Annotated in this window: 109 protein-coding genes, 4 tRNA genes and 1 riboswitch (2 of these 114 only partly in view); of the genes, 52 read left to right on the top strand and 61 right to left on the bottom strand. The window is 70.3% G+C overall.

Annotated elements, in window-relative coordinates; genetic code table 11:
- A protein-coding gene (locus ABTX60_RS18225; protein WP_352098037.1) for an NsdA family TPR-like regulatory protein crosses the window boundary here: on the top strand, nt 1-1,294 show its 3' portion. It extends 158 nt beyond the left edge of the window; the window shows 1,294 of its 1,452 coding nt (coding positions 159-1,452); its start codon lies beyond the left edge, outside the window; it ends in the stop codon at nt 1,292-1,294.
- A gap of 194 nt (nt 1,295-1,488) precedes the next feature.
- Here the strand turns inward: ABTX60_RS18225 and ABTX60_RS18220 are convergent, their stop codons facing one another.
- A complete protein-coding gene (locus ABTX60_RS18220) occupies nt 1,489-2,082 on the bottom strand; it encodes a histidine phosphatase family protein (protein WP_352098036.1) in 594 nt (197 codons plus the stop codon).
- A 187-nt stretch (nt 2,083-2,269) separates the two neighbouring features.
- Here ABTX60_RS18220 and ABTX60_RS18215 point away from each other — a divergent pair, with 187 nt between their 5' ends.
- The 7 genes from ABTX60_RS18215 (at nt 2,270) to ABTX60_RS18185 (ending at nt 8,938) form a co-directional block, all read left to right on the top strand.
- Nucleotides 2,270-3,271 carry a phosphatase PAP2 family protein gene (locus ABTX60_RS18215; protein ID WP_352098035.1) on the top strand — a complete coding sequence of 334 codons (1,002 nt, stop codon included), beginning with the start codon at nt 2,270-2,272 and terminating at the stop codon, nt 3,269-3,271.
- Entirely contained in the window at nt 3,222-4,403 is a 1,182-nt protein-coding gene (locus ABTX60_RS18210) for a hypothetical protein (RefSeq protein ID WP_352098034.1), read from the top strand. Before ABTX60_RS18215 ends, ABTX60_RS18210 begins: the two co-directional genes overlap by 50 nt.
- Nucleotides 4,394-5,986: an amino acid adenylation domain-containing protein gene (locus ABTX60_RS18205; protein WP_352098033.1), complete on the top strand. Its 1,593-nt coding sequence runs from the start codon at nt 4,394-4,396 to the stop codon at nt 5,984-5,986. The genes ABTX60_RS18210 and ABTX60_RS18205 overlap by 10 nt, the downstream gene beginning before the upstream one ends.
- On the top strand, nt 5,983-7,317 hold the full coding sequence (locus ABTX60_RS18200) for an AAA domain-containing protein (RefSeq protein WP_352098032.1): 1,335 nt from the start codon (nt 5,983-5,985) through the stop codon (nt 7,315-7,317). Before ABTX60_RS18205 ends, ABTX60_RS18200 begins: the two co-directional genes overlap by 4 nt.
- Nucleotides 7,318-7,715: 398 nt before the next feature.
- The gene (locus tag ABTX60_RS18195; RefSeq protein ID WP_352098031.1) at nt 7,716-8,084 is read left to right on the top strand and encodes a DUF8844 domain-containing protein; all 369 of its coding nucleotides are present in this window, start codon (nt 7,716-7,718) and stop codon (nt 8,082-8,084) included.
- Nucleotides 8,085-8,220: 136 nt separating this feature from the next.
- On the top strand, nt 8,221-8,871 hold the full coding sequence (locus tag ABTX60_RS18190) for a bifunctional DNA primase/polymerase (RefSeq protein WP_352098030.1): 651 nt from the start codon (nt 8,221-8,223) through the stop codon (nt 8,869-8,871).
- A tRNA-Lys gene (locus tag ABTX60_RS18185) sits at nt 8,862-8,938 on the top strand. Before ABTX60_RS18190 ends, ABTX60_RS18185 begins: the two co-directional genes overlap by 10 nt.
- A 54-nt stretch (nt 8,939-8,992) precedes the next feature.
- Here the strand turns inward: ABTX60_RS18185 and ABTX60_RS18180 are convergent.
- The gene (locus tag ABTX60_RS18180) at nt 8,993-10,288 is read right to left on the bottom strand and encodes a M6 family metalloprotease domain-containing protein (RefSeq protein WP_352098029.1); all 1,296 of its coding nucleotides are present in this window, start codon (nt 10,286-10,288) and stop codon (nt 8,993-8,995) included.
- A 278-nt stretch (nt 10,289-10,566) separates the two neighbouring features.
- Here ABTX60_RS18180 and ABTX60_RS18175 point away from each other — a divergent pair, with 278 nt between their 5' ends.
- On the top strand, nt 10,567-12,432 hold the full coding sequence (locus ABTX60_RS18175) for a putative bifunctional diguanylate cyclase/phosphodiesterase (protein ID WP_352098028.1): 1,866 nt from the start codon (nt 10,567-10,569) through the stop codon (nt 12,430-12,432).
- On the opposite strand, the gene ABTX60_RS18170 is transcribed toward ABTX60_RS18175, so the two are convergent.
- The 4 genes from ABTX60_RS18170 to ABTX60_RS18155 all read right to left on the bottom strand — a co-directional run bounded on the left by ABTX60_RS18170 (nt 12,402) and on the right by ABTX60_RS18155 (nt 16,091).
- Nucleotides 12,402-13,520, bottom strand: coding sequence for an LLM class flavin-dependent oxidoreductase (locus tag ABTX60_RS18170; RefSeq protein ID WP_352098027.1), 1,119 nt, complete (start codon nt 13,518-13,520; stop codon nt 12,402-12,404). The genes ABTX60_RS18175 and ABTX60_RS18170 overlap by 31 nt on opposite strands.
- Before the next feature lie 91 nt (nt 13,521-13,611).
- A complete protein-coding gene (locus tag ABTX60_RS18165; protein ID WP_352098026.1) occupies nt 13,612-13,881 on the bottom strand; it encodes a hypothetical protein in 270 nt (89 codons plus the stop codon).
- A gap of 666 nt (nt 13,882-14,547) precedes the next feature.
- Nucleotides 14,548-15,279 carry a maleate cis-trans isomerase family protein gene (locus tag ABTX60_RS18160; RefSeq protein ID WP_352098025.1) on the bottom strand — a complete coding sequence of 244 codons (732 nt, stop codon included), beginning with the start codon at nt 15,277-15,279 and terminating at the stop codon, nt 14,548-14,550.
- Complete coding sequence (locus ABTX60_RS18155) at nt 15,276-16,091, bottom strand: maleate cis-trans isomerase family protein (RefSeq protein WP_352098024.1); 816 nt, start codon at nt 16,089-16,091, stop codon at nt 15,276-15,278. The genes ABTX60_RS18160 and ABTX60_RS18155 overlap by 4 nt, the downstream gene beginning before the upstream one ends.
- 196 nt (nt 16,092-16,287) lie before the next feature.
- Here ABTX60_RS18155 and ABTX60_RS18150 point away from each other — a divergent pair, with 196 nt between their 5' ends.
- Nucleotides 16,288-17,235: a D-2-hydroxyacid dehydrogenase gene (locus tag ABTX60_RS18150; RefSeq protein WP_352098023.1), complete on the top strand. Its 948-nt coding sequence runs from the start codon at nt 16,288-16,290 to the stop codon at nt 17,233-17,235.
- Nucleotides 17,236-17,252: 17 nt separating this feature from the next.
- Nucleotides 17,253-18,668: an amidase gene (locus ABTX60_RS18145; protein ID WP_352098022.1), complete on the top strand. Its 1,416-nt coding sequence runs from the start codon at nt 17,253-17,255 to the stop codon at nt 18,666-18,668.
- Here the strand turns inward: ABTX60_RS18145 and ABTX60_RS18140 are convergent.
- Nucleotides 18,649-19,143, bottom strand: coding sequence for a DUF3830 family protein (locus tag ABTX60_RS18140; protein ID WP_352098021.1), 495 nt, complete (start codon nt 19,141-19,143; stop codon nt 18,649-18,651). The genes ABTX60_RS18145 and ABTX60_RS18140 overlap by 20 nt on opposite strands.
- Before the next feature lie 106 nt (nt 19,144-19,249).
- On the opposite strand from ABTX60_RS18140, the gene ehuB reads away from it, so the two are divergent.
- The 6 genes from ehuB (at nt 19,250) to ABTX60_RS18110 (ending at nt 23,462) form a co-directional block, all read left to right on the top strand.
- Nucleotides 19,250-20,179 (top strand): ectoine/hydroxyectoine ABC transporter substrate-binding protein EhuB, encoded by a 930-nt coding sequence (gene ehuB, locus ABTX60_RS18135; RefSeq protein ID WP_352098020.1) that lies wholly within the window; start codon nt 19,250-19,252, stop codon nt 20,177-20,179.
- Nucleotides 20,176-20,892 (top strand): ectoine/hydroxyectoine ABC transporter permease subunit EhuC, encoded by a 717-nt coding sequence (gene ehuC, locus ABTX60_RS18130; RefSeq protein WP_352098019.1) that lies wholly within the window; start codon nt 20,176-20,178, stop codon nt 20,890-20,892. The genes ehuB and ehuC overlap by 4 nt, the downstream gene beginning before the upstream one ends.
- The gene (ehuD, locus tag ABTX60_RS18125) at nt 20,889-21,539 is read left to right on the top strand and encodes an ectoine/hydroxyectoine ABC transporter permease subunit EhuD (RefSeq protein ID WP_352098018.1); all 651 of its coding nucleotides are present in this window, start codon (nt 20,889-20,891) and stop codon (nt 21,537-21,539) included. Before ehuC ends, ehuD begins: the two co-directional genes overlap by 4 nt.
- Nucleotides 21,529-22,326 (top strand): ectoine/hydroxyectoine ABC transporter ATP-binding protein EhuA, encoded by a 798-nt coding sequence (ehuA, locus tag ABTX60_RS18120; RefSeq protein WP_352098017.1) that lies wholly within the window; start codon nt 21,529-21,531, stop codon nt 22,324-22,326. The genes ehuD and ehuA overlap by 11 nt, the downstream gene beginning before the upstream one ends.
- Nucleotides 22,327-22,534: 208 nt before the next feature.
- Nucleotides 22,535-23,293: an IclR family transcriptional regulator gene (locus tag ABTX60_RS18115; RefSeq protein ID WP_352098016.1), complete on the top strand. Its 759-nt coding sequence runs from the start codon at nt 22,535-22,537 to the stop codon at nt 23,291-23,293.
- A gap of 95 nt (nt 23,294-23,388) precedes the next feature.
- Nucleotides 23,389-23,462: transfer RNA gene (locus ABTX60_RS18110), tRNA-Lys, on the top strand.
- On the opposite strand, the gene ABTX60_RS18105 is transcribed toward ABTX60_RS18110, so the two are convergent.
- The 5 genes from ABTX60_RS18105 to ABTX60_RS18085 form a co-directional block, all read right to left on the bottom strand.
- Complete coding sequence (locus ABTX60_RS18105; RefSeq protein WP_352098015.1) at nt 23,428-25,128, bottom strand: AMP-binding protein; 1,701 nt, start codon at nt 25,126-25,128, stop codon at nt 23,428-23,430. The two genes, ABTX60_RS18110 and ABTX60_RS18105, sit on opposite strands and share 35 nt — an antisense overlap.
- A 40-nt stretch (nt 25,129-25,168) precedes the next feature.
- On the bottom strand, nt 25,169-25,633 hold the full coding sequence (locus ABTX60_RS18100) for a DUF3592 domain-containing protein (RefSeq protein ID WP_352098014.1): 465 nt from the start codon (nt 25,631-25,633) through the stop codon (nt 25,169-25,171).
- A gap of 106 nt (nt 25,634-25,739) precedes the next feature.
- Nucleotides 25,740-26,345, bottom strand: a complete 606-nt coding sequence (locus ABTX60_RS18095) for a lytic polysaccharide monooxygenase auxiliary activity family 9 protein (protein WP_352098013.1) — start codon at nt 26,343-26,345, stop codon at nt 25,740-25,742.
- A 101-nt stretch (nt 26,346-26,446) separates the two neighbouring features.
- Nucleotides 26,447-27,565, bottom strand: a complete 1,119-nt coding sequence (locus tag ABTX60_RS18090) for an SPFH domain-containing protein (RefSeq protein WP_352098012.1) — start codon at nt 27,563-27,565, stop codon at nt 26,447-26,449.
- A 135-nt stretch (nt 27,566-27,700) separates the two neighbouring features.
- Nucleotides 27,701-29,014, bottom strand: a complete 1,314-nt coding sequence (locus tag ABTX60_RS18085; protein ID WP_352098011.1) for a peptidoglycan-binding protein — start codon at nt 29,012-29,014, stop codon at nt 27,701-27,703.
- A 196-nt stretch (nt 29,015-29,210) separates the two neighbouring features.
- Between ABTX60_RS18085 and ABTX60_RS18080 the strand changes: the two genes are divergently transcribed.
- The 4 genes from ABTX60_RS18080 (at nt 29,211) to glxA (ending at nt 34,359) form a co-directional block, all read left to right on the top strand.
- A tRNA-Lys gene (locus tag ABTX60_RS18080) sits at nt 29,211-29,284 on the top strand.
- Nucleotides 29,285-29,382: 98 nt separating this feature from the next.
- Nucleotides 29,383-30,096 (top strand): FadR/GntR family transcriptional regulator, encoded by a 714-nt coding sequence (locus ABTX60_RS18075; RefSeq protein WP_352098010.1) that lies wholly within the window; start codon nt 29,383-29,385, stop codon nt 30,094-30,096.
- A 325-nt stretch (nt 30,097-30,421) separates the two neighbouring features.
- On the top strand, nt 30,422-32,422 hold the full coding sequence (locus ABTX60_RS18070; protein ID WP_352098009.1) for a glycosyltransferase family 2 protein: 2,001 nt from the start codon (nt 30,422-30,424) through the stop codon (nt 32,420-32,422).
- Entirely contained in the window at nt 32,419-34,359 is a 1,941-nt protein-coding gene (glxA, locus tag ABTX60_RS18065; protein ID WP_352098008.1) for a radical copper oxidase GlxA, read from the top strand. Before ABTX60_RS18070 ends, glxA begins: the two co-directional genes overlap by 4 nt.
- Nucleotides 34,360-34,447: 88 nt before the next feature.
- Here the strand turns inward: glxA and ABTX60_RS18060 are convergent, their stop codons facing one another.
- From ABTX60_RS18060 to ABTX60_RS18035, 6 genes are all read right to left on the bottom strand, one after another.
- Nucleotides 34,448-35,485, bottom strand: a complete 1,038-nt coding sequence (locus tag ABTX60_RS18060) for a glycoside hydrolase family 6 protein (protein WP_352098007.1) — start codon at nt 35,483-35,485, stop codon at nt 34,448-34,450.
- 348 nt (nt 35,486-35,833) lie between these two features.
- Complete coding sequence (locus ABTX60_RS18055; protein WP_352098006.1) at nt 35,834-36,511, bottom strand: class F sortase; 678 nt, start codon at nt 36,509-36,511, stop codon at nt 35,834-35,836.
- Nucleotides 36,512-36,513: 2 nt separating this feature from the next.
- Nucleotides 36,514-37,287: a hypothetical protein gene (locus ABTX60_RS18050; protein ID WP_352098005.1), complete on the bottom strand. Its 774-nt coding sequence runs from the start codon at nt 37,285-37,287 to the stop codon at nt 36,514-36,516.
- 123 nt (nt 37,288-37,410) lie between these two features.
- On the bottom strand, nt 37,411-38,190 hold the full coding sequence (locus ABTX60_RS18045; RefSeq protein ID WP_352098004.1) for an HAD-IIA family hydrolase: 780 nt from the start codon (nt 38,188-38,190) through the stop codon (nt 37,411-37,413).
- A 108-nt stretch (nt 38,191-38,298) separates the two neighbouring features.
- Nucleotides 38,299-39,123 carry an LPXTG cell wall anchor domain-containing protein gene (locus tag ABTX60_RS18040; RefSeq protein WP_352098003.1) on the bottom strand — a complete coding sequence of 275 codons (825 nt, stop codon included), beginning with the start codon at nt 39,121-39,123 and terminating at the stop codon, nt 38,299-38,301.
- 182 nt (nt 39,124-39,305) lie between these two features.
- Nucleotides 39,306-40,475 (bottom strand): ROK family transcriptional regulator, encoded by a 1,170-nt coding sequence (locus tag ABTX60_RS18035; RefSeq protein ID WP_352098099.1) that lies wholly within the window; start codon nt 40,473-40,475, stop codon nt 39,306-39,308.
- Nucleotides 40,476-40,571: 96 nt separating this feature from the next.
- Between ABTX60_RS18035 and ABTX60_RS18030 the strand changes: the two genes are divergently transcribed.
- The 3 genes from ABTX60_RS18030 (at nt 40,572) to ABTX60_RS18020 (ending at nt 43,139) form a co-directional block, all read left to right on the top strand.
- Nucleotides 40,572-41,663: a Gfo/Idh/MocA family protein gene (locus ABTX60_RS18030; RefSeq protein WP_352098002.1), complete on the top strand. Its 1,092-nt coding sequence runs from the start codon at nt 40,572-40,574 to the stop codon at nt 41,661-41,663.
- Nucleotides 41,660-42,181 (top strand): heme-degrading domain-containing protein, encoded by a 522-nt coding sequence (locus ABTX60_RS18025; RefSeq protein WP_352098001.1) that lies wholly within the window; start codon nt 41,660-41,662, stop codon nt 42,179-42,181. The genes ABTX60_RS18030 and ABTX60_RS18025 overlap by 4 nt, the downstream gene beginning before the upstream one ends.
- A 91-nt stretch (nt 42,182-42,272) precedes the next feature.
- The gene (locus ABTX60_RS18020) at nt 42,273-43,139 is read left to right on the top strand and encodes an LLM class F420-dependent oxidoreductase (RefSeq protein WP_352098000.1); all 867 of its coding nucleotides are present in this window, start codon (nt 42,273-42,275) and stop codon (nt 43,137-43,139) included.
- A gap of 97 nt (nt 43,140-43,236) precedes the next feature.
- Here ABTX60_RS18020 and ABTX60_RS18015 read toward each other — a convergent pair whose 3' ends face one another.
- From ABTX60_RS18015 to ABTX60_RS18005, 3 genes are all read right to left on the bottom strand, one after another.
- Nucleotides 43,237-44,094 (bottom strand): fumarylacetoacetate hydrolase family protein, encoded by an 858-nt coding sequence (locus ABTX60_RS18015; protein WP_352097999.1) that lies wholly within the window; start codon nt 44,092-44,094, stop codon nt 43,237-43,239.
- A gap of 145 nt (nt 44,095-44,239) precedes the next feature.
- Nucleotides 44,240-44,950 carry a YidC/Oxa1 family membrane protein insertase gene (locus ABTX60_RS18010; protein WP_352097998.1) on the bottom strand — a complete coding sequence of 237 codons (711 nt, stop codon included), beginning with the start codon at nt 44,948-44,950 and terminating at the stop codon, nt 44,240-44,242.
- A gap of 89 nt (nt 44,951-45,039) precedes the next feature.
- The gene (locus ABTX60_RS18005) at nt 45,040-45,369 is read right to left on the bottom strand and encodes a DUF6412 domain-containing protein (RefSeq protein ID WP_352097997.1); all 330 of its coding nucleotides are present in this window, start codon (nt 45,367-45,369) and stop codon (nt 45,040-45,042) included.
- 222 nt (nt 45,370-45,591) lie between these two features.
- On the opposite strand from ABTX60_RS18005, the gene ABTX60_RS18000 reads away from it, so the two are divergent.
- Together ABTX60_RS18000 and ABTX60_RS17995 are read left to right on the top strand one after the other, a co-directional pair.
- Nucleotides 45,592-47,067, top strand: a complete 1,476-nt coding sequence (locus ABTX60_RS18000; RefSeq protein WP_352097996.1) for a glycoside hydrolase — start codon at nt 45,592-45,594, stop codon at nt 47,065-47,067.
- Between the two features lie 149 nt (nt 47,068-47,216).
- Nucleotides 47,217-48,236 carry an SEC-C domain-containing protein gene (locus ABTX60_RS17995; RefSeq protein ID WP_352097995.1) on the top strand — a complete coding sequence of 340 codons (1,020 nt, stop codon included), beginning with the start codon at nt 47,217-47,219 and terminating at the stop codon, nt 48,234-48,236.
- Between the two features lie 41 nt (nt 48,237-48,277).
- Here ABTX60_RS17995 and ABTX60_RS17990 read toward each other — a convergent pair whose 3' ends face one another.
- The gene (locus ABTX60_RS17990) at nt 48,278-48,865 is read right to left on the bottom strand and encodes a hypothetical protein (RefSeq protein WP_352097994.1); all 588 of its coding nucleotides are present in this window, start codon (nt 48,863-48,865) and stop codon (nt 48,278-48,280) included.
- A 475-nt stretch (nt 48,866-49,340) separates the two neighbouring features.
- Here ABTX60_RS17990 and ABTX60_RS17985 point away from each other — a divergent pair, with 475 nt between their 5' ends.
- Genes ABTX60_RS17985 through ABTX60_RS17975 form a run of 3 tightly spaced genes read left to right on the top strand, consistent with a single transcriptional unit; the run spans nt 49,341 to nt 54,512 of the window.
- Nucleotides 49,341-52,481 carry a DEAD/DEAH box helicase gene (locus tag ABTX60_RS17985; protein WP_352097993.1) on the top strand — a complete coding sequence of 1,047 codons (3,141 nt, stop codon included), beginning with the start codon at nt 49,341-49,343 and terminating at the stop codon, nt 52,479-52,481.
- A 38-nt stretch (nt 52,482-52,519) separates the two neighbouring features.
- Nucleotides 52,520-53,503 (top strand): SRA domain-containing endonuclease, encoded by a 984-nt coding sequence (locus ABTX60_RS17980; protein ID WP_502992344.1) that lies wholly within the window; start codon nt 52,520-52,522, stop codon nt 53,501-53,503.
- Between the two features lie 25 nt (nt 53,504-53,528).
- Entirely contained in the window at nt 53,529-54,512 is a 984-nt protein-coding gene (locus tag ABTX60_RS17975; protein WP_352097991.1) for a hypothetical protein, read from the top strand.
- A gap of 90 nt (nt 54,513-54,602) precedes the next feature.
- On the opposite strand, the gene ABTX60_RS17970 is transcribed toward ABTX60_RS17975, so the two are convergent.
- Entirely contained in the window at nt 54,603-54,860 is a 258-nt protein-coding gene (locus tag ABTX60_RS17970; RefSeq protein WP_502992343.1) for a DUF7848 domain-containing protein, read from the bottom strand.
- Nucleotides 54,861-55,256, bottom strand: coding sequence for a hypothetical protein (locus ABTX60_RS17965; protein WP_352097989.1), 396 nt, complete (start codon nt 55,254-55,256; stop codon nt 54,861-54,863).
- Nucleotides 55,257-55,740: 484 nt separating this feature from the next.
- Between ABTX60_RS17965 and ABTX60_RS17960 the strand changes: the two genes are divergently transcribed.
- Nucleotides 55,741-56,496: a DUF5919 domain-containing protein gene (locus ABTX60_RS17960; RefSeq protein WP_352097988.1), complete on the top strand. Its 756-nt coding sequence runs from the start codon at nt 55,741-55,743 to the stop codon at nt 56,494-56,496.
- Nucleotides 56,489-56,956, top strand: coding sequence for an NUDIX domain-containing protein (locus tag ABTX60_RS17955; RefSeq protein WP_352097987.1), 468 nt, complete (start codon nt 56,489-56,491; stop codon nt 56,954-56,956). Before ABTX60_RS17960 ends, ABTX60_RS17955 begins: the two co-directional genes overlap by 8 nt.
- Nucleotides 56,957-57,504: 548 nt before the next feature.
- Here the strand turns inward: ABTX60_RS17955 and ABTX60_RS17950 are convergent.
- The 8 genes from ABTX60_RS17950 to ABTX60_RS17915 all read right to left on the bottom strand — a co-directional run bounded on the left by ABTX60_RS17950 (nt 57,505) and on the right by ABTX60_RS17915 (nt 65,828).
- Nucleotides 57,505-57,873 carry a hypothetical protein gene (locus ABTX60_RS17950; RefSeq protein WP_352097986.1) on the bottom strand — a complete coding sequence of 123 codons (369 nt, stop codon included), beginning with the start codon at nt 57,871-57,873 and terminating at the stop codon, nt 57,505-57,507.
- Nucleotides 57,874-57,937: 64 nt separating this feature from the next.
- Complete coding sequence (locus ABTX60_RS17945; protein WP_352097985.1) at nt 57,938-60,562, bottom strand: beta-galactosidase; 2,625 nt, start codon at nt 60,560-60,562, stop codon at nt 57,938-57,940.
- Entirely contained in the window at nt 60,559-61,464 is a 906-nt protein-coding gene (locus tag ABTX60_RS17940; protein ID WP_352097984.1) for a carbohydrate ABC transporter permease, read from the bottom strand. Before ABTX60_RS17940 ends, ABTX60_RS17945 begins: the two co-directional genes overlap by 4 nt.
- Nucleotides 61,464-62,441: a carbohydrate ABC transporter permease gene (locus tag ABTX60_RS17935; RefSeq protein ID WP_352097983.1), complete on the bottom strand. Its 978-nt coding sequence runs from the start codon at nt 62,439-62,441 to the stop codon at nt 61,464-61,466. The genes ABTX60_RS17940 and ABTX60_RS17935 overlap by 1 nt, the downstream gene beginning before the upstream one ends.
- 5 nt (nt 62,442-62,446) lie before the next feature.
- Nucleotides 62,447-63,733 carry an extracellular solute-binding protein gene (locus tag ABTX60_RS17930; protein ID WP_352097982.1) on the bottom strand — a complete coding sequence of 429 codons (1,287 nt, stop codon included), beginning with the start codon at nt 63,731-63,733 and terminating at the stop codon, nt 62,447-62,449.
- A gap of 214 nt (nt 63,734-63,947) precedes the next feature.
- Nucleotides 63,948-64,748 (bottom strand): alpha/beta fold hydrolase, encoded by an 801-nt coding sequence (locus ABTX60_RS17925; RefSeq protein ID WP_352097981.1) that lies wholly within the window; start codon nt 64,746-64,748, stop codon nt 63,948-63,950.
- Between the two features lie 88 nt (nt 64,749-64,836).
- Nucleotides 64,837-65,301 carry a DUF2267 domain-containing protein gene (locus tag ABTX60_RS17920; RefSeq protein ID WP_352097980.1) on the bottom strand — a complete coding sequence of 155 codons (465 nt, stop codon included), beginning with the start codon at nt 65,299-65,301 and terminating at the stop codon, nt 64,837-64,839.
- 101 nt (nt 65,302-65,402) lie between these two features.
- Nucleotides 65,403-65,828, bottom strand: coding sequence for an Hsp20/alpha crystallin family protein (locus ABTX60_RS17915; protein ID WP_352097979.1), 426 nt, complete (start codon nt 65,826-65,828; stop codon nt 65,403-65,405).
- 168 nt (nt 65,829-65,996) lie between these two features.
- Between ABTX60_RS17915 and ABTX60_RS17910 the strand changes: the two genes are divergently transcribed.
- Together ABTX60_RS17910 and ABTX60_RS17905 are read left to right on the top strand one after the other, a co-directional pair.
- Complete coding sequence (locus ABTX60_RS17910) at nt 65,997-66,299, top strand: hypothetical protein (protein WP_352097978.1); 303 nt, start codon at nt 65,997-65,999, stop codon at nt 66,297-66,299.
- A gap of 329 nt (nt 66,300-66,628) precedes the next feature.
- A complete protein-coding gene (locus ABTX60_RS17905) occupies nt 66,629-68,080 on the top strand; it encodes an alginate lyase family protein (protein WP_352098098.1) in 1,452 nt (483 codons plus the stop codon).
- 87 nt (nt 68,081-68,167) lie between these two features.
- Here the strand turns inward: ABTX60_RS17905 and ABTX60_RS17900 are convergent, their stop codons facing one another.
- Both ABTX60_RS17900 and ABTX60_RS17895 read right to left on the bottom strand, forming a co-directional pair.
- The gene (locus tag ABTX60_RS17900; protein ID WP_352097977.1) at nt 68,168-69,670 is read right to left on the bottom strand and encodes an MFS transporter; all 1,503 of its coding nucleotides are present in this window, start codon (nt 69,668-69,670) and stop codon (nt 68,168-68,170) included.
- Nucleotides 69,671-69,736: 66 nt separating this feature from the next.
- The gene (locus ABTX60_RS17895; protein WP_502992347.1) at nt 69,737-71,080 is read right to left on the bottom strand and encodes a DUF445 domain-containing protein; all 1,344 of its coding nucleotides are present in this window, start codon (nt 71,078-71,080) and stop codon (nt 69,737-69,739) included.
- 194 nt (nt 71,081-71,274) lie between these two features.
- On the opposite strand from ABTX60_RS17895, the gene ABTX60_RS17890 reads away from it, so the two are divergent.
- Nucleotides 71,275-72,609 (top strand): SGNH/GDSL hydrolase family protein, encoded by a 1,335-nt coding sequence (locus ABTX60_RS17890; protein ID WP_352097975.1) that lies wholly within the window; start codon nt 71,275-71,277, stop codon nt 72,607-72,609.
- 94 nt (nt 72,610-72,703) lie between these two features.
- On the opposite strand, the gene ABTX60_RS17885 is transcribed toward ABTX60_RS17890, so the two are convergent.
- The 4 genes from ABTX60_RS17885 to ABTX60_RS17870 are packed head-to-tail and all read right to left on the bottom strand — an operon-like array spanning nt 72,704 to nt 76,065.
- Entirely contained in the window at nt 72,704-73,429 is a 726-nt protein-coding gene (locus ABTX60_RS17885) for a DUF1707 SHOCT-like domain-containing protein (protein ID WP_352097974.1), read from the bottom strand.
- A 33-nt stretch (nt 73,430-73,462) separates the two neighbouring features.
- A complete protein-coding gene (locus ABTX60_RS17880) occupies nt 73,463-74,449 on the bottom strand; it encodes an ABC transporter ATP-binding protein (protein ID WP_352097973.1) in 987 nt (328 codons plus the stop codon).
- 1 nt (nt 74,450) lies between these two features.
- Complete coding sequence (locus ABTX60_RS17875) at nt 74,451-75,272, bottom strand: ABC transporter permease (protein ID WP_352097972.1); 822 nt, start codon at nt 75,270-75,272, stop codon at nt 74,451-74,453.
- Nucleotides 75,265-76,065, bottom strand: coding sequence for an ABC transporter permease (locus tag ABTX60_RS17870; protein ID WP_352098097.1), 801 nt, complete (start codon nt 76,063-76,065; stop codon nt 75,265-75,267). The genes ABTX60_RS17875 and ABTX60_RS17870 overlap by 8 nt, the downstream gene beginning before the upstream one ends.
- Nucleotides 76,066-76,541: 476 nt before the next feature.
- Between ABTX60_RS17870 and ABTX60_RS17865 the strand changes: the two genes are divergently transcribed.
- A complete protein-coding gene (locus tag ABTX60_RS17865) occupies nt 76,542-78,953 on the top strand; it encodes a transglycosylase domain-containing protein (RefSeq protein WP_352097971.1) in 2,412 nt (803 codons plus the stop codon).
- A gap of 12 nt (nt 78,954-78,965) precedes the next feature.
- Here ABTX60_RS17865 and ABTX60_RS17860 read toward each other — a convergent pair whose 3' ends face one another.
- From ABTX60_RS17860 to ABTX60_RS17850, 3 genes are all read right to left on the bottom strand, one after another.
- Nucleotides 78,966-79,286: a DMT family transporter gene (locus ABTX60_RS17860; RefSeq protein WP_352097970.1), complete on the bottom strand. Its 321-nt coding sequence runs from the start codon at nt 79,284-79,286 to the stop codon at nt 78,966-78,968.
- Nucleotides 79,287-79,320: 34 nt separating this feature from the next.
- A riboswitch (guanidine-III (ykkC-III) riboswitch) is annotated at nt 79,321-79,388 on the bottom strand.
- A gap of 68 nt (nt 79,389-79,456) precedes the next feature.
- Nucleotides 79,457-79,813 (bottom strand): GroES family chaperonin, encoded by a 357-nt coding sequence (locus tag ABTX60_RS17855; protein ID WP_053669886.1) that lies wholly within the window; start codon nt 79,811-79,813, stop codon nt 79,457-79,459.
- 44 nt (nt 79,814-79,857) lie between these two features.
- Nucleotides 79,858-80,187: a DUF3618 domain-containing protein gene (locus tag ABTX60_RS17850; protein ID WP_104779698.1), complete on the bottom strand. Its 330-nt coding sequence runs from the start codon at nt 80,185-80,187 to the stop codon at nt 79,858-79,860.
- Nucleotides 80,188-80,282: 95 nt separating this feature from the next.
- On the opposite strand from ABTX60_RS17850, the gene bcp reads away from it, so the two are divergent.
- From bcp to ABTX60_RS17830, 4 genes are all read left to right on the top strand, one after another.
- Entirely contained in the window at nt 80,283-80,750 is a 468-nt protein-coding gene (bcp, locus tag ABTX60_RS17845) for a thioredoxin-dependent thiol peroxidase (RefSeq protein ID WP_352097969.1), read from the top strand.
- A gap of 154 nt (nt 80,751-80,904) precedes the next feature.
- Nucleotides 80,905-81,528, top strand: coding sequence for an HNH endonuclease signature motif containing protein (locus tag ABTX60_RS17840; protein ID WP_352097968.1), 624 nt, complete (start codon nt 80,905-80,907; stop codon nt 81,526-81,528).
- Nucleotides 81,529-81,584: 56 nt separating this feature from the next.
- A complete protein-coding gene (locus ABTX60_RS17835) occupies nt 81,585-82,385 on the top strand; it encodes an HNH endonuclease signature motif containing protein (RefSeq protein WP_352097967.1) in 801 nt (266 codons plus the stop codon).
- Nucleotides 82,386-82,392: 7 nt separating this feature from the next.
- Nucleotides 82,393-82,471: transfer RNA gene (locus ABTX60_RS17830), tRNA-Leu, on the top strand.
- A 64-nt stretch (nt 82,472-82,535) separates the two neighbouring features.
- On the opposite strand, the gene rdgB is transcribed toward ABTX60_RS17830, so the two are convergent.
- From rdgB to ABTX60_RS17810, 4 genes are all read right to left on the bottom strand, one after another.
- A complete protein-coding gene (gene rdgB, locus ABTX60_RS17825) occupies nt 82,536-83,138 on the bottom strand; it encodes an RdgB/HAM1 family non-canonical purine NTP pyrophosphatase (RefSeq protein ID WP_352097966.1) in 603 nt (200 codons plus the stop codon).
- Between the two features lie 88 nt (nt 83,139-83,226).
- Nucleotides 83,227-83,625, bottom strand: coding sequence for a hypothetical protein (locus ABTX60_RS17820; protein WP_352097965.1), 399 nt, complete (start codon nt 83,623-83,625; stop codon nt 83,227-83,229).
- A gap of 156 nt (nt 83,626-83,781) precedes the next feature.
- Nucleotides 83,782-84,519, bottom strand: a complete 738-nt coding sequence (gene rph, locus ABTX60_RS17815; RefSeq protein WP_352097964.1) for a ribonuclease PH — start codon at nt 84,517-84,519, stop codon at nt 83,782-83,784.
- A gap of 107 nt (nt 84,520-84,626) precedes the next feature.
- Nucleotides 84,627-84,860 (bottom strand): PTS sugar transporter subunit IIB, encoded by a 234-nt coding sequence (locus ABTX60_RS17810; protein WP_352097963.1) that lies wholly within the window; start codon nt 84,858-84,860, stop codon nt 84,627-84,629.
- Between the two features lie 339 nt (nt 84,861-85,199).
- On the opposite strand from ABTX60_RS17810, the gene ABTX60_RS17805 reads away from it, so the two are divergent.
- Complete coding sequence (locus ABTX60_RS17805; RefSeq protein ID WP_352097962.1) at nt 85,200-86,462, top strand: PTS transporter subunit EIIC; 1,263 nt, start codon at nt 85,200-85,202, stop codon at nt 86,460-86,462.
- Nucleotides 86,463-86,522: 60 nt separating this feature from the next.
- On the opposite strand, the gene ABTX60_RS17800 is transcribed toward ABTX60_RS17805, so the two are convergent.
- The gene (locus ABTX60_RS17800) at nt 86,523-87,275 is read right to left on the bottom strand and encodes an MBL fold metallo-hydrolase (protein WP_352097961.1); all 753 of its coding nucleotides are present in this window, start codon (nt 87,273-87,275) and stop codon (nt 86,523-86,525) included.
- A 214-nt stretch (nt 87,276-87,489) separates the two neighbouring features.
- Between ABTX60_RS17800 and ABTX60_RS17795 the strand changes: the two genes are divergently transcribed.
- Nucleotides 87,490-87,936, top strand: coding sequence for a type II toxin-antitoxin system PemK/MazF family toxin (locus ABTX60_RS17795; RefSeq protein ID WP_352097960.1), 447 nt, complete (start codon nt 87,490-87,492; stop codon nt 87,934-87,936).
- Between the two features lie 93 nt (nt 87,937-88,029).
- Here the strand turns inward: ABTX60_RS17795 and ABTX60_RS17790 are convergent, their stop codons facing one another.
- From ABTX60_RS17790 to clpS, 7 genes are all read right to left on the bottom strand, one after another.
- Nucleotides 88,030-88,980, bottom strand: coding sequence for a PLP-dependent cysteine synthase family protein (locus ABTX60_RS17790; protein WP_344454123.1), 951 nt, complete (start codon nt 88,978-88,980; stop codon nt 88,030-88,032).
- A 6-nt stretch (nt 88,981-88,986) separates the two neighbouring features.
- Nucleotides 88,987-89,265, bottom strand: coding sequence for a MoaD/ThiS family protein (locus tag ABTX60_RS17785; protein ID WP_352097959.1), 279 nt, complete (start codon nt 89,263-89,265; stop codon nt 88,987-88,989).
- 115 nt (nt 89,266-89,380) lie between these two features.
- The gene (locus ABTX60_RS17780) at nt 89,381-89,476 is read right to left on the bottom strand and encodes a putative leader peptide (protein WP_311688247.1); all 96 of its coding nucleotides are present in this window, start codon (nt 89,474-89,476) and stop codon (nt 89,381-89,383) included.
- Between the two features lie 98 nt (nt 89,477-89,574).
- The gene (locus tag ABTX60_RS17775) at nt 89,575-89,997 is read right to left on the bottom strand and encodes a M67 family metallopeptidase (protein ID WP_031140077.1); all 423 of its coding nucleotides are present in this window, start codon (nt 89,995-89,997) and stop codon (nt 89,575-89,577) included.
- A 132-nt stretch (nt 89,998-90,129) separates the two neighbouring features.
- A complete protein-coding gene (locus ABTX60_RS17770) occupies nt 90,130-91,554 on the bottom strand; it encodes an amino acid permease (RefSeq protein WP_352097958.1) in 1,425 nt (474 codons plus the stop codon).
- Nucleotides 91,555-91,919: 365 nt separating this feature from the next.
- Nucleotides 91,920-92,528, bottom strand: a complete 609-nt coding sequence (locus ABTX60_RS17765) for a DUF2017 domain-containing protein (RefSeq protein ID WP_352097957.1) — start codon at nt 92,526-92,528, stop codon at nt 91,920-91,922.
- 31 nt (nt 92,529-92,559) lie between these two features.
- Nucleotides 92,560-92,877 (bottom strand): ATP-dependent Clp protease adapter ClpS, encoded by a 318-nt coding sequence (gene clpS / locus ABTX60_RS17760; RefSeq protein WP_352097956.1) that lies wholly within the window; start codon nt 92,875-92,877, stop codon nt 92,560-92,562.
- A 107-nt stretch (nt 92,878-92,984) separates the two neighbouring features.
- Here clpS and ABTX60_RS17755 point away from each other — a divergent pair, with 107 nt between their 5' ends.
- Together ABTX60_RS17755 and ABTX60_RS17750 are read left to right on the top strand one after the other, a co-directional pair.
- Nucleotides 92,985-94,331: a nicotinate phosphoribosyltransferase gene (locus ABTX60_RS17755; protein ID WP_352097955.1), complete on the top strand. Its 1,347-nt coding sequence runs from the start codon at nt 92,985-92,987 to the stop codon at nt 94,329-94,331.
- Between the two features lie 115 nt (nt 94,332-94,446).
- Nucleotides 94,447-95,037, top strand: a complete 591-nt coding sequence (locus ABTX60_RS17750; RefSeq protein ID WP_352097954.1) for a nicotinamidase — start codon at nt 94,447-94,449, stop codon at nt 95,035-95,037.
- A 27-nt stretch (nt 95,038-95,064) separates the two neighbouring features.
- Here the strand turns inward: ABTX60_RS17750 and ABTX60_RS17745 are convergent, their stop codons facing one another.
- Together ABTX60_RS17745 and ABTX60_RS17740 are read right to left on the bottom strand one after the other, a co-directional pair.
- Nucleotides 95,065-95,409 carry a hypothetical protein gene (locus ABTX60_RS17745; protein ID WP_352097953.1) on the bottom strand — a complete coding sequence of 115 codons (345 nt, stop codon included), beginning with the start codon at nt 95,407-95,409 and terminating at the stop codon, nt 95,065-95,067.
- Nucleotides 95,410-95,531: 122 nt separating this feature from the next.
- A complete protein-coding gene (locus ABTX60_RS17740) occupies nt 95,532-97,880 on the bottom strand; it encodes an immune inhibitor A domain-containing protein (protein WP_352097952.1) in 2,349 nt (782 codons plus the stop codon).
- A gap of 414 nt (nt 97,881-98,294) precedes the next feature.
- Here ABTX60_RS17740 and ABTX60_RS17735 point away from each other — a divergent pair, with 414 nt between their 5' ends.
- Complete coding sequence (locus ABTX60_RS17735) at nt 98,295-98,573, top strand: hypothetical protein (RefSeq protein ID WP_502992346.1); 279 nt, start codon at nt 98,295-98,297, stop codon at nt 98,571-98,573.
- A gap of 42 nt (nt 98,574-98,615) precedes the next feature.
- Here the strand turns inward: ABTX60_RS17735 and ABTX60_RS17730 are convergent, their stop codons facing one another.
- A complete protein-coding gene (locus ABTX60_RS17730) occupies nt 98,616-99,335 on the bottom strand; it encodes an RDD family protein (RefSeq protein ID WP_352097950.1) in 720 nt (239 codons plus the stop codon).
- 60 nt (nt 99,336-99,395) lie between these two features.
- On the bottom strand, nt 99,396-101,180 hold the full coding sequence (locus ABTX60_RS17725; protein WP_352097949.1) for an RDD family protein: 1,785 nt from the start codon (nt 101,178-101,180) through the stop codon (nt 99,396-99,398).
- Between the two features lie 245 nt (nt 101,181-101,425).
- On the opposite strand from ABTX60_RS17725, the gene ABTX60_RS17720 reads away from it, so the two are divergent.
- Nucleotides 101,426-101,836 carry an SsgA family sporulation/cell division regulator gene (locus ABTX60_RS17720; RefSeq protein WP_352097948.1) on the top strand — a complete coding sequence of 137 codons (411 nt, stop codon included), beginning with the start codon at nt 101,426-101,428 and terminating at the stop codon, nt 101,834-101,836.
- A gap of 11 nt (nt 101,837-101,847) precedes the next feature.
- On the opposite strand, the gene ABTX60_RS17715 is transcribed toward ABTX60_RS17720, so the two are convergent.
- Together ABTX60_RS17715 and hppD are read right to left on the bottom strand one after the other, a co-directional pair.
- Nucleotides 101,848-103,263, bottom strand: coding sequence for an FAD-binding oxidoreductase (locus ABTX60_RS17715; protein WP_352097947.1), 1,416 nt, complete (start codon nt 103,261-103,263; stop codon nt 101,848-101,850).
- 163 nt (nt 103,264-103,426) lie between these two features.
- Nucleotides 103,427-104,572 carry a 4-hydroxyphenylpyruvate dioxygenase gene (gene hppD, locus ABTX60_RS17710; RefSeq protein ID WP_352097946.1) on the bottom strand — a complete coding sequence of 382 codons (1,146 nt, stop codon included), beginning with the start codon at nt 104,570-104,572 and terminating at the stop codon, nt 103,427-103,429.
- Nucleotides 104,573-104,695: 123 nt separating this feature from the next.
- Here hppD and ABTX60_RS17705 point away from each other — a divergent pair, with 123 nt between their 5' ends.
- Genes ABTX60_RS17705 through ABTX60_RS17675 form a run of 7 tightly spaced genes read left to right on the top strand, consistent with a single transcriptional unit; the run spans nt 104,696 to nt 109,652 of the window.
- A complete protein-coding gene (locus ABTX60_RS17705) occupies nt 104,696-105,166 on the top strand; it encodes an Lrp/AsnC family transcriptional regulator (protein WP_031140050.1) in 471 nt (156 codons plus the stop codon).
- A gap of 19 nt (nt 105,167-105,185) precedes the next feature.
- A complete protein-coding gene (locus ABTX60_RS17700) occupies nt 105,186-105,833 on the top strand; it encodes an ABC transporter permease (protein ID WP_352097945.1) in 648 nt (215 codons plus the stop codon).
- Nucleotides 105,826-107,085: a betaine/proline/choline family ABC transporter ATP-binding protein gene (locus ABTX60_RS17695; protein ID WP_352097944.1), complete on the top strand. Its 1,260-nt coding sequence runs from the start codon at nt 105,826-105,828 to the stop codon at nt 107,083-107,085. The genes ABTX60_RS17700 and ABTX60_RS17695 overlap by 8 nt, the downstream gene beginning before the upstream one ends.
- Nucleotides 107,082-107,882: an ABC transporter permease gene (locus ABTX60_RS17690; protein ID WP_352097943.1), complete on the top strand. Its 801-nt coding sequence runs from the start codon at nt 107,082-107,084 to the stop codon at nt 107,880-107,882. The genes ABTX60_RS17695 and ABTX60_RS17690 overlap by 4 nt, the downstream gene beginning before the upstream one ends.
- A complete protein-coding gene (locus ABTX60_RS17685; RefSeq protein ID WP_352097942.1) occupies nt 107,879-108,841 on the top strand; it encodes a glycine betaine ABC transporter substrate-binding protein in 963 nt (320 codons plus the stop codon). Before ABTX60_RS17690 ends, ABTX60_RS17685 begins: the two co-directional genes overlap by 4 nt.
- Before the next feature lie 51 nt (nt 108,842-108,892).
- A complete protein-coding gene (locus ABTX60_RS17680; RefSeq protein WP_352097941.1) occupies nt 108,893-109,468 on the top strand; it encodes a helix-turn-helix domain-containing protein in 576 nt (191 codons plus the stop codon).
- Nucleotides 109,469-109,481: 13 nt separating this feature from the next.
- The gene (locus tag ABTX60_RS17675) at nt 109,482-109,652 is read left to right on the top strand and encodes a hypothetical protein (protein WP_352097940.1); all 171 of its coding nucleotides are present in this window, start codon (nt 109,482-109,484) and stop codon (nt 109,650-109,652) included.
- Here ABTX60_RS17675 and ABTX60_RS17670 read toward each other — a convergent pair.
- Nucleotides 109,649-110,440, bottom strand: a complete 792-nt coding sequence (locus ABTX60_RS17670; RefSeq protein ID WP_352097939.1) for a S16 family serine protease — start codon at nt 110,438-110,440, stop codon at nt 109,649-109,651. The two genes, ABTX60_RS17675 and ABTX60_RS17670, sit on opposite strands and share 4 nt — an antisense overlap.
- A gap of 107 nt (nt 110,441-110,547) precedes the next feature.
- Nucleotides 110,548-110,957, bottom strand: partial view of an IclR family transcriptional regulator gene (locus ABTX60_RS17665; protein ID WP_352097938.1) — the 3' portion only. It continues 232 nt past the right edge of the window; the window shows 410 of its 642 coding nt (coding positions 233-642); the start codon falls outside the window, past its right edge — the gene reads right to left on this strand; it ends in the stop codon at nt 110,548-110,550.

Here is a 110,957-nt window from a genome sequence, read left to right as displayed (position 1 = left end):
GTACATCGGCCGGGTCGAGGCGGGTGAGATCCGCTGCCCCAACTACGCGTACGAACGGGTGTTCCTGCACATGTTCCCAGGCCGCACACTCACCGACCTCGGGTTCGCGCCCCGCTCGTCAGTACGCGGACGCCGGGCGCACGACACCGAGGACGCGCCCCTGCCGCGCCCCACGAACCGGGCGAACGCCACGAGTGAGACCAGCAGGGCGTGCGATCCGTATGAAACGCGGAACCCGTACGACCCGTACCACCCGCACGACACCTACGAGGAGAGCGACGTGCTACGTCGCGCGTTCATGACCGGCGGGGGCGCCACGGTTGCCGCCGCCTCACTGGGGCCTGTCGGCCTCGCCCGCGACGCCGCGGCGGCACGGCGCCCCGTGCACCGCGCCGGGGCGAGCGACGCGGGTGCCCTGGAAGAAGCCGTCCGCCGGATCCGGCTGCTCGACGACCGCCACGGGGCCGACGGCCTCTACCGCCGCGCCGCCGCCCCCCTGCGTGCCGCCTACGCCCTGCTGGACGCCGGCGCGACCCGCCAGACGACGGCCGACCGGCTCTACTCGGGCGCCGGTGAACTGGCCATCTCCGTGGGCTGGCTGGCGCACGACTCGGGGCGCTTCGACGACGCCCGCTCGCACTACGCGGAGGCCCTGGCGACCGCCCGGATGACCGGGGACCCCGGCCTGGAGGCGCACGCGTTCTGCAACACGGCGTTCCTCGCGCGCGACGCGGGCCGGCCGCGCGAGGCGGTCCGGGCGGCCCAGGCCGCACAGCGCGTCGCCCGGCCCGTGGGCTCGGCCCGGCTGATGTCGCTGCTCGCCCTGCGCGAGGCGGGCGGCTGGGCCGGACTCGCCGACCGCGTCGGCTGCGAGCAGGCACTGGCCCGGGCGCAGGCCTTCTTCGAACGGGGCCCCTCGGACGCCGACCCGGAGTGGATGAGCTTCTACGGGGAGGCCGAACTGGAGGGGCTGGAGGCGCAGTGCTGGTCCACGCTGGGCGACTGGCCCCGGGCGGCCCGGCACGCGCGCCGGGCGGCCGAGCTGCAGGATCCGCACTTCACCCGGAACATCGCCCTGTACACGGCGGAGCTGGCCGACGACCTCGCGCGCGGCGGCCGGCCGGACGAGGCGGCTGTGGCGGGGATGCGGGTGCTGGATCTGCTGGAGGAGGTCCAGTCGTCCCGCGTCCAGACCATGCTGGCGGCGACGGCCCGGGTGCTCCGGCCGCATCGCCGGGCCACCGGGGTGACGGCGTTCCTGGAGAGGCACGCCTCGGCGCCGCGCATGGCCTGAGCATCAGGCATCTGGCCGCCCCGCACATGGCCTGAGCATCAGCAGCGCGGGCGGCCGTGAGGGCCCGAGAATCAGGCGCGCAGGCTCTCGCGCATAGCCCGAGAATCAGGCGCGCGAACTGCCGCGCATGGCCGGAGAACGGGGCGTGCATGCTGCGTGCGTGGGCCTGCGAGCGGCCGTGCGTGGCCTGAGGACTATGTGAGGTGCCCCACGTCGTTCCAGCTCTCGATCGCCGGCTCCCCGTAGGCCCAGCCCAGCACCGACAGCGACGTCGGGTTCAGCCGTATCCGGGCCGCGAAGTCGATCGGGAGACCGAGCCACCGCGCCCCGATGGAGCGCAGGATGTGCCCGTGGGCGAAGACCAGGACGTCGCGGTCCTCGGAGCGGGCCCAGGAGACCACCTCGTCGGCCCGGGCCGTGACCTCGGCGAGCGACTCGCCGCCCGGGACGCCGTCGCGCCAGATCAGCCAGCCGGGCCGGACAGCCTGGATGTCCGCGGGGGTCATGCCCTCGTACGCCCCGTAGTCCCACTCCAGCAACGCGTCCCAGGTGCGCGCGCGATCACCGAAGCCGGCCAGTTCGCAGGTCTCACGCGCGCGTGCCAGCGGGCTGGTGCGCACCTCGACACCGGCCAGGCCCTCGTACGGCGCCCGGTGCAGGCGCTCCCCGAGCAGCTTGGCGCCGCGCCGGCCCTCCTCCAGGAGTGGCACGTCGGTCCTGCCCGTGTGCTTGCCGGACAGGGACCACTCCGTCTGTCCGTGGCGGGCCAGCAGGATGCGCGCGGCCATGGGGCACCTTTCCGGAAGGACAACGCAAGGGGAACTCCTCCATCATGGCGCACGTCCGCCGGGGGCAACCCGGGGGGCGATCTCTGCGTCTTCGAAGGCCGGAGGCGCACCCCGGGGCGTGCGCCCACGCCGTACAGTGGCACGGCCGAACGGGTTACGCGTGATGACGAAGGGGGAGGACGATCGGATGCCGCACACCGAGACACCGGGCACCGAGGCGGCCCCCGCGCCCAGGTTGCGCTGGTGGACCGAGCTGCCGCTGATCCTTCTGGTGTACGCGTGCTACTCGGCCGGCCGGCTCCTCGCCCGCGGCGACGTCTCGGGCGCCGTCGACAACGGTCTGTCGATCCTGCGCTTCGAGAAGGCGCTGTATCTCAACTTCGAGCACCCGCTCAACCGTCTCTTCACGCGCGAGGCCTGGATAGGCATACCCGCCGACTTCTGGTACGCGTCGCTGCACTACCTGGTCACACCGGCCGTCCTGGTGTGGCTGTTCCGCTCCCGGGCCGTGCGCTACCGCGCGGCGCGCACCTGGCTGATGACGTCCACCCTCATCGGTCTGATCGGCTTCACTCTGCTGCCGACCTGCCCGCCCCGGCTCCTCGACGCGAGCCACGGCTTCGTGGACACGATGGCCCAGTACAGCTCCTACGGCTGGTGGGGAGGCGCGGCGAGCGCGCCGCGCGGCATGGGGAACATGACCAACCAGTACGCGGCGATGCCGAGTCTGCACGTGGGCTGGGCCCTGTGGTGCGGAGTGATGCTGTGGCGCCACGGCGGCACGCGCGTGACGAAGGCGGCCGCTGTCGCCTACCCCCTGATCACGACGATCGTGGTCATGGGCACCGCCAACCACTACTTCCTCGACGCGGTCGCGGGTGTGGCCGTCATGGGCGCCGGACTGCTGCTGGCACCGCTGGTGATGCGCACCGCGGACCGTGTCAAGGCGCGGTTCGTGCGGCAGGTGGCCGTGGTCGCGGCGGCCTCCACCGCCGACTCCCCCGCCTCGTCCATCACCGGCTCCCCCGCCGCCTCTTCCGGCGCAGGTTCCTCGATTGTCAGTGGCGGATGCCAGACTTCCGCGGGTGAGCGAATTCCACGGCAGCGCGAGTCGCGGCTCGGAGCGGGAGCCGAGCCGGGTGCCTCCCCCAAGGACGCGGGGGACGGCGCTCCGGCACCGGCTCGCTGAGCTGCGCGGCCCCGACGTACCCGCGAAGGCACTGGACGCGCGCGCTCTGGCGGCGCTGGCCGCCAACCCCGGTTGTGCGCGCCGCGCGATCCTCGACGGCGCCGGGGTGGACAAGGCGGTGCTGGCGAGCTCGCTGGGTTCGCCCTCGGCCTTCGGGCAGTCGCAGTTCGCGCTCACCAGAGGCAACGCCTTCGAGGCGAAGGTCAAGGCCGACGGCGGCGCGGAGCTGCTGCGGCTGGTGCACGACAAGCTCGACCGGTCCGCCGAGCCGCCCGTCGACGCGCGCGTGCCCGACCTGACCGCGACCGGCCCCCGGGGGCGTACGGCCCGTACGGAACTGGAGCTGCGCGAGGCCACCGCGCACCCCGGCGCCTGGACGCTGCTCGACCATCCGATGCTCGCGCTGGACGTGGCGGGCTCCCCGGCGTTCCTGGAGCCGGACGCGGTGGTGGTGCACCCGGACGGCAGCTGGACCGTCGTGGAGATCAAGTCCTTCCCGCTGCTGGACGGTTCGGCGGACCCGGCGAAGGTCGGGGCGGCGGCCCGCCAGGCGGCGGTGTACGTGCTGGCCCTGGAGGAGCTCGCCGCGCGGCTCGGCGCCGAGCCGGAAGGGGGCGCGGAGCCGGAGGAGGACGCCGGTGCCGAGGGGGCGGCCGTGCCCGCGCCGCGGGTGCGGCACCGGGTCCTGCTGGTCTGTCCCCGGGACTTCTCCAACCAGCCGGCCGCGTCCGCCGTCGACATCCGCAAACAGCGGGCGGTGACGGCCCGCCAGCTGGCCCGGCTGACCCGCATCGAGGACATCGCGGACGCGCTGCCCGAAGGCACCTGCTTCTCACCCGAGCTGCCCGCCGAGGAGCTGACGGCGGCCGTGGAATCGGTCCCGGCGACGTACGCGCCCGAGTGTCTGTCCGCGTGCGAGCTGGCCTTCCACTGCCGGACCCGCTCCCGCCAGGAGGGCGCGGTGACCTCGCTCGGGCGGCCGGTGCGGGCGGAGCTGGGCGGCCTCACCACCGTCGAGGACGTCCTCGCGGCCGCGCGCGGCGAGGCGGGTGATCCCGGCGACCCGGCCGTGGCGGCCCTGCGGCGGGCTGCCGCCCTGCGCGCCGAGGCACTGGAGGCGGCGTGTCGCTGATCTCCACCCTGGCCCGCCTCGAAGCCGTCAGCACGGGCCGTGCCCAGCCCGCCGCCACCGTCCGGCACCGGCATCTCGGCGACCGCCCGCTGGTGTTCGTGCCGTTGACCACCGCCGGTGAGGCCGGTGCCCCGCTCGGCGCGCTGGTCGGCACCGACCGGGACGCGCCGCGTCTGCTGGCCGTCCCGCAGCCCCGGGACCGCGACCTGAGGTTCGCGTTCCTGGCCGAACTGGCCGACGTCGTGCTGCCGTACGTCGACTCCTGCTCCGCGGCCGTGGAGGCCGCCGAGCGCACCGAGACCGACCCGGAGACCGGCAAGCGCGTCAAGGTCGAGGTCGACCTGTGCGCGGACGCGCCCCAGCTGATCGTGCCGAGCCGGGCGGGCATCGACCTGGTGCGGCTGCTCGGGCGCTCGATGCGGTTCCGGCGGACCGCGGAGCAGGATCCGGAGGCGCCCTATCCGGCGCCGCCGCGGGTGCCGCTGCTCGGGCGGTGGCTGACGCACTTCGGGGAGCGGGCCCGGGTGCCCGGCTCCTCGCTGCTGCTGGCGATGACCGACGTCCTGGGCCGGCACTGGGTGACCGGGCAGTCCACCCTGGAGGACCAGCACCTGGGGGCGCTGCTCGCCTGGATCGACCCGCCGGAGGGCGGCACCGGCGCCGAGGCGGCGCTGCGGGCCGAGCTGGAGCGGGACGCGCAGGGGCAGCTGACCTGCCCGCCGGCCGGTCCGGCCACCGACCCGGCGTTCGACAACAAGCTGCTCGCCCCGGCCATCGAGCGCTACGACCGGGCCCGCACCGCCCACGCCGCGGCCGAGGACGGCCTGGAGGCCGACGACCGGCTCGGGGCGCTGACCGCCGCCGAGCGGGAGATCCGCGACCTGGTGCTCAGCCGCACCCGGCCCACCTGGGACGCGGTCTGGCGGGGCCTCGATCTGCTGCGGGAGCTGCCCGAGGGGGCGCGGGTCGAGGAGCGGTGGACCCGGGACCGCTGGTCGTTCACCGGCCACCGCGACCGTGTTCTGGCCGGTGAGCCGCCGCAGCCGCGCCGCGACGACGCGGTCACCGCGGCGAACAAGCTCGCCACGCGCGAGCGCGAACAGGCCCGCCTCGAGGCGCAGGAGGCCCTCGACGACCCGCTGGTGATGGCGGGCCGGCGGCTGTCCGGGGAGGCGTTCGCGGGTGAGGTCACCGACGTCGTGATGGCGTACAGCGAGGGCAAGCGGCCGAGTCCCCGCCCCCTGGTCACGGTGCGCACGGACGACCGGCCGTATCTCGGCGACCGCACGAAGGTGTACCGGTCGCTCGGCGGGAAGCCGCAGTCGGCGGAGTTCGTCGCGGCCGAGGAGGACGGCGCGTACGTCGTTCTGCGGATCCTCGACAAGATGGGCCGCGGCAAGGAGCCCGAACCGGGGTCGGTGCCGGAGAAGGGCGACCGGGTCTGCTTCACGCTCTTCGAGCACGAGCAGCGGGGCGGCGCGAAGCTGCCCGACCCGGAGGAGACGCCGTGGACGCACGGCGGGCCGCCGGGTGAGGCGACCTTGGAGGCCGCGGACCCGGTGACCGAGGAGGATGTGCTGTGACCACGGTGTTCGACCCTTCGGCCGCCGCGGCCCAGGCCACCGACGCGATCCTGCACGACACGCTGCACGGCACCGCGCGCGGTGTCGTCGTGGACTCCCCGCCGGGCGCGGGCAAGTCCACGCTGGTGGTCCGCGCGGCCCTGGAGCTCGCGGAGGCGGGCCACTCCCTGATGGTGGTCGCGCAGACCAACGCCCAGGTCGACGACCTGGTCCTGCGGCTCGCAGAGAAGAGCCCCGAGCTGCCGGTGGGGCGGTTGCACAGCAGCGACTCCGACCCGTACGACAAGGCGCTCGACGACTTGCCGAACGTACGCACGTCGGCGAAGGCGGCCGACCTCGCCGGACTGGCGGTGGTGCTCTCGACGGCGGCGAAGTGGGCGCACGTCACGGTGGACGAGCCGTGGGGGCACGCGATCGTCGACGAGGCGTACCAGATGCGTTCGGACGCGCTGCTCGCCGTGGCCGGGCTGTTCGAGCGGGCTCTGTTCGTGGGTGACCCGGGGCAGCTCGATCCGTTCGCGATCGTGGGCAGCGAACAGTGGGCGGGCCTGACGTACGACCCGTCGGCCTCGGCGGTGACGACCCTGCTCGCGCACAACCCGGACCTGCCCCAGCACCGCCTGCCGGTGTCCTGGCGGCTCCCGGCCTCCGCGGCGCCCCTGGTCTCGGACGCGTTCTATCCGTACACGCCGTTCCGCAGCGGCACCGGCCCCGGCGACCGAACGCTGGCCTTCGGTGTGCCGTCGGACGGCTCGGGTCCCGACCGGGTGATCGACGAGGCGGCCGAGTCGGGCTGGGGCCTGCTGGAGCTGCCCGCCCGGCACACGCCGCGCACGGACCCGGAGGCGGTGCGGGCAGTGGCGACGGTCGTACGGCGCCTGCTGGACCGGGCGGGTGCGGCGACCTCGGAGCGCTCCTCCGCACCCTCGCCTCTCACCGCCGACCGAATCGCCGTCGGCACGGCCCACCGGGACCAGGCGGCCGCGGTCCGCGCGGCCCTGGCCGGACTGGGCGTCGCCGACGTGGTCGTGGACACGGCGAACCGGCTCCAGGGCCGCGAGTACGACGTCACGGTGGTCCTCCACCCCCTCTCCGGCCGCCCCGACGCCACGGCCTTCCACCTGGAGACGGGCCGCCTCTGCGTCCTGGCCTCCCGCCACCGGCACGCCTGCATCGTGGTCTGCCGGGCGGGAGTGACCGACCTCCTGGACGACTACCCGTCGACGGAGCCGGTCCAGCTCGGGACCGTGGTGAAGTTCCCGGACGGCTGGGAGGCGAACCACGCGGTGCTGGCGCATCTGGCGGAGCACCGGGTTGAGTGGCGACCGTGAACCCCGCCACCGGACCACCGGACCTGCCCGCACCCGCCCCGCCCTCCGCCGGCCGGAGGACGGCCCCCCGCCGGAGGCGGGCGATGAACACAGCCCCGGACGGCTGGGAGGCGAACCACGCCGTGCTGGCACATCTGGCGGAGCACCGGGTGAAGTGGCGACCGTGAACCCCGCCACCGGACCTGCCCGCACCCGCCCCGCCCTCCGCCGGCCGGCGCGAGCGGGCACACCGTGTGCGCGCATCTGGCCGGAAAGCGGCCTGCCCCGGGGCTCTGACGAACATCGGGTGGTGTGGCGGCCGTATCCACCACCGCGATGCCCACTTGCGCGCCCGCGAGACAATGGACGGTGGCCCGCTCCACCGAGAGGGTCAGCGCGACGTACGAGGAGGAGAAGACATGGCGGAGCCCACGCCGCGTCGGAACGAACCGCGGCTACGCCCCGCGCCCCTGCTCTTCGAGCCCGCGGAGGCGGCCTCCGACCCTGACCACTTCTTCGACCTCGAGTCGATCGACGACCCCCGGGCCCTGCTGGCCCGGGCGACGGAGCTGACGCTGGCGTTCCGGGCCGCGGCGGACCGGGCGGTGGAATTCCAGGCGATGGCGGCGGCGCAGCTGGCCGATCCGCGCAGGTTCGACCGGCTGACGACGGCCGACATCGCCGAGCGGGCCGAGTGGACCGAGGACTACGCCAAGAAGATGGTCGAGTTCGGGCGGGATCTGATGCGGGGTGGCGTCGAGGGCCGGGGGCGCGGCGGCACCGCCTGAGAGGCCTCCCTGCAGCCGCTCTTACCGATCACGTGGCATATGCCAGGCGGGCAAGATACTCCCTCCCACCCCGTCCTGTCCCGATTTCCCACAACCCTCGGGAGCCGGACGCTCACGCCGGGTAGACATGTCTGCCATGAGCAGCCCATGGAACGCCTCCGATGTCACCCCGGACGGGGCCGCCTGGCTCGCCTCGGCAGGAACGTATCCGCGAAGCACGCTCGCCCTCTGGGAGGAGCGGCCGGACGCGCCGGTCGTACTGCCCTGCGGCTCGGTCTTCGACGTGGTCAGCGCGCCCGCGATGTTCGGCCGGCGCATGCTCGACCGGCTGTGGGACGACGGCCCCGGCTCGGGGCCGGTCGCTGAGTTCCGGGGCCGGATGCTGCTGTTCGCCGCCCCGGGGACGGCGCAGCGGCTCCCGGTACTGCTGGAGTGGGAGGAGTGGGGCACCCGCGACCGGGACCGGGACACCCGGGAGGCCCGCCGCACGAACGCCGTACCGCCCCTGCTGTGCCACGGCACCGGGGACGCGGTGACCGTCCCGGCCCCGTCGGAGAGCACCTCCCCCGACGGCCCGGCCGTGCCCGAGAGCCCCACCGGAGCCACCGCCTCCGCCCGGTCCGTCACCCGCTGGCTCGTCGCCCCCGACACCCGTCAGCCCTGGCTCCCCGGCCCCGAGGTACTGCTCTGGGCGGCCGTCCGCGCGGCCCGCTCGGCGGTGCGGATTTCGATTTTTCCTCCCGCCGACCAGGGTGCTAAGGTCTACGACGTCAGCAGGCGCCGCTAGCTCAGTTGGTTAGAGCAGCTGACTCTTAATCAGCGGGTCCGGGGTTCGAGTCCCTGGCGGCGCACCAGACGGCAGAGGCCCCTCGCAAGAGCGAGGGGCCTCTTGCGTGTCCCGCGACACCTCAGCGGCCCATCGCGATCTTCACCGTCCACGCCCCCGAAGCCGTGCGCCCCTCCACCTTCACCCGCACCCCTTCCCCCGGCACGGTAAAGCTCTCCCCGATGCCGATCGGGGCGTCCGCGAGGGGTGGGTAGACGGAGCTCTCCCAGCACGCGTCGGTGTGCGGATGGGCGTCGATCACCTGGATGGGCCCGCTCCCGGACTGCGCCCCGCCCTGTACCCGGTACACCAGCACCCCCTGCCGGCACGCGGCCGCGTCGTTGCCCACCGGACCCCGCGCCTCGAAGGCGAGCACGCTGTCGACCCCCGTGCGCACCACCGCGAGTTTGGTGCCCCGCCCGAGCCCGAAGGCCTGTGCCCCCGCGGTGCCCGTCACCGGCACCCCCGGCCCCGCCGTCAGCGGCTCCAGGGTCAGCCGGGCCGACCTGGCGTCCCGCACGCACCGCACCTGCCCCGAGTCCAGCCAGCCCAGCTTCCACTTGTGCCACGCGAAGAGGTCGGGCGCGAGCCCGAACTGGCTGCCCATCAGGTCCCAGTCCCCGACGTGCGTGTCCCAGTCGCCCTTGCCGTCGGCAGGCCGGTGGTACAGGTCGGGAAGGTCGAACACGTGCCCGGTCTCGTGGGCGAGGACGAGCCGGTCCGGCGGATGCTGCTCGAACACCGTGACGATCCGGCGCAGGTCGGTGCCGTCGGCCCGCAGCGGGCTCGTCAGGTTCACCACCTTGGTCGCGTCGGAGTCCACGCCGGGTGCGTCCGGGTCGGCGACGAAGTACACGACGTCGTAGCGCGAGAAGTCGACCCGGGGGTCGGCCGCGGAGAGGGCGTCGCGCAGGTAGGCGGCCCGGTGCGCGGGGCTCCAGTCCCGCTGTATGTCGTACGCGGTGGACGGCTTCGGCATCCGGATCCAGTGCCGCAGCGCGTGCGGTCGCAGGGTGAAGCGGCCGTAGGAAGCCTGCTCGAAGAAGCGGGTGGTGGCCGGGAAGTGGTCGGCGGTCAGCTCCTGCGGGGTGGTCAGCGGATGGGAGTCCGGGAAGGAGAGGAAGACCATGACCGCGTCCAGGGACCGGGCCGGGCGCGGATAGGCGGCGTTCCAGGTGTCCAGGCCCTCCGAGTGATGGGCGTCGGTCCGGGTCAGGGCGCAGGGCGCGGCCGAGTCGGGCTCGGCGGACGAAGGCCCGGCGCCGAGAGAGGTGGCGGCGAGCGCCGACATGGTGGTGAACACGGCCGCGGTGCTGCGCAGTCGGGCGCGCGGAAACGGACGCGGCACGGGTACCTCCGGGTACGGTTCGCGGGACACCGCACCCAGCCTGTGATGATTTGTCGTACCGCGTCCTGTTTGCCTGCACCGGTCGGGTGAAGGGGCCGAAAAAAACCCGGAAGCCGACACCCCCTAAGCACTCACAGAACGTCACAACTGGTCGGGGGCCTGAAGAAGCCGTCCAGGTGCGCGCAGAAACGATCTGGCAGAAGGGCCGATTGGCCGGGAAGACTGGACACCGGCTGGAAGGCCCTGGGGCCAGCCTCTATGATCGGCACACTTTCCTGACCTTTCCTGCACGGACAGAGATCGAATACATGCGGGAGCGAGCGGTGAGCGGAACCTCCGAAGGGCCGGCGCCCGCGGCAGACCTGGACCGGCCGGTCGTCACAGAGAGTGAGATCGACACGTCTCCCCGTACCGAGCCACCGTCCCGGCAGCCCTACCGCTCGGTCTTCACGGCCGCCCCGCTCGCCATGGCGGTCGTGGACCGGGAGGGCACGGTGGTCAGCGCCAACGACGCGCTCGCCGCGCTGCTCGGCACCGGCCCGGACGGGCTCGCCGGGTCGGTCGCCGCCGACCTGGTCGACCTCACCTCCGACGCCCGCACCTGGCACGCCTACCGCGAGGTGCTGCGCGGCCGGCAGTCCCGGTTGCGCTGTACGCGCCGGCTCAAACACCCCGACGGGCACTCGCTGTGGGTGCAGGTGACGGTCACCCCGCTGCCCGCCGAGGAAAACGGCGTCCTGCTGTCCGTCGCCGACATCAGCGCCCGCCGGGAACTCCAGGCCAGGCTGCGGCACTTGCAGATGCACGACCCCGTGACCCGGCTGCCCAACCGCACCCTGTTCTTCGAACGACTGTCGGCCGCGCTGGAGGCGGAGTCCTACGAGCAGAGCGGCACGGGCCGGATCGGGCTGCTCTACCTGGACCTGGACGGCTTCAAGGCCATCAACGACACCCTCGGTCACCGCGTCGGCGACCGGCTGCTCGCCGCCGTCGCCGAGCGCCTCATGCGCTGCGCGGACGAGGCGGGGCACTCACGGACCAGCACCCCGCTGGTGGCCCGGCTCGGCGGCGACGAGTTCGCGCTGCTCGTCGAGGACTCCACCGGCACCGAACAGCTGGCCGAACTGGCCGAGTCGGCCCTGCGGGCGGTCCAGGATACGTTCGACATCTCCGGGCAGCGGCTGTCGGTCTCGGCGTCGATCGGGGTCGTGGAGCGGCACGCCGCGGGCACCACCCCCACCGCGCTGATGCAGGCGGCCGACACCACGCTCTACTGGGCGAAGGCGGACGGCAAGGCCCGCTGGACGCTGTTCGACCCGGAGCGCAACGCCCACCGCATGACCCGTCAGGCCCTCGCCTCCACGCTCCGGCCCGCCATCGAGCGGGGCGAGTTCCAGCTGGAATACCAGCCGCTGGTGGGCATGGAGGACGACCGGCTGCACGGGGTCGAGGCGCTCATCCGCTGGAATCATCCTCAGTTCGGCGTACTGACGCCGAATCGGTTCATCGGACTTGCGGAGGAGGACGGTTCGATCGTCCCGCTGGGCCGCTGGGTGCTGCGCACGGCCTGCCGGCAGGCCCGGCGGTGGCAGCTGGACCACCCGGACGAGCCGCCGATCTTCGTCAGCGTGAACGTGGCGGTGCGGCAGGTGTGGGACTCCGACCTGGTGGCCGACGTGGCGGAGACCCTGGCCGAGACGGGCCTCGCGCCGCACCTGCTCCAGCTGGAGCTGACGGAGTCGGCGGTGATGGGCTCGGCCGGCCGTCCGCTGCAGGCCCTGAAAGCGCTCAGCGACATGGGGGTGCGGATCGCCATCGACGACTTCGGCACCGGCTACTCGAACCTCGCGTACCTGAGCCGGCTGCCGGTGTCGGTGCTGAAGCTGGACGGATCGTTCGTGCGCGGCTTCCAGTACGACGACCGGGAGGCGGCCGCCCGCGCGAACCCGGCCGACGCGGTCGTCGTCGAGGCGATGATCCAGCTCGCGCACCGGCTCGGGCTGACCGTCACGGCCGAGTGCGTCGAGACCTCGGCGCAGGCGACCCGGCTGCGCAGCATCGGCTGCGACACCGGACAGGGCTGGCTCTACTCCCGCCCGGTGCCGCCGGACCGTATCTCCGAGCTGCTGGGCACGCCGGACGTTCAGGCCGAGGCGGGTGTCGGCAACCCGTAGGCGTCGGCGATGAGTTCGTAGGAACGGACACGGACGTCGCCGCCGTGCGCGTTGGCCGTGATCATCAGCTCGTCGGCGCCGGTGCGCTTGGCGAGGTCGTCCAGGCCCGAGCGCACCTCGTCCGGAGTGCCGTGGATGACGTTGGCGTTCCAGGAGTCGACGAATTCGCGCTCCATGGGGCTGAACTCGTAGGCCTCCGCCTCCTCCGGGGTGGGCACGAGACCGGGGCGGCCGGTGCGCAGCCGGACCATGCTGAGGGCGGCGGACAGCACCTGCCGCCGGGCCTCCCGCTCCTCGTCGGCGGCGAACGCGGAGACGCCGATGAGGGCGTACGGCTCGTCCAGCACGGCGGACGGCTGGAAGGACTCCCGGTACAGGTCGAGCGCCGGGATCGTGTTCTGCGCCGAGAAGTGGTGCGCGAAGGCGAAGGGCAGACCCAGGCCACCGGCCAGACGGGCGCTGAAGCCGGAGGAGCCGAGCAGCCAGAGCGGCGGGCGGTGCGGGGACTGGACGCCGCCGGGCGAGGTGGCCTGGACCGGGCCGGGGACCGCGTGGATGCGGCGGTACGGATGCCCGTCGGGGAAGTCGTCGTCGAGGAAGCGGATCAGCTCGGCGAGCTGCTGGGGGAAGTCGTCGGCGCCCTCGTTCAGCCGTTCCGTGCGGCGCAGGGCGGCGGCCGTGGCGCCGTCGGTGCCGGGGGCGCGGCCGAGGCCGAGGTCGATCCGGCCCGGGGCCATGGCCTCCAGCGTCCCGAACTGCTCGGCGATGACGAGCGGGGCGTGATTGGGCAGCATCACACCGCCCGAGCCGAGCCGGACGCGGTCGGTGTGGGCGGCGAGGTGGGCCAGGATCACGGCCGGGGAGGAGGAGGCCACACCCGGCATGGAGTGGTGCTCGGCGACCCAGTAGCGGTGGAAGCCGCGGCTCTCCGCGAGACGGACCAGGTCGACGCTGGTGCGCAGGGCGTCGGAGGCGGTACGGCCGGCCCCCACGGTGACCAGGTCCAGAACGGAGAGGGGGACGGGGGCGCTGCCCTGCGCCGCGCCGCGTATCTCGTCTGCCGCGCCGCGTGTCTCGTCTGCCGCCACGGTGGGGTGCCTCCTGCTGTGGGCCGTGTGCTGTCGTTCCGGCCATAACAGGGGACTGTCTCCGGTTATTCCCCGGAAGCCCGACCGGGGGTCAGGCGGCCCGCTCCCAATCACTGCGGACGCTGTCGTGCGGAGGTGGGCGGTCGGCCTTCTCGCGGGCTCGCAGGACGGTCCACGCGAGGGCTGACGCACAGACGAGCCACCAGGGCAGCGGCCACACGGATCCCCACCAGCGGACCCGGGGATCGAAGAAGGCGTCCACGGCGGCGGAGACCATGGCCGCGGCCAGGCTCCAGCACAGCAGGCGCCCGGCCAGCTGGACAGCGCTTGCAGAGGATCTGAACGGGCCCGGTACGGCCATCGGGAGTCCTTCACGGCACGACTGGCTGCGGACGTGGTCAGTGTGCACGGAATGGACGACGGAGGGGGAACGCGCTTTCGGTCAATCCAAGTTTCGTGTGATGTGGCGGAGTTGAGCATTCCTCAGCACCGGGTGGGGCGTTGGAGCGCCTATGCCCCGATCTGCACAGAAGAAGGGGTGGGACCGATTCCGGCCCCCATGGAGAGCGCGTTCGAGGGCACGGCCGCCTTTTTCAGCCGCCCCGGGGCACTCGGACTCCCTGACCACTCGGCCGCTCGTCGTCCATGTCGTGCTGCGAATCCTCCGGTGGCGTCGCGCGGGGAGGGCAGGTCCATGAGCGGGAGGAGGGCCGTCCTGCGCGACCGGTTGGGCGGCGCCGGTGCGGCGGGTCTGTTCGGGGCCGTGGTCGCGGGCCGCAACGGCTGTTCGACTCGGGGGTCGGCGGGACTTCCTTCTGGCCCTGTCGGTCGGAGCGGTCACCGGCGGAGCCGTCGGCTTCGCGTTCCCCTCGGTCCTTCGCCGGGGCCGCCGGGAACGACCCGCCGTCCCGCCACCGCCGCATCCCCCGCCTCCGCCCCGCCACGAAGCGCGGACCGTGGCCGTGACCCGTGATCTCCTCGTCGCCCGCGACGGGTGCCGCGGGCGACGGGAACCATGCCTCGCGGCTCACACCTGGACGATCGGCTCCCGCGTGAAGAGTGCTCCCAACTCCGGCGCGTTCACCCGGCGGTCCGCCAGGCGCAGGCCCTCCCAGACCGTGACCTGGTTGGCGGTGAGGATCGGCTTGCCGAGTTCCTTCTCCAGGGCCTGGATGTGGGCGGCCGTGTGGAGGGCCGTGTCGGGCAGGAGGAGCGCCTCGGCGTCGGGGTGGTCGGAGTCGCGGGCCAGGGCGAGGAGTTCGGCCTCGCCCCACGTGCCGACCTCGGCGGCCGTGATGATGCCGGAGCTGTTGACCGACACGACCTCCACACCGGCCGCGCTCAGGAACTCCGCGAAGAGCCGCGCCACGTCCTCCGGGTAGGTCGCACCGATCGCGACCCTGCGCGCACCCACCTCCCGCACCGCGTGCACGAAGGCGAAGGACGTCGACGAGGCCGGCATGCCGGCGGTGTGGGCCAGGGCGCGGACCTGTTCCTGCGCGCCGTCCCAGCCGTAGACGAAGCTGCCGCTCGTGCAGGCCCACACCACGGCGTCCGCACCGGCGTGCCGCAGTTCCTGGACGCCCGCCGCGAGCCGCCCGGCGGAGCCCATCTCGAGCAGCGCGTCCACCCGGTGCGCGTCCTCACCGATGTCGGTGTGCACCAGGTCCACCCGGATGTCGCTGCCCAGCAACTGCTCGATGCGCGGATAGTCGTCCTCGGCGGAGTGGCCCGGGTAGAGAAATCCCAGTGCTGTCATGTCCAGCCTTCCTGCTGCTGCTCTTCTTCCGGCAGTACGGGACCGGGGTCCGCCCCCGGCGCTGCGGGACCGGAACGCGCCGCCGGATTGATCAGCGCTTGGTACGGCCCCACCGCACGGGTACCCAGTCGGCGCAGCGCCGCCCACATCGTCACTTGGTTGGCCGAGATCACGGGGATGCGCAGCTCGGCCTCCAACTGGGGGATCACGTCGTACGTGGGCAGGTTCGTGCAGCTGATGAACAGCGCGTCGGCGTCGCCGCGGACGGCCTGCCGGGCCATGTCCACCACCTCGCGGTAGGGGACCTTCCAGATGTGCCGGGTCAGCCCCATGAAGGCGCAGCCGGAGATCGCGACACCGGCCTGGGCGACGTAGGCCTCGAGCGACTGCGTCACCGAGACCGTGTACGGCGTCACCAGCGCCACCCGGCGTACGTCCAGCTCCACCAGGGCCTCCAGCAGCGCGCCGGAGGTGGTGATCGCCGGTACGGCACCGGCCCGGCTCATCGCCTCGCACATCGCCCGCTCGCCCATCGTGCCGCCGACGAAGCTGCCCGACGTGCAGGCGTAGGCCACGACCTCGGGGGCGATGGCGTTGAGCGTGCGGACCGCCTCGCTCAGCGTCTCGTGCTCACTGACCAGCCGGGCCAGGTCGAGGCTGACCTCGACCGGCACGTAGGGCGTTCGTGTCATGTGCAGGGAGACTTCGTCCGGCACCCAGCGCCACAGTTCGCGGTCGAGTGCGAAGTCGAAGGGGGCGACGACGCCGACCCCGCGCTGCGGGCTGGGCCCGCCGAGAAATGAGACGTCCATGGCAGGCACCGGCCTCACGCTGGGCAACTAGTGTGCAACGGATCGTGGGAACGCCCGTGTTGACGACGGTAGGTTCGGGTGCGAGCGTGGTCAATCCGCCCGGATCACTCCTTGGTCAACACCGGGTTGACTCGTCGTCACCGGCACGCCCCCGTGGCAGGCCGGCCCCGCCGCACGGCTGGAGAATCGGCTGCTCATGCCCACGCCCACCCTGCTCGTCCTGGACGCCGATCCCCTCCCCCGCCTCGGCCGCCTCACCGGCCGCGCCCGTATCGAACACACCGACGCGGCGCATCTGGCCGAGCGCCTCCCGCGTGCGGATGTACTCCTGGTGTGGGACTTCACCTCGCGCGCCGTGCGGGACGCCTGGCCGGGCGAGGGCCCGCGGCCACGCTGGGTGCATACGGCCAGCGCCGGTGTGGACCATCTGATGTGTCCGGAACTCGCCGCTTCGGACACGGTGGTGACGAACGCGCGCGGCATCTTCGACCAGCCGATCGCGGAGTACGTCGCCGCGCTCGTCCTGGCGATGGCCAAGGATCTGCCGAGGACGCTGGAGCTCCAGCGGGCGCGGACCTGGCGGCACCGCGAGTCGCAACGGGTCGCCGGGAGCCGGGCCGTGGTGGTCGGGTCGGGGCCGATCGGCCGGGCGATCGCGCGCACGCTGGGGGCGCTGGACATCACCACCGCACTCGTGGGCCGCGCCGCGCGCTCCGGGGTGCACGGCCCGGAGGACCTGGACCGGCTGCTGGCCCGCGCCGACTGGGTGATCGCGGCCGCCCCGCTCACGGACGAGACGCACGGGATGTTCGACGCCCGCCGCTTCGGCCTGATGCAGCCCTCCGCGCGGTTCGTGAACATCGGCCGCGGCCAGCTGGTCGTCGAGGACGCGCTCGCCGAGGCCCTGGCCAAGCGCTGGATCGCGGGCGCCGCCCTGGACGTCTTCGAGGCCGAACCCCTGCCCTCCGAAAGCCCCTTGTGGCAGGCCCCGGACCTGATCGTGTCCCCGCACATGAGCGGCGACACCATCGGCTGGCGAGACGACCTCGGTGCCCAGTTCGTGGAGCTGTACGAACAGTGGGCGTCCGGCGAGCCGCTGAAGAACGTGGTCGACAAGCAGCGTGGGTACGTACCTGGTCACTGACGTTCCTTGGAGGGTGGATGACCGAGCTCACCGACCTGACCGCCGTACGGCTTCTCGACGGGTACCGCAAGGGCGAGTGGAGTCCCGTGGAGGCGACCCGGGCGGCGCTGGAGCGGGCCGAGGCGATCCAGCCGGAGGTGAACGCCTTCGTCCGGCTGACCGCCGAGGACGCGCTGGAGCGGGCCGGGGAGTCGGAGGAGCGATGGCGGCGCGGTGAGCCACGCGGGCTGCTGGACGGGGTGCCGGTCACCGTCAAGGACATCCTGCTGCAGCGCGGGGCGCCGACCCTGCGCGGGTCCAGGGCCGTGGATCCGGCGGGGAAGTGGGACGAGGACGCCCCCTCCGTGGCCCGGCTGCGGGAGCACGGGGTGGTCTTCATCGGCAAGACGACGACGCCCGAGTTCGGCTGGAAGGGCGTGACGGACTCGCCGCTCAGCGGGATCACGCGCAACCCGTGCGACCCCTCGCGCACCGCGGGCGGGTCGAGCGGCGGCAGCGCGGCGGCGGTGGCGCTCGGCGCGGGGCCGCTGTCGCTGGGCACGGACGGCGGCGGCAGTGTGCGCATCCCGGCGTCGTTCTGCGGGATCTTCGCGCTGAAGCCGACGTACGGGCGGGTGCCGCTCTACCCGGCGAGCGCGTTCGGCACGCTGGCGCACGTCGGACCGATGACCCGGGACGCGGCGGACGCGGCGCTGCTGATGGACGTCATCGGGCATCCGGACTCGCGCGACTGGTCGGCGCTCGCGGCCCCGGCCGGCCCGTACACGGACGGCCTGGCCGGCGGGGCCGGGGTGCGGGGGCTGCGGGTGGCGTACTCGCCGTCGCTGGGCGGGCAGGTGGCGGTGCGGCCCGCGGTCGCGAGGGCGGTGCGACGAGCGGTGGAGCGGCTGGCGGAACTCGGCGCGTACGTCACGGAGACCGACCCGGACCTCACCGACCCGGTGGAGGCCTTCCACACCCTGTGGTTCAGCGGGGCGGCCCGGGTGACCCAGCACCTGGGCCCGCACCAGCGGGAATCGCTGGACCCGGGGCTGCGGGAGATCTGTGCGCGGGGCGCCCGGTACTCGGCGCTGGACTATCTGGCCGCGGTGGACGTCCGGATGCACCTCGGCCGCCGGATGGGCCGTTTCCACGACACCTATGACCTGCTCGTCACGCCGACCATGCCGCTCACGGCGTTCGAGGCGGGCGCGGAGGTACCGAAGGGTTCCGGCCATCGGCGGTGGACGGGCTGGACCCCGTTCACCTACCCGTTCAACATGACGCAGCAGCCCGCGGCGAGCGTGCCGGTCGGCTCGGACGCGGACGGTCTGCCGATCGGTCTGCAGCTCGTGGCCGCCCGGCACCGGGACGATCTGGTGCTGCGGGCGGCGCACGCGCTGTACGAGGCGGGGGTGGCCTCCGCCGGCCGTCCTACGCCCTCCGGAAGCTGAGCGACTCCCCCGCCGCTCCCGACCTCCACAGGTCGTTGCACGCCTCGGCCATGGTGTCCAGGCCGTCGACGACCTGGCCCCAGACGATGCCGGGCACCCAGCCGACGTCGCCGTTCAGCAGCAGGTTGTTGCGCTCGTAGAACAGGGCCAGGTCGACGAGCGTGGTCCCGGCGCGGACCTCGCGGTCGTAGCCGTACGCCTTGGTCCCCAACTCCGCCCCGGCGAAGGTGAAATAGCACAGATCGCCGGGGATAGGGGTGATGGTCGGGTTTTCCAGGGGTGGTTCGGTTTCGGCGAAGGGCGGGAAAAGGGCGTAGATCTCGTTGCGTGCGTACTTCGCGTGGTAGACGTCGCCGGCCAGCGGAAGGGAATCCCAGACGGCCGCGCAGGTGATCGGCGCGCGGTCGTCCAGCAGCTTGGCCGTGCAGGTCACGTCGCGCTTGACCAGCGAGACTTCGATGTAGCGATCAGCCATGCCTCCATGGGAGTGCCCGCCGCCGCCGCGGTCAAGGGCGCGGGTGGTGAGTGCGGGGCTTGAAAAGATCGGCATAACTCGGAGGCGGTCGGGTAGCCGCGCGCCCATGGCTCCACCACAGAGAAGCCCTTTCAGATGTCCCGAACCCATACCCCGGCCCGTTTCCGGGCCCACGCGCCGGTCGCTGCTCGCGGGGGTGGCGGCGCTCGGCGCGCTGGGTGCCGCCGGATGCAGCCGGGTCGCCACCGCGTCGGACGCCGAGGGCGGTGACCTGCTCGGCCGGCTCAGGGCGGCGGGCGTCGTCCGGCTCGGCATCGCCGGCGAGATCCCGTTCGGCTTCATCGACACGAACGGCGAACTGACCGGTGAGGCGCCGGAACTGGCCAAGGTGATCTTCAAGCGGCTCGGCGTCGACCGGGTGCAGCCCGTGCCGACCGAGTTCGGCTCGCTCATCCCGGGCCTGAACTCCCAGCAGTTCGACGTCGTGGCCGCCGGGATGTACGTGAACCCCGAGCGCTGCGAGCAGGTCATCTTCGCCGACCCCGACTACCAGATGCTCGACGCGTTCATCGTGCGCAAGGGGAACCCGAAGGGGTTGCGCAGCTACAAGGACATCGTGGGGAAGAAGGCGAAGTTCGCCACCGGGACCGGCTACGCCGAGATCCAGTACGCCGTGGACGCCGGGTACAAGGAGAGCGACATCCTCATCGTCCCGGACCAGGTGGCGGGGCTGAACGCCGTCGAGGCGGGACGTGTGGACGTGTTCGCCGGCACGGCGCTCACCGTGCGCGAGGTGGTCAAGAAGTCCGCCAAGGCGGAGGCCACCGATCCGTTCAAGCCGACCGTCGACGGCAAGCCGCACGTCGACGGCGGCGCCTTCGCGTTCCGGCCGACCGAGACGAAGCTGCGCGACGCCTTCAACGTGGAGCTGCGCAAGCTCAAGAAGAGCGGCGAACTGCTCCGCATCCTCAAGCCGTTCGGTTTCACCGAGGCCGAGATGACGGATCTGACCGCGAAGGAGCTCTGCGGCGGATGACCTCGGGACTCTGGGAACTCGTACTCAAGGGCGTCTGGGTCACGGTCCAGCTGCTCGTCTGCAGCGCCCTGCTGGGCGCCGTGGTGTCCTTCGCCGTCGGTGTCGCGCGCACCCACCGGCTGTGGATCGTCCGCTTCCTCGCGGGCGTGTACACCGAGGTGTTCCGCGGCACGTCGGCGCTGGTGATGATCTTCTGGGTGTACTTCGTGCTGCCCATCGCCTTCGGCTGGCAGCTGGTGCCGCTGTGGGCGGGCACTCTCGCCCTCGGACTGACCTACGGGGCGTACGGCTCCGAGATCGTGCGCGGTGCGCTGAACGCGGTCGACCCGGCGCAGAAGGAGGGCGGGATCGCGCTCAGCTTCACGCCCTGGCAGCGGCTGCGGCTGATCCTGCTGCCACAGGCGGTGCCGGAGATGGTCCCGCCGTTCTCCAACCTGCTGGTCGAGCTGCTCAAGGGCACCGCCCTGGTGTCCGTCATGGGCATGGGTGACCTGGCGTTCAGCGGCAACCTGGTGCGTCTGGCGCTCCAGGAGAGCGCGGAGATCTACACGATCGTGCTGCTGATCTACTTCGTGATCGCCTTCGTGCTGACCCGCGGCATGCGCGGTCTGGAACGCAAGCTCAAGGCCGGCACGGGCAAGCCGGTCGGAAGTACGCCCGACCAGGAGCTGGAACGTGCGCAGACGACCGGGGTCGGAGGTGCCGTCGCATGAAATGGGACTGGAGCGCTGTCAGCGGCTTCATGCCGCACCTCTGGGACGGTCTGCTGGTCACCCTGCAGATCCTGGCCCTCGGTTCGCTGATCTCGTTCGCGCTGGGCCTGGTGTGGGCGCTGCTGATGCGGGTGCCCTCGCGCTGGGTGACCTGGCCGCTCGGCGTGGTCACGGAGTTCGTCCGCAACACCCCGCTGCTGGTGCAGCTGTTCTTCCTCTTCTACGTGCTGCCCGAGTGGGGCCTGACCTTCTCGGCGCTGACCACCGGCGTCTTCGCGATCGGGCTGCACTACTCGACGTACACGATGCAGGTCTACCGGGCCGGTATCGAGGCCGTGCCGGTCGGTCAGTGGGAGGCGGCGACGGCGCTGAACCTGCCGCTGCACCGGACGTGGACCGCGGTGATCCTGCCGCAGGCGGTGCGTCGCGTCGTCCCGGCGCTCGGCAACTACGTCATCTCCATGCTCAAGGACACGCCGATGGTCATGGCGATCACCGTGCTGGAGATGCTCGGCCAGGCGCGCCTGTACTCGCAGGAGCACTTCCAGTTCACCGAGCCGCTGACGGTGATCGGCGTGGCCTTCATCGTCATTTCCTACCTGGCCTCCCTTGCCCTGCGAGCCCTGGAGCGACGCCTTGCCCACTGACACTCTCCCCAATCCCGGCACCAACCCCGAGAAGAGCCCCGTCGGGAGCACCGGCGAGCTGATCCGGCTGGAGCAGGTCACCAAGCGGTTCGGGAGCAACACCGTCCTGGACCACCTGGACTTCTCGGTCGACGCCGGCAAGCACGTCACCCTGATCGGGCCGTCCGGATCCGGCAAGACCACGATCCTGCGGCTGCTGATGACCCTGCTCAAGCCCGACGAGGGCACGATCACGGTCGACGGGCAGCAGCTGTTCCCGGCCTCCGACAAGCAGGTCCGCGAGGTCCGCAAGAAGATCGGCATGGTCTTCCAGCAGTTCAACCTGTTCCCGAACATGACGGTGCTGCGGAACATCACCGAGGCGCCGGTCACCGTCCTCGGCATGTCGAAGGACGAGGCGGTGGAGCGGGCCAAGGGCCTGCTCGACATGGTGGGCCTGGCCGACAAGTGCGACGCGCACCCGGCCCAGCTCTCCGGCGGCCAGCAGCAGCGGGTGGCGATCGCCCGGGCCCTGGCGATGCGGCCGCAGGTGCTGCTGCTGGACGAGGTGACCTCCGCGCTCGACCCCGAGCTGGTGGCGGGAGTCCTCGACGTCCTCAGGGACATCGCCCGCTCCACCGACATCACGATGCTCTGCGTGACCCACGAGATGAATTTCGCCCGGGACATCTCCGACCAGGTACTGATGTTCGACCACGGCCGGATCATCGAGTCGGGCACACCGGAAAAGATCTTCAGTGACCCGGAGCTGGACCGGACACGGGAGTTCCTCAGCGCAGTGCTGTGACTACAGCCCGTGAACAGGCAGAACACCCCGCCCGGTGACCGGGACGCGACTGGGGCATGCTTCTGGCACATGCCAGAGTGTCATTGCCCCAGTCCGGGGCCCCGGGAATCTTGTCAACCCCCGCTCCCCGCAAGCCCATTGCCGGTTAACCTGGAAAAGGTTCACTGACCGGATTACGGCCCTACAGCAAGCGCAGGGGGAGACCACCGTGGCGCTGAAGCACGAGCCGACCACCCCGTATCACTCGGCCCAGGAAGCCCTGCGCGTCCTGGAGACCGTGGCGCGCGGTACCAGCGGTGTCACCGACGCCGAGATAGCCCTGCACACCCGCATCGCACCGGAGCGGCTGACCACGCTCCTGCGCATGCTGCGCCGCGAGGGCTACGTCGAGCAGATCGCCGACGGCGCCTACGTCACGGGCGAGACCCTGGCCCGCCTCGGCTCCGCCCACCACCGCGAGCAGGCGCTGCGCGACAAGCTCCAGCGCACCCTGGACCGGCTGCGGGACTCGGTCGGCGCCGCCATCTACATGAGCCGGTACGTCGACGGCGAGATCAGCATCACCCACTACGCCGACAGCCCGTCCACGCCCGCCGTCAACGAGTGGGTCGACTTCCGCTCCTCGGCCCACGCCACCGCCATCGGCAAGAGCCTGCTCACCCAGCTCGACCACGCCGGCCGGCGCGACCACCTCGCCCGGCACAAGATGGCCCGCCTCACCTCGCGCACCATCACCAGCGACCGGCTCCTGCTCTCCCGGCTGGAGGCGCAGCCGCCCACCGTGCCCGTCCTGGACCTCCAGGAGTACGCGATCGGCACGGTCTGCGCGGCCGTCCCGATCACGGCCGGCTCCTCCGTCGGCTGCCTGGCACTGTCCCTCCCGATCGAGCACGCCCACCGCCTGCGCCAGGCCGCGGACACCCTGAACCGCCACGCCGCCCCGGTGCTGCTCTCCCTGGCGATCTAGACCCATGCCGGGTGGTCCGGAGCACCCCCCGGCATTGGGTAGTATTTTCCCGTCGCCCGCCGCGGAACGCGATTCCGACGGCAGGCGAGAGTCATGCGCCGCTAGCTCAGTTGGTTAGAGCAGCTGACTCTTAATCAGCGGGTCCGGGGTTCGAGTCCCTGGCGGCGCACGGATGAGGGGCCTCTCGTGGGAGCGAGAGGCCCCTCAGCGCGTCTGCGATCCCCTTCGGTCAGCCTGCGGTACGCCCGCTCCCCGGGTGGCCGCCACCACACCGGGCCGGCGCACCGCACACCCTCCCCGCGCAGCTCCGCCCGGCGGATCTTGTTCGTCGCCGTCACCGGCATCCGCTCCACCACCCGCACGAACCGGGGCGCCATCTTCGTCCCGAGGTCGGGCTGAGCGGCGAGGAACGCCTCGAAGCCCTCCGGATCGAACGAACCGGCGATCGCGGCCATGACCTGGTCCCCGGTCACCGGGTCCGGTACGGCGTACACACAGACCGCCTCCGCCCCCTCGTACCGCGCGAGGATGTTCTCGATCATCGCCGCCGCCAAATTCTCCCCGTCCACCCGGAGACGGTCGTCGGTGCGGCCGGCGAAGTAGAGGTAGCCGTCGGTGTCGCGGTAGAAGAGGTCGCCCGTCCAGTACCAGCCTCCCCCACTCTCGGCTTCGCTCGAGCGGGGGGACCCCCATCCACGGCGCTCCGCCTCCGCCGGAGGGTTGCGCCAGTAGCCCTCGAAGGGGCTGGACCCCTGGTTGACGAGTTCGCCGATCGCCTCGTCCCCGTTGAGCAGCCGCCCCGCCCCGTCGAAGACGGCAGCCTCGCACTCCGCACAGGTCTCCCGGTCGAGGACGACGAGCCCGGGCGTCGACCGGCCGACCGCGCCCGGCGGTGTCCCCGGTGTCCACGCGATCGCCGCCCCGCCCTCCGACGAGCCGTAGCCCTCCACCAGCCGCACCCCGAAGCGCCGCTCGAAGGCGGCCGCGTCCACCGCGCCCGCCTCCGTGCCGAAGCCCAGGCGCAGACAGTGGTCGCGGTCGTCCGGGCGCGGCCCGGTGGCCAGGACGTACTGGATCGCCCGGCCCACGTACGTGAAGTACGTCGCCCCGTACCGGCGCACGTCCGGCAGGAACCCGGACGCCGAGAAGCGGCGACGCAACGCCACCGCCGCGCCGGTCACCAGCGCGGGTGCCCAGTCGGCGATCACCGCGTTGCCGTGGAACATCGGCATGCAGACGTAGTGGACGTCGTCCGGCGACAGGGCGAACTGGTCCGCCAGGGAGCGGCCGGCGGCCGCCAGACGGCCCTGGGAGCAGAGCGCGGCCTTGGGGGCGCCCGTCGAGCCGGAGGTGAAGTAGAGCAGGAAGCGATCGCCGGGGGTGGCCCTGCGAGGGTCGGGGCGAGCCTCGGCGTACGGGGTGAGGAGCTCGGCGTACTCCGGGGTGTCCGTCACCAGCAGACGGACACCCGGCAGATCCAGGTCTGTGAGCAGCGGCAGGTGGGCCCGCTCGGTGATCAGGACGCGGCACTCGGTGTGAAGGATGTCGCGGGCGAGTTCGGCACCGCGCCGGGTGGGGTTGACCCCGGCGACGGCCGCCCCCGCCAGGGCCGCGGCGCCCAGCCAGAGCGGGAACTCGGGAGTGTTGTCGAGGAGCACCCCGAGGTGGGGTTCGGCGGCCGGCGGCAGGAGGTCCGTGAGGAGTGCCGCCCGGGCCGCGGCGCCCGCCGCCACCTCGTGGTGTGTGAAGGTGCCGTCCTCGCACCGCAGGCCGGGGCGGTGGTCGCCCCACCGGGCGGCGATGAGTTCCGCGACCGTGCTCGCCCTGGAGTCCATGGGCGCGCACGGTAGTTGACATAGCGTCAGATGTGGAGCGCTACGGCTGCAGGAAGTCGCCCACGGCGGAGAACATCGCGTACGTCACCACCATGAAGCCGACGGCGAAGAGGATGAACGTGCCGAGGAAGGCGAGCAGACATCCCGTGCCCGCGACGAGCTTCCCCTGCGCCGGAGGCCTGGCCGTGGCGTGCTCCGGGCGGTCCGCCGGGTAGTGCACGGTGACGATGTCGCCCTCGAGGGTCGTCCCGGGCCCGCCGTGCTCCTCGAAGCGGACGCCACGGCCCTCGCGCGTGGTGAACTCGTACACGTGGTGCAGAGTGGTGCGCACCGAGCTGTCGCCGCCCCCACTCGTCGTCGCGTATGTCCGCAGACAGCGGGCCTCGGCGGTCAGACCGCTGTTCCAGGCGCGGCTGACCCGCACGGAGCGGCGGATCACCACGACCACGGCGCAGGAAGCGACCGCGATCATGAGCATGGGCACGATGTAGAAGAAGGTTTCCATGAGCTCCCCCGATGCCCTGGGCGGCCATCGAGCGGCCGGCGTGGCAGGAACTTACCCACACCGGCCGCAGCGGTGACTCAAGAGAAGCTCAGAGGTTCGGCAGGATTCAGAAGGTCACGTCCGAGCAGGCGTAGAACGCGTTGGCCGTGTCGGCGATCGTCCACACCGCCACGATGACGTGCCGGCCGCTGAGCCCGGCCGGCAGCCTGCCGCTGTGGGAGAGCGTGGACGGCGGGCGCTGCCCGTTGTACGGCACCGTGAAGAACGGGGTGAGGTTGAGGTCGGACCGGGCCAGGTTGTGGTTCTGGTTCCAGCCCGGCTTGGTGACGTAGTACTTGAAGTCGGTCGTGGCGTGCATGGCGGTGAACTGCCAGCGGAACGTGTAGCTCTGGCCGCCCGTCACCTTGGTGGCCGGCCAGGCGCCGCCGGACGGGGTCCGCGGTGCGCTGAGCTGACCGAACTGGCCGAGGCCGGCGTTGCAGATCTGCCCGTCGGCGGGGCCGGAGGCCGGGAAGCCCTTCGGGCCCTCGACGCTCTGCGGCTCCCACTGGATGGATCCGCAGTTGGTCACGGTGCCGTTCTGGCAGAGCTTCTGCCGGCTGATGGGGAGGTCGGTGTAGCCGTGGCCGCTGGCACCGCCGGAGGAGAGCACGAGAGCTCCGGTCGTGGCCAGTCCCACCGCGGCTGCGGACATCTTGGTCCTGGTACGCATGCTGCCGCTCCTGGAGAACGTGGGGGAGGTTCAGTGAGCCGTGCATGTAGGTCTAGACCAAGTTCGAGATTATGGCCGCTAGTTGAACATGTCCATACCAATCACGGAGCTGTTTCTCCCCGGCCGGCGCAGAACGCCACCGTCAGGTCCTTCACCAGCACCTTCCGCTCGTAGTCGTCGAGTTCGACCAGCCCCCGCATGGTCAGCCGGGTCACCGTGTCCTCCACCGAGTCCACGACCGAGGTGAGCACGCTCGCCCGGTGCCGGGCGTCCAGCTGCGCGATCCGGCGACGGTGCATCGCGGCTGCGATCTCGGGGGCGTACTCCACGCGGACCGGCTGCACGGAGAACACCTCCAGGCCGACCGGGGCCGCGTCCGCCGCCACCAGGCCGGTCAGCGCCTCGGCCGCCGCACCCCCGGCGCCGCGCGGCCCGCCCGGCATCTCCACCGGCACCCGGGCCAGCGCCGCCTCGACGCACTCACGCAGATACGTCTCGTGGTCCTCGACGCCCAGCATGGCCCGGGCGGTGTCCCGCACCCGCCACACCACCAGCACGACCACCCGCAGCGCGACCCCGCTCCCGTCGGCCGCGTGCAGGGGCTCGCTGCGCCAGTGCCGCAGCCGAACGTCCACCCGGCGGCGCAGCAGCAGCGGGTTGACCCACAGCAGGCCGGAACGCCGGACGGTCCCCCGGTAGCGGCCGAACAGGTCCAGCACCCAGGCACGCCCGGTGCGGCCCCGGGCCAGCCCGCCGAGCCCGAACAGCCCGAGCGCCCCGGCCCCCGCGTACGCGGCCCACTGCGCGGGGCCGAGCCCGGCCCCGGCGTACGCGGGCAGCCGCAGCGCCTCCAGCGCGAGCGGCGGCAGCACCCCGGCCCACCAGGAGGTGGCCACGCACCCGGCCGCGCCACAGACCCCGGCCAGGACACCGGCCGCGCCGGGCAGCACCCGCGCGGGCCGCTCCACCAGGCCGGGGTCGACCTCCGGCACCGGGCGCCTAGGGGCCACCGGACGCCTGACGCGCGGCTGCTCCCCCGTGCCCTGCCTGCGGCCGACGACCGCCGGCTTCACCGGCACCGGCGCGGGGTCGGGGTCGTCGCGGAACAGCAGGTGGACGGGGATCTCGGTGGTGGACTCGTTCTGGATGAGCCGGGCGGACCGGGCCGGTCCGTCGGCCGGCCCGTCGGACTCGGACGTGTGGGAAGTGGTCGTACTCATGCGTGCCTCCAGCCTCCGCGCCAGATGCGTCACAACGGTGGTCCCGGATGTTGGGCCCCTCGAGGGCCCGTCCGGGATTCGGGGCCCACCCGGTGGGGGGCCTTGGAGCCGTGCGGAAAGAGGGGCCTCGGGGCCCTACGAGAAGAGGCGCCGCCAGGTTTCCGGGCCCGGGTAGCCGTCCGCCGCGCCGCCCCGCCAGCCCTGGGTGCGCTGGAAGGCCTCGACGCCGCGCCGGTCCGCCTCGCTCCAGGCCGGCCCCGGTCCGATCCGGTAGAACCGGCCGAACCCCTTCCGCACGAGCTGCTCGCCCAGCCGGGCGACGTAGGGGTTGCTCGCGCCGGGGCGGAACATCGCCCGCCCCGGGTAGCCGGGGACCCCGTGGGAGGCGGGCGGCGGGCCGACCACCTCGTCCTTCACGTCCTCGCCCTGGCCGGTGACCAGCAGCTCCCAGGTGCGCGGGTCGGGCAGCCCGCCGGCTTCCGCACCGGTCCAGCCCTGGGCCAGCTGGAACGCCCGGGTCGCCCGCCGGTCGGCACCGGTCCAGCGCGGCCCCGGGCCCGACGCGTACGCGCCGCCCGCCCCGCGTGCGACGAGCATGCGGCCGAGCTGCGTGACGTACTCGTTGTTCGCGCCGGGGCCGAAATACACCGCTCCCGGGTACGGCGTGGCGGCCGGGGCACCCGCCTGGCCGCCGTCCTTGCCGGGGACCGGCTCCTGCGCGGTGACGCCCTTGTAGCGGTAGGGCACGTACCGGCTGGAGTTGTCCCAGTAGGCGTAGGGGGTGGACTGCCGGCGGGTGTGCGGGGGTGTCTGCTCGTAGGCGGTGTAGTGGGTGTGCGTGCTGTCCGTCCAGCCGCCGAAAATGGTGACATGCGAGCCCTTCTCGGGGTCGGACACATTGTGGAACAGCAGAATGTCGCCCGGCTGGAGTTCCTCCTTGGAAATCTTCTCCCCGTATGCCGCGAGGCTGCCCGTCCATTCGTTCCGGGGCAGCCGCCAGGCCATCGACACATAGCCGGAGCAGTCCTGCCGATAACCGTCGGACCAGTAGGCGCTCATGCTGTACGGCACCTTCGCGGCGACCCAGGTCTTGGCCCTGTTGATGATCTCCGTCCGCGTGATGGCGGGGAGCTCCGCGGGGACGGAGGACTCCGTCTGGCGTCCTGCGGGGCCGTGCAGCGGTGACATGGCGCCCTGAGGGGTGTCGGGCTCGTCATCTGCGGGAATGCCGGGGCGGTGCGGGGCGTGCGGGGCCGCTGCGGCCGGTACGGCGTGGCCCGCGCCGAGGGCGGCGGAGGCCACGGCGGCCAGGGCCAGGGCCCGGTGCGCCGCCGGGTGGGCGCCGGCGCGGCCGGACCAGGAATGCGGGAGAGCGCGGCGCCAGTGGACGCAGCCTGGGCATTCGCAGTCGCTCGCGGGGTCGATTTCCTCGAATACCGGCGACTCCATGCGATTCCCCTCACACTTCCGGCGGAAAATGCGGCGCCCGGGCACCGGAGGGCGCGCGTTGCCAGTTTCGCAACTGTCTTCCGCACGCGCATGCTGACGGTCCGAATGATGTACGCCGCCGCCTTGCCGGGGGCCCGCACCCCGGGCGGTGGTCAGGAGCACCTCTCGACGTCCTGTAGGGTTACGACGTCAGCAGGCGCCGCTAGCTCAGTTGGTTAGAGCAGCTGACTCTTAATCAGCGGGTCCGGGGTTCGAGTCCCTGGCGGCGCACCGACCGGAAGGCCCCTCGCGGAAGCGGGGGGCCTTCTGTATGCCTTGGTATGTCCTTTCGAGGTCCCCGCCCAGCCATGGCCGGATACCCTCTGGCCATGGCAGCGCGTGACCTACAGGAGCGGATCAAGAAGCTCATCATCGACCGCCGGCTGGCCTCCGGGGCCCCGCTGCCGACCGAGCCCGAGCTGATGGAGCACCTCGGCGCGAGCCGGAACTCGGTGCGGGAGGCCCTGAAGGCGCTCCAGGCGATGGGCATCGTGGAGATCCGGCACGGCTTCGGCACCTACGTCGGCCCGATGTCCCTGGCCCCGATGATCGAGGGCCTCGCCTTCCGTACGGTCGCCGGGCACTCCCGCGGCGAGGACTCCCTGCTCCAGCTGCTGGAGCTGAGGGAGGCCATGGAGACGGGACTCGTGTCCCGGCTCGCCGGGCGGATGCCGGAAGCGGACCTGCTTGAACTGGACGCGCTCGTCGGCCGTATGGAAGAGCGGGCCGCGCGGGGAGCCGGCCTCGCCGAGACCGACCGGGCCTTTCACGCCACCCTCTACCGGGGGCTGGACAACGTGCTGCTGTGCGAGGTCCTGGAGGCGTTCTGGGACGCCTTCCACCGGGTCCGCACGGACCTGGGGGGCGAGCCGCAGGACCCGAAGGTGACCTGTCGGCAGCACCGGGAGATCCTCGACGCGGTGCGGTCCGGCGACGCGATGCGGGCGGAGGAGGCCATAAGAGAGCACTTCGGCAACATTCGCGCCCGCCTGTCGACAACGTCTCCACAGAACCCCCGCACGCGTCACAATGAACGTGTATGACCGGTAACCACCGTGTTTCGCATCTTGCGATCATGGTGAGCGCCGTAGAATCTGGTTTTCTGCTTTTACAAGTTGCTGCGATTTCGCGGCAGTTGGGGGGATTCGGAGCCGGTTGCGGGCTGGGCGGGGATAGGGGCCCCGTTCATGAACCGATGCCGTGGGGGGCATCATGCAACCGGAAGGTCGCATTGCCGTGTCTATAGGGTGTGGATGACGTGGTGACTGCGATCCACCACTGATACGTCTGTGAAGGTCGAGGGGGACCAGCAGCAGGCGGTAGGAAAGCTACGAAACACGCGGCTGTCCGCGTGTGGGGGGATGACTCATGACGTCGAGGCCCACGGGTGCCCGGCAGGAAAACGACCCGTCCCAGACCACTCAGCTCAGGGTGCCGGGGCACCGGATGAGCACCACGGGGACGTTCCGGCGGATCAGGAAAACACTGCCGAGATACGACTACGAGCACTACAGCCGGCTCGCCGGACCCCTCACCCAGCCGGATCCGAACAAGCCGTACAAGGTGCAGTACCGCTCGCTCATCTCGCAGGAGCCCCACCGCATCCGCGTCGCCCTGATGCTGGCCGCGGCCCCGGTGCTGTCCCTGGTGCTGCTGTTCTGGCTGCTCCAGCCCGAGCACTGGACCGAGCGCGACTACCCGGCCTTCGACTGGCTGCCCGCGCTCGACATGGTCATGCTCGTCTCGATCGGCCTGATCGAGTTCTTCCGCTGCATGAACGTGCTGTCGAACGCGCACGCCACACTGGTCGCCCGCGACCCGATCCCGGTGGTGCCCGAGACCGGCACGAGAGTGGCCTTCCTCACCTCCTTCGTGCCCGGCAAGGAGCCGCTGGAGATGGTGACGAAGACCCTGGAGGCGGCCGTCAGGATCCGCCACCGGGGCCTGATGCACGTGTGGCTGCTCGACGAGGGCGACGACCCCGATGTGAAGGCGGTCTGCGAGCGCCTCGGCGTGCACCACTTCTCCCGCAAGGGCGTCGCGAAGTGGAACCAGGCCAAGGGACCGCACCGCGCCAAGACCAAGCACGGCAACTACAACGCCTGGCTCGAGGCGCACGGCGACGACTACGACTTCTTCGCCTCGGTCGACACCGACCACGTGCCGCTGCCCAACTACCTGGAGCGGATGCTCGGCTTCTTCCGCGACCCGGACGTCGGCTTCGTCATCGGCCCGCAGGTCTACGGCAACTACGACAACCCCATCACCAAGGCCGCCGAGTCGCAGCAGTTCCTCTTCCACGCGCTGATCCAGCGCGCCGGCAACCGCTACGGCTCCCCGATGTTCGTCGGCACCTCCAACGCCGTGCGCATCAAGGCGCTGAAGCAGATCGGCGGTCTGTACGACTCGATCACCGAGGACATGGCCACCGGCTTCGAGATGCACCGCCACAAGAACCCGGCGACGGGGAGGAAGTGGCGCTCGGTGTACACGCCGGACGTGCTCGCGGTCGGTGAGGGCCCGAGCGCCTGGACGGACTTCTTCACCCAGCAGATGCGCTGGTCGCGAGGGACGTACGAGACGATCATCGGGCAGTACTGGAAGGGCTGGTACTCGCTGCCGCCGAGCAAGCTCTTCAACTACACGATGATGATCATCTTCTACCCGATGTCGGCCCTCAACTGGATCCTGGCGGCGCTGAGCTGCTGCCTGTTCCTGGGCCTGGGCGCCTCGGGTGTGAACATCGACCCGGCCGTGTGGCTGATGCTCTACGGCAACGCCTCCGCCCTGCAGATCGGTCTCTACGTCTGGAACCGCCGGCACAACGTCTCGCCGCACGAGCCGGAGGGCTCCGGCGGTGTGGCCGGCATGGTGATGTCCGCGCTGTCGGCGCCGCTGTACGCCAAGGCGCTGATCGACTCCGTGCTGCGGCGCAAGAGCAAGTTCGTGGTCACGCCCAAGGGCGACTCGGCGAGCCCGGACCGCTGGTTCGGCACGTTCCGCTACCACTGGTACTTCGTCGCGATCTTCGGTGGGTCGATCACGGCCGGTTTCGTCTTCGGCCACTCCCACCCCGCGATGATCATCTGGGCGACGTTCGCGCTGCTGATCACCGCCTCGCCGGTGTTCGCCTGGCGCTGGCAGCTGCGGCAGGACGCGAAGAAGCCCGCCGCCCCTGGCGCGGGACAGCCGCAGGACCCTGCGGGGCCGCCCCGGACGCAGCCGCTGCCCATCCCGCAGCAGCCGTCGGGGCACACCCCGCAGCACAAGCCCTCGTGGGCCGCCACCCCGGGCGCACACGGGGAGGTCGGGGGATCCGACCAGACCATGCAGATCGCCCTTGGTGGACTTGGGGGACGTAAGGAATGAACGACCGTGCAGGCCGCCGCCGGGCCCGTCGACTCGCGATCGGCACGGCGGTGGTACTCGCGCTGGCCGGGATGAACGGGCCGTGGCTCTACCGTTTCAGCACCGAGAAATACCACCAGTACACAATCAACAAGCCGGAGTACAAGGCCGCCAACGGCAAGTGGGAGATAGTCGACTTCCCCGAGGAGTACCGGCAGAACACCATCCACGCGGCACTGCTGCGCACCGGCAAGGTGCTGCTCGTCGCGGGATCGGGCAACAACCAGGACAACTTCGACGCGAAGAGGTTCGACACCCGGATCTGGGACCCGGTCAAGGGCACCATCAAGAAGGTGCCCACACCGGCGGACCTGTTCTGCACCGGCCACACCCAGCTCGCCAACGGCAATCTGCTGATCGCCGGCGGCACCAAGCGCTACGAGAAGCTCCAGGGTGACGTCACCAAGGCCGGCGGCCTGATGATCGTCCACAACGAGAACCCGGACGCGCCGATCACCCTGCCCGCGGGCACCACGTTCACCGGCAAGAAGAACGGCAAGACCTTCGTCTCCAAGGACCCGGTGCTCGTACCGCGCGCCAAGAAGGTCTTCGACAAGGCGACCGGCAGGTTCCTGCGCAACGACCCCGGCCTGGGCCGCATCTACGTCGAGGCGCAGAAGCGGGGCAAGAAGTTCGAGACGGGCACGCAGGACAACTACCGCGTGCACGGCCTGAAGGGCGCCGACGCCAAGAACACCTACGGCATCGCGCAGAAGCTCGCCCTCGACAAGAAGGACTTCCAGGGCATCCGGGACGCCTTCGAGTTCGACCCGGTCGCCGAGAAGTACATCAAGGTCGACCCGATGAAGGAGGCCCGCTGGTACCCGACGCTCACCACCCTGAGCGACGGGAAGATCCTCAGCGTCTCCGGCCTCGACGACATCGGCCAGCTGGTCCCGGGCAAGAACGAGGTCTTCGACCCGAAGACCAAGAAGTGGGCCTACACCGGCAAGGTCCGGCAGTTCCCGACCTACCCGGCGCTGTTCCTCATGCAGAACGGCAAGGTCTTCTACTCGGGGTCCAACGCGGGCTACGGACCGGACAACGTGGGCCGTGAGCCGGGCGTCTGGGACGTGGACACCAACAAGTTCGCCAAGATCCCCGGTCTGAGCGATCCCACCCTGATGGAGACGTCCGGCACGGTGCTGCTGCCGCCGGCACAGGACGAGAAGTACATGGTGGTCGGTGGCGGAGGCGTCGGCGAGTCCGAGCAGTCCAGCGAGAAGACCCGGATCGTCGACCTGAAGAAGGCGAACCCGCGCTTCGCGGACGGCCCGTCCCTGGACAAGGGCACCCGCTACCCGAATGCCTCGATCCTGCCCGACGACAACGTGCTGATCTCCGGCGGCTCGGAGGACTACCGCGGCCGCGGCGACTCCAACATCTTCGAGGCACGGCTCTACGACACGGAGAAGAACGAGCTCAGGCGGGTCGCCGACCCGCTCGTGGGCCGCAACTACCACTCCGGGTCGATCCTGCTGCCCGACGGACGCGTGATGTTCTTCGGCTCCGACTCGCTCTACGCCGACAAGGCCAACACCAAGCCGGGCGAGTTCGAGCAGCGCATCGAGATCTACACGCCGCCCTACCTGTACGGCGACGCGGACCGGCCCTCGCTGTCGGGCGGTCCGCAGACCATCGAGCGCGGCTCCACGGGGACGTTCACCTCGTCGGACGCGGCGAAGGTCAAGAAGGTCCGGCTGATCCGGCCGAGCGCCGCCACGCATGTCACGGACGTCGACCAGCGGTCGATCGCCCTGGACTTCAAGGCGTCCGGCGACAAGCTGACGGTGACCGTGCCGGAGAACCGGAACCTGGTCCAGGCGGGCTGGTACATGCTGTTCGTGACGGATGCCGACGGCACGCCGAGCAAGGCGCAGTGGGTCAAGGTGCCCTGACAGCCGACGGCATGACGAAGGGGCGCTCTCCGCGAGGAGGGCGCCCCTTGTTCATGGGCCGGTGCGTCGGCCGCCCGGGCGGACCGGGTCAGGCGGTGGCCTTCGCCAGCTTCAGCGCGTAGTCCGCCCACCACTGGCCCGCCTTCGGGCCGCCCTTGCACTCGCCGTCCGACTCGCCCGGCCGCTTCACCCACAGGTACGCGTCGACCAGCGGGTCCGCCGTCTTCGTCGTCGGGGTCTCGCCCAGCGAGCGGCCCGGCGGGTTGCACCAGCGCTCGTCGGGCTTGCCGTCGCTGTAAGGGCCCTTGCCGTTGCGGCTGGTGTCGATGACGAAGTGCTTGCCGCCGACCTTGGCGGAGAGCTGCTTGCCGTAGGCGATGGAGTCCTCGGTGGAGTAGAAGTTGGAGACGTTGACCGAGAAGCCGTCGGCCCGGGCGATGCCCGCGCGGTTCAGGGACTCGAAGATCTGGTCGGGTTTCTGCCAGCCGGCGTTGCCCGCGTCCAGGTAGACCTTCGTGTTCTTCAGCGACTTCAGCTTGCCGACGGCGCCCTTGAGCAGGTCGTAGCGCTCCTCGTGGAACTGCTCCGGGGTGCAGCCGTCGACCAGGTGCAGCAGGGCGTCCGGCTCCAGGACGATCGTGGCGGGCCGGTCGCCGATGCCCGCGGCGACGCCGTCGATCCAGTCGCGGTAGGCGTTGCCGTCGGCGGCGCCGCCCTGCGAGTACTGACCGCAGTCGCGGTGCGGGACGTTGTAGAGGACGAGCAGGGCCGTACGGCCGGCCTTGTCGGCGGCCTCGGTGAAGCCCCGGACCTGGTCCTGCGGGTCGTCCGGGACGACCCACTCGGCGACCGGCTGCTCGGCGATCTTGCGGATCTGCTCGGCCTCCTGCTTCTTGCCGGACTTCTCCAGGGCGGCGACCTGCCGGGCCGCCGTCCCGTCCGGATTGACCCAGAAGGGGGCCTTTTCCTTGGGCTGTTGGGTGATCCCGGCGCCCGCGTCGGCATCCTTGTCCGTTCCGTCTCCTCCATCGGAGGAGGAACATCCCGTCACCAGCAGTGCCGCCCCCAGCACCACTGCGGACATCCGCCTCCCGGCGAACGCCCCCGCCCCCCTGCTGCCGTACATCCAACTCCCCCTTGGGTGCACCGTTCCAAGTCTCAATCCTGACATACGTCCCGCGACGCCCACGAGGCGAACCCCGCCGAAGCGATGACGCAGCGCCACCGTAGAGGGACTTGATGTGATCCGACCTCTGGGCCGGGGCGGCCCCTGGGCCCTAAGGTCTTCACAGCACATGCCCGGCCTTCGGCCAGAGATTCACCCGCCGTGTCCCCCTTGGCCTCCCGCGCGGCTCGCCGGGTCACTCCCGCGGCCCGTGCACGCGCGGTCGAGGACCGGCCCGGTCGGCGGCTCCAGGGGGAGCGGGCCGCCGACCGGGTCGGGTGGCCGCACCGGGCCGGTCACGCAGGGGCTCTAGGGGCCGGTTCCCGTCAGGTACGCCGAGACGACCACGTTCGCCGTGTAGCTGCGGGTCGTACGGTCGAAGCTGCCGCCGCAGGTCACCAGCCGCAGCTCCGCCCGCCCCGACTCGCGGGGCCCGTAGGCCTGGTGGGCGTCGAAGCGGTCGCGGGTGAGGACCTGGACGGACTCGACGGTGAACTCGGCGATCCTGGCGTCGGCCCGGACCACCCGGATCGTCTGGCCCGGCCGCATGGCACTGACCCTGTAGAAGACGGCGGGCCGCGACTCGGTGTCGACATGACCGACCATCAGCGCGGTACCGGGCGCCCCGGGCGCGACCCCGCCGGCGTACCAGCCGACCACGCCCGGCTGGTCGTACGGCGGCGGATCGAGCGCCCCGCGGGCGTCGAGACCGCGCGCCACCACGGGGGCCTGGACGCCGAGCCCGGGGATGTCGACCCGCTGGGGCAGCGCGTCGCCCAGCGGGCGGTGCTCCGGCGGCAGCTTGATGTCGGGGGGCCGTCCGGCCGCCGCCATGTCACCCGTGGCGGGCGCCGAAATGCCGTGCCGCATCTCGGTGACCTCACGGCCCCACAGCCACAGCCCGAGCAGCAGCACGACCCAGGCCATGCCGGTCAGCAGGCGGCCGGTGCCCGAGAAACGTCTCTGGACGTGATCGCAGTCGTCCATGATCAGTCCGTTCCGCGGCCCCGGCGGACACCGCGCAGCGCGAGGACCACCGCGGCGGCCGCCCCCGCGAGCACGAGTCCGGTCACCCCCTGCGCCGCACCGGGACCGGCGCCGCGCTCCTCGGCCGCGAGGTGATCGGCGGCACCACCACCGCCCGCCTGCACGGGGGCGACGGGCGAGGCGGGTGCGCCGGGCCGGCGGGAGGGCAACGCCTCCTCCTCGTCGACGCCGGGCGCGGACGGCTGTCCGCCCTTCTCGGGCACGGGCGGCTGTCCGCCGGTGCCGGGGGCGGGCGGCCGGCCACCGGCCCCGGGCGCGGCGGCCGGCGGGGCCCCGGGCCGTTCCGCCTGATGTCCCGCCTCGCCGTCCCGGGGCGGCTGTCCGCCGGTGCCGGGCGCGGCGGCCGGCGGGGCCCCGGACCGTTCCGCCTGATGTCCCGCCTCGCCGTCCCGGACGGTGAACGTGCCGGTCCGCCGTGTCGGCCCGCAGGTCACCCGCACGGCGTACGAACCCGCCTTGAGCGTGGAGCGGACGCGGCTGTCGCCGACGAGCTCGTCGGCGCCCGCGACGGTGAGCCGCGCGTCCGCGACGAACGCCGCGGAGGCGGCCACGGCCGTCCGCTGGGCGCAGCCGGTCACGCGGAGTGTGACGTCACTGCCGGGGGCCGGGCGCGCCGGGGTCACCGAGACGCTCCCCGCGTCCGCCGCGTGGGCGGCCGGTGCGAGGGCGACGGCGACCAGGACGCCCGTACAGACAGCGACTCTCAGCAAACCCATCGTGAACCTCCAGACGCCTGGAGCCTCCCCCGCCCGGCGGGCCGCCGCATCCTCAGGAACGCGGCGGCTGCTCCGTACGAGTGACCGAGGGTTTGAGCCCCGCCTGCCGCCGGGCCCGGGAGGTCAGATCCGGTCGACGAGGTCCGCGATCGAGTCCACGACCTGCGAGGGCCGGTACGGGAAGTCCTCGACCTGCTCGGGCCGGGTCAGGCCGGTGAGCACCAGAAACGTCTGCATCCCGGCCTCCATGCCGGCCAGCACGTCGGTGTCCATGCGGTCGCCGATCATCGCGCTGGTCTCGGAATGCGCCCCGATGGCGTTCAGCCCGGTCCGCATCATCAGCGGGTTGGGCTTGCCCGCGAAGTACGGCTTTTTGCCGGTCGCCTGGGTGATCAGCGCGGCCACGGCGCCGGTCGCGGGCAGCGGGCCCTCGGTGGAGGGGCCGGTCTCGTCGGGGTTGGTGCAGATGAACCGGGCACCGCCGAGGATGAGCCGCACCGCCTTCGTCATGGCCTCGAAGGAGTACGTACGGGTCTCGCCGAGGACGACGTAGTCCGGCTCGTGGTCGGTCAGGATGTAGCCGATGTCGTGCAGCGCGGTGGTCAGTCCGGCCTCGCCGATGACGTACGCCGACCCGCCCGGCCGCTGGTCGTCCAGGAACTGGGCGGTGGCCAGGGCCGAGGTCCAGATGCTCTCGATCGGCACGTCGAGGCCCATGCGGCGCAGCCGGGCGTGCAGGTCGCGCGGGGTGTACATCGAGTTGTTGGTGAGGACCAGGAAGGGCTTCCCGGACTCGGTGAGCTTCTTCAGGAAGGCGTCGGCGCCGGGGATCGGAATGCCCTCGTGGATGAGCACACCGTCCATGTCGGTGAGCCACGATTCGATGGGCTTGCGGTCTGCCATGTGCGGGATCTCCTGCCGTACGCGGTCCAGCGTGCGATCCAGCCTAGACAGTGGCGGGATCTTGCGGAACGGTCCGCGTACGGTGTCCCGACTGGCGGGACGGCCTGCCTACGGCCCTTCCGGTGAATCTCCGCGGCGGCGGCGTAGGGCGAGCAGTGCCGCGCCGCCGGCGAGCAGCACCACCGCGGCGGCCGCGGCGACCCGGGTGCCGGTGCCGGTCCGGGCCAGCTCCTCGGCGAACGGGAAACGGTCCTCGCGGGGCGGGACGGATGCCTCGGAGTCGGGGCGGGATTCCTTACCCGTGTCGGTGCCGGCGCCCGTGTCGGTGCCGGTGCCCGTGTCGGTGCCGGTCCCCGGCTCGCCGTCGTCGATCCGGAATCGGTAGTCGTTCGACTGCCCGACCCAGTCGCCGTCGTCGTCGTGCCGCTGCACGACCGCGGCGTTGGCGGTCACCTCGTTGGGCACGGCGTCCGAGGTGAGCGTGAGCCGCACCTTCACGGTGACGGTGTCACCCGGTCCGACGGTGAACCCGGCGAAGCCGTCCTCCTCGTCACCGAACGCCCCGACGAGTTCGTCCTCGCCCGTCTTCTCGAACCGCACGGTGTGGGCGCGCGCCCCCTCGAAGAATTCGAGGCGGGGCTGGGACGGCTCCAGGGCCCGCTTGCCGTCGACGAGCACCACGACGGGGTGGATCCCGGCGCAGGTCCGGTCGGTCGTGTTGGTCAGGTCGACGGAGAAGGTCCCGAACCCGCCACCGGCCGTGTAGGAACCGGGGCCGCCGTGGATGCGGGTGGTGAGCGGGAAGGTGTGGTCGTCGGGCGCGGCACAGGCGGGCGCCGGGGCGTCCGCCTGCGCCGGAGGTGCACCGGGAAGCAGGACGGCGGCCGCCGCTGCCGCCGCCAGGCAGAGGTGAGCGGGCGTGCAGAGTCGCATGATGATGTGACATTCCGAGCGGAGGGGCGCGCAAGACACCGCCGCCGCGAACCGGCCCCGAACGGCGGCGCGGATCCGCCCGGTCGGCGGACATCCCTGTCATCGGTCCTCGGCCGCGGCGTCGTCTGTGGGCGCGAGGCCCTGCCGCTGGACCGGCAGCTCGCCTTCCCACCCCCCGGGTCTCAGCCCCCGCCGCGCCCGAACACCGGCCCCAGCACCAGCTGAGCCGCCCCCACCGCCACGGCCCCGTCTCCTCCGGCCGTGGCGCGTACGGGCACGGTGTCCTGGCCCGTTCGCCGCGCCCGGGCCTCCAGTACCGCGCCGACCCCGCCCACGAAGGTCTCCGGCGCCGCCGCCACCGTACGGCCGCCGAGCAGGACGACGTCGATGTCGAGCAGCCCGACGAGGTTCGCCGCGCCGGCTCCCAGCACCCGCGCCGCCTCGTCCAGGTCACCGCGCGCCACCGCCCCGAGGCACAGGGCCTCGAGACAGCCCCGGTCCCCGCAGGTGCAGGGTGGGCCGTCGAGCTGGATCACCTGGTGGCCGAACTCCCCGGCCCCGGTCCTGGCCCCCCGGTGCACGCCGCCGCCGATGACCAGCCCGGCGCCCAGCCCCGTGCCGAGGTGCAGGTACGCGAAGGAGCCGCGCTCACCCCCGGCTGCGAGGCCCAGCGCCGCCGCGTTGGTGTCCTTGTCGACCACGACCGGCACCCCGAGCCGCTCCGCCAGCGCCGCACGCAGCGGGAAGCCGTCCCACGCGGGAAATCCGGTCACCCGGTGCAGCACCCCCCGCCCGTGATCGAGCGGCCCGGGCAACGCGACACCGACTCCGAGCAGGGAGGGATCCGGTCCGGCCAGCCCCCGCCCGGAGGCCCTGTCGCTCCGGACAGCCGGCAGCGCCCCTGCCGCCGCCTCCCGTACCGCAGCCAGTACGGCCTCCGAACCCGCCCCCAGATCCAGCGCGGCCCGCCGCTCCCCCACCACGGCTCCCCGCAGGTCCACGCGCACGACCCGCACCTCGTCCCGGTCCAGATGGATCCCGACCGCGTGTCCGGCCTCCGGTACCAGCCGCAGCACCGTGCGCGGCTTGCCCCCGGTCGACGCCCGGCGTCCGGCCTCCGCCGCCAGCCCGTCCTCCCGCAGGCGGGCCGTGATCTTGCTGACGGCCTGCGGGGTGAGTCCGGTCCGCTCGGCGAGTTCGAGGCGGCTGATGCCCTCGTCCCCCGCGGTCCGCAGCAGGTCGAGCACGAGGGCGGCGTTGTGACTGCGCAGGGAGAGCAGGTTCACCCCGCCGCCTCCAGGCCCGGCCGCCCCCGCTGCTCCCGCTGCTCCCGCAGGCCCGGCCCCGCGCATGCCGCCCACTCCGCCCGTACGGTCGTCCGCCCTGTCCACGCCCCCCATTGTCCCCGGCGCTTGCACTTTGGCAACAGCGTTGCGAAAGTGGGTGGCATGACTGGCACTCCCCTCGGCACAGCCCCCGGCTCGCCCCTCCGCGTCGGCCTCGTCGGCTACGGCCTCGCCGGCTCCGTCTTCCACGCCCCGCTGATCGCCGCCACGGAGGGCCTCGCCCTCGACACGGTGGTCACCTCGAACCCGGAACGGCAGCAGCAGGCCCGTGCCGAGTTCCCGGACGTACGCCTCGCGGCCACGCCGGAGGAGTTGTTCGACCGGGCCGCCGAGCTGGACCTGGTCGTCATCGCGTCCCCGAACAAGACGCACGTGCCGCTCGCGACGACCGCGCTGCAGGCCGGCCTGCCGGTCGTGGTCGACAAGCCCGTCGCGGGCACGGCGGCCGAGGCCCGCACGCTCGCCGCCCTCGCCGAGGAGCGCGGCCTGCTCCTCTCCGTCTTCCAGAACCGCCGCTGGGACAACGACTTCCTGACCCTGCGCAAGCTGCTGGACGAGGGCGAGCTGGGCGACGTGTGGCGGTTCGAGTCCCGCTTCGAGCGCTGGCGGCCGAAGCCGAAGGGCGGCTGGCGGGAGTCCGGCGACCCCGCGGAGATCGGAGGTCTGCTCTACGACCTCGGCAGCCATGTCGTCGACCAGGCGCTGGTCCTGTTCGGCCCGGCGGCCTCCGTGTACGCGGAGACGGACATCCGCCGCCCGGGCGCCGAGACCGACGACGACACCTTCATCGCGATCACGCACACCGGCGGCGCTCGCTCCCACCTCTACGTCTCCGCGACGACCGCCCAGCTCGGCCCCCGCTTCCGCGTCCTGGGCTCCGCCGCCGGTTACGTCAAGTACGGCCTCGACCCCCAGGAGGCTGCGCTCCGCGACGGCCTGCGCCCCGGCCCCGGCTGGGGCGTGGAGCCCGAGTCGCTGTGGGGCCGCGTGGGCTCCGGCGAGTCCCCGGTCACCGGCGGCGGCCGCGCCGAGCCCACTCTCCCGGGCGACTACCCCGCTTACTATGCGACCGTGGCGAAGGCCCTGCTGGAGGGCGCCCCGAACCCGGTGACCGCGCGGGATGCGGCCGCCGCCCTGGACGTCCTGGAGGCCGCTCGTCGTTCGGCCCTCGAGAAGGTGACGGTGACCCTGTGACCCACAAGAACAACCCCTCCCACAGCCAGGGGCTCACCCCCAAGTTCCACCCGGAACTCACCCCGAGCCTGGAAGAGCTGGAGAAGCAGGAACGCCACCTGGTGTTCCGCCGCTTCACGCACGACGACGCCTGGGCGCTCGGCTCGCTCCTGGTCGAGATGGCCCGGGAGCGGCAGGCCCCGGTCGCCATCGACATCCACCGCTCCGGCCAGCAGCTCTTCCACGCGGCACTGTCCGGCTCCACGCCGGACAACGACGCCTGGATCGCCCGCAAGCGCCGGGTGGTCGAGCGCTACGGCTCCGCCTCCTACCTGGTCGGCGCCCGCTTCCGCGCCAAGGGCAGCACGTTCGAGGAGTCCTCGCGCCTCGACCCCGACACCTACGCGGCTCACGGCGGCTCCTTCCCGATCACCGTCGAGGGTGTGGGCGTCATCGGCGCGGTGACGGTCTCCGGGCTGCCGCAACTCGACGATCACCGGATGGTGGTGGAGGCGCTGGAGCGGTTCTTGGACCGCTAGGCCCCTCATGGAATGAGCGGAGACCCCCTCCGGTTGGCACCCGTGTACGCGTGATCAAGCACGGCGCCCCAACCGGAGGGAACCCCCACCGATGACCACCCCCCTGAAGGAGACGCTCGGCCGGTACGGCATCTGGAGCGTGGGCCTGCGCTCGGAGGAACCGGACCGCCGCGGCGAAGTCGCCGAGGCCGCCGCCGAGTTGGAGGACCTCGGCTACGGCGCCCTCTGGCTGGGCGGCAACAGCTCCGCCGCCAACGCCGCCCCCCTCATCGAGGCGACCTCGAAGGTCAAGGTCGGAACCAGCATCCAGAGCATCTGGCAGCACGAGCCGGACGTCTCCGCGTCGGCCTTCGCGGAACTGGAGTCGTCCCACCCCGGGCGTTTCCTGCTGGGCCTCGGAGTGAGCCACGCCAAGCGGGTGGAGCAGTACACCCGCCCCTACTCGGCCCTGGTCGCCCACCTCGACGGCCTGGACGCCGTCGGAGTGCCGGAGGACCGCCGTCTGCTGGCCGCCCTGGGCCCGAAGTCGCTGCGGCTGGCCCGCGACCGGGCGGCGGGCTCGATCCCGTACCTGGTCACCCCGGAGCACACGGCGCACGCCCGCGAGATCCTGGGCGAAGGCCCTCTGCTCGCCCCCGAACTGAGCGTGGTCCTGGAGACCGACCCGGCCCGCGCCCGCGCCCTGGCCCGAGAGTTCCTCGGCATCTACCTCCCGCTGCCGAACTACACCAACAACTTCCTCCGGCACGGCTTCACCGAGGAGGACCTGAAGGACGGCGGCAGCGACCGCCTCGTCGACGCCCTGTTCGCCTGGGGCGACGAGACGGCGATCCGCGCCAAGATCGACACGTTCTTCGAGGCGGGCGCGGACCACCTGGCCCTCCAGATCGTGAACGACGAGGCACGAGACGCCCTCCCCAGGAAGGCCTGGCGCGAGCTGGCAGCCCTGCTGGACTGACGTTCACTTCGAGGGGCGCGGGGAACTGCGCGACGAGCCACGGACGGCCCGCAGGCGCCCGAACCGGCACAGTTCCCCGGCCCTCCCAGCGGAGCGCCTACGCGTCCTTGAACTCCTGCCGCTGCCGCCCGAGTCCCTCGATCTCCAGTTCCACGACATCCCCGGCCCGCAGGAACGGCTTCGGCTCGGGCGCCCCGAGTGCCACGCCCGCCGGCGTCCCGGTATTGATCACATCGCCCGGGTACAAGGTCATGAACTGGCTGAGGTACCGCACGACCTCCCCGACCGAGAAGATCTGCTCGGCTGTGGTCCCATCTTGCTTCAGCTCGCCGTTGACCCACAGTTTCAGGGACAGGTCCTGCGGGTCCGGCACCTCGTCCGCGGTCACCAGCCACGGCCCGAGGGGGTTGAACGTCTCGCAGTTCTTCCCCTTGTCCCAGGTCCCGCCGCGCTCGATCTGGAACTCCCGCTCGGACACGTCGTGCGCCACGGCGTACCCGGCCACATGCCCGAGCGCCTCCTCCACGGACTGTAGATACCTGGCCGTACGCCCGATGACGACGGCCAGCTCGACCTCCCAGTCGGTCTTGAGGGCCCTGCGCGGCACGAGGACGGTGTCGTACGGCCCGACCACGGTGTCCGGCGCCTTCATGAAGACGACCGGCTCGGCGGGCGGCTCGGCGCCGGTCTCGCGCGCGTGGTCGTGGTAGTTCAGCCCGATGCAGACGATCTTGCCGATGCGCCCCAGCGGAGGCCCGACCCGCAGCCCGGTGGCGTCCAGGACGGGCAGGTCACCGGCGTCGGCGGCGGCCCGAACCCGGCCGAGCGCCTCCTCGTCGGCGAGCAGCGCGCCGTCGATGTCCGCGACGACGCCCGACAGGTCCCGCAGGGTCCCCTCGGCGTCGAGCAGCGCGGGCCGCTCCGCCCCGGCCGTACCGACTCGCAGCAGCTTCATGATCAGTCTCCCTCGATCGCGGGCGCCCGACCGATGCGCGCGACCCGGATGCGGCGGGGCAGAGCCATCGGAGGACTGGTCGATCGTCCAAGCTCCCCGTGCAGTCCGCAATACCCGGTTCACGTACTGGACCGGGCCCTGCGGGTCACCGGTACAGCACGGCCCGCTCCACGACACTCCACGTCGTACTGGTGACGACGTACAGCGCGGCGGCCAGCGGCACGACGGCCACGGTGACCAGCGTGAAGAACGACATGAACGGCATCACCCGGCTCACCGCCCCCAGCCCGGGCAGCTGCTCCCCGTCACCGGCCCGGGCGGCCGGGTTCGCGGCCATCATGCGCTTGCTGAGCCGGTAGCTGAACGCGGCGACGCACCCGACGACCAGGAACAGCCCGGCGTAGACGAGCCCCGCGCCACTGAGGAGGCCGCCGTCGAGCGCGTCCGTCCACCGCCGGCCGAGCGGCGCCGCGAACAGCCGGTGGCCGAGCAGCCCGTTGGCCTCGCCGCCGATCGTGTCGCTGGAGAACAGGTGGTAGAGCAGGAAGAACGCGGGAATCTGGAGCATCCCCGGCAGGCAGCCGGCCAGCGGCGACACCTTCTCCTCCGCGTGCAGCTCCAACACGGCCTTCTGGAGCCTCTCGGGATTCTTGCCGTGCTTCTTCCGCAGCTCGGCGATCTTCGGCTGGAGCGCGGTCCGGGCCTTCTGGCCGCGTGCGGCGGCCCGGGACAAGGGGTGGACGAGGAGGCGTACGAGCGCGGTGAACAGGACGATCGCCGCGGCCGCGGCCGAGGCGCCGCACAGCGGCTGGAGCAGGTCGGCAAGGTGCTCGACCAGGCTGGCGAAGACGGACATGGGTGAGCCCTCCGGGGGTCTCGTCGTGCCGGAAGTGGGTCATGGCGGCATGACGACCCGCGCGGGGTCACTTCAGATGTGGAGGTGCCCTACGCGACGGTCGCCCGGAGGGCGTGACCGGGTGCGCGGGGCCGGGTGCGTCCCCGGGCGTCGGGATCGCGTTGCGGCAGGAACGCCGTACGCCGGTCCCGGTCGCGGATGGCCGTACGCACCCGGGTGCGCGGCACGGCGGGCGCGCACCGCGAGGCGACGACGGCGCACAGCGCGAGGGCGGCCGAGGCCGCTGTGGTCGCGGCGAGGGCGGTGGTGGCGGCGAGGGCGACGGCGGCGGAGAGGCTGCCGGTGTCGAGCAGTGCCACCTCGACGAGCAGGAAGAGCAGCGCGAGGGCGGGACGCAGCGTGGCCCAGCTCCGGTTCACCGGCCGCCCCTCCCCTCGTACGTGTGTATGCCCTGCTGTTCGTTATACAGGATCACTCTCCGGAGCGGACCGGCGACTTCGTAAACGGGTTTGAAGAAGGTTCGTCAGAACTCTCGACAACCCACACGCCACACCCGATGCTTCTCGTCACCAACCACGGGGACACCCTTGTGACGCCGGGCCGGGGACCGGCGTCCGCCCCCTCTCCCTTACGGAGGAGCCGTGATCCGACGCAGAAGTCTGCTGGCCGCAGCAGGTGGAACGTTCCTCGGCAGCGCCCTGGCGACGGGCACCGCGCACGCGGACGCCACGATCGCCGTCAACCCGTCGACGACGTACGGCACCTGGGAGGGCTGGGGCACCTCCCTCGCCTGGTGGGCCAACGTCTTCGGCGCCCGGGACGACTTCGCCGACCTGTTCTTCACCACCAAGTCCGTCACGTACAACGGCCGTTCCCTCCCCGGCCTGGGCCTCAACATCGCCCGCTACAACCTCGGCGCGTGCAGCTGGAACAGCGTCGGCGGCGAGACGATGGTGAAGTCGCCCAACATCCCCGCGTTCAAGCAGATCGAGGGCTTCTGGCAGGACTGGAACAACGAGGACCCCACCTCCTCGGCGTGGAAGTGGACGGCGGACGCCAACCAGCGCGCGATGCTGGTGAAGGCGACGCAGCGGGGCGCGATCACCGAACTGTTCGCCAACTCCCCGATGTGGTGGATGTGCGGCAACCACAACCCCTCGGGTGCGTCCGGCGGCGGCAACAACCTCCAGACCTGGAACTACCGCCAGCACGCGAGCCACTTGGCGGCAACGGCCCTGTACGCGAAGTCGAACTGGGGCGTGAACTTCGCGACGGTCGACCCCTTCAACGAGCCGGCCTCCACCTGGTGGACCGCGACCGGCACCCAGGAGGGCTGCCACATCGACCCGGCGGTCCAGGCGGCCGTCCTCCCGTACATGCGCAGCGAGTTGGACAAACGCGGCCTCACGGGCCTGCGCATCGCCGCGTCGGACGAGACGAACTACGACACGGCCCGCTCCACCTGGTCGTCCTTCAACGCGACGACCAAGGGCCTGGTCTCCCAGGTCAACGTGCACGGCTACCAGGGCTCGGGCGGCCGCCGCGACCTCCTCTACACGGACGTCGTGACCACCTCCCGCAAGAAGCTGTGGAACTCCGAGACGGGCGACAGCGACGGCACGGGCCTGACGATGGCCTCCAACCTCTGCCTCGACTTCCGCTGGCTGCACCCGACGGCCTGGTGCTACTGGCAGGTCATGGACCCGTCCACGGGCTGGGCGATGATCGCCTACGACGCGAACACCCTCCAGCCGACCACCGTCCAGACCAAGCACTACGTGATGGCCCAGTTCAGCCGCCACATCCGCCCCGGCATGACGATCCTGGACACGGGCGTGGACTACGCGGTGGCGGCGTACGACGCGACGGCCCGCCGCCTGGTGATCGTCGCGGTGAACACCTCCACCTCCGCCCAGACACTCACCTTCGACCTCTCCCGCTTCTCGACGGTGACGGGCGGCACCGGGGGCGTGGTCCCGCGCTGGAACACGGTCACGACGGGCGGCGGCGACCTCTACACGGCGCGCTCGGACATCCGCCTGAGCGGCAAGTCGGTAAGCGCACCATTCACGGCAAAATCAGTCCAAACCCTCCAAGTAGACAACGTGACGCTGTAGTCCGGCCGCGGCCCGCCGTGATCCGGCGGCGGCGACGGTTCGGAACGAAGCGTGAAGCCCGGGTGGCGAGCGAGGAGAAGTACGTGGGCCGAGTGGTCTGGCCTGCGCATCTCTCACGCTCGTCACCTCCCGGCAGTACGGTGTCCCCCATGCGCCCCGACACGCCTGCCGAAAACGTCGACCCCACCGCCGAGGCGGCACGCCTGGAGCGGACCGCCGGCCTGTATCCCGAAGACGCCGAGGCCCTGCTGCTGCGGGCGGCGGCCCACCTGGAGCTCTCCGGCGACCGCCCCACCGCGACCACCCTCTACGACCGCCTGCTGTCCTCCCCCGACGGCCTGGAGAACCCCCACCTGGTACGGGCGCTCAAGGCCTCGAATCTCTGGGAGTACGGCCACGAGGCCGAGGCCCGCGCGATCATCGAGGGCGTCCGGGGAGCGTCCCCCAAGGACCCGGCCCCCTGGGTGATCGTCGCGGAGTCCCTGGAATCCCACGACGAACTGGAAGCGGCCCACGAGACGTTCACGGAGGCCGTGCACCGCCTCCTGACGGACGTCGAGGAGCCCCCCTACGCCACCCACCCCCTTCTCTTCGGCCGCCACCGCGTACGGCGCATGCTCGGCAAGTCCCACGACGAGTGGGACGCCCTGGCGGACTCGGTCCACTCCCTGCCGATCACCCTGGACGAACTCCACGACCCCAAGCGCGTGTGGTCCCTGGGCTCGGAGAACCCGGCGGAACTGGAGGCGGAGATCCTCCGCCTCCGAGCGGAACTGGGCGCGTACCGGGAGGCCCTCTCCCGCCCCTTCCCGGTGGCGATCCTGCACTGGCCGGCGAACGAGCTCACGGAACTCCTGGAGGCGTACCCGTCCCTGTCGACGGAGTACCCGTCCCACTCCGACCACCTGGCCTCGATAGAGCAGTCCCTACGCGAACTCTCCACCTCCGGCACCCCGAACCTGGGCATCGTCACGGGCACGGTCCCGTCGTACGAGGCCTTCGCGGCGTCGGAACTCTCGTCCCCGACCGACCCGACCCTCCTCCCCCAGTACGCGACGACACTGGCGGCGAGGGGGCGGGCGGTGGCTTGGCCGCCGCAGCTGGGGGCGGCTTGCTGGTGTGGGTCGGGCCGCTCGTACGGAGAGTGCCACGGCGCCCTCACCGCCTGAAATCTTGCCGGGCCCTCACCACCTGAAATCCCGGCGGGCCCTCACCACCCGAGCTGTGAGTCGCCCAGGACCTCGCTGCCGATCTGCGCGGCGAGCTTCTGGGCGCGGGCCAGGTCACCGAACTTGGTCACGTGCACGAAGACGGTGTGGTGCTCGGCCCGCGGCCCCCACTGGGCGCGATCGCCGTGGAACACGACCTGGACCCCGTCGTACGCCACCGACCCGCAGTGCCCCGCCTCCGGATCGTCCGGCCACACGCCGTGCCAGTCGATGCCGGCCACGCCCTGGCCGAGAGCCGCCACGAAGCGTTCTTCCACACTCCCCCTGGGCACCTCCACCATGACGTCCAGCGGCAGGTGCGGCTCCAGCGCGGTGTCGTCCATAGCCGCGACATCGAGATCGAACCGGAGGCTCTCCCCTGCCGGACCGGTCCGTGCCCCCGCATACTCGAACGTCGCCTCGGGCAGGACCACAGCCATCTGCCGCACATCCGCGACCGTGCGCAGCTCGGCGAAGAACCAGACCTCGTCATCACACTGCGCCAACAGCTCACACAGCCGCTTGGCCTGCGCGTAGGCCAGGGCCGCGTCGGTGGTCCGCAGCACGGGATAGGCCGTGGAATTCCCCATGGCCGAAACACTCACACGCCCTGACAGTCCCCGCCACCACATTTCACGGCCCGCCGCGCCTGGGCCTCCCTCTCTCCCCTCCCTCCCCCCTCACCGCCGACCGGCTCGACGCCGAGGTGCTGCCGCACGCCCGCGCCGCCACGGAGTACCTGGAAAGCCAGCCCAAGGCGCGACCGCCCTGTGGCCCTCACATTCCCCGGGCCGCCCGCTCGCTTCTCTCCCGCGTCGGAGCGCCCCGGGTCAAGGGTGGCCCGCAGGGCCATCGGCGCAGCCGACGCGGAACGCAGCGCAGCGGAGTGGGAGCGCCCTTGAGGCGGGGCGGGGAGGCGCGACACTGGCCAGGAAGCGGGCGGCCTGGCAGCAACCGGAGTTCACCTTTCGGTACGCCTCACAGGTGTCAGTAGTTGCTGTTAGAACTGATCCCTAACGTCACGAGTGATCGTGCGCGTAAAGAGCGAGGGATCAGGGGGCAGTCGTGGCAGAAGCAGGGGGCCAAGCGAGGCCGATCGCGGGTGTCTACGAAAAGCTGATCACTCACGACGTCCACGACGAACTGGAGCACTACAGGGCCGCCGGTTGGAAGGCCGTCGACGCAGAGGTCACTCCAGAGTCCAGCCCTCATGTACTGGCTCGCCACATCGGTGAGGCCGTCAACGAAAGGCTGAGCCAGCTCCGCCCTGAAGATCGAGTCTCGGTTGCGAACCGCATCCTCGAATCGCTGGCTTCCGTTGCCTCCGATCCAAGCGAAGCTGCAAGCCCCATCGTCGACGGTCCTCGACAACTGCTGGCCCTCGCGGAGCAGGAGGCCCCCGGTGTCTACGCCCTTCGCCCCCTCACTCCGTTGTCCGAGACATCACTGATCACGAACTCCCCCGAGGACCTCAGTCTCGGGGCCGAACTCAGGGCGGAACTCGCCACCGCAGACCGCATCGACCTGCTCTGCGCGTTCGTGAAGTGGTACGGCATCCGCGTCCTCGAAAGCTCACTGCGCGCTGCGAAGGAACGCGGCGTGCCGATACGAGTCATCACGACCACGTACATCGGCGCGACCGACCGCCACGCACTCGACCGCCTTGTCCGCGACTTCGGCGCAACCGTCAAGGTCAACTACGAGATCCGGTCCACTCGGCTGCACGCCAAGGCCTGGCTGTTCCGACGGCACACGGGCTTCGACACGGCGTACGTCGGCAGCTCCAACCTCTCGAAGGCCGCACTCCTCGACGGCTTGGAGTGGAACGTACGCCTGTCCTCCGTCGCCACACCGGCCGTGCTGAACAAGTTCGAGGCGACCTTCGACGCCTACTGGAACGACTCCGCGTTCGAGACCTACGACCCCGATCAGCACACCGAGCGCCTGGACCAAGCACTCGCCCAGGCAAGCGGCACTAACTCCACCACTGACCTGAAGATCAACCTCTCTGGGCTGGAGGTACGTCCCTTCCCCTACCAGCAGGACATGCTGGAGCGCCTACGGGTCGAGCGCGAGCTTCGGGGGCGCAGCCGTAATCTGCTGGTCGCTGCCACCGGTACGGGTAAGACCGTCATGGCAGCCCTGGACTACCGGAGTCTGGCCAAGAGCTTCAGCGACCGCCGCCCCAATCTGCTGTTCGTCGCACACCGCAAGGAGATCCTCAAGCAGTCCTTGCGCACGTACCGGGAGGTGCTGGACGACGCCTCGTTCGGCGAGTTGCTGTACGGGGGCGAGGACCCACAAACGTGGGATCACGTCTTTGCCAGCGTCCAGTCACTCAACGTCCAGCGGCTCGAGGCGCTGGCTCCGGACCACTTCGACATCATCGTTATCGATGAGTTCCATCACGCCACGGCCACCACCTATCGCCGCATCATCGACCACTTCAAGCCCAAGCAGTTGCTCGGCCTCACCGCGACCCCTGAGCGGATGGATGGACTCAATGTGCAGGACGAGTACTTCGATGGCCGCATCGCAGCAGAAATGCGCCTCTGGGAGGCTCTTGAGAATGATCTGCTGTGCCCCTTCCACTACTTCGGCATCCCTGATGGCACAGACCTAACGAGTCTTGCCTGGCAGAGGGGCACCTACGCGGAACAAGACCTCGGCAACCTCTACACGGGCAATGAGGCCAGGGCACGCATCGTTGTCAAGCAGATCCGCGACAAGGTGTCCCGTCCTGGAGCCATGCGCGCGCTGGGTTTCTGTGTCAACAAGAAGCATGCCCGCTTCATGGCAGATTTCTTCCAACAGGCCGGATTTCAGGCCACTGCCCTCACCAGCGACTCACCAGCCTCCGTACGAGCCAAGGTGCTCGCTGACCTGCGAGAGGGGAAGCTGCAAGTCATCTTCTCCGTGGACCTATTCAACGAAGGGCTCGACATCCCAGATGTCGACACGCTGCTCCTCCTGCGCCCCACCAACAGTGCCACGGTCTTCCTTCAGCAGCTGGGGCGCGGACTACGCCGTACGGAGACGAAGCCCGTGCTCACTGTCCTCGACTTCATTGGACAGCACCGGGCGGAGTTTCGCTTCGAGGAGCAGTTTCGAGCCTTGACGAACCTCTCGCGGAACCGGCTTGTTGATCACATAGAGCACGACTTTCCGCTTCTGCCATCCGGTTGCCAAATCCTCCTGGAAGACAAAGCCAAGAAGTTGGTGCTAGACAACATCCGCACACAACTGCAGGCTACAGTCAAGACCTTGGTGAGCGAGGTCAAGGCCTACGACACCCCACAGCTGGCCGACTACCTGCGCGAGAGCCGTAGGGAGATCAAGGAGCTGTACAAGAGCGACAACTCCTGGACAGCCGTCCTCCGTAGGGCGGGCCTGATCAAGACAGCGGAGCCTGTCGCCGAATCGGCTCTCCTCAAGCGCGTCCACGCCTTCCTACACGTCGACGACCCCGACCGTGCCCACGCGTACCTGCGCCTCCTCGCTGACGACGCACCGCCCTACAACGACCTTGGCTCCGCTGACCAGGCATACGCCCGCATGCTCTTCTTCAACCTGTGGGACAACGCCGGTGGCTTCACCAGCTTCCAACAGGGCCTGGATGCGCTGCGCGACCAGCCCGTCATCCGCGATGAACTCCGGCAGGTTCTGACCTACGTCATCGATCAGGCGGACCACTTCCCGATTCCTCTGTCTGGAAGCCACAGCCAAGTACCGCTGAAGGTCCACTGCTCCTACAACCGCTCGGAGATACTGGCCGCCCTCGGAGTGGCGCGCTTCGGCGGCCAGATGCCCAGGTCTTTCGCACAGGGTGTCCAGTGGGTGGAGGACATCCAGACAGACGCCCTGCTCATCACCTTGGAGAAGAACGAGAGGGACTTCTCCCCCACCGTCCGGTACAGGGACTACGCGCTGAGCCCGAACCTCTTCCACTGGGAGTCCCAGAACTCCACTGCCGAGAGCGCCCCCACAGGCCTGCGCTACCAACACCACGCTGAGCGAGGCAGTCATGTGTTGCTCTTCATGCGCCGGTACAAGAACACGGACATCGGGAAGTCTCAGCCGTGGATGCTCTTGGGACCGGCTACCTACGAGGACCACACCGGCAGCAAGCCGATGGCGATCACCTGGCGCCTAAAGCATGAGCTGCCAGCGGACGTGTGGACCTACGCAGCCATTGCTTCCAGCTAGGCAAGTCCGTTGTCAGAGCGATCAGTTAACGTCGGGATGTGGACACGACTCCGATCAAACCTGGGCAGCTGACTACCCGAGCCGCCATGCACGAAGCGTTCGGCGGAGGCAGTCAAGGAGGGATCATCACCCCCAAGGACAGCCCAAACATCCTCATCTACGTAGACCATGACAGTGGCAAGAAGTATGGATACGAGGACGGCTGGTTGGAGGAAGCAGACGACCTCGGGCTCATCTTCGAGTACACAGGGCAGGGCACCCGCGGCGACCAGACATTCATTGGGCGGAATGGTTCGCGCAATGCAGCCGTCTTATGCCATGCAGAGAACGGCAAATCACTACGCGTCTTCATGGCGGTAGGGAAGGTTGCCGATCGATCCTCTTCCGCCAAGCAGCAGCGGTACGTGGGCGAGTTCGAATTAGACTCAAGGCTTCCATACACGGTACGCGAAGCCCATGACGAGAAGGGCGAGCGTCGTCGCATCATCGTCTTCCGGTTACGCCCCAAGGGCGCTTACGAACACCTCAGCCAGGATGTCATCACACGCGCAAAAGACACCGATACGCAAAGGGTTTCCGCCACAGTAGTCACCTGCAGGATGGTGGAGCCGACTAGGAAACGAGCCTCAGAGAGTAGGCGGGCCGCCCAACCCAGCCTCATAGCCGACCTGCGTCAATCAACGCTCCGAGAGGAGTATCTCAAGGAGCTCACTCGACGCGAGCACAATGTCTTCGCGTATCAAGTCAAAATCTCGGGCACAACCACCATCCTCAAGACTGACCTCTACGACGCCACCGAGCATGAACTCTATGCGATAAGGGGCTCCAGCAGTCGCGAAGAGGTGCGCACCGCCATAGGTCAACTGAAGGACCTCGTTCGGCACATCGAGCCCCGCAATCCCAAACTGACCCTCTTGCTCCCGGAGAGGCCTCAGGACGACCTTTTGCGCCTTCTCCACATAGAGGGAATTGACATCGTCTACGACAGTGTCGACGGCTACACCAGGCACGAAGCTAAGTAGCAGCCCTCACATCCCTGGAGCGACCATGGCGCAGTCAGCCGAGCACGACTTCCTCTCTCACGCGGCTCTCAAGATCATGGAGAGCGCGTCAAGATCACAGCTCTTCGGCTACACGGAAGGCCAACGCAAGCGTTTCGACTTCTCTTGCGACCTGAAGAAGGACTGGTCGAAGGTAGTCGCCGGCCAGACCCTTTGGAAGCATGGCGGGGATGGAATTGATAAGGACTTGAGGACCCTCCTCCACGAGGAGGACATCGCTGCAGCCGTGTACATAGCCCGCCACGAAAGCCGAAGCCGCGCTCGTTTTGCTGAGGTAACCCAAGACTACCTGAAAACCATGCGAGCAAGTCTGACTCGCTTGCGGGTCTTCTGGGTGCCGACAGACTTCGATGCAGACGACGAGCAGGCACGTGAAGCTGTCTACAACTCCTTACGAGAGGAGATCACGAAGGACCTACTCCTCCAGGTAGCTCTCGGAGGTCTCACTCAGCAAAATGTGACCCAATTCGCGTCGTCAAGGCGCCCTGGGCTGCCGCTGAGGATCCTGTCATACGTAGGAGAGCACGGTTACCGAAACCATCGAAGTGCAGCCAAGGATCTAGCTGTAGATCCAAACGCACTACGGCTAGAGATCGAACGGCTCTCCCTTATCGGATTCCTGGCAAGCGACAGCCTGCAAGGTGGACTTTACGGCGTGACAGACAGCGGAAATGCGATACTAGATGTCTGCTCCCGCCTTCGCGCTTACCTCAACGGAGATCTCGGCGACAACAACGCGAACGCCGACTTCGAGTACATATGCAGCCTCCTGGGCATCGACTACCCGTCCATACCAATAACAACCAGCCTCTTGATCGGCGAAGCTGACATCGACATACAGGTCCCCACAGCACTGCTGCTCCAGCACGTGGCCCAAGCAGATGCGGACGGCTCGGTCAACTGGTCCGATCCATACTTCCGCCTGCCTGCAAGCGCCGATATCGCCGCACCGAACAGCTCTCGGCACTGACTTTCCAGACGTTCCGGGCCAAGCCGGGGGCTGACCGCCATGGCAGATGCTCGAACAGCCCCCAACAGGACCTGGCTGGCTGACCCCGATCTATGGCGCTCGCTGCTCGACTTCGGGGTCAGTCATCACGGCATTGAAGTACTGGAACGCCGACAATTCGTAGCCGGTGTGGTGTGTCAGGCCCGCGTCCTTCAGACACCACACCTGGGCCTCGTCCGATTCCGCGATATCTGCGGAGCGTTGGCCGCACGTGAGGCACTTGCCGAAGTGGCGCACCGCCATGGTCGACGCAATCGTCAGTGTCCATTCCGCGAACCGATACCGACGGCGCGCTCGCGTTGCCCTCATTCATCCGAACGCCCCGGTGGGAGCCTGCGATTCGTCGTCATCGGTGCCGTCATCCCGGTCGCGATCGCCGTCATCGTCGGTGTCTACCAGTTGTGACAAACGGGCCCCTCTGCTGTCGGCGATCCGCAGGACATCGCCAAGGCACTGGGTGGCGGCGCGCAGCGCGTGGCGTACGGCGTACTCCCCGGACTTCGTGTCATCCAAGACAGCTTGAGCACCCTTGAGAACGTGTGCGCCGTCATCCAACTGGTCTGCTTCGATCTCGTCTGCGATGCGCGCTAGTTGGCCGGGAGCGCCGTGGGTGGACAGGAAGCACGGCTTGCCGGTGTCGCTCTCCCACGGCAGCAGTCGCAGCCCAGGGGCGACCGCAGGCACGCTGTCCCGGTCGTAGCTCATCAGGCTGCCACTTCCACGCCGTGGGGCCTGCGTAGGCCGATATCGAGTCCGTACGTAGCGAACACGAGCGTTCGCCGCCGCGCTCTCTGTCGCCGTTCCCGCTCACGGCGCTCGTGGGCGACGAGGTACGGGCGAACTAGGCCGATGTCCTCGCCCCGGAGCGCAGGCATGCGTGCGTGCGGAACGGTAGGCGTGTCGTCCTGAGGTCGCGTCTCGGAGCGTGAGCGAGCCGCTCTGTGACGCCCCGAAGCGCGGAACAGGAACCGCAGGAGCGGTTCCAAGAGGCCGGCGATACCGTGGGCCATGTCATCAACCCTTCTCGTTGGTGGCCACGCCCCCGGACCGTCGCCACGGTCGCGGGGGTCTGCGCGTCATGCGTCCACCACACTTCCGCCCCTGGTGGTGCGTTCCTACTTCGTCCCCTGACCGTTAGGCACGAAGTAGGCCTACCGTGAAAACGTCCCTAGCGTCCTAAGGGGTACTCGTGAACGAAGCGCTACGCCGTGCCATGCTTCAAGCCCGAATGACCGACCGTCAGTTAGCCGAGAAGTGCGGAGTCGACATCAAGACGGTCGGCCGATGGCTCACTCAAGCCGGGCGCATCCCCCATGCCCGGCATCGGTGGGACGTCTGCGAGGCACTCGGGGAGGATGAGGCAGTGTTGTGGCCTGCCGCCGTAAAGAAGGCGATCAAGGTTGGTCCGGACCGTGAAGTGGTGTCCGTATACCCGTACCGGTCCAGTTGTCCGGCCTCGCTGTGGCGATCGTTGATCACAAAAGCCGAGCGAGAGCTGACGTTCGCCGGTTACACCAATTACTTTCTGTGGTTGGAGCAGGCCCGGCTCGGTGCTGCGTTACAGCGCAAGGCTGCTCAGGGATGTCGGGTGCGCTTCTTGCTGGGCGAGCCTGACAGCGAGCTCACGCGGTCCCGGGAGCAGGACGAGGCCGTTGCGCTCACGCTGTCTACGCGAATCCGCGTGACGCTGTCCGAGTTGGAGAAGATCAGAAGTCAGCCGGGCATCGACGCACGGTACAGCGGTGGGCACGCGCACTTGTCCGTCTTCCGCTTCGATGACGACATGATCGTCACTCCTCTGTTGACGCACAGCGTCGGCCACGATGCTCCTACGCTGCATCTGCGTCGTCACCAGGACGACGGCATGTTCGACCGCTTCGCTTCACACGTTGAGGAACTGTGGGCGCGAGGAACTCCGGTATGGGAAGAGGAAGGTAATGAGTAGGCGCGACTACGAGGACGCCCCGGATGCCCCCGCTGCGAACAGCTTGATTCCGGCCGCTTCCGCCGTCGTTGTCGACGACGGCGGACGCATCCTGCTTCAGCGTCGACGCGACAACGGCATGTGGGCGCTCCCTGGGGGCGCGATGAACATCGGTGAGTCATTGCCGGAGTGCGCGATACGAGAGACCCGCGAGGAGACTGGCTTCGATGTCGAGATCATCGGCATCGTCGGGACCTACACGAACCCCCGTCACGTCTTCGCCTACGACGACGGCGAGGTGCGGCAGGAGTTCTCCATCTGCTTCCTCGCTCGTCCCGTGTCCGGGCAGTTGGCAGTGTCCGAGGAGTCCACCGACGTCCGCTGGTTCGATCCCGCAGAAGTCGACAGGCTTCCCATGGTCGCCAGCATCCGCAAGCGCGTGAATGACTGGCGCGACGGCAATATGCCCGCTGCGCGGTGAGCGACTGACATAGACAGGCTGGCCCTCGTTACGCGCGGTGCACGGGGCTTTGATGTGCTGCAGGCCGGCTGGCTGTGCCATCGGCTAGCGGAGAGCGGCCGGGTAAGTCCTCCGCGATGACGGGGAGCGCCTGGTGTCTCCGGCGATGGATTGCTGGTTGGCCAGGAGGTGCTTACGGCCGCCCGGTTTTTCCGAGGTTGGCGGTTCCGGGGCGAGTGTCAAGAGCGCCCTTCGGGCGTCGGCTGGCGCCGATTGCGCTTCGCTTCACTCTTGACACCCGCCCCTCCACCGCGGGGATTTCGCCGACCGGGCGGCCCGGAAGTGGGGCGGCGGGGTCGGTGGGTGGGGGTGCGGATCCGTGGCCGGGCGGCGGTAGGGGGTGGCGGGCCCAGGTAGCGAGAAACAGCGCATCGATGGGTGCGGGCTGTGAAGCGCGGCGAGGTGGCCTGGACGCCTACGATGCCGCGGGCCGTCCAGGGCCGGAGACGTTCACAGTGCGGGTGTGCGACAAGTGCAGCGTCACGGGGCACCCCAACATGCCCGGTCCCCTACTGCTCAGAGCCGCCCCGCTCTGAGCGCAGCCCCCTCTCGAACCGGTACTGCTCCACCAGTTCCTCCCAGTCCTCGGCCTCGCCCTCGCTCACGGAGACGGGGTGCTTTTCGCCCACGAGGGTGCGGACCCGCTCTGCCACCTGCGTGGCCTGGTCGCCGGGCGTATACACGCCCAGGACCAGGGCACAGGAGTCGCCTTCCGCACTGGAGAGCGTGAAGCTCCACGGGACCTCGCACGGCGGGGCGTGGTCGGGGTCCGGGCAGAGGAGGCGTTCGATCGGGGCTTGGAGCGCGAGGGCCTCCTGCGAGTTCGGGTATCCGTGGATCCGGATCTCGTACACGCCTGCTTCGTCTTCCGGTGACACACACCCTCCTGGTGCAACTCAACGGGGACCGACGGTAGGAGGCCACTCGCAGTTGTGCACCCGGTTATTGCCGCCCCTCCGAGTCGGACGACTCCAGCCGCAGCACCCGCAGCTCCGGCGCCTCCGGTCCCGCGGCGCCCCGCACCAGCAGCGTCAGCCCGGACCAGCCCGGTGGAATCCACAGGACATCCGCGTCGCCGCCCGAGAAGTCCGGCCGGTCACCGACCCAGACCCTGCCCACGCACTCCCGGTCCGCCCAGCCGGTCACCCTGATCTGTATGCCGTCCGGGCGCAGCAGGAGGCCGTCGTGGGGCGGGGGCAGGTCGACGTCCAGCCACGCCTCCTCCCCCGGTGCGAGGACCAGCGGCAGCCGGACCTCCTGCCCGGGTGCGGATTCGGTTTCGGTGGCGAAGGCGGTCAACAGGTCGTCGTCCTGCGCGGCGCACGTCCAGTCCGTCACCGGGTCCAAGGTGAGCAGTTCGGCCCGGAGACCGCCGCCGCTGGGGTGGTGCGGCAGCGTGACCGAGATGCGGTGGGTGCCCGCAGGCAGCGAGATCCACGGGTTCTCGGCGTGGACGGTGTGCGGCTCGCCGTCGGTCACGGTGACCCGCACCGGCTCGACCACCCCCTTGAGGTGCAGGGCCGCCGCAGTGGCCGTTCGGATCTCGCGGGTGTAGGTGACGGGGGTGCCGACGCGGGTGCTGCTCCAGCCGCCGAGCTCGCGCAGGGGTGCCAGGCGGCCCGCCCAGTGGCCGTGCACCGACCAGAGCGCCGACACGTCCTCCGTCTCCCGGACAGTCCACACCGTGCCCAGCCCGCGCAGCGCGCCGAGGCGGAGGGCGGGCAGGCGCGCGTCGTCGAAGTTCGCGTGTCCCCAGATCTCCACGACGGCCTCGACGTCGACGGAACCGGTCGCTTCCCGGACGTCGATCCGCCGGGTGGCCCCGAAACCGGCGATCGTAGGCCGCACCCGGCCGGCGACCGACAGATCGACGATGTCCGCCGCCCCGACGAGCAGCAGCTCGTCGACGCCCGTGAGGTCCGCTGTGGTCCGGTAGGTCCCGCGCCCCCGGTACACGCCGAGCGACTCCAGCGTGGGCGGCAGTTCGTGCCGGCCGGCCGGCCGTTCGGGAGCGGTATCCGCTCGGCGCCGCGCGTGCCGCACCGCGACGGGTTCCGATGCGGCGGGCCGTGCGGGTGCCGGTTCGTCGAGACGTACGGTGCCGTCGCGGTCCGTGGCGCGCAGGCGTACGGCGTCTGCCGGGGCCAGCGCTACGAGGGTCAGCCCCGCGGCCGTCGCCCGCTGCGGCGTTCCCGCCTCCGGCGCCGGTATCTCGACCCGCGTGTCCCCGACGACGACGGTGACCGGCACCTTGGAGGAGAACACCAGGACGCCCTCCCCCGCCGCCACCAGGTCCGCGGACGCCAGAGTGAGCGTCCCCTCGTGGCCCCACGCGTTCAAGGGCACGTCCAGCAGCATCAACGAGCACGAGTCCGGCGCCACGGCGACCGGCACCCCGTTCACGACCGCCGTTCCCGCCCCGGCCCCCGTCCCGAGGTGCGGTACGGCGAGGAGCAGGCCCCCTCCGTCCAGCCGCAGGGCCGACGGTGACGAGCTGGTCGGGAAGTCGGTGGTGACCGGCGTGCGCGGGATGGTCGGGGTGGCGAGTGCCAGGCGTGGGCCCAGGGTGTCGATGACCCGGGCGAGGATCTGGGCCTCGGCGTATTCGGGGCGTTCGGTGCCGGTGGAGGAAACATAGCCGCCGAAGTCGTAGCCGTGGCTCATGAGGTTGCCGGGCCTGCCCCAGTTCCCCGCGGACGGGGTGTATCCGAAGTTCCAGCCGGAGGACTGGAGGTAGGGGGCGATCAGCGAGGCGCCGCTGGCCAGGAGCCGGCGCAGGGTGCGGTGGCGGCGGTTGGTCTCGGTGATCAGCAGGGGCAGGTCGCGCTCCGCCAGCAGCTCGGCGTAGTGCCGGACTTCGGGTTCGATGTGCGGGGAGTCGTCGTCGGGGTAGAAGTTGCACGCCGGTACGACACCGGGGACGTCGCCGGTGGCGCCCTCGAGGTCGCCCTGTCCGGAGCAGGCGATCAGCGGCACGGTGATGCCGTGACGGACGGCCTGGTCGCGCAGGGCGGTGAGGTAGCCGGTCCGGGCGTCGCAGTCGAAGAAGTCCAGCTCGTTCTCCAACTGCACCATGATCACGGGACCGTTCGCCGGGTACTGGCGTTCGGCGAGGATCGGCAGCACCTGGTCGAACCAGGCGGTGACCCCGGCGAGGAAGCGCGGTTCGTTCTGACGGACCCGCAGCTCCCGGTCCAGGCCCAGCCAGGCCGGCAGCGCGCCGCCGTCCCACTCGGAGCAGATGTAGGGGCCGGGCCGCGCGATGACGTACAGCCCCTCCTCCTGCGCGAGGTCGAGGAAGGCGGCGACGTCCCGCCTGCCCTCGAAGGACCAGCGCCCGGGGGCCGTCTCGTGGAAGTTCCACGGCAGGTAGACGTCCACGCAGGTGTAACCGGAGGCCCGGATTTGGGCGAGCCGGGCGCGCCACTGTTCCCGGGGGAGGCGGAAGTAGAACAGGGACGCGCACAGCACGAGCTGCGGATTGCCCTCGAATCGGATACCGCGGGCGTCGAGCGCGATGCCCTGGTCGAGTGTGGTGGTGTGGTCGAGTGTGGTCGGGTGGCTCACTTGACTCCCGCGCTTCCGCCGCTGATGTCCATTTCGTACAGGTACTTCTGGCCGAGGTAGTAGACGAGGATCATCGGCAGGGCGAGCAGGATCGAGCCGACCATCACCAGGTTCCAGGGCGGGGCCTGGCCCGCCTGCGAAGTGGCGGTGATGTACTGCACGCCCAGGGCGAGCGGCATCTTGGACTCGTCGTTGAGGTAGATCAGGGGGCCCATGAAGTCGCCCCAGGTGTGGGTGAGCGTGAAGATGCCGATGGCGATCAGGACGGGCCGGAGCATCGGGAACATGATCCGCCGGTAGATGCCGAAGAAGCCCAGGCCGTCCATCATGGCCGCCTCGTCGAGCTCGCTGGGCAGCCGGGAGACGAACTGCCGTACCAGGAAGACGTTGAAGGCGTTGGAGAAGAAGTTCGGCACGATCAGCGGCAGGAAAGTGTTCACCCAGCCCAGGTCCCGGAACAGGATGAACTGGGGGATCATCGTGATCTGCGACGGGATCATCATCGTGGCGATGACGACGAGGAACATCGTGTTCTTGCCCGGCGCCCGCAGCCGGGCGAAGGCGTAGCCGACCAGGCCGCTGGAGAGGATCTGCCCCGCCACCGAGAACAGCGAGATGAGCACCGAGTTGAGCAGGAAGGTGCCCACCGGCAGTTCGGTGGTGAACACCCGGGAGAAATTGTCCCAGTGGAACTCGCGCGGGATGATCGTGAACGCGCCGTTGTTCACGGTGGCGTCGCTGGACAGGGCGATCGAACCGACGAAGACCAGCGGGGTGGTCAGGATCGCCGCCACGATCAGCAGAGTGCCGTAGGTGAAGGGGGTCGCGCGGAACGCCCGTGCGACGGGGGCCCGTCGGTCCTCGTGCCCGTGCTTGCGCACCGGGGTCGCCAGGGTCGACATCACTTCACCTCGGTCTCGTAGAACACCCAGCGCCGGGTGGTGCGGAAGGCGATCACCGTGAACACCAGGATCACCAGGAACAGCAGCCAGGAGATCGCCGAGGCGTAGCCCATGCGGTAGTAGTTGAACGCCTGGTCGAACAGGAGCGGCACCAGGGTCTGGGCCGCGTCGTAGCTCGCGGCGTTCTTGCCCTTCGGGAGAAGGATGTAGATCTGCGAGAAGATCTGGAACGCGTTGATCAGGCCCATGATCAGGTTGAAGAAGATGATGGGCGTCAGATGCGGCAGCGTGATGCTCCAGAACTGCCGCGTCGCGCTGGCGCCGTCGACCTCGGCCGCCTCGTACAGCTCACGCGGGATGCCCTTCATGGCGGCGAGCAGCAGCACGGTCGCGGCGCCCGCACCCCAGGCCGACATCAGGATCAGGGCGGGCTTGGCCCAGGGGCCGTCGAGCAGCCAGTCGGGGCCGGAGACGCCGAACAGGCCGAGGAAGTCGTTGACCGGGCCGTTCGGCGCGAGCACCATGCGGAAGATCATCGCCGTGGCGACCAGCGGGATCAGCGTCGGCAGATAGATCAGGGTGCGGAACAGCTTGCGGGCCCGGATCTGCTTGTTGAGCAGGTTCGCCAGCCACAGCCCGAGCACCAACCCCAGCGGGACCGAGATCGCCGCGTAGTAGATGGTGTTCCACAGGGCCTTCCAGAACACGGGGTCGTCGGTGAGGGCCTTGACGTAGTTCTGGAAGCCGACCCACTTCGGCGGGTTGAAGGAGTCCCAGTCGGTCAGGGAGTAGTAGATCGACGCGATCATCGGCCCGAGCAGGAAGACCAGGAAGCCGATCACCCACGGCGAGATGAACAGGTAGAAGGAGAGCGCCTCACGGCGCCGCCGCTTGGACAGCTTGAGTTTCCCCGGTGACGGGGGCTTCTTCCCGGCCGCCGAGGACGTCTCGGGGGTGGGGGCCGTCGTGGTCGCCATCGCGGTCATCCCGCGGACTTGATGAGGGACTCGAGGTCCTTCTGTACCGCGGTCAACGCCTTCTTGGCGCTGCGCTCCTTGCCGAGCCAGAAGTCGGCGAGGCCGCTCGAGATCGTGTCGATCATCTCCTGCCACTCGGGGATGAACGGCGCGTGGAAGACGAACGCGCTCGACTCGGCGAACACTCCCATGTCGACGTCCGTCTTCATCCACGACGGCTTGAGGAACGCCTGGCTCTTCTGCACCTCCAGGCTGGCCGGCACGTCCTGGCCGGAGGCGATGATCTTCTTCTGCGATTCGGGGGAGGTGAAGAAGTCGATCGCCTTGAAGGCGTTGTCGCGCTGCTTGGAGGTGCGCGAGATCGCGAGACCGCTGCCGAACGCCGACACGGCCTGCTTCTTGCCGCGCCACATCGGCGCGATGTCCCAGTCGAACGTCACCTTCGTCAGGCCCGCCATGACCCAGAAGCCGTTGGCGTGGGTGGCGACCTTCTGGTTGGGGAAGGCCTGGTCACCGCCGATGTTGGGGCCCATGTCGGCGTAGTCCGCCTTGCTCGGCACCACCTTGTGCTTGAAGACCAGGTCGCCCGCCCACTGGAGCGCCTCGACCACCTCGTCGCTGTCGACCGCGGGCCGGCCCTGGGCGTCGATGATGGTGCCGCCGTTCTGGTAGGCGAGACTCCACCACTGCGGAAACCATTCGGCACCGCTGTATCCCCAGACCTTGCCGGGGACCGTCAGCTCCTTGAAGGCGTCGAGGGCGTCGTCCCAGGTCCAGTCCGCGGTGGGGGCCTTGATGCCCTTCTTGTCGAACATGTCCTTGTTGTAGAACACGGTGACGGCGCCGGAGCGGTCCGGGATCGCGTAAAGCTTGTCCTGGTACGTGTAGAGGGAGCCGACCGGGCCGAACCGCTGCTCGAGGTCGAGGTTCGCCTTCTTGGCGAGGTCGTCGAGCTCCAGCAGCTGGTTCTTGCTGGAGTACGTGTTGACGCTCTCGGCGACCTGCATGATGTCCGGCCCGGTACCGCCGGCGATCATCGTCTGCACCTTCTGCGGGTACGCGTCGCCCGGGATCAGCTGCAGCTTGACCTTCAGGTCCGGGTGCTTCTTGACCAGCAGGTCGATGCGGGCCTGATACGTCTTGCGGTCGGGGTCGCCGCCCCACACCGTCATCACCAGCGGAGCGTCGGCCGCACCGGCGCCGGACCCGCACGCCGTCAGCGTGATGACCCCCGCCGCGACTCCGAGCCCCAGAAAACCCCGACGAGAAAACCGCGCGCTGTCAAGCGTCATGGCACTGCCCTTCTTTGAGACATGCACACGCCTTGAGGTCGCCCGGATGATCAGGCCGGACTTCGAATGGCGGTTAAAATAACCATCGTTTTAAGTCGGCGACAAGACCTTGTTTCGTGTGGGTTCAGTTGTGACCCGGAGCTCGGGGCAGCACAAAAGCGGGCATCGACGGGGTTGTCGCAGGTGGACCGGCGCGGGTGCGGTGTGGCGCGTTTCAGTCGCGCAGGAACGAGGCGATCGCCTCGTAGAGGCGTTCCGGCTGATCCAGGTGGACGTCGTGGGCGGCGTCGGGGATGCGGGTCAGCCGCGTCTGCGGGCGGCGGCTGAGCATCTCGGCCGGTTCGCCGGGGCGCATCGTGCCGCGTTCACCCTGGATGAGCAGGGTCGGGCAGGTGATGCGGGACCACTCCTCCCAGTAGGCGGTGGTGGCCAGTTCGGCGACTGAGGCGATGATCGTGTCGCGGTCCATGGTGGAGTGCCAGCCGTCGGCTCGCTGCTCCAGCGTCCTCGTCCATGCCTCGTGGCCGAGGAAGGATTCCGCCTCCTCGAGGGACTTGAATGGGGTCGGCCAGCTGTCCAGCCAGCCGGCGATCTGAGCGGGAAGGTCCGGGCTCGGGCCCGCCGGGCCCGCCTCGACGAGGATCAGGGACTGCACCAGCTCGGGGTGGGACGCGGCCAGCAGCATGGCCGTGTGGCCGCCCAGGGACTGGCCGAGGAGGGTGGCGGGGGCCAGGTGCAGTGCGTCGATCAGGGCCACGGCGTCCTGGACGTGGGCCTCGCGGGTCGTCGTCACCGGGATGCGGGTGCTCGCACCGTGGCCCCGGGCGTCGTAGGTCACCACGCGGTGGCCGTCGGCCGACAGGCGCGGGGCGAGAGCGCCCCATTCGCCCTGGTGGCCCGCAAGGCCGTGCAGGAGGAGGAAGGTGGACGCGGGGTCCCCGGCGGGGTGGTGGTCCGTGTGGGCGAGGTGCGTGCCGTCGGGAGTGGTGAGGGTGGTCGTCGTCGTACGGGTCAAGGAGGCTCCTGGCGGCAGCGGATCGGGCACCGTGACGGCCACCGCCGGTCCGTGACCGAGACGGTGGCCGTCGTACGTCTTCAGAAGACTATGGAGCCGGAGTCAGGTCCGCTCGGCCGAACAGCAGGGCGTAGCCGGTGGGGAGTTGGGCCAGGATGCGGGTGACCAGGTCGTCGCCGACGAGGGGCGGCAGCGCGCTCAGGACCGAGCTGACGTCCCAGCGGGCCGTGGCGGGCGTCGCCCCGGGGGTGCGTGAGGCGACCTCGTCGACGAATCGTGCGGCCGGGAGGCGGTGTGTGGCCGGGATCTGGGAGGCGATCAGCCGGGCGGCCTCCGCGGGCAGGGCGCGGGCCAGGTCGACCCGTTCGTCACCGGTGACGTGCGTGCCGAGGGCGGCCAGGACGGTACGGGTGACCTGTTCCGCCTTCGCCCGGGTGGGATACAGGCCCGACTCGCGGACCGCGTCCACCAGTTGCGGCCAGCCGTCATCGTCGGCGGCTGCGGTGTGAGTGGCTCGTCTCGTCGTCACACGGGGCACCGTCGTCGTGCTCATGTGCGGGGTTTTCCTCCGGGTGTGTGCGGGGGTGCGTGCGTGGGGGGCGCGCCGCCGGGGATCGGCCGGCGGCGCGGCCTGCCTGTGGGCGTGCGGTGAGGTCAGCCGCTGAGCTGCCTGCGTGTGTCGCCGCCCGAGATCTGGATGCGGCGCGGCTTGGCCTGCTCGGCCACCGGGATGCGCAGGGTCAGGACGCCGGCCTCGTAGGAGGCGTCGATGCGCTCCGTGTCGAGTGTGTCGCCGAGGAACAGCTGGCGCGTGAAGGTGCCGGTGGGGCGCTCGGCGACGAGGGGTTCCGCGCCCTCGGGGGCGGGGGACCTGCGCTCGGCTCGGACGTTCAGGACGTTGCGCTCGACGTCCAGCTCGATCGTCTCGGGGTCGATGCCGGGGAGGTCGAAGTGGACGAAGAAGTCGTCCCCGGAGCGGTAGGCGTCCATCGCCATCGCCGTCGGGCGGGTGGCGGCGGGGCCGAAGACCTGCTGGGTGAGTCGGTCGAGCTCACGGAAGGGGTCCGTGCGCATGAGCATCACGGGTCACTCCTCTCTTCAGGTGCAGTGGGTGCGATGCCCTACGGTCTACGTCTTCTTATATAGCTCGGAGGAGGAAACTTGACAAGCCCAGGCTCAGGTTCGGGTTTCCGAGGCCCGCGGGCTAGCCTCGGGATCTTGAGCAGGTGTACGACGCAGGAGGCAGGTATGGCGAAGGTTCCCAGCGCGGTGGTCGCCGCGAGCGGGCTCGTGGGCGGCTACGGCGTGGCCCGCTGGACCCGGCAGCGGCCGCTCGGCGGCGTCGTGCTCGCCGTGGCCGGTGTGGCGGCGGCGCGGCAGTGGCGGCAGCAGGCCGGCGGGGTGGCCGCGGGGGCGTTGTCGGCCGCGTATGTCGCCGCCTTCGCGGGGTCGCATCCGCTGGCGAGGAAGGTGGGGGCCTGGCCTGCCGTGTTCGGTGTGGCGGGGGTCGTGGGGCTGGCGTCGTGGGCGGTCGCGGACCGGCGCGGCTGACGGGCTGATCTCGGTGAGCCGGGGCACGCCGACCGGCTCACCTCGGCAGGAACAACAAAAGAACCCGGCCCTGAATCCCAGGGCCGGGTTCTCGTCGGAGCGCCGGGCAGGCCTTGCACCTGCATTTCCCCACAGGAAGTGGGGCGTCTTTCCTTGGACCACCAACGCATCGTCCCGCTGCCGGAGTTCCGGCGACTGGACGCAGATCAACTATAGCGCAGTTTTTGTTATCGCCTCACCGCCCGGCCGTCTCCTCACCGTCCCCCGCAGGTACGCGACTTACGACGCCGAGGTACGACGACGTGATACGACAGATCAGCCGCCGCAGCATGCTGAAGGCAACGGGCATCGGTGTAAGTGCCGGTATGGGCACCGGTGTCGGTGCGACCGCGCTCGCCACCCCGGCCGGTGCCGCCGGCGCCCCCCTCGTTCACCCCGGGCTGCTGCACACCCGTGCCGATCTGGACCGTATGGCGGCCAAGGTGAGAGCGGGGGCCAGACCGTACACCGCCGGGTTCGCCAAGCTCACCGCCAACCGGCATGCGCAGAGCGGGTGGCGGGCCAATCCGCAGGCGGTCGTGTACCGGGGCTCGGGCACGCCGGAGAACTACGGGATCCTCTACAACGACATCCACGCCGCCTACCAGAACGCCCTGCGCTTCCATGTCAGCGGCGAGGAGGCCTGTGCCGACGCCGCCGTGGCGATCCTCAACGCCTGGTCGGGGGAGCTGACCCGGCTGGACGGCAGTGCGGATCGGTTCCTGGCGGCGGGGTTGTACGGCTACCAGTTCGCGAACGCCGCCGAACTGGTCCGGGGTCACGGGGACTTCGACCTCGGGCGCGCGCGGGAGCTGATGCTCGACGTGTTCCATCCGCTCAGCGACGACTTCCTGAGCCGTCACAACAACGCCGTCGTCACCAACTACTGGCCCAACTGGGACCTGACGGCCATCGCGTGCGTCCTCGCGACCGGGATCTTCTGCGACGAACGGGCCGTGGTGGAGCGGGCCGTGGAGTACTTCAAGCACGGGGACGGCATGGGGTCGGTCCGGCACGCGATCCCCGTCGTCCACGCGGACGGGCTCGGCGAGTGGGTCGAGGCCGGGCGGGACCAGGGGCATGCGCTGCTCGGGGTCGGGCTGATGGGCACGGTGTGCGAGATGGCGTGGAACCAGGGGATCGATCTGTACGGGTACGACGACAGCCGGTTCCTCAAGGGCGCGCAGTACGTGGCCAAGTGGAGCCTGGGCGGGGATGTGCCGTACACGGCCAACACACGGAAGAAGGGGGCGATCGGGGGCTGGTCGGGGGTGGAGACCGCGTCCGGTGCCGCCCGTGTGGATCCGGGGATGACGCGGCCCATCTGGGCGATGATCGCCAATCACTACACCAAGCGGCGGGGGTTGCCGGCGTCGTACGTCACGCGGGCGGCCGCCAAGGCCGCGCCCGAGGGCGGGGGCGGGGACTACGGGCCCAACAGCGGGGGGTTCGATCAGCTGGGGTTCGGGACGCTCGCGTTCACCCGGGACCGAGGCCGGGACCGCGTGGAGGAGCCGGCCGGGGGCCCTTCGCCGACTCCGGGGACGTCGTCCGGTGGGTCACGGGGTGCTGGGGGTGTCCGGGCGCAGGCTTCGGCGTCTCCGGTGGGTGGGAAGGACCTCGCCGCGACCGGTTCCGGGGATGCGGCGGGGTGGGCCGCCGCGGCGGGGATCGGCGCGGTGGCGGGCGGGTTGCTGCTGCTGCGGAGGCGTGACCAGGCGCGTCGGGGGGCCGGCGAGTAGCGCGATCGGAGCATGTGGGCCGGCCCCGCCCTTGTTTTCCTTTACGTTCGCGGCCCACATGCTCCGGTCGCGCCTCGACCGTCGGACCTACGCCGTCGCCTGCCTCGGCCCCGAGTCGCCAGAGCCTGTGGCATTACCGTCCGCCGCCGTCAGCGGCTTGGCGATGTCCTCCAGGGAGCGGCGTTCCGCCTTCACCGCGAGGAGGGCGGCCACCAGGCCGGCCAGGCACATCAGCGTCGCGCCGATCGAGAAGGCGAGGACCGTGTCGCCGACGACTCCGGATTCCGTGAGCTTGGCGAACAGGAGCGGGCCGCTGATGCCGCCCGCCGCGGTGCCGATGGCGTAGAAGAACGCGATCGACATGGCCCGCGTCTCCATGGGGAAGACCTCGGAGACGGTCAGGTAGGCGCTGGAAGCACCCGCCGAGGCGAAGAACAGGACCGCGCACCAGCAGGCCGTCATCGTGGTCGCGCTCAGGGAGCCCTGGTCGAAGAGCCAGGCGGTGCCGAACAGCAGCAGGCCGGACAGGATGTACGTGCCGGAGATCATGATGCGGCGGCCGACGGTGTCGAAGAGCTTGCCGAGGAACAGCGGGCCGAAGAAGTTGCCGATGGCGATGACCGCGAAGTAGTAGCCGGTGTTGCCGCTCGGGACGTCGAAGAACGTCGTCAGGATCGCGCCGAAGCCGAAGGTGATGGCGTTGTAGAGGAAGGCCTGGCCGATGAAGAGGGAGAAGCCGAGGATCGCGCGCTTGCGGTAGTCGGAGAAGACCGTGCGGCCGATCTCGAGGAAGGAGACGCTGCGGCGCTGGTGGATGGTGATCTCGCCCTCGGCGCGGGGCAGCGGCTCACCCCTCTCCTCCTCGATCTTGCTCTCGATGGAGGAGACGATGCGTTCCGCTTCGTCGTCGCGGCCGTGGATCAGCAGCCAGCGAGGGCTTTCGGGGACGTGCCGGCGGACCAGGAGGATCACCAGGGCGAGAACCGCGCCGAGTGCGAAGGTGAGGCGCCAGCCGACGTTCGCCGCGAAGATGTCCGTGTCCAGCGCGACGATCGACAGCAGCGAGCCGAAGACCGCGCCCAGCCAGAAGCTGCCGTTGATCATCAGGTCGGTGCGGCCGCGGTACTCCTTGGGGATGAGCTCGTCGATGGCGGAGTTGATGGCCGCGTACTCGCCGCCGATGCCGAAGCCGGTGAGGAACCGGAAGAGGAAGAACCACCAGGTGTCGAAGGAGATCGCGGTGAGGGCCGTGGCGGCGAGATAGACCGCCAGGGTGATCATGAAGAGTTTTTTACGCCCCCATGTGTCGGTCAGACGGCCCCAGAAGAGCGCGCCCAGGCATGCGCCCGCCACGTACAGGGCGGCTGCCATGCCGGTGACCTCGCCCGACGTGATGGGCAGGCCACTGCCGGGCTCCGACAGGCGGCTGGCGATGTTGCCCACGACGGTGACTTCGAGTCCGTCGAGGATCCATACGGTGCCGAGACCGATGACGATCGTCCAGTGCCAGCGCGACCACGGGAGGCGGTCGAGGCGGGCGGGGATGTCGGTGGTCACGGTGTGGCCGGTGTCGGCTTGGGCGGTGGTCATGGCCCCCTCCTCTTCGAGCGGAATCCCCGTCGGGTGCCCTGACCGGCTTCTCTTACGCCCGAAGCCTCACGCGCCCAGTGCGTGCGACACCGTGTAGATCAGCAGGCCGGCCAGGGAGCCGACGACCGTGCCGTTGATGCGGATGAACTGCAGGTCGCGGCCGATGTTCGCCTCGATCTTCTTCGTGGTGTGCTCGGCGTCCCAGCTCGCGACCGTGTCGGTGATCAGGGAGGTGATCTCCTTGCGGTACGTGGTGACGACGTAGACGGCCGCGCCCTCCACCCACTTGTCGACCTTGTCCTGCACCTTGCGCTCGCCCGCCATCCGCGAACCCAGCGACAGCAGGGACGCCCTCACGCGCAGCCGCAGCTCGCTGCGCTCGTCCTCGGCGGCCGAGACGATCATGGACCGTACGGCCGTCCAGGCGCTGGCGATGAGGTCCTGGACCTCGCCGCGGCCGAGGACCTCGCCCTTGAGCCGCTCGACGCGGGCGCGGGTGTCGGTGTCGGACTGGAGGTCGTCGGCGAAGTCCGTGAGGAAGCGGTCCAGGGCGCTGCGCGCCGGGTGGCCGGGCATGTCGCGCATCTCGGTGGCGAAGCGCAGCAGTTCCCGGTAGACGCGCTCGCCGACCTTCCGGTCGACGAACTTCGGCGTCCAGCCCGGGGCGCCGCCCTCCACGGCGTCCATCACCTCGTCGCGGTGCAGCACCAGCCAGTCGTGCGCACGGGTGACGACGAGGTCGACGACCCGTTTGTGGCCGCCGTCGGCGACGACCTTCTCCAACATCTTTCCGATGCCGGGCCCGATCTCCTGGGCGTTCGCACGGCGGGTGATGGCCTCGCCGACGACGGCCTGGACGTCGGAGTCGCGCAGGACCGTCAGGGCGCCGCGCAGGGCGGTGGACAGCTCGGCGGTGACCCGGTCGGCGTGTTCGGGGACCGCGAGCCAGGCGCCGAGGCGGCTGCCGATGCCGACGGCGCGCAGCCGCTGCCGTACGACGTCCTCGGAGAGGAAGTTCTCGCCGACGAACTCGCCCAGGGAGACGCCCAGCTGGTCCTTCTTGGTGGGGATGATCGCGGTGTGCGGGATGGGGATGCCGAGGGGATGGCGGAAGAGGGCGGTGACGGCGAACCAGTCGGCGAGCGCGCCGACCATGCCGGCCTCGGAGGCGGCGGCGACGTAGGCCGCCCAGGTCCCGGCGCCGGCGTTGTGCGCCCACGTGGACAGGACGTAGACCAGCGCCACGAACACCAGGAGCCCGGTGGCGGTGAGCTTCATCCGGCGTACGCCGCGCTGTTTCTCCTCGTCCGCAGGGCTGAAGCTCGTCATCGCACGGTTCACCGCGCCGCCGGGGCGGGCATGCTGCCCACCGACACCGGCACCCTTTTCTGCTGCTTTCGTCCGTTCCATCCGCTCCACCCGCTTGGTGATCCCGCACACATTGTCCCTTCCTGACCGACTCCTGGAACGGAACAGGAGTTCCCGGCGTCTGTCGGGAGGGGGTATTGCCACGGGGTGCTGTGAGCTTCCCCCGGCCCATGCCGCATCATGGGCACATCAGATCGGAGCCTTGGGCTCCCATCGCCCGAGGAGAACTGAACAGCATGACCCGAGGACGTGGCTACGCCCTCCTGGCCCTGGTCGTCGCAGCGATCGTGGGCCTTTCCACCGCCATATACGTCGGCGTGGCGCCCGACGACGACCTGCGCATCCGGAACGCCCACGGCGACGGCCGCGCCCCCCACAACTCCGCCGCCCCCGCCTCCACCGGCACCTGGGTCGGCACCTGGTCCACCTCCCCCTCCGCCGCCGAACCGGGCACGGAGACCACGGGCATGGCGGACCGTTCGGTACGCAACGTCGTCCACACCAGCGTCGGCGGTACGAGTGCCCGCGTGACGCTGTCCAATCTCTACGGCCAGTCGCCGCTGAGCATCACGCGGGCGACGGTCGCCGTCTCCGCGGGCAGCGGTACGGCGGCGGCACTCGCGGACACCATGCGGCAGCTGACCTTCGGCGGCGGCCCCACGGTCGTCATCCCGCCCGGCCGGCAGGTCATGAGCGACGCGGTACGGGTCGTCATCCCGCACGACTCCGACGTCCTGATCACCACCTACACCCCCACCAGCTCCGGCCCGGTGACCTACCACCGGCACGCCCGGCAGATCTCCTACGTCGCCCAGGGCGACCACGCGCAGGACGCCACGGGCACGCCGTACACCGAGCGGATCGGATCCTGGCGGTACCTGACGGCGCTGGACGTGCTGAGCAACGAGTCCGACGGCACGGTCGTCGTCCTCGGCGACTCCCTGACGGACGGCATCACCTCCACGCCGGACACCAACAGCCGCTGGACCGACGTGCTGTCCGACCGGCTGCGCTCCGAGATCGCCTCCGGGCGGGACCTGCCCCGCTACAGCGTCGTCAACCAGGGCATCAGCGGCAACCAGGTCCTCGCCGACGGCCTGGGCCGCCCCGCGGACAACCCCAGCGGCCTGAACCGCTTCGGGCGGGACGCGCTGGAGCGGACGAACGTCAAGGTCGTCGTCATCGACCTCGGCGTCAACGACATCCTGCGCAACCCGCGCCTGGCAGACCCGAACGCGATCCTCACGGGGCTGCGGACCATGGTGGGCCAGGCCCACGCGCGCGGTGTGAAGGTGGTCGGGGCGACGCTGATGCCGTTCCAGGGACACCGCGGGTACACCGAGGCGCGTGAGCAGGTCCGCCAGGCCATCAACGCGCAGATCCGCGCCGGCCGGGTGTACGACGCCGTGGCCGACTTCGACCAGGCGCTGCGTGACCCGTACAACCCGCGGCGGCTGCGACCCGACTACGACTCGGGCGACCATCTGCACCCCAGCGACAAGGGGTACGCGCGGATGGCGGAGTCCGTCGACCTGGAGACGCTGAAGGGGTCGGCGCCCGCCGAGCTGTAACCCTCGTCCCGCCCTGTGCCCGTCGTCTGCCGCAGACGGCGGGCACACTGCTGCCGGGGCTGCACTCACGCGCCGGCCATCCGGCCGCCGGGACTCAGTGTCCGCCGTGACGGTGCCGACGAGGCGGCTCGTCCAGCTGCCGTCGCTCGGCCCGCCGCTCCAGCTTCTCCTGACGGCGTTCCTCGCGGATCCGCAGCTTCTCCGAGCGGGTCAGCTTGCGCTGGACCCCGACGCCGCCCCACAGCGCGAATCCGGTCACGATCACCCTCGGCGCGCCCGGCTCGCCCGGCACGCCCTCCTCGCGGTGGTCGAAGCCGCCCATCACGCCGATGCCGCGGACGACGACCTCGACCCCGGGCGGCACGATCACATCCACCCCGCCCATGATCGCGATCGCGTTGATCTCGACCTCGCGGTCCGCGAAGTCGGCCTCGCGCAGGTCGATCTCCCCGCCGCCCCAGAAGGCGAGGCAGGTGAACCGCCGGGGCATCGTCCAGCGCCCCTTGCGCTGGAAGCCGGACATGACGGCCACGGCCCACGTGGAGGACCCCTCGCCGCCGACGATCCGCCCGGACCACTCCGGCCCGGCGGCCACACCCTTCGTCAGGGACACCGACGGCACGGCGACGCCCGCGGCCGGCAGGTCCCGGGTGATCGGCGCCAACTCCCCGTAGGTGCGCGCCTTGTACGTCGCGTCCAGCCGCTCCTCGAACTCCGCCATGTCGAGGCGCCCCTCCGCGAGGGCGTTCCGAAGGATCTCGGCGATCTGCTCACGGTCGGCGTCGGAGGCGCGGAGGTCCGGGACGGCGTCGTCGGTCATACACAGCAGATTACGAGTTCACCCCGCCGGGGGCTACGAGATCGCCCGCTCGGCCTTCTCCGCGTACATCTTGGCGATCACGGCCTCGATGTCCGGCTCCCGCACCGACAGGTCCACCAGCGGGTACTCGGCAGCGATCCGCGCCACCAGCGGGGCCGCCGAATCCCCCGCAGGGAACGCCAGCCACTGCCGCGGACCGTCCACCCGCACGACCCGCGCGGGCGCCGGCGCCTCGATGGGCGGCAGCTCCCGCTCCAGGTCCACGACCAGGATCCGCTCGCTCTCCCCCGCCTCGTGCAACCCGGCGAGCGGACCGTCGTACATCAGGCGTCCGTGGTCGATGACCATCACCCGCTTGCACAACTGCTCGATGTCCTGCAGGTCGTGCGTGGTCAGCAGCACCGTCGTACCGCGCTCGGCGTTCACCTCCCGCAGGAAGTCCCGCACCTTCGACTTCGAGACGACGTCGAGACCGATGGTCGGCTCGTCGAGGTACAGCACCTCCGGGTCGTGCAGCAGCGCCGCCGCGATGTCGCCGCGCATCCGCTGCCCGAGGGAGAGCTGCCGCACCGGCACGTCCAGCAGGTCGCCCAGGTCCAGGAGTTCGACCAGACGGTCGAGGTTCTCCCGGTAACGGGCGTCCGGGATCCGGTACATGCGGTGCATCAGCCGGTAGGAGTCCAGCAGCGGCAGGTCCCACCACAACGTGGTGCGCTGCCCGAACACCACGCCGATACGGTGCGCCAGGCGCGTCCGCTCCCGGGAAGGGTCGATGCCGGCCACCCGCAGCCGGCCCGCGCTGGGCGTGAGGATGCCGGTCAGCATCTTGATGGTGGTGGACTTCCCGGCGCCGTTCGGGCCGATGTAGCCGACCATCTCGCCGCGGTCCACACGGAAGGAGATCGAGTCGACCGCCCGCACCTGCCGCCGCTCCCGCTTCATGAAGCCGGTCTTCTTGCGCACCTCGAAGACCTTCTCGACACCGTCGAGTTCGATGAACCCGCTCTCCGACCCGGTCAACTCAACTCCCTGTACTCCGGTACGAACGAAGCCCCGTCCGCCACGCCAGCCCGGCCAGCACACAGCACGCCACCGCCACCGCCGGCGAGGCGAACGCCGCCCACCCGGGCAGCCCGACCGGGTACGTCCGCCCCAGCACATAGGTGGCCGGCACCCAGTTGACGAAGGCCAGCGGCAGCATGAAGGTCACACCCCGCACCAGGTCCTTGCCGAACACCGACGGCGGGTACTGCAACAGTGTCGTCCCGCCGTAGGTGAAGGCGTTCTGCACCTCGGCGGCGTCCTGCGCGTAGATCTGGAAGGCCGCGCCCGCGACGAACACCGCCGAGAAGATCGCCGCGCCGCTGACCACCATCACCGGCACCAGCAGCACCTTCGGCACGCTCCAGTCGACGTCCACCGACACCAGCGCCCAGCCCAGCACCACCGCGCCCTGGGTGATCCGGCCCAGCCGCCGCAGCGCGAACCGGTCGGCACCGACCTGGGCCAGCACCGGCACCGGACGCACCAGCAGCGTGTCGAACGAACCGTCGCGCATCCGGGCGCCCAGAACGTCCATCGAGCCGAGCACCAGATCGGCGATCCCGAACGACGTCGCCGACAGCCCGTAGAGGAAGGCCACCTCGGGCAGCGACCAGCCGCCCAGCGAGCCGACCTGCGAGAACATCAGCAGGATCCCCACGAAGTCCAGGCCGGTCACCGTCAGGTTGCCGAACACCGTGACGACGAAGGAGGTCCGGTAGGCCATGCTGGAGCGCACCCACATCCCGGCGATCAGCCGGTAGGCCCGCAAACCCTCCAGCAGGACACCGCGCTCAGCCACCCTGAACCACCACCCGCCGCGTCGCCGCCGACTGCAGCAGCCGCCCCGCCGCCAGCAGCGCCACGGCCCACGCCGCCTGGAAGGCGAACGCCCGCAGCGGGTCCGTCTCCCCCATCAGCACGTCCGCCGGCATCTGGATCTGCGCCGCCCACGGCAGCACCCGCACCACCTCGCCGAACACCCCCGGGAAGGCGTTCAGCGGCAGCACCATGCCCGAGAAGAAGATCCCCGTGACCACCAGCACCTGGTTGACGCCCATGCCGTCCAGCAGCCAGAACACGCTCAGCGCCGCCAGATAGCGGATCGCGAAGCTCACGACCGTCGCCAGCAGCAGCGTCACCACGAAGGCCGCCCACGGCGTGACCGACGTCGGCAGCGCCATCGGGAAGAAGAGCGCACCGAACACGAACGGGACCACACCCCGCCCCAGCATCTGGAACAACGCCCGCCCCACGTCCCCCGCCAGCCACCACAGTTGAAGATCGGCCGGCCGGTACAGGTCCACGGCGATCTCACCGGTGCGAATGCGGTCCATCAGGTCCTTCTCGGCACCCCCGCCCTGGATCGCCAGCGTCGCGTAGAGGCACTGCCCCAGCCAGACGTAGGTCACGGCCTGCGCCTGGTCGTACCCCCCGAGATGCGGCTTCTGGTCCCACAGGGCCAGATAGGTGTGGACGAGGATGACACCGAAGACCGTGTTGGTGAACACCCCGGCCACCGTCGCCGCCCGATAGGTCGCGTACCGCCGGAAACCCCCCGCCGCGACGGCCGCGTACAACCGTCCCGAGCCCACATCCACAGCCCTCCTCGCCGACCGGCACCGAAGCGCAGGAGCCTAGTCCTCCCGCGAACGGGCGTGCCACGCAATTTCGGGGAGCGGCCGGAGTGCCGCGGGGCGAGTGCGCACCGGCCCAGACGGTACGATCCGTTGCGTCCGCGCGGGCCGAGGCGCCGTGGCCAGGGCGAGCAGCGTGACGGCGGTGCCGGCCGGGCGGATCGTGGGAGCCGTCGCGATCCACGGCCGGGTCCCTTCCGGGCGAACGTCGCGCAGGCGAGATCACGATTCGGGCAGGAGTGCGGAGCACCGCGTTTCACCCTGTGCCCGCCCGCGTACTCACCCGCACACGGCCCGCCTCACCACACGGCTCACAGCCCGGCCCTCGATCAGGGAACTGATCAACGGATGGGACAGTCTTCATCACCGGGGCACAAGAGCGAGCAGAGACGTACGCGACGACGTACGACGCGAAACAGGAGTCCGTGCACGACATGAGTGACGAGCCTCAGCCGCAGCAGCCCAATCCGGGCTGGGCACCGAGCCAGCCGCAGGCGCACGCCGACGGCGACCCGGGCACGCCCGGGGCCACGGCGGCCGGGAAGCCGAAGCGGACCGGCTGGCGCCGGGTGATCCCGACCTGGCGCATGACGCTCGGCGGCTTCATCATCGTCGTGCTGCTGCTGATCGGCGGCTTCTTCCTGGGCTACTCGCTGGTGCAGATCCCGCCGGCCAACGCGCTCGCCACCAAGCAGGCCAACGTCTACCTCTACGCGGACGGCTCCGCGATCGCCCGCGACGGCGAGGTCAACCGGGAGAACGTCACCCTCCCCCAGATCTCCAAGGACGCCCAGCACGCGATCCTGGCCGCCGAGGACCGCGACTTCTACACCGAGTCCGCCGTCGACCCCAAGGCCATGGTCCGCGCCGCCTGGAACACCGCCCTCGGCAAGGGCAAGCAGTCCGGCTCCACCATCACCCAGCAGTACGTGAAGAACTACTACCTGCGCCAGGAACAGACCGTCACGCGCAAGGCCAAGGAGTTCTTCATCGCGATCAAGCTGGACCGCGAGGTCAGCAAGGACCACATCCTCGAGGGCTACCTCAACACCAGCTACTTCGGCCGCAACGCCTACGGCATCCAGGCCGCCGCCCAGGCCTACTACGGCAAGGACGCCAAGGACCTCGACCCGGCCCGCGCCGCCTACCTCGCCGCGCTCGTCAACGCGCCCAGCCAGTACGACGTCGTCGCCCACCCCGAGAACCGCAGGGCCGCCGAGTCCCGCTGGAACTACGTCCTGGACGGCATGGTCAAGAAGGGCTGGCTCAGCGCCTCGGAGCGCACCGGCATGAAGTTCCCCGTGCCGAAGGAGTCCACCCTCTCCACCGGCATGTCCGGCCAGCGCGGCTACATCGTCCGGATCGTCAAGGACTACCTGGTCCAGAACAAGATCATCGACGAGAGCAAGCTCGACGCCGGCGGCTACCGCATCACGACGACCCTGCAGAAGGACAAGCAGGACGCGTTCGTGAAGGCCGTCAACGACAAGCTGATGTCCAAACTCGACAAGAAGAACCGCAAGGTCGACACCTACGTCCGCGCCGGCGGTGCCTCGGTCGACCCCAAGACCGGCAAGGTCGTGGCGATGTACAACGGCATCGACTACGTCAAGCAGTACACCCCCAACGCCACCCGCAGGGACTTCCAGGTCGGCTCCACCTTCAAGCCCTTCGTGTTCACCGCCGCCGTCGAGAACCACTCCGAGACGCAGGACGGCCGCGTCATCACCCCGAACACCATCTACGACGGCACCAACAAGCGCCCCGTCCAGGGCTGGACCGGCGACCCCTACGCCCCCGAGAACGAGGACCAGCACTCCTACGGCGACATCACCGTCACCGAGGCCACCGACAGCTCCGTGAACTCGGTGTACGCGCAGATGGCCGCCGACGTCGGCCCCGCCAAGGTCAAGCAGACCGCGATCGACCTCGGCATCCCCGAGGCCACCCCCGACCTCGCCGACGGCCCTGCCATCGCCCTCGGCACCGCCACCGCCAGCGTCCTCGACATGGCGGAGGCCTACGCCACCCTCGCCAACCACGGCCGGCACGGCACGTACACGATCGTCGACAAGGTCACCAAGGAGGGCACGCCCGTCGAGCTGCCCGAACGGCGCACCCGGCAGGCCGTCAGCCGCGAGGCCGCCGACACCACCACCTCGATGCTGCAGAGCGTCGTCCAGAACGGCACGGCCTCCGCCGCGCAGGCCGCGGGCCGCCCCGTCGCCGGCAAGACCGGCACCGCCGAGGAGGACACGGCGGCCTGGTTCGCGGGATACACCCCCGACCTCGCCACCGTGGTCTCCGTCATGGGCCAGGACCCGGTCACCGCGGCCCACAAGTCGCTGTACCGCGCCATGGGCCTGCCCCGCGTCAACGGCGGCGGAGCACCCGCCGAGATCTGGACGCAGTTCACCCAGGACGCCCTCAAGGGCAAGCCCGCAAAGGAGTTCGACCTCAGGCTCCAGCCCGGGTCCGACGTCTCGCAGGCCCCCAGCAGCGAGGCCCCGGCCGACCCGAGCGCCACCGCCACCACCGACGGCGGCACGACCACCGGCGGCGAGGAGACCGGCACCCAGACGCCCGAGCAGACCCCCAGCGCCCCCGAGGGCCAGACCGAGGGCCAGACCGGCGGCGGCACCACCGACGGCGGCACCGGCGGCGAGTCCCCCACCGGCGGCGGCACGGCGGACGGGGGCACCACCGACGGCGGTACGACGGACGGCGGCGCGACCGACGGTGGCACGACGGAGGGCGGGGGCGGCGACGCCACCGACGGCGGCGCGACGGGCGGCCCGACAGGCCCCGGCTGGGGCGTGGTCCCCCAGGGCGCACGCCGGGAGTAGCACGGCGACGGCTCAGTGACCGCTGGTCACCTTCAGCCCCACCACGGCGACCAGCAGCAGGCACACGAAGAAGATCCGGGCGGCGGTCGCCGGCTCCCCCAGCACCGCCATCCCGAACACCGCCGCCCCGGCCGCGCCGATCCCCACCCACACGCCGTAGGCGGTACCGATGGGCAGGGTCCTGGCCGCCTGCGACAGCAGCAGCATGCTCGCGACGATGCCGGCGCCCGTGAGCACACTGGGCAGCGGTCGCGTGAACCCGTCGGTGTACTTCATGCCGACGGACCACCCCACCTCGAGCAGACCGGCGACGACGAGCAGAACCCAGGCCATGACGGGCACCTCCGGGAGACGGGCTGACGGTGTCGGTGCGTCGTCTTTGCCTTCATCCCGGTACGGCGCGTCTCGTCGGGGGTCCCTCCAACGTAGCAAGCCGCACGGCACGGCGAAGGGGCCGGTGACGGTGGTCACCGGCCCCTTCGTCGCGGGGCTTCGTCCGAGCCCTAGAGGTACAGGCCCGTGGAGTCCTCGGCGCCCTCGAACCGGTCCGCGGCCACCGCGTGCAGATCACGCTCGCGCATGAGCACGTACGCGATCCCCCGCACCTCGACCTCGGCCCGGTCCTCCGGGTCGAACAGCACCCGGTCGCCCGTCTCGACGGTCCGCACGTTCTGCCCCACCGCGACGACCTCCGCCCACGCCAGCCGCCGGCCGACCGCCGCCGTGGCGGGGATCAGGATGCCGCCGCCGGAACGCCGCTCGCCCTCGCTGGTGTCCTGCCGCACGAGTACGCGGTCGTGCAGCATCCGGATGGGCAGCTTGTCCGGATGGGTGCTCTGCTCGTTTCTCTTGGCGCTCACGCCCTGAAACCTACCTGTCTTCCCCGCAGACGTACGCGGTCGGGTCAGCCCTTGCGCCGCCGCGTGCCGACCGCGAGCAGCCCGACCACTCCCACCACGACGAGCGCCACCGGTACGACCCGCTCGAGCCGGGGCGCGCCCTCCTCGTCCACGAACCGGGCGCGCACATCGGTGACGGCCCGGTTCACCCCCACGTAGGCCCGCCCGAGGGTGTGGTCGATGTTGGAAGCGACCTTGGCCTTGGCATCCCCGACGATCGTCTTCGGGTGCACCCGCACCCCGATCTCGTCGAGGGTCTCGGCCAGGGTCGCGCGGCGGCGCCTGATGTCCGCCTCGATCTGCGCCGGGGTCCTGGTGTCCGCCGTGTCCGCCACCGTGTCGCCTCCGAAGTCGGTGTGAAGCCTGTGTGGGACAGTCTGTCAGCTCCACGGCTCATCACACTGTCAGCACCCCCGGTTACCCTGGCCCGATGAGCGAGCGACTCCAGCCGGGGGACGTGGCCCCCGCCTTCACCCTGCCCGACGCCGACGGCACCGAGGTGTCCCTGGCGGACCACAAGGGCCGCAAGGTCATCGTGTACTTCTACCCGGCCGCCCTCACCCCGGGCTGCACGAAGCAGGCCTGCGACTTCACGGACAACCTGGAGCTGCTGGCGGGCGCGGGCTACGACGTCATCGGCATCTCCCCCGACAAGCCGGAGAAGCTGGCCAAGTTCCGCGAGAAGGAGTCCCTGAAGGTCACACTGCTGGCCGACCCGGACAAGCAGGTCCTGGAGTCCTACGGCGCCTTCGGCGAGAAGAAGCTGTACGGCAAGACGGTCGTCGGCGTCATCCGCTCCACGATCGTCGTGGACGAGGAGGGCAAGGTCGAGCGCGCCCTGTACAACGTCAAGGCGACGGGCCACGTAGCCAAGATCATCAAGGACCTTGAGGTCTGAGACCCCGCTGATCCTTTCGAGAGCGGCTCGTACCGGTGAATCCCGGTACGAGCCGTTCCGCATTCCGCGCGCATTCCGGGCGTGACTGTCCGATAAACGGTTCGTTACTCCGTGCGAGACCACGAACGGGTGGTCGGGGACGGAGGGGCGGTTCATGGGGGCCAGGTACACCCGCGAGCTACTGGAAGAAGCAGCCCGGGCGACAGCGAACTGGGACGATGCCGTCCGGTGGTGCGGAGGCACACCCACCCCCGGCAGCAGACGCTATCTGCGCCAGAAGATGGCCGAAGCGCGCGTGGATGTCTCACACTTCCCTGTGCGGTGGGCGCGGCACACCGAGGAGAGACTCCGCGAGGCGGTGGCGGCGTCGACCGGCGTCAAGGAAGTGCTTCGGCTCCTCGGCGTCAGCCCTGTCGGCGGGAATCACGCGCATATCAGCCGCCGCATCGCCGCACTGGGCATCGACACATCCCACTTCGAGACATCAGCGCCAGGGGCGAGACGTTCTCGCGGGGATCTCCTCAGCCTCGGGACCCCCCAAGCAGGCAGAGTCCCGGGAAGTCGACTGCTTCGACATCTGGTGCGTACCGGGGTCCCGCAGGAATGCGCGATGTGTGGCAATGGCCCCTGGTGGAACGGCAAGCCCCTCCGGCTGGAGGTCGACCACATCAACGGCGATTGGTGGGACAACCGTCCGGGGAACCTTCAGCTGCTCTGCCCCAATTGCCATGCGGTGACGGACACATACCGGGGCCGTAGGCGGAGGGTGACCTCGTGAGCCCGCCGAGGTACACACGAGACCTGCTGACTCGCACTGCTGCCGAGGCCACCAGCATGGTCGACCTGACGCGCCGGGTGGAAGCCCCCATGGGGAGCGGCCCTCGCCGCTATCTCAGCAAACGGCTGCAGCACTACGGCATCGACACTGCTCACTTCCGCGAGGAGCCACTGCCGGAACGCGAACGGCGAAGCTATCCGGAAGAGATCCTCAGAGAAGCCGCCGCTCGGTCGACCAGCATCAGGGAGATGGTGGAATACATGGGGCTTTCTCCGCGCGACAGCCCCTACGGATACATCAGGAAGAAGCTGGACGCCTTCCAGATCGACACCTCGCACTTCGTCGGAAGAGGCGGCCATCGCTCAGGGGCCCTCTTCCCCCGCGAGGAAATCACACGAGCCGTCGCCGCATCGCACAGCTTGGCGGGCGTGATGCGCATGCTCGGCCTCCCCCCTGTCGGCGGTTCCGGGCGAGCCAGGGTCCGACACAGCATCGAGTTTCACGGTCTGTCGACCGCCCATTTCACAGGGCAGGCTCATTTCCGCGGCACGGCCTCCCCGTATCGCAGATCCGCGACACAGATCCTGGTGAGGCTTGCCCCTGGCTCGCCACGCACCCGGACGGTCCTTCTGAGGCGTTCACTCGACGACCTGGGCGTGCCCCACGTGTGCAACGAGTGCGGCACCGGGGACAACTGGCAGGGCAGAAGGCTCGTCCTGGAACTCGACCACATCAACGGCGATCGGCTGGACAACCGGATCGAGAACCTGCGGTATCTCTGTCCCTCCTGTCACAGTCAGACGGAGACTCACTCCCGACCTCGCCGCACCTTCACCACTTGCGGCCCAGTACAGTAACCGGGATGGGTCCGTACCCCAGCTGGCCAAGAGGGCGCCGGTTTAGGTCCGGTGTGTCGTGGGTTCGAGTCCCACCGGGCCCACCACCCACAGGGGCGCAACACCTTCATGGTGTCGCGCCCCTCGGCGTACGTCGCTCCCAGTAGTCCCTCAGCCCAACAGCTCCCGCACCACCGGCACCAACGCCCGGAACGCCTTGCCCCGGTGGCTGATCGCGTTCTTCTCCTGGGGAGTCAACTCCGCGCAGGTGCGCGACTCGCCCTCCGGCTGGAGGATCGGGTCGTAGCCGAAGCCGCCGGAGCCCGTGGGCTCGTGGCGGAGGGTGCCGCGGAGTTGGCCCTCGACCACCCTCTCCGTGCCGTCGGGCAGGGCCAGGGCCGCCGCGCAGGCGAAGTGGGCGCCGCGGTGTTCCTCGGCGATGTCGGAGAGCTGGGCGAGCAGGAGGTCCAGGTTGGCCTTGTCGTCACCGTGGCGGCCGGACCAGCGGGCGGAGAAGATGCCGGGGGCGCCGTTGAGGACGTCGACGCAGAGGCCCGAGTCGTCCGCGACGGCCGGGAGGCCCGTGGCCCGGGCCAGCGCGTGGGCCTTGAGGAGGGCGTTCTCGGCGAACGTCACGCCCGTTTCCTTGACGTCGGGGATGTCCGGGTAGGCGTCGGCGCCGACGAGCTCGTGGGGCAGTCCGGCTTCGGCGAGGATCGCGCGAAGTTCGGTGATCTTCCCGGCGTTACGGGTGGCGAGGATCAGGCGGGTCATGGCCCCCAGAGTATTGCGCCCCGTCAGGGGCGCGGGGAACTGCGCGGGCGACCACGACGGGCCCGCACCCTGCCACCGCCCCGCAGCGCTACGGCGTGCAGACCTTCGTCAGTTCGCCCGCAGCGTCCGTGACCGGGCTGATGTCGGGCGTCTCGTCGCCGTTCTTGATCGATGTGCGGACGTTGTCGACGGCCTTGTTCAGGTCGTCGACGGCCTTGCTGACGTCCGCGTTGTCGGTCTTGTCGCCGATCTCGCCGAGGTTCTTGTCGATGGAGTCGAGGGACTCGTCGAGCTGGGTGGGGTCGTTGGCCGCGCTGTCGACCGCCTGCTGGAGTTCCGTGACGCTGTCGGCGATGGCGTCGGCGGTCTGGACGCAGTCCAGCGCCTTGTCGACGGCGGCGCAGCCGGTGGTGAGTCCGGCGGTCAGCGCGACGGCCGCCAGGGTGGCGGCGACGGCTGCGGTGCGGCGTCGGCGGCTCGCGGCCATGGAGCGGTCCCTCTCGTTCGGTCGGGCCGGTCGGGCCCGCGGGGCTGGCCGGGCGCACAGGGATGAGCCGTGCGCCCGTACTCCTTCAGACGCGAGTGTGCTCGGCTCGGTTGCCCGTGCCGAGCACCCGTCTTGGCGTGCCTTTTACTTTTGGCGTTACTTCTCGAGGACGGCGTCGAGCGCGGTGCGCTGGTGGGCGGCGAGTTCGTCGCAGCCGGCGACGGCGAGGTCGAGCAGGGCGTTGAGTTCGTCGCGGGCGAAGGGTTCGGCCTCGGCGGTGCCCTGGACCTCGACGAAGCGGCCGTCGCCGGTGCAGACGACGTTCATGTCGGTGTCGGCCCTGACGTCCTCCTCGTAGCAGAGGTCGAGGAGGGGGACGCCTGCGACGATGCCGACGGAGACGGCGGAGACGGTGCCGGTGAGGGGCTTGCGGCCGGCCTTGATGAGTTTCCTGCCCTGGGCCCAGGCGATGGCGTCGGCGAGTGCGACGTAGGCGCCGGTGATGGCCGCGGTGCGGGTGCCGCCGTCGGCCTGCAGGACGTCGCAGTCGAGGACGATGGTGTTCTCGCCGAGTGCCTTGTAGTCGATGACGGCGCGCAGGGAGCGGCCGATGAGGCGGCTGATCTCGTGGGTGCGGCCGCCGATCTTGCCGCGGACGGACTCGCGGTCGCCGCGGGTGTTGGTGGCGCGGGGCAGCATGGAGTATTCGGCGGTGACCCAGCCTTCGCCGCTGCCCTTGCGCCAGCGCGGGACGCCTTCGGTGACGGAGGCGGTGCAGAAGACCTTGGTGTCGCCGAAGGAGACGAGGACGGAGCCCTCGGCGTGCTTGCTCCAGCCGCGCTCGATGGTGATGGGGCGGAGCTGTTGGGGGGTGCGGCCGTCGATTCGAGACATGCGGCTGAGCCTATCCGTACCGCGGAAGGGGCCCTTCCCGCGGTGGGAGGGGCCCCGGTGGTGAGGTGGGGGTGTCAGGGGGTGAAGCCCGGGACGATCCCCGCCCTTCACATCATGTCTTCGATCTCCATCGCGATGGGGTCGGCGTCGGTGCCGATGACGACCTGGATCGCGGTGCCCATCTTGACGACGCCGTGGGCGCCGGCGGCCTTCAGGGCGGTCTCGTCGACCTTGGAGGGGTCCGCGACCTCGGTGCGGAGGCGGGTGATGCAGCCTTCGACCTCTTCGATGTTGTCGATGCCGCCGAGCCCGGCAACGATCTTCTCAGCCTTGGTGGCCATGTTCGTTCTCCCTGATCCGAACCGCTTTGTCGCAGTAACCCACAGTTGGCACGTCTTGGCGAGCGGCCCTGTCGTGTACCGAGGGGCGGTGTCACGTTCGTGCGACCGTCGAACGCCTGGTCTACACCACGAGCCCGCCTCTCGACAAAAGTGGCGGGTGTGATCGTCGCAGCGGGCGGAATTGGCGGGTTCCACTCGTTCGGCCTACCGTGCTACAACTGGTCTACACCACTCACTGGTGGAGGTCGCGCGGTGGATACCGCGTTCCCCTTTCTTTGAGACGCCGCCGTCCCCCGTCGCATTCTTCCTGGGCGGCGCCGTGCCCCATGGAGGAAGCTCATGTCCACAGACACCGCCGCGCCCGCGAGCCCCAAGAGGGGCTCGGCCGTGATGGCCGTCATGCAGCGAATCGGCCGCAGCCTCATGCTGCCCGTGGCGGTGCTGCCGGCCGCCGCGCTGCTGGTCCGGCTCGGCAACCCCGACATGCTCGGGCGGGAGTCGTTCCCCGCGTTCATCACCAAGATCGCGAGCTTCATGGCGGCCGGTGGCAACGCGATCCTCGACAACATGGCGCTGCTGTTCGCCGTGGGCATCGCGATCGGCTTCGCCAAGAAGTCGGACGGCTCCACGGCCCTCGCGGCCGTCGTCGGCTACCTGGTCTTCAAGAACGTGCTGGCCACGTTCACCGACCCGACCCTGCCCAAGGTGGCGGCGGAGGTCGACGGCAAGGCCGTCATGGTGGCGGCTCCGGCCGACGCCAAGGTGCTGGGCGGTGTGGTCATGGGCCTCGTCGTGGCGCTGCTCTACCAGCGCTTCTACCGCACCAAGCTGCCGGACTGGGCGGGCTTCTTCGGCGGCCGCCGTCTGGTGCCGATCCTGTCGGCCTTCGCGGGCCTGGTCATCGGCATCGTCTTCGGTTACGTCTGGCCGGTCCTCGGCACCGCCCTGCACAACTTCGGCGAGTGGCTGGTCGGCTCCGGGGCGGTCGGCGCGGGCATCTTCGGTGTCGCCAACCGTGCGCTGATCCCGATCGGCATGCACCACCTGCTGAACTCCTTCCCCTGGTTCCAGGCCGGCACCTACGAGGGCAAGAGTGGCGACATCGCCCGGTTCCTCGCGGGCGACCCGACCGCCGGGCAGTTCATGACCGGCTTCTTCCCGATCATGATGTTCGCCCTGCCCGCCGCGTGCCTGGCGATCGTGCACTGCGCCCGGCCCGAGCGCCGCAAGGTGGTCGGCGGCATGATGCTCTCGCTCGCGCTGACCAGCTTCTTCACGGGCGTCACCGAGCCGATCGAGTTCACGTTCATGTTCATCGCGCCGGTGCTGTACGCCATCCACGCCGTGCTGACCGGTGTATCGATGGCGCTGACGTGGGCGCTGGGCATGAAGGACGGCTTCGGCTTCTCGGCCGGTGCGATCGACTTCGGCCTGAACCTGGGCATCGCGACCAACCCGTGGGGCCTGGTGCTGGTCGGCCTGTGCTTCGCTGCGGTCTACTACGTGGTCTTCCGCTTCGCGATCACCAAGTTCAACCTGCCGACGCCGGGCCGGGAGTCCGACGAGGAACTCGCCGAGCTGCAGAAGGCGGAGGCGAAGTAGCCCACCGCACGCCGAAGGCCCCGGAACCGCTGTGGTTCCGGGGCCTTCGTGCTGGGGTGCTCAGATCTCGTACGTCTGCCCGGGCGCGGCCAGGTCCACCCGGCCGTCGTAGACCTCGCGGGCGTCGACGAGGTTGACCTGGGGGTCCGTCCACGGCGGGATGTGGGTGAGGACCAGGCGGCGGGCACCGGCCCGGGCCGCCGTCTCCCCCGCCTCGCGGCCGTTGAGGTGCAGGTCGGGGATGTCCTCCTTGCCGTGCGTGAACGCCGCCTCGCACAGGAACAGGTCGGCGTCCCGGGCGAGTTCGTCCAGCGCGGGGCTCACTCCGGTGTCGCCGGAGTACGTCAGCGTCTTGCCGTCGTGCTCGATCCGGATGCCGTAGGCCTCCACAGGGTGGGCCACCCGCTCGGTGTGCACCGTGAACGGGCCGACCTCGAAGGTGGACGGCTTGACCGTGTGGAAGTCGAAGACCTCGCTCATGGAGGAGGCGGAGGGGGTGTCCGCGTAGGCGGTGGTCAGCCGGTGTTCCGTGCCTTCGGGGCCGAAGACGGGGAGCGGATCGCAGCGGCCGCCGTCGTGGCGGTAGTAGCGCGCGACGAAGTACGCGCACATGTCGATGCAGTGGTCGGCGTGCAGATGGCTGAGGAAGATCGCGTCGAGGTCGTAGAGACCGCAGTGGCGCTGCAGCTCGCCCAGGGCACCGTTGCCCATGTCGAGAAGCAGCCGGAAGCCGTCGGCCTCGACGAGGTAGCTCGAGCAGGCCGATTCCGCGGACGGGAACGACCCCGAGCAGCCGACGACGGTGAGCTTCATGAAGCAGAAACCTCCGCTGGCGGGATAAGTCTGAGAGGGGCGTCGGGGGTCGTGCGGTCCGTCGAGCGTAAGGCGCAAAACCTCCGGTAGCTCCTCCGCCAAGGCCTGTTGTGGGCGAACTCACCTGTGGTGTCACCGGTTCGGCTGGCAGAGCCGGGGGTGATCCCTGTGAGGGGGGCGCGTGGCAGGGGCGGCGCCGGTAACGTCTTTCAGTATGGACACGTCCTGGTGGCTGGCGCTCGCCGCGGTGGTGCTGCTCGCGCTCATCGCCACGCTCGTCGACGGCTGGGGCCGGGGCCGGCGGCCGTCGGCCCGGCGCGGCCCGAGCGCGGGCGCCGTTCTCGTGGAGGGCCGGCCGCAGCCGGCGGAGATCTGGTGGGCCGATGTGCCCTACGAGGACGAGGCCCGGACGAAGGACCGGCCCTGTCTGGTGCTGGCGGTGCGCGGGGAGCGGGCGACGGTCGCGAAGATCACCACCCGGTTCCGTGACGGGCGCACCGGGGTGATCCCGCTGCCGCCGGGTTCGGTCGGCGACGCTCAGGGCCGCGCGAGTTTCCTGGAGACGGACGAGTTGCGGGAGGTCCCGGTGTGGGGCTTCCGGCGGCGGGTCGGCGTGGTGGATCCGACGCTGTGGGACCAGGTGCGGTACCTGGCGGGCTGAGCACCGGAGAAGGGCACAGAAGAGGGGAAAGGGCTGGAGTCGTGGACTCCAGCCCTTCGTGTCTGTGCCGGCCGCCGGGCTGCTCGACGTCGGCTACGCCCAGAGCTGGCCCTGGAGGGTGTCGATGGCTTCCTCGGTCGTGGCCGCCGTGTAGACGCCGGTCGAGAGGTACTTCCAGCCGCCGTCGGCGACGACGAAGACGATGTCGGCCGGCTCTCCGGCCTTGACGGCCTTCTTGCCGACGCCGATCGCGGCGTGCAGCGCGGCGCCCGTGGAGACACCGGCGAAGATGCCCTCCTGCTGCAGCAGCTCACGGGTGCGGGTGACCGCGTCCGCGGAGCCGACCGAGAAGCGGCTGGTGAGGACGGACGCGTCGTACAGCTCGGGGACGAAGCCCTCGTCGAGGTTGCGCAGGCCGTAGACCAGGTCGTCGTAGCGCGGTTCGGCGGCGACGATCTGGATGTCCGGCTTGTGCTCGCGCAGGAAGCGGCCGACGCCCATGAGGGTGCCGGTGGTGCCGAGGCCGGCCACGAAGTGCGTGACGGACGGCAGGTCGGCGAGGATCTCGGGGCCGGTCGTGGCGTAGTGGGCGCCCGCGTTGTCCGGGTTGCCGTACTGGTAGAGCATCACCCAGTCCGGGTGCTCGGCCGAGAGCTCCTTGGCGACGCGCACGGCGGTGTTGGAGCCGCCCGCCGCCGGGGAGGAGATGATCTCCGCGCCCCACATGCCCAGCAGGTCCCGGCGTTCCTGCGAGGTGTTCTCCGGCATCACGCAGACGATGCGGTAGCCCTTGAGCTTCGCCGCCATCGCCAGGGAGATGCCGGTGTTGCCCGACGTCGGCTCGAGGATGGTGCAGCCCGGGGTCAGACGGCCGTCCTTCTCCGCCTGCTCGATCATGTGCAGGGCGGGACGGTCCTTGACGGACCCGGTCGGGTTGCGGTCCTCCAGCTTCGCCCAGATGCGGACGTCGGCGGACGGCGACAGCCGCGGCAGGCGCACCAGGGGGGTGTTGCCGACCGCGGCCAGGGGGGAGTCGTAGCGCATGGTCGATCAGACCATGCCGCCGGCCACGGCCGGCAGGATCGTGACGTTGTCGCCGTCCGACAGCTTGGTGTTGATGCCGTCGAGGAAGCGGACGTCCTCGTCGTTCAGGTACACGTTCACGAAGCGGCGCAGCTGGTCGCCGTCCACGATGCGGGCCCGGATGCCGGCGTGCCGGGTCTCGAGGTCGGTGAAGAGCTCGGCGAGGGTGTCTCCCTTGCCCTCCACCGCCTTCTGACCGTCGGTGTAGGTGCGGAGGATGGTCGGGATGCGGACCTCGATGGCCATGGCTTCAGGGCTCCTGTCGGGAGTAGTCGGTCGGGGCGCGCGGCAGCGCAGGAACAGCAGGTGGTGCGTGTGTGCAGCGCCGCGGCTCACGGCCGTACGGCGGCAGGGACGCGCGTCAACAGATGGCGCTGGCGAGCCTGCACAGGTCGACGTGCAGCCGCGCCACGAGCAGATCGCCCGGCGTCTTTTCGCTCACGTCGTGGAAAACCATGGGCTCATCGTATCGATTCCCGGTCCGGGTCCTGGAATGTGATCCCACATGGCGGACGTTTTCGGGCCGGGGAGTGAGACCGACCTGTTCAGAGGTCCTCAGTAGGCCTCGACGACCTGGACTTCCTCCTCCGTGACCTCGCCCTCGACGATGCGGAAGGAGCGGAACTGGAACTCGCCGGCCCCGTCGGTGTCGGCGGTGGAGACGAGGACGTAGTGCGCGCCGGGCTCGTTGGCGTAGGAGATGTCGGTGCGCGAGGGGTAGGCCTCGGTCGCGGTGTGGGAGTGGTAGATGACCACCGGCTCCTCGTCGCGGTCGTCCATCTCCCGGTAGAGCTTGAGCAGGTCGCCGGAGTCGAACTCGTAGAAGGTGGGCGACATGGCCGCGTTCAGCATGGGGATGAAGCGCTCGGGGCGGTCCGAGCCCGCCGGACCGGCGACGACGCCGCACGCCTCGTCGGGGTGGTCCTTGCGCGCGTGGGCGACGATCTGGTCGACGAGGGCCTGGGTGATGGTCAGCATGCTCGCCAGGATAAGCAGAAGGGCCGTTCCGTACCGAGGGTTGGTACGGAACGGCCCATATGCCGGACGCCCTGAGCGGCGGCCGCGGGGAGTGCCACGAGTACTCCCTGCGGCGGGCGTCCCGCGGGTTGGTCAGCCGACCTGCTCGAACTCCGGGTCGCGGCGTTCTGCGAGCTGCGGGTTGCGGCGCTTGAGGAGCGCCCAGCCGACGCCGAGGGCGACGGCCCAGCCGGCGGCGACGTACAGGCAGACCCGGGCGTCCTTGTCATAGGCGATCATGCAGGTCACGCCGATGAGGAAGAGGAGCGCGACCCAGCTGAAGAGCGCTCCGCCGGGGGCGGGGAAGGACGAGGCGCGCAGCCGGCCCGCGTCGACGGCGGCGCGGTAGCGGATGTGGCTGACGAGGATCATCATCCAGGTCCAGATGCCGGCCGCGGTGGCGACGGAGGTGACGTAGAGGAACGCCTTCTCCGGGACGACGTAGTTCAGGACGACGCCGATGCCCATGAGCGCCACGGAGACGGTGATGCCGACGGCGGGCGTCTTGCGGGCGTTGAGCTTGCCGAACGCCTGCGGGGCCTCGCTGTTGGCGGCCAGGTCGCGCAGCATGCGGCCGGTGGAGTACATGCCCGAGTTGCAGGACGACAGGGCCGCGGTGAGCACCACGAAGTTGACGATGCCCGCGGCGAGCGGAATGCCGATCTTGCCGAAGGCGTGCACGAAGGGGCTCTCGCCGGCGGAGAACTCGGTCCACTTGACGACGGAGAGGATCACCAGCAGCGCGCCGACGTAGAAGACGATGATGCGCCAGGGCAGGGTGTTGATGGCCTTGGGCAGGGTCTTCTCGGGGTTCTCGGACTCGCCCGCGGTGACGCCGACGAGTTCGACGGCGAGGTAGGCGAACATGACGCCCTGGAGGGTCATCAGGCTGGAGCCGATGCCGTTGGGGAAGAAGCCGCCGTGCGCCCAGAGGTTGGAGACGGTGGCGGTGTCACCGGCGTCGGAGAAGCCGAGGGTGAGCACGCCGAGGCCGATGACGATCATGCCGATGATGGCCGTGACCTTGATCATCGAGAACCAGAACTCGACCTCGCCGAAGATCTTGACGGAGATCAGGTTGACGCCGAAGAGCACCACCAGGAACACCAGGGCGCTGACCCATTGCGGGATCTCGGGGAACCAGAAGTGGATGTAGATCGCGGCGGCCGTGAGCTCGGCCATGCCGGTGACCACCCACATGAGCCAGTACGTCCAGCCCGTGACGAACCCGAAGAACGGGCCGAGGAACTCGCGCGCGTACTCGGCGAAGGAGCCGGAGACCGGACGGTAGAGCAGCAGCTCGCCCAGCGCTCGCATGATGAAGAAGATGATCACGCCCGCGAGGGCGTACATGAGGATGATGCTGGGGCCGGCCTTGGCGATGTTCGCCCCGGCGCCCATGAACAGACCGACGCCGATGGCGCCGCCGATCGCGATCATCTGGACCTGACGGCTGCCGAGTCCGCGCTCGTAGCCCTCTTCAGGTGCTTTCTCCGTGTCGACCTGCGCAGAGGTCATGTGTGGTGCGCCTTTCTCCATGCCGACCCGGGCCTCTCGTCGGCCTCGGATCGGGTTTCGATCCCCCCGGAATGATGGAGCTGAGCGGGCCCGGAAGCCCGCTCGTGCCTGGCCGGCGGTTGCCGGCTCGGTGGCGCACCCGGCCGAACATTCGGGTGGTGTTCTGCCGGGCGGTCGTGAAGATTTATCACGCCCGAAACACTGATCACAGGGGCGCGATGTGGCGCACGGCACAGGGAAAAGCAGACAAAACGCACCCGAAGAGCCCATAGGAGGCGGGTGCGGTGACGGGATCGTTATCCGGATTTGAGTGTCCTCTGAGCGAACACCTTTCGGTCACTCAGCGGTCACGAAATCTGCACCGATCAGGGCATAAGGGTTCCGACCAGCGTCTCCTGGAGTCCGCCGAGCCACAGGTAGGCCATCACCATCGGCTTGCGCGGGTCGTCGTCGGGAAGGCGGTAGAGGAGGTCGGTGTCCTCGTCGTCGGTGATCTCCAGCCGGGAGCCGATCGCGAGCCGCAGGTCGTTCAGTGCGCCCAGCCACTGCTGGGACTCGGCCGGCGACAGCTTCAGCACGGCACCGCCCTCGCCGGCGGAGGCCGAGGGGAGCTCGTTGAGGGAGCGGATCACCGCGAGGGCGCTTTCCCGCTTGCCGGCCCGCAGGTCGTTCTCGGTGTAGCGGCGGAACTCCGCGGAGTGCGCCCGCTGCTCCTCGGCGTCCCGCGGCGAGGCGGGCCGCTCGGGGTTGCTGTAGGCGTCCGGGAAGAGCCGCCTGAGCACCGGGTCGCTGGGCGGCTCGCTCGGGCCCTCGGCGAACAGCTCGGCGAGCGGGTCGTCGGGGGCGTCCTCGGCGGGTCCGGGGCCGATGAGCTCCAGGAGCTGGACGGCCAGCGACCGGATGATGGAGATCTCGACGTCGTCGAGGGCGACGGCCGCGCCGCCGCCGGGGAGCGGTTCGAAGGTTCCGGGCATGAACGCCTTTTCGCTGCTGGCGGGGAACTGGCTACTTGCGGTCCTGCTGGAGGGTGGCCCACAGGCCGTAGCCGTGCATGGCCTGCACGTCGCGTTCCATCTCCTCGCGGCTGCCGCTGGAGACGACCGCCCGGCCCTTGTGGTGGACGTCCATCATGAGCTTGGTGGCCTTGTCCTTGGAGTAGCCGAAGTACGACTGGAAGACGTACGTCACATAGCTCATGAGGTTCACCGGGTCGTTGTGGACGATCGTGACCCACGGGACATCCGGCTCGGGTACGGCGAAAACCTCCTCCGCCGACTCGGTGGCTTCGATCTCCAGGGGCGCGGGTGACGTCACACTGCCCATGCTGCCACCCGAGGGGGGTAGTCGCACAAACGGGCCTGGCCGCAAGGCGATCGCACCCCCCGGGACCACAATCGTCAGATTGACGAAATGGGGGTACGCTCATCATCATGAACACAGCGGACCTTGGGCTGCCGGTGGACGTACCTTCGACGGCTCTCTTCACGGACCAGTACGAGCTGACGATGCTGCGGGCCGCCCTCGCGTCGGGCACGGCCGAGCGGCGGAGCGTGTTCGAGGTCTTCACCCGGCGGCTGCCGAACGGGCGCCGCTACGGCGTCGTGGGCGGCACCGGCCGGGTGCTGGACGCGGTGGAGAACTTCCGTTTCGACTCGGCCGTGCTGGACTTCCTGCGTGAGCGGGGGATCGTCGACGAGGAGACGCTGCGATGGCTCTCCGGCTACCGGTTCAGCGGGGACATCTGGGGCTATCCCGAGGGCGAGGTGTACTTCCCGGGTTCGCCGATCCTGCGGGTCGAGGGCACCTTCGCCGAGTGCGTGCTGCTGGAGACCGTGATCCTCTCGATCCTCAACCACGACTCGGCGATCGCCGCGGCGGCCTCGCGCATGTCGGCGGCCGCGGGTGACCGGCCGCTGATCGAGATGGGCGCCCGGCGCACCCACGAGCTCGCGGCCGTGGCGGCCTCCCGGGCCGCGTACGTCGGCGGTTTCGCCACCACCTCCGACCTGGCGGCCGGCTTTCGGTACGGCATCCCGACCGTCGGCACCTCGGCGCACGCCTTCACCCTGCTGCACGACAGCGAGCGGGACGCCTTCCAGGCCCAGGTGAACACCCTGGGCCGGGGCACCACCCTGCTGGTGGACACCTACGACGTCGCCGAGGCGGTCCGCACGGCCGTCGAGGTCGCCGGGACCAAGCTGGGCGCGGTGCGGATCGACTCCGGCGACCTGCTCCTGGTGGCGCACCGGGTGCGCCAGCAGCTGGACGCGCTGGGCGCCACCGACACGAAGATCGTGGTGACCTCGGACCTGGACGAGTACGCGATCGCCTCGCTGGCGGCGGCGCCGGTGGACGCCTACGGCGTCGGGACGCAGCTGGTGACCGGCTCCGGCCACCCCACCTCCTCGATGGTCTACAAGCTGGTCGCACGGGCCGAGTCCACCGACCCGAAGGCACCGCTGGTGGCCGTGGCGAAGAAGTCCAGCGGCGGCAAGACGTCGGTCGGCGGGCGCAAGTGGGCCGCGCGACGGCCGGACTCCTACGGGGTCGCCGAGGCCGAGGTGATCGGCACCGGGCCGGTGCCGGCCGAGCTCGCGGACCGGCAGCTGCTGGTGGAGCTGGTCAAGGGTGGCGAGGTGGTGGCGCGCGAGCCCCTGGACGCGGCGCGCGAGCGGCACACGAGGGCGCGCGCGGGTCTTCCGATGTCGGCCACGCAGCTCTCGCGCGGGGAGCCCGTCCTTCCCACGGAGTACCTGCACGAGACCTCGGGTAACTAATGGCGGTGTGCCGTGATGCGCCGACCCGAGATCCCTCCCGTCCCCTTCCCCCTGTCAATAGGCTCGGTGGTTCACCGGCCGGGCTTGCCGACCTCATAGCCGAAGGACACCGACCATGCGCCGCGCCTTGATCGTCGTCGATGTGCAGAACGACTTCTGTGAGGGGGGCAGCCTCGCGGTGTCCGGCGGTGCCGACGTGGCCGCCGCCGTCACGGAACTGATCGGGCAGGCGGCCGGGTCCGGCTACCAGCACGTCGTGGCCACCCGCGATCACCACATCGCCCCCGGCGGTCACTTCTCCACGAACCCGGACTACGCCCGCTCCTGGCCCGCGCACTGCGTCGCCGGCACGGAGGGCGTCGGCTTCCACCCCAACTTCGCCCCCGCGGTCGCCTCCGGCTCGATCGACGCGGTGTTCGACAAGGGGGCGTACTCGGCGGCGTACAGCGGCTTCGAGGGCACCGACGAGAACGGCACGCCCCTGGCCGATTGGCTGCGCTCGCGCGAGGTCACCGAGGTCGACGTGGTCGGCATCGCCACGGACCACTGCGTACGGGCCACGGCCCTGGACGCCGCCCGGGAGGGCTTCCGTACGCACGTCCTGCTGGACCTGACGGCCGGGGTGGCCCAGGAGACGACGGACCGGGCCCTTGAGGAGCTGCGCGAGGCCGGTGTGGAGCTGTCGGGCAAGCCGGTCGTGCAGTAGCCCCGCGCCTCTACGGGCCCGTGCGGATCAGGTGTGGGCCGCCGGGCGCCGCAGGAGTGCCCTGATCGGACGCCACAGCTCCTGGACCAGCTCGGGACTCGACGCGACACCGTTGTCGGGAGCCGTGCGCCATATGAGGCCGTCAGGGTGGTGCAGGACCGCGGTGATCTCGTCGGGGGTGGGCGGGGCGGCGTTGCCGCGCAGGTAGACCGACCGCAGACCGAGATTCCGGAGCCTGGTCAGGGCCCGGGCGCGGTTCACGGAGTGGACGAGGACGCGGACGGCGCCGGGGCCGTCGGCGGCGGGGCTGGGCAGGTTCAGTGCCACCACCACCGTGCCGTTCGGCAGCTTGCAGAAGCCTCCTGCGGCCATGCGCTCATCCCCCTGTGTCGGTCGGTGTCAATAAGAGAGCCACAGGACGCACCTAAACACGGATCGGCGGTGACCCGCCAGTGGGTCACCGCCGATCATGTTCTGACCTGCAAGGATGCGGATTACCTACCCGCGGCGCCGACCTCCAGCTCGATCGTCGAGCCGTCCTTGGCTTCCTTGAGGATCTTGATCTTCGTGTTGGTGTCAGTGATCTTGACACCCGCGGTCGGGTTCGACTCGTCGTAAAAGTCGTTCTTCCGGTCGTTGAAGACCGAGACGCCCTTCGAGCCCGGGATGTACTTCGCCACGTCCGCCTTGTGCAGCGTCATGCCGTCGGTGCGGTAGAGGCTGAACGGCGAGTCGTAGGACTGGATGCGGTTGCGCATCAGCGTGCCGTCGGCCCACTTCAGCTGGCCCGGGTGCGAGTCGATCGGCAGGACCAGGCCGGTGCCCTTGTGCTGGCTGGTGTTGTTGTCCGCCTGGGAGGTGTCCCACTTCCAGATCAGCAGGCCGTTCTGGTACGCGTAGTGCTCAACCCAGTCCGGGCGCGCCGTGAAGCCGAAGTTGTACGGGCCGACCTTCAGCGTCTTGTCGTACGAGACGTACTGCCGGTTCTCGGCGATGTAGTACTGCGCGTAGTCCTTGGTGAAGGACGCGCCGATGCGGGAGAAGCCGGTGGCCTTCCAGGCCTCGTCCGCGGTCTCGGCGTTGTCGGTGAAGACGGGGGCGCCGTCGGCGGTCACCGCGATCCGGTCGGCCGCGAAGCCCTTCATCGCCAGGCCGCCGTCGGTCTGGTAGCGGAAGCGCAGGTCGAACTTCTTGCCCGCATAGGCGTCGAGCGGGAAGGCGAGCTTCTTGAAGCCGTCGACCGTGCCGGTCAGGACCGGCTTGTCGCTGCCGTCACGCGGGATCGGCTTGCCGTCCACCGTGCCGTCCAGGGCGGTCCAGTTGGCGCCGCCGTCGGTCGAGACCTCGGTGTAGAGGTAGTCGTAGTTGGCCTCGATCTCGTACCAGCCGTCGAGGGTCAGCGACGCTGACGTCTTGCCGGTCAGGTCGACGGAACGGGTCAGCGTGTTCTTCAGGTTGTTGCCGCTGCCGCTCCACCACTGGGTCTTGCCCTCGGCGGGGGTGACGAGCTCGGTGGTGACCGCCTTCTTGGGGAGGTCGACGACCAGAGCCTGCTTGTGCTTGGTGTTGTACTCGGCCACGCCCAGCTTGTGCCAGGAGTTGACGCCGGCCTTGGCCTTGTCGTAGTTCAGCCAGCCGAGCTGCATCTTGTCCCAGGCGGTCATGTCGCCGGGCAGGTCGCCAATCTCGTTCTTGCCGGTGCCGAGCCAGGAACCGGACGACATCAGCGTCCAGAAGCCGGTGGAGTTCTCGCCGCCGGAGGTGTCGTAGTGGTCCGGCAGACCGAGGTCGTGGCCGTACTCGTGGGCGTAGACACCGAGTCCGCCGTTCTCCGGCTGGACGGTGTAGTCGCCGACCCAGATGCCGGTGTCGCCGATCTTGGCGCCGCCGAGCTTGTTGTTCGCGGGGCCGGTGGCGCCGGCGTCGGTGCCGAAGGCGTACCAGCGGTGGGCCCAGATCGCGTCGGTGCCCTGGGCGCCGCCGCCCGCGGACTCGTCCTCGCCGGCGTGCACGATCTGGAAGTGGTCGATGTAGCCGTCGGGCTCGTTGAAGTCGCCGTCGCCGTCGAAGTCGTAGCGGTCCCACTCGTCGAACCGGGCGACGTCCGCCTTGATCTGCGCGTCGGTGCGGCCGGCTGCCTTCTGCCGGTCGACCCAGGCGTTCAGACCGTCGCTGACGACGTTCCACACGCTCGGGCAGTTGGTGTCACCGCAGGCGTTGTTGCCGTAACGGGCCTCGTTGTAGGGGACCTTGACCCAGTCGGAGACCTCGCCGTCGACGGAGTAGCGGCCCGAGGACTGCTTCTCGTAGTAGGTCTTGACCGAGTCGACGCCCTTGCCGTGACCGAAGTACAGGTCCTGGAAGTACTCCTGGTCGTAGTCGGCGCGCCACGCCGTGGAGTTGTCCTTCTTGCGGTCGGGCTTGGGTATCGCGTTGTGCAGCGGGCCCGCGGTGCCGCCGTAGCGGCTGTCGACCTTGTCCCCGAACTCGACCAGGATCGTGAAGATCTTGTCGGTCTTCTCGCGGCCGAGCTCGACGTACTTGGCGTCGCCCTTCTTGCTCTTGAGCTGTACGACCTTCGAACCCTCGCGGTTCTTGACCTTGCTCTTGCCGGATATGACCTGCTTCAGGGCCTCCTGGCGCTGAGCGTCCTGCGTCTTGCTCAGCGGGCCTTCGAGGTCGTGCTCGTCATGGTGACGATCCGCCGGGTCGTGCCGGTCCACGGTGGTGGACCGGGGGGCCGAGGCGTCGTCGGCCACCGCGTACGTCGAGGCGGTGGCGGTGGCCGCCGCGAGCGCCACGCTTATGGCGGCCGCTCTGAACGTCCAGGTTCTACTGGTCACTTGAGATCCTCCCCCGCGTTCGTGCGCGCGGCAGGCGGGGTCCCGGTCGTGGAAGTCCGCGCGCGCGTGATCAACGCGTGTAGTCAAGTGACGACATTTGACTAGAGGTTTAGAAGAAAAGACAGACCTTGACTTGGACAGGTCAAGTGCATTATGCGGAGTCGAGGTTCGTTTTACGGACAACCAAACGGTTGTCCCGCGGCCTTCGCGACCGGCCGTGCGGGCGCGTGCGCACGTCCACTACGTGGACGTCATGACTCCGTGCGCCCCCTGTGCACCGCCCTTGTTGATTAGGTCACGCTTACCGCCGGTTCCGGTCGGGCACCCTGCCCGAGAGAATGTCGTTCGGCGGAACGCCCTCAAGCCAGCGGGATGCCGGGCCGACACCCCGTGGACCCCACATTCGAGGACATGATGGCCATGCCCCGTCCGACTGCCGCACAGCTCGCCTACGGTTCGTGCACCGTGATCTTCTCGACCCTCGCCATGCTGCTGCTGTCCCAGACGAGTTCGGGCGCGGGGATCGCGATCATCGCCGTCGCGGCGCTCGCCCTCGGGTTGCTGGTCGCCCTGACGGTGCCGCTGCCCGGGAAGCGCCCGGCCGCGGTGGAACAGCCCGCGCCCCCCGAGCCGCTGCGGGCCTCGGTCCCGGCACCGGCCCCGGAGCCGGTGCGCGAACGGGCGGCCTCCTGACCGCCCGCTGATTTCTTCACCTCCTTCTGTTCCCCAGCCGCCTCATCCGGTGCTGACCACGACCGTTTTGGCCGCCTTGTCGTGCAGGCCCTGTTTGTAGGGCCGGTCGAAGTAGCTCCAGCCGCCCGAGATCGCGGTCCAGAAGCAGAAGCAGCAGAAGGCGAACGGGATCCACAGCACCGCTGCGCGCATCAGCGCGATCTGCACGGAGGGCGTCGCTCCGTCGTCCAGGTTGGCGACGCGCATGCGCAGCAGCTTCTTGCCGAGGGTCTGGCCGGTCCTCACGGTCAGGACGGTGTCGTAGGCGATGTAGAGCACGGCGGCGACCGCCGACTGCCAGAACGACCTGCCGAGCTCGATGCGGTCGCCGTCCATGTCGTACTCGTCGACGTTGAAGCCCCAGGTGAGCAGCCAGACGACGGCACCCACGAGGATCATGTCGATGATGCGCGCGAGGGTGCGCTGGACGCTGTCGGCGAGCGGGGGCATGTCGGCGGGGGGACCGTCGGGGTAGGGGCCGCCGCCGTACGGGTCACCGCCGTAGGGGCCGCCGCCGGGGGGACCACCACCGGGCGGGCCACCACCAGGGGGACCACCACCGGGCGGGCCGCTTCCGAAACCGCCGCCCGGGCCGCCCCCGTACGGCGGGGGTTCGCTGCCGTGGGGCGTGCCGTCGCCGGGCCGCTCGTTCGGGGGGCGCTTCCTGAACGGGTCGTCTTCCGGCGGCTCCTGGCCGGAGCCGGGGGGCGGTTCACTGCTCATGGGCCGAGTCGACCGCGAACCCCCGGCCTCCGCATCCGGCGGACGGCTGTCCGAGGGAACTCAGCCCGCGACGAACGTGTGCGCCGCCTTGTCGTGCCAGCACTGGCGCCAGGGCCGGTCGAAGAGGCACCAGGCCATGCCGACGATCCCGACGACGAGAAGCCCGGGCACGCTGTAGACCAGCCAGCGGCGCAGGGCCGCGCCGAACTCCGGGGACTGGTGCCCCTCGATGTCCCGGACGTCGAGGCCCATCAGCTTCTTGCCGAGGGTGCGGCCCCACTTGGCGGTGGGCAGCACCTCGCACAGGACGCCGGCGAGCAGCAGGACGGCCAGGACGATGCCGAGGTACACCGAGGTGGTGCCGTCGAGCAGCCAGACCGTGACGGTCTCGCCGGAGAGCCTGGCCGCGTCGATCTTCTCCTCGATGTGGTCGACCGCCTTGGTGCCGAGCGGTACGGCGGCCGTGGCGGTGAGGGCGGCGAGGACGACCGTGTCCAGCAGGCGGGCGACGAGCCGCTTGCCGAGTCCGGCGGGACGGGCCTCCGCCTGGCGCCGGGCGGCCGCCTGGAACACGTCCTCGACCGGCGGCTTCCAGGGCGCGACGGGCTGCTCCTCACCGCCGCCGGACCCGGCGAGCCGGTGCACCTGCTGCGCCCAGGAGGACTGGCCGCCGCCGGGTCCCGGGCTGAGGGGGGCTGCGGAGGCGGCGGGCTGGGCGCCGCCGGGCCCGCCGGACTGCGGAGGGACGGTGGGGGCGGCCTGGGGCCCGGACAGTGCCGTCGGGGCGGCCCCGGGGGCCTGGGCGGCGGCACTCCCGGACGCTGCCTGCGCGGCGGAGGCCCGGGCGGCGGCCGCCTTGCCGGCGCCGAAGCCGGGCCCCGCGGAGCCGCTCCCGGCCCCGGTCGGCCCGGCCTGCGCGCCGAACGCGGGTCCCGACGGGCCACTGCCCGAGCCGGCCGGCCCGAAGCCACCGCCGGGTGCCCCGGCCTGCCCTTCGGAACCGGACGCCGCCGATTCGCCACCGGACCCGGCCGGTCCGAACCCGGAACCGCCGCCCCTGCGCTGCGCACCGAACCCCGACCCCGCCGAACCGCCGCCGGGGCCGCCCGCACCCGCCGGTCCGAAACCCGGGCCCGAGGAACTGCCTCCGAGGCCGACGGCGTCGGCCGCGCCGCGGTCCGGTCCCCCGGCCGGGTTCGAACCGCCACCGGCCGGGCGCGGGGGCACCGCGCGGAACGTCATCGTGCCGTCGTCGGGGGCATCGGCCGGGGCCGCCCCTCCCCCGGGCTGCCCCGTCGGGCGGCGGAACACGAACGTGCTGCCGCCCGCCGCGGCCTGTGCCTCCCGGTCGGCCGGGGGCACGTCCGCCGTGCCGTCGGCGCGGGCGGGCTCCCCGCCGGACCTCCGGCCGGCGTGCGGCAGCCTCGGGTCGCCACCACCCGCGCCCTGCGGGGACACGCCCTGCGCCCCCTGCGGCGCGCCCCACGACACACGGCGGTCCTGGTCGCCGCCGAAGCCGGACTGCCGGGAACGGTCGGCGCCCCAGGCGGAGGCCGGTTCGGGACGGCTGCCGTGCTGGGCGTCGGCGGCGGACGGCGACTCGGCCGGCTCCTCGACCGGGTCCTCGTCGAAGAAGTGCGGGCCGGTCTCCTCGACCGAGCCGGGCTGCGCCGCACCCGCTCCGGGCGGCGGCGCGAGCGACTCGCCGTCACCGGGCGCCGGACGGCTGGTGCCCGGCACCCAGGAGGCACCGTTCCAGTACCGGACATATCCAGGAATGGAAGGGTCCGGGTAATACCCTTCGCGGGGCCTGTCGTCACCGGGGGCCGGGGTTGGGGCGCTCATGTCCGTCGTCCCGTATCTGCTCGAGTGCCAAATGGGGGCCTCCACATCTATCAGACGAGCGCAAGCCCCACGGCCGCTCCCACCGGACCCGCCCCTTTCGAGCACCGATGTGCTACGCACCGCGCCCCTCCGGCGGATCCCTCTGCGAAAAAACTTCCGGCAAGGCGCGTAATGCCGCGGCCGCGACCCGCTCTCTCCTGCTGACCGGCCCTCACGGGCAGCCGTCAGGAGAAGGGAAGACCGCCATGCGCACCGTGGTGGAGCGGGAACTGGAGCTGCAACTCGTCCTGTCGCCCGAGCGCAGGATCCCGGTGCCCGCCCGGCTCGGGTACCTCACCGACGACCCCTACGCCGTTCACGTCACCTTCCACACCGACGCCGAGCACCCGGTGTACTGGACGTTCGCCCGGGAGCTGATGGTGGAGGGCGTGTTCCGGCCCTGCGGGCAGGGGGACGTGCGGGTGTGGCCGACGAAGGCCGAGGGCCGCAGCGTCGTACTGATGGCGCTGAGTTCACCCGACGGGGACGCCCTGCTGGAGGCTCCGGCGGCGGCGGTGTCGGCCTGGCTTGAGCGCACACTGCGGGTGGTGCCGCCGGGGACGGAGGGTGAGCGGCTCGGGCTGGACGACGAGCTGGCCCAACTTCTCGCCCAGTGAGCGGCCGGACTTCAGAAGAGCTTGCCCGGGTTGAGGATGTTCAGCGGGTCGAAGGCCTGCTTGACGGCCCGCTGCATCTCCATGCCCACGGGGCCGATCTCGCGCGCCAGCCATTGCTTCTTCAGGACGCCGACGCCGTGCTCGCCGGTGATGGTGCCGCCGAGTTCCAGGCCGAGGGCCATGATCTCGTCGAAGGACTCGCGGGCGCGCCGGGACTCGTCGGGGTCCGCCGGGTCGAAGCAGACCGTCGGGTGGGTGTTGCCGTCGCCCGCGTGGGCGACGACACCGATGGTGAGCTGGTACTTCTCGGCGATCCGGTCGACGCCTTCGAGCATCTCGGCGAGCCGGGAACGGGGCACGCACACGTCGTCGATCATCGTCACGCCCTTGACCGCCTCCAGCGCGGTGAGCGACAACCGCCGCGCCTGGAGCAGCAGTTCGGACTCGGTCACGTCGTCGGCGGGGACGACCTGGGTCGCGCCGGCCGCTTCGCAGATGGCTCCGACGGCGGCGAGGTCGGCGGCCGGGGCGGTGGTGTCGAACGCGGCCAGCAACAGGGCCTCGGTGCTCTCGGGGAGGCCCATCTGCGCCATGTCGTTGACGGCCTTGACCGTCGTACGGTCCATGAGTTCGAGGAGTGAGGGCACGTGGCCGCCCTCCATGATCCGGCACACGGCGTCGCAGGCCGCGGCGGCCGAGGCGAACTCGGCGGCCAGCACCAGCTGCTCGGGCGGCTTGGGGCGCAGCCCGAGGACGGCTCGCACGACGATGCCGAGCGAGCCCTCGGAGCCGACGAACAGCCTGGTCAGGTCGTAGCCGGCGACGCCCTTGGCGGTGCGGCGGCCGGTGGACATCAGGCGGCCGTCGGCGAGGACGACGTCGAGGCCGAGGACGTATTCGGCGGTCACCCCGTACTTGACGCAGCACAGGCCGCCGGAGGCGGTGCCGATGTTGCCGCCGATGGTGCACATCTCCCAGCTGGAGGGGTCCGGCGGGTAGTAGAGGCCGTGTTCGCCGACGGCCCTGGACAACGCGGCGTTGACGACGCCGGGCTCGACGACGGCGATGCGGTCGACCGGGTTGATCTCCAGGATCCGGTCCATCTTCGTCAGGGAGAGCACGACGCAGCCGTCGGAGGCGTTGGCGGCGCCGGACAGTCCGGTGCGGGCGCCCTGCGGGACGACGGGGACGCGCAGGGCGGTGGCCGTGCGCATCACGTGCTGGACCTGCTCGGTGGTGCGGGGCAGCACGACCACGGCCGGGTTGCCGGCCGGGCAGAAGCTCGCCATGTCGTTGGCGTAGGAGGCCGTGACATCGGGATCGGTGAGGACCGCTTCGGCGGGGAGCCCGTCGAGCAGCAGGTCCAGGAGGTCGCCGGTCGCTGCGGTGTCCTCGGAGCGGGGCGCTTCGATACGGCTCATGATCACAGGTTCGCACCCGGGGCCATCGGTGTGAACCCCGTCGGCGGCACCCTTGGGCTGCCCGGGTGGGGTCGTCGTACCGACGGGTCGTGCGGGTGCCCCGTGACACCCGCACGACCCGTGCCACCCGCACGACCCGTGCCGCCCGCATGACCCGGAGCACCGGCGGCTACAGGTTGCCGCGGCGCTCCTGCTCGCGCTCGATCGCCTCGAACAGGGCCTTGAAGTTGCCCTTGCCGAAGCCCATCGAGCCGTGGCGCTCGATGATCTCGAAGAAGACGGTCGGACGGTCCTGGACCGGCTTGGTGAAGATCTGCAGCAGGTAGCCGTCCTCGTCGCGGTCGGCGAGGATCTTCAGTTCGCGCAGGGTGTCGATGGGGACGCGGGTCTCGCCGACCCACTCCCCCAGCGTGTCGTAGTAGGAGTCGGGCGTATTGAGGAACTCGACGCCGGCCGCCCGCATCGTGCGGACCGTCTGGACGATGTCGCCCGTGTTGAGCGCGATGTGCTGCACGCCCGCGCCGCCGTAGAACTCCAGGTACTCGTCGATCTGGGACTTCTTCTTGGCGATGGCCGGCTCGTTGATCGGGAACTTGACCTTGAGCGTGCCGTCGGCGACGACCTTCGACATCAGCGCGCTGTACTCGGTGGCGATGTCGTCGCCCACGAACTCCTTCATGTTCGTGAAGCCCATCACCTTGTTGTAGAAGCCGACCCACTCGTTCATCCTGCCGAGCTCGACGTTGCCGACGCAGTGGTCGATCGCCTGGAAGGTGCGCTGCGCGGGCGGCTCGACCATCGGCTTGGCCGCGACGAAGCCGGGCAGGTACGGGCCGTCGTAGCCGGAGCGCTCGACGAGGGTGTGCCGCGTCTCGCCGTAGGTGGCGATGGCGGCCAGGACGACCGTGCCGTGCTCGTCCTTCAGCTCGTAGGGCTCGGCGACGGAACGGGCGCCGTGCTCCAGGGCGTACGCGTAGGCGGCGCGCGCGTCCGGGACCTCGATGGCGAGGTCGACCACACCGTCGCCGTGCTCGGCCACGTGCTTCGCGAGGAAGTGGCCCCAGTCGGTGGTGGGCTTGATGACCGAGGTGAGGACGAAGCGGGCGGAGCCGTTCTCCAGGACGTACGCGGCGGTCTCGCGGCTGCCGTTCTCCGGTCCGGAGTAGGCGACCAGCTTCATGCCGAAGGCGGTGGAGTAGTAGTGCGCCGCCTGCTTGGCGTTGCCCACGGCGAAGACGACCGCGTCCATTCCCTTGACCGGGAAGGGATCGGCCTGCCGGGCGGTGTCGGGAGTGTGGTGTGTGGTCTGCGTCATAGCCGCAGGGTCTCCCCGCCCGGCAAGGTGCGCAATAGTTTGCGTTTTGGCTGGGCAATCTGTTCAGCAATACGGTTGTATCGTCGGCCCTTCTGTACAGGATGACCATGCCGGGAGGCCGCTGTGGCGATCGATCATCTGGACGGCCGGATCATTCTGCTGCTCGCCCGGGAGCCGCGGATCGGGGTGCTGGAGATGTCCCGGCGGCTGGGGGTGGCCCGGGGCACCGCGCAGGCCCGGCTGGACCGGCTTCAGTCGAACGGAGTCATCCGCGGATTCGGTCCGCAGGTGGACCCGGCCGCGCTCGGCTACCCCGTCACGGCGTTCGCGACGCTGCAGATCCGGCAGGGGCAAGGGGCGGATGTGCGGGCGCACTTGGCGACCGTGCCCGAGGTGCTGGAGCTGCACACCACCACCGGCACCGGGGACATGCTGTGCCGTCTGGTGGCCCGCTCCAACGCCGATCTCCAGCGTGTGATCGACCGGGTCGTCGGTTTTGATGGCATCGTCCGGGCTTCCACGGCGATCGTCATGGAGAACCCCGTTCCGTTGCGGATCATCCCGCTCGTGGAGCAGGCCGCGGAGGAGACCTGACGTGTAGGGGTGAGCGCGTGTGAACTTCTGGGAGTACCTGGTCAACCGGCACCAGCAGCTGCTCACGGACGCCTACCAGCACGCGAGCGTGGTCTTCCAGTGCATGGTCGTCGCGACGGCGCTCGGGGTGCTGATCGGCGTGGTCACCTACCGCAGCGAGTGGGCCGGGAACCTCGCGACCACGACCACCGCCACGGTCCTGACCGTGCCGGCGCTCGCCCTGATCGGTCTGCTCATCCCCCTCGTGGGCCTGGGAGTGCCGCCCACGGTGATCGCGCTGACGCTGTACGGGCTGCTGCCGGTGGTGCGCAACGCGATCGTCGGGCTGCGCGGGGTCGATCCGGCGCTGGTGGACGCGGCCACGGGCATCGGGATGTCCCGACCGGCCCGGCTGCTGCGGATCGAGCTGCCGCTGGCCTGGCCGCCCATCCTGACCGGGATCCGCGTCTCCACCCAGATGCTGATGGGCATCGCGGCCATCGCGGCGTACGCCTCCGGCCCGGGTCTCGGCAACGTCATCTTCCGCGGTCTCGCCTCGCTGGGCAGCGCCAACGCGCTCAACCAGGTCCTCGCGGGCACGCTCGGCATCATCATCCTGGCGCTGCTGTTCGACGCCGCGTACGTCCTGGTCGGACGGCTGACCATTCCCAGGGGGATCCGTGCCTGAGACCGGTGACCACGGCGCCTCCATCGAGCTGGAGAGCCTGACCAAGCGCTACCCCGGCAGTGCGCAGCCGGCCGTGGACAACGTGAGCATGCAGATCAAGGCGGGCGAGGTCGTCGTCTTCGTCGGCCCCTCCGGCTGCGGGAAGTCCACCACGCTCAAGATGATCAACCGGCTGATCGAACCGACCGGCGGCCGCATCCGCATCGGCGGCGAGGACGTCACCGACATGGACCCGGTCAAGCTGCGCCGCAAGGTCGGCTACGCCATCCAGTCCGCCGGTCTCTTCCCGCACATGACGGTGGCGCAGAACATCGGGATCGTGCCGAGGATGCTCGGCTGGCCGAAGGCACGGATCAAGGAGCGGACCGAGGAGCTCCTGGACCTCGTCGGCCTCGACCCCGGGGAGTTCCGCGGCCGCTACCCGCGCCGGCTCTCCGGCGGCCAGCAGCAGCGCGTGGGGGTGGCCCGGGCGCTGGCCGCCGATCCCCCGGTGCTGCTGATGGACGAGCCGTTCGGGGCGGTGGACCCGATCACCCGCGACCACCTCCAGGACGAGCTGATCCGCCTGCAGCACGAGCTGCACAAGACGATCGTCTTCGTCACCCACGACTTCGACGAGGCGATCAAGATCGGCGACCGGATCGCCGTGCTGCGCGAGCGGTCGCACATCGCGCAGTTCGACACCCCGGAGGCGATCCTGACCAACCCTGCGGACGACTTCGTGTCGGGGTTCGTCGGCGCCGGTGCGGCGCTGAAGCGCCTGAACCTGACCCGTGTACGGGACGTGGAGATCACCGAGTACCCGACGGTCACGGTCGACGACCCGCTGCAGCAGATCTTCAACCTGCTGCGGACCAGCGGCAGCAACGAGATCCTGCTGCTCGACCGGCGCGGCCGTCCCTACAAGTGGCTGCGGCGCGGCGATCTGATGCGGGCCCGGGGCTCGCTGGCCCGCGCCGGGACCCTGGTGAGCGACACGGTCACCCGGGACGCGACCCTGCGCGACGCGCTGGAGGCGGTACTCACCGACAACGCCGGGCGGGTGGCGGTGACCGGACGGCGTGGCGAGTACACGGGCGTCGTCGACATGGAGACCCTCATGAACTCCGTGCACGAGATGCTGGAGGCCGACCGGCTCGACGCGATGGAGCACCAGCACGCACTGGAGTCACTGCGGGCCTCGCAGACGCACGCCGAGCAGGAAGGGGCCGCGGGCCCGGCGGGCGTGGGCGGCGCGGGAGGGGAGCGGTGACGGCCACGGAGGCCGGGGAGAGCTCGGAGCCCGTCGAGGAGACGCCCCCGGCGGAGCGTCCGCCGGCCCGTCTGACGTGGCAGAAGCTGACGTTCCTGCCGACCGCCCTGATCGCCGTGCTGCTGGCCACCTGGCTCTGGTTCCAGCAGGCCGACCTGGACGCGCTCACCCGCAACGCCCTGTCGGGCGGCCAGGTCACCAAGGCGCTGTGGCAGCACATCCAGCTGACCGCGATCTCCACGTTCTTCGTGCTGATCATCGCGATCCCGCTGGGCATCCTGCTCACCCGCGGGGCGATGAGCAGGGCCACCCCGGTGGCGATGGCGTTCGCCAACACGGGCCAGGCGACCCCGGCGATCGGCCTGCTCGCCCTCCTGGTGATCTGGCTGGGCATCGGCCGCGGGGCCGCCCTGATCGGCATGATCATCTACGCCATCCTGCCGGTGCTCTCCAACACGATCACGGGCCTGAAGGCGAACGACCCGACCCTGCTCGAGGCGGCCCGCGGCATCGGCATGTCCCCCACGGGGGTGCTGCGGAAGGTGGAACTCCCGCTCGCGGTCCCGCTGATCCTCGCGGGCGTGCGCACGGCCCTCGTCCTGAACGTCGGTACGGCGACCCTGGCGGTCTTCGGCGGGGGCGGCGGCCTCGGTGTGCTGATCACGACCGGGATCACCAACCAGCGGATGCCGGTGCTGGTGCTGGGATCGGTCCTCACGGTGGTGCTGGCGCTGCTGGTGGACTGGCTGGCCTCGATCGTCGAACTGCTGCTGCGCCCGCGGGGGTTGCAGCCATGAGAGGGCGTACGTGCCTGGCCGCTGCGGGTCTGCTGCTGGCAGCGGCCGGCTGCGGCCTGACCAGCGGCTCTCCCCTGACCGACGATGTGAAGCCGGGCTCGATCGGCCGGGGTGAGCCGCTGAAGGGCGCGCATCTGACGGTGACGTCGAAGTCGTTCACCGAGCAGCTGATCCTCGGCTCGATCATGGGCATCGCCTTCGAGGCGGCCGGCGCGGACGTGGTCGACCGCACCGGCATCCAGGGCTCCATCGGCAGCCGCGAGGCGGTCCGCAAGGGCGACGCGGACGCCGGGTACGAGTACACGGGCACGGCTTGGATCACGTACCTCGGTCACGGCAAACCGATCACCGATCCGCAAGGGCAGTGGGAGGCGGTGAAGAAGGAGGACGCGAAGAACGGGCTGGTCTGGCTGCCGCCGTCGAAGCTCGACAACACGTACGCCCTGGCGATGAACCAGGCGAACGCGAAGAGGTACGGCACGAAGACCATGTCGGACGTGGCGAAGCTGGCGAAGTCCGACCCGGGGGCCGTGAAGCTGTGCGTGGAGGTGGAGTTCGCGAACCGGGCGGACGGGTTGCCGGGCATGCAGAAGGCCTACGGCATGGACGTCCCGGCGCGGAACATCACCCAGATGGACACCGGGATCATCTACACGCAGACCGCGAAGGGCAACTGCACGTACGGGGAGGTGTTCACCACCGATGGGCGGATCAAGTCCATGAACCTGGTGGTGATGGACGACGACAGGAAGTTCTTCCCCAACTACAACGCCGCGCCGATGATCAACGCCGGGTCCCTGAAGGAGTGGCCGGCGATCGCGGAGGTCCTGAACCCGGTGACGGCGAAGCTGAACAACTCCGTGGCGCAGACGCTGAACGCGAAGGTGGATGTGGACGGGGAGGATCCGCACCAGGTGGCGCTGGACTGGATGGTGGCGGAGGGGTTCGTCGAGGAGTGAGTTACAAAGAGACCGTTGCAAAGAAGGCTTTGCAACGCTACCTTTGCATGCATGCCCGACGAACCAGCTCCCCGCCTGCTCGACGCCCGCTCGCTGCGCGGCCTGGCTCACCCTCTGCGGATGCGGCTGCTGGTCGCACTGCGGCGTGGCGGCCCTGCCACCGCCTCTCAACTGGCCGAGAAACTCGGTGAGTCCAGCGGCGCGACCAGCTACCACCTACGGCAACTCGCCGCACACGGCTTCGTCACCGACGACCCGGAGCGCGGCAAGGGGCGGGAGCGCTGGTGGAAAGCGGTGGACCGGGGCGTCCAGATCGACGAGACCCTGATCCAGAACCCGGATCCGGCCGTGCGGGGAGCCGTCGCCCTGTTCCGGTACGAGATCGCCAACGTGCACACCCAGGAGATCTCGACCTGGCTCGGCAACACGAGCGAGTGGAGCGAGGAATGGGACGGCGCCACGGACCTCAGCGACTTCACGCTGCGGCTCACTCCCGAACTCGCCCGTGAGCTGGTCGGCAAGATGCACGACCTGATACAGAGCTACCGCCCTGTGCCCGAGGGCACCGCGGACGCCGAGACGGTACGCGTCCACACGCACGTCTTCCCCAGCCAGACGACGCTGTGAAAGGCCATCACCGATGCACCCGGACATCCACCTCACCCTGCACCACGCCCGCGCCGCCGAACTGCGTGCCGAGACCGGACCCCGTCCGGCCCACCGTCCCGAACTCCGTACGCGTCTGGGCTGGGCCCTCATAGAGGTCGGGCTGAAGCTCGCCACCCGGCCGGGGCCGGTCCCCGCCCACTAGCAGCTGGGCACGGAGCCCTTCCCGGTCTCCAGAGCCACCAGCGAACTCACCGTGCTCTTCAGGGTGGTCACCGGAATCAACCGCAGCCCCTTCGGAAGCTCGGCGCGAGCGTCCCCGCACTCCGCCTTGGGGACCAGGAACACCGTCGCCCCGTCCCGCTTCGCGGCCTGGGTCTTGAGGGCGACGCCCCCCACCGCACCGACCCGGCCGGCCGCGTCGATCGTGCCCGTACCGGCAATGACCCGCCCGCCGGTGAGGTCCCCGCCGGTGCCGTCGCCGTCCAGCTTGTCGATGATCCCGAGGGAGAAGAGCAGTCCCGCACTGGGACCGCCCACGTCCGCGAGCTTCAGACTGACCTCGACGTCCTTGTCGTCGAGACCGAGGTACCCGAGCGCGGCCTGCGTCGCCGCGTCCTGGGAGTCCTTCATCTGCTTCTCGTTGTGCCGCTCGATCTCCTTGACGTTGCCGCCGCTCGGGTAGACGGAGTCGCGCGGCATGACCGCCTGGTCGGTACGGAACCAGCTGTCGACGACGTCGGGGAGCGAGACCCGGGTGTCCGGGGAGGTCGCCTCGATGGTGGTCATCCGCAGCTGACCCTTGGTGTCCCGGACCGGCGCACCGGAGATGGTGATCACCTCCGTGCCCTTGTTCTCCCCGAGCACGTTCGCCGTCAGCCCCGGCTGCGCCACCGAGAACGGCAGCGGCGCGAACACCGCCGTCGCGAGCAGGGCCACGACGGGCAGGGCGCAGACGGCGATGGCCTGGGGACGCGTGAGGCGAGAGAACACGGGATCAATCTAACGCGGGAGGAGGATACGACCAGGACCAGGGCGCCCGGTGCCCGGGAGGGGAGGCCGCAGGCGGCCGCTGAACGACCTCAGCCCAGGTCGAGCCGTCAGCGCAGTGCCTCCGCGACCTCCCGGGCCGCTTCGACGACCCTCGGCCCCACCCGTTCCGGCACCGCCTCCGCCAGCATCACCACGCCCACGCTGCCCTCGACGCCCGTCACGCCTAGCAGCGGTGCAGCGGCACCCCAGGCGCCGGCCTCCAGCTCCCCGTGGGTCAGCATGTATCCGGGTTCGGCCATCGGGTGCTGCCGGGCCCCGAGTATCGCCTTGCCGGCGGCGCCCCGGTCCAGGGGATGCCGGAACCCGGCGCGGTAGGCGACGTGATAGTCCGTCCAGGTCGGCTCCACGACGGCCACGGCCAGCGCGTCCGCCCCGTCGACCATGGTCAGATGCGCGGTCGCGCCGATGTCCTCGGCCAGTGACCGCAGCGCCGGCATCGCGGCCTCCCGCACCAGCG

It is taken from the genome of Streptomyces sp. NPDC126510 (genome assembly GCF_040302345.1).
GTDB lineage: Bacteria > Actinomycetota > Actinomycetes > Streptomycetales > Streptomycetaceae > Streptomyces.
This window is presented reverse-complemented; position numbering and strand designations above follow the sequence as displayed.

Bases quoted from the DNA above. Each gene is read 5' to 3' on its own strand.
- ABTX60_RS17975 (WP_352097991.1), top strand. From the start codon at position 53,529: ATGGCGCAGTCAGCCGAGCACGACTTCCTCTCTCACGCGGCTCTCAAG.
- ABTX60_RS18095 (WP_352098013.1), bottom strand. From the start codon at position 26,345: ATGCGTACCAGGACCAAGATGTCCGCAGCCGCGGTGGGACTGGCCACG.
- ABTX60_RS18085 (WP_352098011.1), bottom strand. From the start codon at position 29,014: ATGGAGTCGCCGGTATTCGAGGAAATCGACCCCGCGAGCGACTGCGAA.
- ABTX60_RS18100 (WP_352098014.1), bottom strand. From the start codon at position 25,633: ATGGAAACCTTCTTCTACATCGTGCCCATGCTCATGATCGCGGTCGCT.
- ABTX60_RS17805 (WP_352097962.1), top strand. From the start codon at position 85,200: ATGTCCACAGACACCGCCGCGCCCGCGAGCCCCAAGAGGGGCTCGGCC.
- ABTX60_RS18045 (WP_352098004.1), bottom strand. From the start codon at position 38,190: ATGGCAGACCGCAAGCCCATCGAATCGTGGCTCACCGACATGGACGGT.
- ABTX60_RS17770 (WP_352097958.1), bottom strand. From the start codon at position 91,554: ATGACCTCTGCGCAGGTCGACACGGAGAAAGCACCTGAAGAGGGCTAC.
- ehuD (WP_352098018.1), top strand. From the start codon at position 20,889: ATGAAATGGGACTGGAGCGCTGTCAGCGGCTTCATGCCGCACCTCTGG.
- clpS (WP_352097956.1), bottom strand. From the start codon at position 92,877: ATGGGCAGTGTGACGTCACCCGCGCCCCTGGAGATCGAAGCCACCGAG.
- ABTX60_RS17795 (WP_352097960.1), top strand. From the start codon at position 87,490: ATGGACACGTCCTGGTGGCTGGCGCTCGCCGCGGTGGTGCTGCTCGCG.
- ABTX60_RS18160 (WP_352098025.1), bottom strand. From the start codon at position 15,279: ATGACAGCACTGGGATTTCTCTACCCGGGCCACTCCGCCGAGGACGAC.
- ABTX60_RS18020 (WP_352098000.1), top strand. From the start codon at position 42,273: ATGACCACCCCCCTGAAGGAGACGCTCGGCCGGTACGGCATCTGGAGC.
- ABTX60_RS18070 (WP_352098009.1), top strand. From the start codon at position 30,422: ATGACGTCGAGGCCCACGGGTGCCCGGCAGGAAAACGACCCGTCCCAG.
- ABTX60_RS17910 (WP_352097978.1), top strand. From the start codon at position 65,997: ATGGCGAAGGTTCCCAGCGCGGTGGTCGCCGCGAGCGGGCTCGTGGGC.
- ABTX60_RS18140 (WP_352098021.1), bottom strand. From the start codon at position 19,143: ATGGCTGATCGCTACATCGAAGTCTCGCTGGTCAAGCGCGACGTGACC.
- glxA (WP_352098008.1), top strand. From the start codon at position 32,419: ATGAACGACCGTGCAGGCCGCCGCCGGGCCCGTCGACTCGCGATCGGC.
- ABTX60_RS17800 (WP_352097961.1), bottom strand. From the start codon at position 87,275: ATGAAGCTCACCGTCGTCGGCTGCTCGGGGTCGTTCCCGTCCGCGGAA.
- ABTX60_RS17860 (WP_352097970.1), bottom strand. From the start codon at position 79,286: ATGGCCTGGGTTCTGCTCGTCGTCGCCGGTCTGCTCGAGGTGGGGTGG.
- ABTX60_RS17735 (WP_502992346.1), top strand. From the start codon at position 98,295: ATGGCCATGCCCCGTCCGACTGCCGCACAGCTCGCCTACGGTTCGTGC.
- ABTX60_RS18155 (WP_352098024.1), bottom strand. From the start codon at position 16,091: ATGGACGTCTCATTTCTCGGCGGGCCCAGCCCGCAGCGCGGGGTCGGC.
- ABTX60_RS17765 (WP_352097957.1), bottom strand. From the start codon at position 92,528: ATGCCCGGAACCTTCGAACCGCTCCCCGGCGGCGGCGCGGCCGTCGCC.
- ABTX60_RS18055 (WP_352098006.1), bottom strand. From the start codon at position 36,511: ATGGACGACTGCGATCACGTCCAGAGACGTTTCTCGGGCACCGGCCGC.
- ABTX60_RS18040 (WP_352098003.1), bottom strand. From the start codon at position 39,123: ATGCGACTCTGCACGCCCGCTCACCTCTGCCTGGCGGCGGCAGCGGCG.
- ABTX60_RS17990 (WP_352097994.1), bottom strand. From the start codon at position 48,865: ATGGGGAATTCCACGGCCTATCCCGTGCTGCGGACCACCGACGCGGCC.
- ABTX60_RS17835 (WP_352097967.1), top strand. From the start codon at position 81,585: ATGGTCGACCTGACGCGCCGGGTGGAAGCCCCCATGGGGAGCGGCCCT.
- ABTX60_RS18190 (WP_352098030.1), top strand. From the start codon at position 8,221: ATGAGCAGCCCATGGAACGCCTCCGATGTCACCCCGGACGGGGCCGCC.
- ABTX60_RS17755 (WP_352097955.1), top strand. From the start codon at position 92,985: ATGAACACAGCGGACCTTGGGCTGCCGGTGGACGTACCTTCGACGGCT.
- ABTX60_RS18105 (WP_352098015.1), bottom strand. From the start codon at position 25,128: ATGGACTCCAGGGCGAGCACGGTCGCGGAACTCATCGCCGCCCGGTGG.
- ABTX60_RS17885 (WP_352097974.1), bottom strand. From the start codon at position 73,429: ATGACCGACGACGCCGTCCCGGACCTCCGCGCCTCCGACGCCGACCGT.
- ABTX60_RS17745 (WP_352097953.1), bottom strand. From the start codon at position 95,409: ATGGCCGCAGGAGGCTTCTGCAAGCTGCCGAACGGCACGGTGGTGGTG.
- ABTX60_RS18015 (WP_352097999.1), bottom strand. From the start codon at position 44,094: ATGAAGCTGCTGCGAGTCGGTACGGCCGGGGCGGAGCGGCCCGCGCTG.
- ABTX60_RS18220 (WP_352098036.1), bottom strand. From the start codon at position 2,082: ATGGCCGCGCGCATCCTGCTGGCCCGCCACGGACAGACGGAGTGGTCC.
- ABTX60_RS17790 (WP_344454123.1), bottom strand. From the start codon at position 88,980: ATGCGCTACGACTCCCCCCTGGCCGCGGTCGGCAACACCCCCCTGGTG.
- bcp (WP_352097969.1), top strand. From the start codon at position 80,283: ATGAGCGAGCGACTCCAGCCGGGGGACGTGGCCCCCGCCTTCACCCTG.
- ehuB (WP_352098020.1), top strand. From the start codon at position 19,250: ATGGCTCCACCACAGAGAAGCCCTTTCAGATGTCCCGAACCCATACCC.
- ABTX60_RS17900 (WP_352097977.1), bottom strand. From the start codon at position 69,670: ATGACCACCGCCCAAGCCGACACCGGCCACACCGTGACCACCGACATC.
- ABTX60_RS17780 (WP_311688247.1), bottom strand. From the start codon at position 89,476: ATGGTTTTCCACGACGTGAGCGAAAAGACGCCGGGCGATCTGCTCGTG.
- ABTX60_RS18010 (WP_352097998.1), bottom strand. From the start codon at position 44,950: ATGTCCGTCTTCGCCAGCCTGGTCGAGCACCTTGCCGACCTGCTCCAG.
- rdgB (WP_352097966.1), bottom strand. From the start codon at position 83,138: ATGACCCGCCTGATCCTCGCCACCCGTAACGCCGGGAAGATCACCGAA.
- ABTX60_RS18165 (WP_352098026.1), bottom strand. From the start codon at position 13,881: ATGGCCGTACCGGGCCCGTTCAGATCCTCTGCAAGCGCTGTCCAGCTG.
- ABTX60_RS17775 (WP_031140077.1), bottom strand. From the start codon at position 89,997: ATGCTGACCATCACCCAGGCCCTCGTCGACCAGATCGTCGCCCACGCG.
- ABTX60_RS17840 (WP_352097968.1), top strand. From the start codon at position 80,905: ATGGGGGCCAGGTACACCCGCGAGCTACTGGAAGAAGCAGCCCGGGCG.
- ABTX60_RS17905 (WP_352098098.1), top strand. From the start codon at position 66,629: ATGCTGAAGGCAACGGGCATCGGTGTAAGTGCCGGTATGGGCACCGGT.
- ABTX60_RS18150 (WP_352098023.1), top strand. From the start codon at position 16,288: ATGCCCACGCCCACCCTGCTCGTCCTGGACGCCGATCCCCTCCCCCGC.
- ABTX60_RS17785 (WP_352097959.1), bottom strand. From the start codon at position 89,265: ATGGCCATCGAGGTCCGCATCCCGACCATCCTCCGCACCTACACCGAC.
- ABTX60_RS18145 (WP_352098022.1), top strand. From the start codon at position 17,253: ATGACCGAGCTCACCGACCTGACCGCCGTACGGCTTCTCGACGGGTAC.
- ABTX60_RS18060 (WP_352098007.1), bottom strand. From the start codon at position 35,485: ATGTACGGCAGCAGGGGGGCGGGGGCGTTCGCCGGGAGGCGGATGTCC.
- ABTX60_RS18050 (WP_352098005.1), bottom strand. From the start codon at position 37,287: ATGGGTTTGCTGAGAGTCGCTGTCTGTACGGGCGTCCTGGTCGCCGTC.
- ABTX60_RS17865 (WP_352097971.1), top strand. From the start codon at position 76,542: ATGAGTGACGAGCCTCAGCCGCAGCAGCCCAATCCGGGCTGGGCACCG.
- ABTX60_RS17970 (WP_502992343.1), bottom strand. From the start codon at position 54,860: ATGAGGGCAACGCGAGCGCGCCGTCGGTATCGGTTCGCGGAATGGACA.
- ABTX60_RS17930 (WP_352097982.1), bottom strand. From the start codon at position 63,733: ATGACGCTTGACAGCGCGCGGTTTTCTCGTCGGGGTTTTCTGGGGCTC.
- ABTX60_RS18090 (WP_352098012.1), bottom strand. From the start codon at position 27,565: ATGAGTACGACCACTTCCCACACGTCCGAGTCCGACGGGCCGGCCGAC.
- ABTX60_RS17940 (WP_352097984.1), bottom strand. From the start codon at position 61,464: ATGTCGACCCTGGCGACCCCGGTGCGCAAGCACGGGCACGAGGACCGA.
- ABTX60_RS17965 (WP_352097989.1), bottom strand. From the start codon at position 55,256: ATGAGCTACGACCGGGACAGCGTGCCTGCGGTCGCCCCTGGGCTGCGA.
- ABTX60_RS18175 (WP_352098028.1), top strand. From the start codon at position 10,567: ATGCGGGAGCGAGCGGTGAGCGGAACCTCCGAAGGGCCGGCGCCCGCG.
- ABTX60_RS17750 (WP_352097954.1), top strand. From the start codon at position 94,447: ATGCGCCGCGCCTTGATCGTCGTCGATGTGCAGAACGACTTCTGTGAG.
- ABTX60_RS17730 (WP_352097950.1), bottom strand. From the start codon at position 99,335: ATGAGCAGTGAACCGCCCCCCGGCTCCGGCCAGGAGCCGCCGGAAGAC.
- ABTX60_RS18195 (WP_352098031.1), top strand. From the start codon at position 7,716: ATGGCGGAGCCCACGCCGCGTCGGAACGAACCGCGGCTACGCCCCGCG.
- ABTX60_RS17955 (WP_352097987.1), top strand. From the start codon at position 56,489: ATGAGTAGGCGCGACTACGAGGACGCCCCGGATGCCCCCGCTGCGAAC.
- ABTX60_RS17915 (WP_352097979.1), bottom strand. From the start codon at position 65,828: ATGCTCATGCGCACGGACCCCTTCCGTGAGCTCGACCGACTCACCCAG.
- ABTX60_RS17675 (WP_352097940.1), top strand. From the start codon at position 109,482: ATGCACCCGGACATCCACCTCACCCTGCACCACGCCCGCGCCGCCGAA.
- rph (WP_352097964.1), bottom strand. From the start codon at position 84,519: ATGTCTCGAATCGACGGCCGCACCCCCCAACAGCTCCGCCCCATCACC.
- ABTX60_RS17680 (WP_352097941.1), top strand. From the start codon at position 108,893: ATGCCCGACGAACCAGCTCCCCGCCTGCTCGACGCCCGCTCGCTGCGC.
- ABTX60_RS17685 (WP_352097942.1), top strand. From the start codon at position 107,879: ATGAGAGGGCGTACGTGCCTGGCCGCTGCGGGTCTGCTGCTGGCAGCG.
- ABTX60_RS17995 (WP_352097995.1), top strand. From the start codon at position 47,217: ATGCGCCCCGACACGCCTGCCGAAAACGTCGACCCCACCGCCGAGGCG.
- ABTX60_RS17895 (WP_502992347.1), bottom strand. From the start codon at position 71,080: ATGGAACGGACGAAAGCAGCAGAAAAGGGTGCCGGTGTCGGTGGGCAG.
- ABTX60_RS18035 (WP_352098099.1), bottom strand. From the start codon at position 40,475: ATGCGCGGGGCCGGGCCTGCGGGAGCAGCGGGAGCAGCGGGGGCGGCC.
- ABTX60_RS17810 (WP_352097963.1), bottom strand. From the start codon at position 84,860: ATGGCCACCAAGGCTGAGAAGATCGTTGCCGGGCTCGGCGGCATCGAC.
- ABTX60_RS18215 (WP_352098035.1), top strand. From the start codon at position 2,270: ATGCCGCACACCGAGACACCGGGCACCGAGGCGGCCCCCGCGCCCAGG.
- ABTX60_RS17725 (WP_352097949.1), bottom strand. From the start codon at position 101,180: ATGAGCGCCCCAACCCCGGCCCCCGGTGACGACAGGCCCCGCGAAGGG.
- ehuC (WP_352098019.1), top strand. From the start codon at position 20,176: ATGACCTCGGGACTCTGGGAACTCGTACTCAAGGGCGTCTGGGTCACG.
- ABTX60_RS18030 (WP_352098002.1), top strand. From the start codon at position 40,572: ATGACTGGCACTCCCCTCGGCACAGCCCCCGGCTCGCCCCTCCGCGTC.
- ABTX60_RS17920 (WP_352097980.1), bottom strand. From the start codon at position 65,301: ATGAGCACGACGACGGTGCCCCGTGTGACGACGAGACGAGCCACTCAC.
- ABTX60_RS18075 (WP_352098010.1), top strand. From the start codon at position 29,383: ATGGCAGCGCGTGACCTACAGGAGCGGATCAAGAAGCTCATCATCGAC.
- ABTX60_RS17720 (WP_352097948.1), top strand. From the start codon at position 101,426: ATGCGCACCGTGGTGGAGCGGGAACTGGAGCTGCAACTCGTCCTGTCG.
- hppD (WP_352097946.1), bottom strand. From the start codon at position 104,572: ATGACGCAGACCACACACCACACTCCCGACACCGCCCGGCAGGCCGAT.
- ABTX60_RS17935 (WP_352097983.1), bottom strand. From the start codon at position 62,441: ATGGCGACCACGACGGCCCCCACCCCCGAGACGTCCTCGGCGGCCGGG.
- ABTX60_RS17820 (WP_352097965.1), bottom strand. From the start codon at position 83,625: ATGGCCGCGAGCCGCCGACGCCGCACCGCAGCCGTCGCCGCCACCCTG.
- ABTX60_RS17890 (WP_352097975.1), top strand. From the start codon at position 71,275: ATGACCCGAGGACGTGGCTACGCCCTCCTGGCCCTGGTCGTCGCAGCG.